Genomic DNA, 115343 nt, shown 5'->3' on the forward strand with positions numbered 1-115343 from the left:
GGTCGTGATCACCTACACCGGACGCCGGTCCGGCAAGACCTTCAGCCTGCCGGTGACGCCAAGGCAGAAGGGGGACGAACTCGTCGTCGGAGTCGCCATGCCCGACAAGAAGAACTGGTGGCGCAACTTTCTCGGTGACGGCGACCGGGTCACCGTCACCCGGGCGGGAACGGATCGCCCGGGGCATGCCGTCAGTACCCGCAACGACGCGGGACAGGTGTCGGTGAAGGTGACGCTGGACCCGACGAGCTGACGGGCCGCTGCCGTCAGCTCGACGAGCCGAACAGGTCGCCCAGCGATCCCGTGCCGGCGTCCGGCGGCGCGTCCGGGCTCTCAATCGCCAGCGTCCTGTCGCCACCGGCGGCGATCGCCGTGTACCTGTGGCCCTCCGGCCGAGCCCGGATCTCCAGCTGCCCCTTCGTGTTCTCCCCCACCACCACGACCTGTCCGGTCGAGATCAGCGCTGCCGAATGGTTGCTGCCCGCGGCGATAGCGGTGTACTTGTGACCCCAGGGGAACGTCGCCTGTCCGGCACTTCTCAGCCCCCAACCGACGACCCGACCACCGGAGGTCAGGGCGAGCGAGTGGAACGAGTCCGCGTCGATCGCCGTGTACGTGTGGCCTGCGGGAGCCGCCGGGACCGCCTGACCCTGTGGCGGCGAACCCCAGGCCACGATCTGGCCGTCCGAGGTGAGCGCGAGCGAATGCCGGTTGCCCGCCGCGACCGCGGTGTAGGTCTGCCCCGCCGGTGGCGGCGGCACGTCGGCCTGGCCGCTGGAGTCGTCGCCGAACGCGACGACCTGACCGGCCGAGGTCAGCGCCAGGGAATGGGCGAAGCCCGCGGAGACGGCCGTGTATGTCTGCCCCTCGGGCAGCGGCGGGGCGACCCGCTGCCCCCGGTCGTCGGCACCCGTGCCGAGGATCTGGCCCGTCGAGGTGAGGAGCAGAGTGTGCGCCCCGCCCGCCGATATCGCGGTGTAGGTCTGTCCCGCCGCCAGCGCCGGGAAGTCGAACAACCCGGGCTGGGGCAGACCGAAGCCCTGGACCTGCCCGTCCGAGGTCAGCGCGATCGAGAACAGCCCGCTGGTGTCCACCGCGGTGAAGGTCTGCCCGGCTGGGGCCGTGGGCGGCGTCACCGCACCGCCGGTGTTGTCCCCGGCCCCCACGATCTCCCCGCCGGGGAACACCGGCACACCCACCGGCGCGGCACCCGAGGTGGTCACCGGTCCCGCCGTCGCCGCAAGCACGACAAGCGACGCAACCAGGGCTCCGCGTCGCCATCCGGACATGCTTCCCGGGTTTGTGTACCGCCGATCCGAACCCATCCGCACAGAGATCTCCCGTTCCGTAGGGCTTGATCTTCCCGTGCGGGCGAACTCCACAGGATTCCGGGGGTGTGCGTTTCACCTGTTCTCGATGCCGCCCGGTGAGGTGACGCTGGACCCGACGAGGCGAGGGGCCGCCAGTCGGCCCGGCTTCGGACCGGTTCGCAGAGCGGGCCGGTTGCGAACCCTCAGGCAGGTAGCGCCGGAGGATCACCGCAACCGGCCCGCAAACTGGTCGCTACCGTGTCAGCTCAAAGAACCGAACAGGTCGGTCAGCGAACCACCCAGTGAGTCCAGCGATCCCGTTCCGGGGTCCGGCGGCGCGTCCACGCCGTGAATCGCCACCGTGGTGCCGCTTCCGGCGGCGACCGCCGTGTACTTGCGACCCTCCGGCGGAGCCGGGATGTCCAGCTGCCCCTTGTCGTTGTCACCCACCGCCACGACCTGTCCGGTCGTGGTCAGCGCCGCCGAATGGTAGGTGCCCGCAGAGATCGCCGTGTACGTCTGACCCGTCGGGAAGATCCCACGACTGGCGCCACCCGACCCCCAACCGACGACCTGGCCACCCGAGGTCAGGGCGAGCGAGTGGAACGAGTCCGCGTCGATCGCCGTGTACGTCTGGCCGGCGGGTGCCGCCGGGACCGCCTCACCCTGGGGCAGCGAACCCCAGGCAATCACCTGACCGCCCGAGGTCAGCGCGAGCGAATGCCAGTTGCCTGCCGCGACCGCCGTGTACGTCTGCCCTGGCGGCGGCGGCGGCACGTCGGTCTGGCCGCTGGCGTTGTTGCCGAACCCGACGACCTGGCCGGCCGAGGTCAGCGCCAGCGAATGGGTGAAGCCGGCGGAGACCGCCCTGTACGTCTGCCCGTCGGGCAGCGGCGGGGCGACCCGCTGTCCCCTGTCGTTGGTGCCCGTGCCGAGAATCTGGCCCGCCGAGGTGAGGAGCAGGGTGTACGCGCCACCCGCCGACACAGCGGTGTACTTCTGCCCCGCCGGCAGCGGCGGGAACTCGAACATCCCGAGCTGGCTCAGGCCGAACCCCTGGACCTGCCCGTCCGAGGTCAGCGCGATCGAGAACCGCCCGTTCGTGTCCACCGCGGTGAACGTCTGACCCGCCGGGACCGCGGGCGGGGTCACCGCCCCGTAGGTGTTGTCCCCGGCCGCCACGATCTCCCCGCCGGGGAGCACCGGCACGCCCACCGGCGCGGCGCCCGAGGTCCCCACCAGTCCCGCCATCGTCGCCAGCGCGAACAGCGGCGTGACCAGGGCTCGGCGTCGCCATCTGGACCTGTTGTCCGCGTGCATGTTTCGCCTGTTCGAATCAATCCTCACAGAGATCTCCTCTTCGGTAGGACTCGAGTTCCCGCGCGACAACACTCCAGCGATTCTGGGGGGCGGGAACGCGCTCATGATCACCACAGCGAAGGTGGTCCTGTCAGCGGAATCGAAAAGTCCACTGCCGCCGATGTTTCGGGACGGCCTTCGAGCGCACTACGCGTTCGTCATGAATTCTGTTGCGTTACAGCTATTTTCAAAGCCTCTGCGCGGCGAGTTCTCGCCACGAAATTAGTTCAGGCCGCCGACACCCAACACGAGCGCCCGGAAGCGTGAGCGGTGCGGCTCGCCCGAGGCGGTGTCGTCGTCCACGTCCGGCACCGTCTGCGGTGTCGCCGACGCGGCGACCCAGGCCCGCAACTGGCGCCGGGAGCCGAAGCCCAACTTGTGCAGCACGTTGCGCAGATGGAAGTCCACGGTCCGGATCGACAGGGTCAACTTCTCGGCAACTTCTCGGTTGGTCAGGCCGTCGCCGACCAGCAGCGCAATCTGGTGCTCACGCGCGGTCAGCGGCGTCTCGGCCGAGGCATTCTGCGAGGTCGACGCGGTAGTCGGGGCAACGCCGAGGGCCCGCAGATCCTCCTCGCATTCGGCGAGCCACGTCGCCGCCCCGAGGCTGGCGTACAGGTCCCGCGCCCGGCGGATCAGCGCCTGGCCGACATCGGGTTCGCCGTCCACCGCCAGCAGCATCCCGACCCGATGCCAGGTCACGCCCCTCACGATCACCGACGAGTCGTCGTCCAGCGCCGAGAGCGCGCCGCGGAACTGGCGCGCGGCCTGGTCACGCTCGCCCGACATGAACGACACCGCACCGCGGACCAGCAGGTACTCGGCGTCAGTGCGCTCGAACCTGTCGAGGGCCGCGGCGGCCTCACCGATGCGCCCCAACTCCAGCAGCGCCACCGCCTCGGCCGCATCCCAGTTGCCCACCCGGTCGCCCAGATCCGCGTGGACTCGGTACGCCTGCATCGCGGTCAGCGCCCGCTCGGGTCGACGGCGGGCGAGGGCGACCATCATCTCGACCAGGGCGATCACGCGATGGGCCACCAGCGTCCCGGACTGGGGCAACGCCGCGTGCGCGAGTCCGAGCCGGCGCTCGGCTACCGCGAGGTCGCCGCGACCGACGGGCACCAACGCGGCGACCGCGTACGCCGCCGCGGTCGACCACGGGTCGCCGAGGTCGAGTGCGATGTCGAGTGCGTCGGCAGCGTTGGCCTGCGCGTCGTCCCAGGATCCAAGCCGGAACTGGACCATCGCGAGCTCGATGCGGCCCTGCTGGGCGATCCACGACGAATCGTCGGCAATCAGGCTCAGGCCCGCCGTCAGGTCCTCCGCCGCCCGGTGCAACTGACCGTCCTTGTGCAGCAAGGATCCCCGCGTGACCAGCGCGATCGCGTGCCTGCGGTCGTAGCGCCCCGGCGCGAGTGCGTCGAGCAGCTCCGCCACCGGGGACCGATGGACCTCGATGCCCTCGGTGTAGTGCGAGACGGCGCTGCGCAGGGCCGACAGCTCGACCTCCCGACCGAGCAGGTCGACGGGAATGCCCTCGTCGGCGCGGTCCGCGGAGCGCACCGCGGCGAGCACCAAGAGGTCTCGTTCGAGTACGTCGCACAGGGACGCCACGTCGCCCATCTCGCCCACCACGGCCAGCGCGGACGCCAGCCCGCAGGTGACGACGATCCGGAGCGCGGTCGAGGCCGGCTCCCCGCGCAGGTCCGTCGACAAGGCCGACGCGGCCCGCTCGAGCGCGGCGGCGTTGTCACCCCGCCGGAGCTGCGAGTACGCAAGCAGCAGGTCACGGTCGGGAGCCGGAGCCAACGACTCGAGGTTGCCCACCAGCTCGTCGAACACCCGTAGATGGCGTCCCGCAACCGAACTCGCGGCGCAGGCGACCAGCCGACGTGGATACGCGTCGGGGTCCGTGGTCAGCCGCGTGGCCCACAACCCGTACTCGACCGCGCGGTCGAGGTCTCCGTGCGCACGCGCGCCCGATGCCTGTTCCTCCAGGTGAGCGGCCAACTGTTCGCTTCCGCCGGTGCAGGCGGCGGCACGGTGCAACAGCGACCGGGAGCCGATCGCGACGTCGGCGATCGACGCGTGCACCCTCCGGATCGCATCGCGGCCCATCGACGCCAGCACCGCGTCGCGCACCCTGGCGTGCAGGGGCCGGACGATCAGCACACCCCGCGCGTTCTCGATCTCCAGCAGGTGGACATCCATCGCGGCCGGCACGTCGACGAGGCCGCCGAGCCGCACCGCCACGGCGTCGAGATCGGCGACCCACGTCGGCGCGTCGAGCACCGCCATTACCTCGACTGCCCGACGGCAGGAGTCCGTGACCTGCGACAAAACCGTTCTCAGTGATTCGACCAGGTCCGGTACGTATCGCATCAGCTGATCGTGTGCGCGAGCCGGATCGCCGCCGCACGCCTCGACTGCCGCCTGGATGTCCAACGGGCAACCCTGGGCGTACGCCGCCAACGTGGTCGCCGAGCGCAGCGAGTAGTCGGTTGCGAGCGAGACCTCCACCAGTTCCTGCACCTCCCGCGGCGTCAGTGCGCCGACGTGCACGACGGCCCCACGCCCCGGGCCGGACGCGAGGCGGCGCACCCGGTTGAGCAGCGGGGAGGCGTCGCATCGTGCGGAGATCACCAGCAGCACGGCGCGGTGGCGAACGGCGTGTGCCAGGAGCATGAGCACGCCGGCCGAGTCGTCGTCCACCCACTGCGCGTCGTCGACGACGATGCACACCGGGCCGTCGGCCGCGTCCAGAGCGGCGACCACTGACGCCGCGACCTGACGAATCCCGTTGTCCCGCACGTCGACATCGGCGGCTTCCGCGGCGCCCGCGTGCGCGAGTTCGTCGGCGATCTGCTCGATCACCCCGTAGGTGACCGCGCACTCGCCGCCGTCTGCGACCGTGGACGCGGTGATCCAGCCGGACTCGCCGGCGAGAAAGGCATGCACCAGCGCGGTCTTCCCGAAGCCGGACTCGCCCTCGAGAACCACCACCTGGCCCTCGCCGGCACGCGCTCGGCGAGCGCACGCGGCGAGATCGGCGAGGTGACGCGCCCTGCCGACGATCACAGCGTCGCGCCGAACCTCACCACGAATTCGGGTGACACTGCCCATAGCGGAAGATGCTATCCGCCGGCACCCGAACAGAAATGACGAATCGGTAATAACCACCGGGTACCGGCCTCCCGGATCCCGGTAGTTCTCACCGGGGACAACCACGGCGGGGTGCGCTTGGATCACTCTCGTGCCCGAAACCCGATCCGTCTCGCCGGCCCCGGCGCCGATGGTCAACTCGGCTGTCACACAAAGTTGTTCAGCGGGAACATCCACGCGGATCTATCGGGTCGGGCGTGCCCCGGGCCACGCTATTGAAGGGTAACGAGGACCTGCCGATCAGAACTCGTGTCCTCCAACATCTTTCGCGTAAGCGCCACGCACCATCCGAACGATCGCCCGCCATCAGAGAAAGAGACGCACGTGTTGAAATTCAGCAAGAGCATTGCCCGCACGGGAGTCGTCGCCGGCCTCGCCACCGTGGCAGTGATCGCCACCCCCGCCATCGGTTCGGCCGTCGTCACCGGCACCGCCACCGTGACGACCAACGACAACGTGGTCACCGTCAAGGTCTACGGAGTGGGCTCGCCGACCCTGTCCGTCTGTGGAGTCGGCGTGACGAACATGGCCCCGAACCTGGTCCCCGGAGTTGACCCGGGCAATACCGGCGGCCTCGTGTATCTCCCGGAGAACCCGGGAGATGGCGAATATTCCACGCCACGGCTGCCGAACGGCTCCTACTTCGTCGGCGTCTGGTGCGAGGACGCCGACGGGCGGACTGACCTAATCGCCCCGTTTGACGAAATCGTCGAACTGGACGCGGACCCGAACTTCTCGAGCAGCAGGATCGGCAGCCTGGGCAGCCCCGGCAACGTCCTCGACCTCCTGTTGAACTTCGGCACAGGATCGGTGAGATCGGCGTCGGCCGACTTCGGCGGGGTTCTGGCTCCCCCCGAGGCGCCCTGATCCGCGGGGCGAGTCCCGCTACCCGCGCGGCGGTCGCGACTGCAGTTCGACCAGCGGGGCGATGCCGTCGGGGCGGCCGCGCGGGGAGGCGGCCGCCGGATCGATCACGCAGGCTCGTCCGATCGCGGACTCAGAACCGCCGCGCCGAGTAGAACGGCATCGCATCCACCGGGGTGCTCTTGACCGGCTGGCCCTCGGTGGGCGCGTGCACCACCCGGCCGTTGCCCTGGTAGATCCCGACGTGCTCCGCTCCGTTGAAGAGCACCACGTCACCGGGCTGCAGGTCGCCCCTGGACACCGGGGCACCCGAGTTCGCCTGGTCGTAGGTGGTCCGCGGAACCGAGACGCCCGCCTGCTTGTACGCCCACTGGATCAGTCCCGAGCAGTCGAACGAGTTCGGCCCGGTGGCGCCCCAGACATACGGGGATCCGAGCTTGGACTCGGCGGCCCGCAGCGCCTGGGTGCCGTGCGAGGACGCGATCGGGCCGGGGCCCACGGACGGCGCCTGCGGCGCGGCGGGCAGCTGACCCGGAATCTCGATGGCGCCGATCCCGGGGATGTTGATCGGCTGCGCCAGGGCCGGAGTTGCGGTCAGGACCACCGCTCCCGCCGCGACCGCTCCGGCGAACAGAACACCCCGGACAGATCCGGCCAACCGACTAACCCGTGCAGACTTGTGACTTGCCACGAAACCGTTCTCCATTCATCCGGTTCGGCCGACGCTGCTGCGGGGGCCGCTGTGATGAATGACAGATTGCCCGGTGGGGGCCTTTCCCCGGCACGGTCGAACGACCGGGGGGCATACCTGTTTCCGGATCCGGGCATACCCGCCGCGGGCCCGGGCCGGTGCCCCCGGAGCCCTGTGCGGCGGGCGTCCGCACAGGTCAGGCGCCGAAGGTGCGCTCCACGACGGCCTTCGCCCGGCGCGTGACGCGCAGGTAGTTGTCGAGGAACTCCCCCGCGTCGTCGCCGTTCCAGCCGGCCACCTGCGCGACCGCGGACAGCAGTCGGCCGTGCCCCGGCAGCTGATCGGACGGCTTGCCGCGCACCAGCACCAGCGCGTTGCGCGCCTTCGTGGCCGTCAGCCAGGCCTCGCGGAGCAGTTCGACGTCGTCCTGGCTCATCAGGTCCGCGGCCGCGATCGCGTCCAGCGTCTCGAGGGTCGAGGTGTTGTGCAGCGCAGGCACGTCGTGGGCGTGCTGGAGCTGGATGAGCTGCACGGTCCACTCCACGTCGGCCAGCCCGCCGCGTCCCAGCTTGGTGTGGGTGGCCGGGTCGGCGCCGCGCGGCAGCCGCTCCGAGTCCACTCGCGCCTTGATCCGGCGGATCTCCCGGACCGCGGTCTCCGACACCCCACCCTCGGGATACCGGGTCGCGTCGATCATCCGCAGGAACCGCAGCCCCAGGTCCTCGTCGCCTGCGACCGTGTGCGCGCGCAGCAGCGCCTGGATCTCCCAGGCCTGCGCCCACTGCCGGTAGTACGCCGCGTAGGAGACGAGGGTGCGCACCACCGGACCGTTGCGTCCCTCCGGCCGCAGTCCGGTGTCGACCTCGAGCGGCGGGTCGGTGCTCGGGGCGCCGAGCAGCTTGCGCACCCGGTCGGCGACACCGTTGGCCCACTTGACCGCCGCGACCTCGTCCTCGCCGACGTTCGGCTCGCAGACGAACAGCACATCGGCGTCGGATCCGTAGCCGAGTTCGCCGCCGCCGAGCCGGCCCATGCCGATCACCGCCATCGACGCAGGCGCCGGTTCGCCGCGCTCGGCCTCGCTGGCCCGGATCACCGCGGCCAGCGCGGCGCCGAGCACGGCCGCCCACACGGAGGACAACGCCCGGCACACCTGCGAGACCTCGAGCATCCCCAGCACGTCGGCCGAGGCCACCCGGGCCAGCTCGTGCCTGCGCAGCGAGCGGGCCGCCGCGACGGCCCGCGACGGGTCGTCGTAGCGGGCGGAGGAGGACGCGATGCCGCGGGCCACCTCGTCCGGGTCGCTGTCGAGCAGCCGCGGACCGTTCGGGCCGTCGGCGAACTGCCGGAGCACGTCGGGGGCCTTGATCAGCAGGTCCGGGATGTACGCCGAGGAGCCGAGCACGATCATCAGCCGCTGCGCGACCGCACCCTCGTCACGCAGCACCCGCAGGTACCACTCCATGTCCACCATCGCCTCGGACAGCCTGCGGTACGCCAGCAGTCCGCCGTCCGGATCCGGTGTGTCCCCGAGCCATTCGAGCAGTGTCGGCAGCAGCAGCGCCTGGATGCGACCCTTGCGAGAGGCCCCACCGGTGAGCGCCTTGAGGTGCCCGAGGGCGTTCTCCGGCGCCGTGTAGCCGAGTGCGGCGAGCTGGCGGGTGGCCGCGTCCGGGCTCAGCCGGATCGCGTCCTTGTCCAGTCGCGCGACCGACTCCAGCAACGGGCGGTAGAACAGCTTGGCGTGCAGTCTGCGGATCCGGTGCGCGTTGCGCTTGACCTCCGCGTTCAGCACGCCGAGTGAGTCGAGGCGGCCGTCGGGACGCATGTGCGCCGCCCGGGCCAGCCAGCGCAGCGCCTCCTCGTCCTCGGCCGGGGGCAGGGTGTGGGTGCGCTTGAGCCGCTGCAACTGCAGGCGGTGCTCGATCAGCCGCAGGAACTCGTACGAGGCGGTGAGGTTCGCGGCGTCGTCGCGGCCCACGTAGCCGCCGGCCGCGAGTGCGGTCAGGGCGTCGACGGTGCTCTTGACGTGCAGCGACTCGTCGGCGCGGCCGTGCACCAGCTGGAGCAGCTGGACGGCGAACTCGACGTCCCGCAGGCCGCCGCGACCGAGCTTGATCTCCCGCTCCCGCAGTTCCGGGGGCACCGTCGACTCGACCCGACGCCGCATCGCCTGCAGGTCGGTGACGAAGTCGTCGCGTTCGGACGCGCCCCACACCATCGGGTTGAGCGCGTCGACGTACTTCTGCCCCAGCGCCAGGTCTCCGGTCGCCGGTCGCGCCTTGAGCAGGGCCTGGAACTCCCAGGTCTTGGCCCAGCGCTGGTAGTAGGCGACGTGCGAGTCCAGGGTGCGCACCAGTTCGCCGCGCTTGCCCTCCGGCCGCAGCGCCGCGTCGACCTCGAAGAACGCCGACGTGCCGATCCGCATCAGCTCGCCCGCCAGCCGGCTGGTGGACGAGTCGGCCGGCTCCGCGACGAACACCACGTCCACGTCGCTGACGTAGTTCAGTTCCCGCGCGCCGCACTTGCCCATCGCGATGACCGCGAGCCGGGCCGGGCAGGGCCCCTCCGGGTAGATCGTGGCCACCGCGACCGCCAGCGCCGCCGTCAGCGCGGCGTCCGCCATGTCGGAGAGCTGCCTGCCCACCGTCTGGTACGGCAGCACCGGCTCGTTCTCCACCGTCGCGGCCAGGTCGACGGCGGCGAGCACCATCAACTGGTCCCGGTAGGTCTTCCGCAGCGCCGCAACGGCCTCCGGACCGATGACCGCGGACCGGTAGACGAGATTGAGTTCGGAGGCACTCGCGTCCGGCGTCGCCCCGACGGCCGCGAGCAGCTCGTCCGTCAGGTCCGCGTGCGAGGGCAGCTCGAGGTCCCCACGCAGCCGCTGCCAGCCGTCCGGGTTGGCCGCCAGGTGGTCACCGAACGCGCTGGACGCGCCGAGCAGTCCGAACAGCCGGCCGCGCAGCCCGGTGTCCGTCCGGAGTTCGGCGTCGAGCTTGCCCCACTCGTTGCCGAGTCCGTCGCGCATCCGCACCAGCGCCCGGAGCGCCAGGTCGGCATTGGCCGCCCGCGAGAGCGCCCACAGCAGCGGCAGGCCGTCGGTGTTGTTCCAGCCGAGGTCCGCCAGGTCCGCAGGCGCGGTCGGCTCGACGAGGCCGAGTCGGCCGGGACCGGGGACGGCGGACCGCGCAGTAGGGGGCTTGACCACGGCTGACTACAGGCCCAGGTAGTTCTTGAGCTCGAACGGCGTCACCTGGGTCCGGTACTCCGCCCACTCCCGCCGCTTGTTCCGCAGGAAGAAGTCGAAGACGTGCTCGCCGAGCGCCTCCGCGACCAGCTCGGAGCGCTCCATCTCCCGCAGCGCCTCGTCCAGGCTGCCCGGCAGCTCCTTGTATCCCATGGCCCGGCGTTCGGCGGAGGTCAGCGACCAGACGTCGTCCTCGGCCTCCGGCGGCAGCGTGTACCCCTTCTCGATGCCGCGCAGGCCCGCGGCCAGCAGCACCGCGAAGGTCAGGTACGGGTTGCATGCCGAATCGGGGCTGCGGATCTCGACGCGCCGCGAGGACGCCTTGTTGGGCGTGTACATCGGCACCCGGACCAGCGCGGACCGGTTCGACGGACCCCAGGACGCGGCGGTCGGCGCCTCGCCGCCGTGAATCAACCGCTTGTAGGAGTTCACCCACTGGTTGGTCACCGCGCTGATCTCGTTGGCGTGCTCGAGGATGCCTGCGATGAACGCCTTGCCGGTGTCCGAGAGCTGCATCGGGTCGTCCGGGTTGTGGAAGGCGTTGTTCTCGCCCTCGAACAGGCTCATGTGGGTGTGCATCGCGGAGCCCGCGTGCTCGGCGAACGGCTTGGGCATGAAGGTGGCCCGCACGCCCTCGGCCCGCGCGACCTCCTTGACGACGTAGCGGAAGGTCATCACGTTGTCGGCCATCGACAGCGCGTCCGCGTAGCGCAGGTCGATCTCCTGCTGGCCGGGCGCCGTCTCGTGGTGGCTGAACTCGACGGAGATGCCCATCTGCTCGAGCGCGTCGATGGCGTGCCTGCGGAAGTTCGGCGCGGAGTCGTGCACGGCCTGGTCGAAGTAGCCGCCGCTGTCCGCGGGGGTCGGCCGGGAGCCGTCGACCGGACCGTTCTCGAGCAGGAAGAACTCGATCTCCGGGTGCACGTAGCAGCTGAACCCGAGGTCGCTGGCCTTGCCGAGCTGGCGACGCAGCACGTGCCGCGAGTCCGCCCAGTTCGGGGAGCCGTCGGGGTTCGCGATGTCGCAGAACATCCGCGCCGAGTGCTGGGCGCCGTCGTTGTGCGCCCACGGCAGCACCTGGAACGTCGACGGGTCCGGCATCGCGACGGTGTCGGCCTCCGACACCCGCGAGAAGCCCTCGATGGCGGAGCCGTCGAAGCCGATGCCCTCGCTGAAGGCGCCTTCGAGCTCGGCGGGGGCGATCGCCACCGACTTGAGGTAGCCGAGCACGTCGGTGAACCACAGCCGAACGAATCGGATGTCGCGTTCTTCGAGCGTACGCAGCACGAATTCCTTCTGGCGATCCATGACGAGAGCGTATGCAAGGTCCGTTAAATCTGTGTTACATCGTGAAATCGGTTACTGACACGTTAGCTCCGCGGGCGGCGTCGCCAGCTCGGTCAGGTACCCGACGACGGCGTCGTCGACGCAGGCCACGCCGCTGAACGCGACGGTGTGCTGGGTGCCCCGATAGGTGATCAGCGCGCCCCCGAGCTGGGCGGCCAGATCCACTCCGGCCTGGTACGGCGTCGCCGGATCCTCCGTCGTGGAGATCACCACGAGCGGCGGCAGGCCCTCGGCCCGGACCGGGTGCGGGTCGCCGGAGGGCGGCACCGGCCAGAACGCGCAGACGTCGAGCGGGGCGGCGCCGGTGCCGCGGCCGTCGTCGAGGAACGGCGCCGCCCGCCGGAAGGCGGTGTCCCCGACCCCGGCCTGCGCGCGGTCGGTGACCGGCGGGTCGTCGACGCAGCGGACGGCGTTGAAGGCGTCCTCGACGTTGCTGTAGCTGCCGTCGTCCAGCCGGCCCTCGTAGAGGTCGGCGAGCAGCAGCAGGCTGTCGCCGCGGCCCTCGCGCAGCGCGGACAGGCCCGAGCGCAGCGAACCCCACAGGTTCGGCGAGTACAGGGCCTGCTGGACGCCGGTGATCGCGTCGGGGTAGCTCAGTCCCCGTGGGTCGGTGGTCTGCGCGGGGTGGTCCACCAGCGGGTCGACCAGCGCCCGGAACCGCGCGACGGCCTGGGCGGGATCCTCGCCGACCGGGCAGTCGTCCGACGTGGTCGCGCAGTCCGCGGCGAACGCGTCGAACGCCTGCTGGAACCCGGCCGACTGCAACACCGTCGCCTCGATCGGGTCCTGCGACGGATCCACCGCACCGTCGAGCACCATCGCCCGGACGTTGCCGGGGAAGGTCTCCGCGTAGCTCGACCCGATCCGGGTTCCGTACGAGTAGCCGAGGTAGCTGAGCTTCTCGTCGCCGAGCACCGACCGGATCACGTCCATGTCCCGGACCACCTCGCGGGTGCCGACGTGCGCGAGCAGGTTCGTCCCGGACCGCTCGGCGCACCGTGCGGAGTAGTCGCGGTTGGTCGCCTCGATGCGGGCGATGCCGTCGGGGCTCATGTCCACCTTCGGGTCGGCGCGCTCGGCGTCGGCCTCCGGCGGAGTCAGGCACTGCACCTGCGGGGTCGAGGCGCCGATGCCACGCGGGTCGAAGCCGACCACGTCGAAGGTCTCGTCGAGTCCCGTGCCCTGCCCGACCGTCGCCTTCCCGAGCCCCGACGCACCCGGACCACCCGGGTTGACCAGCAGCGAGCCGATCTTGGTGCCGGTGGCCCGGCTGCGGGAGACGGCGATCTCCGCGGTCTCGCCTGCCGGGTCGTCGTAGTTCACCGGGACCGTGATCCGGGCGCACTCGACCCGGCTCGCCAGCGGCGCACCGTCGGTGACGAAGCCGTCGCAGGACCCCCACTGCGGGTCCTGCGAGTAGAACTCCTCCAGCCCGGCCGGCACCACCCCGGCCCCCGGCCGGAACGACCCGTCCTGGCCGGGCGCGGACCCGCCACCCGTCGCGGTGGCCGCGCCGTCGACGGGTGCGCCGCAGCCGGCGGCCAGGACGGCCACGAGTGCGGCCGCGGCCAGGACGACGGGGGCGGTGCGGCGGGACAGCATGGCTCGATGGTGCCACGGCCGACGGAAGCCGCTGGTCGACGCATTCTCGGCAGGATCCGCCCCGCAATCCGGGGCCGATCCTGCCGAATCCGCTGCGACCGGGAACTGGAAGCGTCGGGTTGGGCGTCCAACCCGGCATGACCCCCGACGCGGTGCACACGGTCATGGCCGGCCAGGACGGCGTGGTCACGCTGCGGCAGGCGCTCGCGGCGGGCATGAGCAGCACCGCCGTCGACCGCCGGGTGAGCAGCGGGCACTGGCGACGTCTCCACCCCGGGGTGTACCTGCGCGCCGACCGTCAGCTCACCCGCGCGGCAAGGTTGCGGGCGGCTGTGTTCGCCGCTGGACCAAGCGCCGTCGCCTGCGGGACCAGCGCCGCCTGGTGGCTGGGCCTGACCGACCGGGCGCCCGAGGTCGACGCCGTCACGATTCCGCGCGCCCGGTCCGTCACACCCCGTCAGGGGACCCGGGTTCGCCGTCGCGACCTGCACTGGGCGGATCTCGCCTCTGTCCGGGCGCTGCCCGTCACCGACCTGCCGCTCACCGTTCTGGAGGCCGCCGTCGAGCTGCGGGACGGCGCGGCGCTGATGGACCGGGCCCTGCAACGGCACACCACCTTGGCCGTCCTGGAGATGGTGCACGACCGGAACCTCGGGCGCCGCGGCACGACGGCGGCGGCCCGGCTGCTGCGCTCGGCCGGCGAGGGCGGCGCGTCCGAGGCCGAGCGCATGCTGGCGCGCCTGCTGCGCGCCGCAGGCCTGACCGGCTGGACCGCGCACGTGCGCAGCTGCGGGTACGAGATCGACATCGCCTTCGTGCGCGCACGCGTCGCCGTCGAGGTGGACGGGTGGGCCTGGCACCGCGACGTGGCGCGGTTCAACAACGACGCCCGACGCCAGAACGCCCTGGTCAACGCCGGCTGGCACGTGCTCCGCTTCACCTGGCACCAGCTGCGGCTCGACCCGAGCTCGGTACTCGCGCAGGTCATCGCGGCGTTGGCCACCCGCTCCTGACGGATCGGGCACGATCCGCCCCGCATTCCGGGGCCGATCCTGCCCGATGTCTCGACGAACCGATGTGACCGATTGCACGCGGCCGGGCCGACCGCCGCCGCGGCCCGCGATGGCAGACTGAACGAGTCACCCACAACCCGGGGACCCGCACTGGGCCTCGAGGCACGAAAGGGACGCTGATGTCCGAGAACACTGTCTACGGATCCGCGACCGCCGCACCGGCGCCGAAGCGAACCAAGATCCGCACCCACCACCTGCAGACCATGAAGGCCGAGGGTCAGCGCTGGGCGATGCTCACCGCGTACGACTACTCCACCGCGCGGCTGTTCGAGGAGGCCGGCATCCCGGTGCTCCTGGTCGGCGACTCCGCCGCGAACGTGGTCTACGGCTACGACACCACCGTCCCGATCACCATCGACGAGCTCATCCCGCTGGTCCGCGGCGTGGTGCGCGGCGCCCCGCACGCCCTGGTGGTGGCGGACCTGCCGTTCGGCAGCTACGAGTCTTCCCCCGCGCAGGCGCTGGCGACGGCCACCCGGTTCATGAAGGAGGGCCTCGCACACGCCGTGAAGCTCGAGGGCGGTGAGCGGATGGTCGACCAGATCGCCGCGATCACCGCCGCCGGCATTCCGGTGATGGCCCACGTCGGGTTCACCCCGCAGTCGGTGAACAGCCTCGGCGGCTTCCGCGTGCAGGGGCGCGGCGACGGCGCCGAGCAGCTGATCGCCGACGCCATCGCGGTCCAGGAAGCGGGCGCCTTCTCCGTCGTCATGGAGATGGTCCCGGCCGAGGTCGCCGCGCAGGTCACCGGCAAGCTGACCATCCCGACGATCGGCATCGGAGCCGGTGTCGAGTGCGACGCGCAGGTGCTGGTATGGCAGGACATGGCCGGCTACACCAGCGGCCACACCGCAAAGTTCGTCAAGAAGTTCGCGGCCGTCGGTGACGAGTTGCGAGGCGCCGCAGCTGCATACGCAGCCGAGGTCGCCGCCGGGACCTTCCCCGCCCAGGAACACAGCTTCTGACCCCTCACGCTCACACCCCGTTCCCCGGACGGGTGACACACTCGGTTGTGCTCACCCGCCCGGGAAACGCCGACCGGCAGGGCCGCTCCACCCGACCGACACGTCCTTCGACAGACACGTCCTCCACGAGACAGGGTGCCCACATGTCCCTTCGCCGTTTCACGGTCGTCACCGCGGGAGCCCTCGCCGCACTCGCCCTCACCGCCGGCTGCGCCGCCGACACCACACCCACCGCGCCCACCGGCGGCGGCACCGCGCTGCCGGGGACCACCGCGCCGCCCGCACCGCCCGTACCGGCGCCCGGCGTCGGCGCGGACACCGGCGGCGTGACCGCCGACCAGGCCGCCAGGCTGTGCGCGGACATGCAGGCGCAGCTGCAGAGCTGGCGCACCTACACCCCGACCATCGGCAAGGGCGGCCTGAACACCGTCGTCGGGACGTGGGCCGCCCAGAGCGGGGTCAACATGCTCGACCTGATCGCGCACAAGTCCAGGGTCGACGCGATCACCGAGCAGTACTGCCCGGAGGTGCGGCAGGGCGCGATCAAGGCGCTCGAGATCCCGGACCTCGCGGCGGGCCTGATCGGGTTCTGACGGCCGTGCGGACGCTGTACCCGGAGCTGGCGCCGCACCGCGCCGGCCTGCTCGACGTCGGCGACGGACAGCAGATCCACTGGGAGGTGAGCGGGAACCCCGACGGCAAGCCGGTGGTGTTCCTGCACGGCGGGCCCGGTGGCGGCACCAACGCGGACCACCGGCGCTTCTTCGACCCCGCGGCGTACCGGATCGTGCTGTTCGACCAGCGCGGCTGCGGACGCTCGGTCCCGCACGTCGCCGACGGCGCGGACCTGTCGGTCAACACCACCGCGCACCTGGTCGCGGACATCGAGATGCTGCGCACACACCTGGATGTGCAGCGCTGGCAGGTCTTCGGCGGCTCCTGGGGTTCGACGCTGGCACTGGCGTACGCGCAGGCCCACCCCGACCGGGTCACCGAGATGGTGCTGCGCGGCATCTTCCTGTTGCGGCGCAGCGAGATCGACTGGTACTACAACGGCGGCGCAGGCGCGATCTTCCCCGACCTGTGGGAGCGGTTCCTCGCCCCGGTCCCGGTATCCGAGCGCGACGGCGACCTCGTCGAGGCCTACCACCGGTTGCTGCACTCGGACGACCCCACGGTCGCGCTGTCCGCGGCGGTCGCCTGGTCCTCGTGGGAGGGCGCCACCAGCACCCTGCTGCCCGCGCCCGATCACGTCGAGCGGAACGCGGACCCACGCTTCGCCCTCGCCTTCGCCCGGATCGAGAACCACTACTTCCGCCACCACGGCTTCCTCGACGAGAACCAACTGCTGCGCAACATCGCCGCGGTCGCACCGATTCCGGCGGTGCTGGTGCAGGGCCGCTACGACGTGGTGTGCCCGGCGGCCAGCGCGTGGGCGCTGCACCGGGCGTGGCCGTCCTCGCGCCTGGTGATCGTCGACGACGCCGGTCACGCGGCGAGCGAGCCCGGCATCACCCACCACCTGGTCGAGGCCACCGACGGGTTCCGCTGACGCGGCGCCGGACGCCTCGACGGGGCCGGGCGGGCGGGTGTAGACCTGATTCCATGGGGAGCAGACGCAAGAGGGCAGACGCCGAACGGGTGGTCGCCGTGGTGCGCCGGCACCGGGAACGGCTCGACTCCCTCGCCGACGCGGTCCGCCGCGACGACGAGGACGCCGTGCACCAGATGCGGGTGTGCACGCGGCAGCTGCGCAGCCTGCTCGGCACGTTCCGCGACGGCTTCGACCGCGAGTCGGTGAAACCGGTCCGGTCCGAGTTGCGTTGGCTGGGGACCGTTCTCGGACGACCCCGGGACGAGGAGGTGCTGGCCGCCCGGTTCCTCTCGCTGCTCGACGCCCAGCCGCCGGAGTTGGTCCGCGGGCCGGTGCGCCACCGGTTGGTCACCGTCCACGCCGCCGGGTACTCGGCTGCCCGCCGCGACGCGGTCGCCGCCCTCGACGGCGACCGGTACCGACGCCTGCTGGCCGACCTCGACGACCTGCTCGCCCGCCCCCGGCCGCCGGGCGACCTCTCGGTCGCGCAGTCGCTGCACGGGGCCGTGCGCCGGGTCCGCGAGACCGGTCGCCGGGCCGGGCTCCGAGGCCCCGCCCGCGACGACGACGACGCCCCGCCGGAGCTGCTGCACACGGCCCGCAAACGCGCCAAGGCCCTGCGCTACGCCACGGAGGCGGCCGACGGCCGTCGCCGGGCCGCGGTGGCACAGGCCGCGAAGAAACTGCAGACCACGCTGGGCGAGCATCAGGACGCCGTGGTCGCCCGACGGCAGCTGCTGACGGCGGCGGACCTCGCTCGCGCGGCGGGCGAGGACACCTTCACCTACGGCCTACTGGTCGCGGCCGAGTCGGCGCGCGCGGACTCGGCCCGACGCGACGCCCACGGCCGCCTGCGCACGCTCAGGAAGCGGGCGCGGAAACTCTGACGTCCAACTCGAACTTCACCGCGCGGGTGACGATGTCGGCCCGAACCAGACGCACCGACAGCGGCACCCCCTCCGGCGGGTTGCCTGCACACTTCGCGATCACCGCCGGCCCCGGCACATAGATCTCCGCGTCCCGCTTGCCCTCCGCGCCGCGCAGCACCACCGCGTCGAAGAGCTCGCCCTCACGCCCGTGGAGCAGCGTGGCCTCGGTCAGGTCGACGCACGCTCGGTCAACCTTGCTCGCGCGCGAGTCGGAGCCCTTCATCACGTCCGGCAGCGCCGGCAGCGCGTCCCGAACCCATTGCGGCACCGCGGTGCCCGCACTCAGCGCCAGGCAGATCTCCGTACTGAAGCGGTCCGAAAGTCGGCGCAGCGGCGCGGTGACGTGCGCGTAGGGCGCGCCGATTCCCGAGTGCTCCAGCAGTTCCGGCAGGACGCCGTCGAAGGCCGCGTAGCCGGCGCCACGGAGCAGTCCGGTGGCGTCGCTCATCATCACCAGGGTGTCCGGCGCATTCGGGTCCAGGCCGGCCAGCAGTTCGCCGACCGAAACACCCTGCGGCCATTCGATTCCCAGCGCCCGAGCACTCCGGCGCAGAGCACCGACCGCGTCGGGGGCCGGCTTGGGCAGGGTCCGCAGCAGCCCGACCCCACCGTCGATCATCAGCCGGGCCGCGCACATCCCGGTCAGCAGCGACACCTCGGCGTTCCAGTCGTCCGCATCGGTCCGCGGCTGCAGTTCCAGGCGCCAGCCGTCGCCGTCGGCCACCACCTCCTGCTCCGGCAGCTTGAGTTCGATCGCGCCGCGGTCGCGTGCCGACGCCAGGCGCAGCCGCCCGAACTCGGGCAGCGACGCGATCGAGGGATGCAGGGATCCGGTCTCCGAATCCGCCTGGACGCCTGCGTAGTCGAATCGTGCCACCGACCGCACCAGCGCCCGGGTGACGCCGAAGGACACCGGCTCGGCCCGCTCGTCCAACTCGATCCGCCACAGCGCGGCGGGCCGCACCTGGTCGGGCAGCAGGCTTGCTGCGCCCTCGGAGAGCACCCGCGGGTGCAGCGGGAGCGAGCCGTCGGGCAGGTAGTAGGTCTGGCCGCGCAGACGGGTCTCCCCGTCCAGGCTCCCGCCCGGGACCACCACCGCGGCGACGTCCGCAATCGCGTAGTGCAGCACGAAGCCCGAATCGGTGCGCTCGAGGTGCAGCGCCTGGTCCAGGTCCATCGAGGTGGGCGGGTCGATGGTGACCAGCTCCAGGTCGGTGTGGTCGGTGCGCTCGCCTGCGCGCGAGTCGACGGCCGCCTCGGCCTCCCCGAGCGCGGCCGCCGGGAAGTCCCCGGACAACGCGAAGTCGGTCCGGATGTCGCCGAAGTCGATGCCGCGGGCGGAGATACGAGTCATCACAACTGCCGAGCCTAGACCCGCCGCGGCCGGCCTCGTGGCGTCAGTTGTTCCATTCCTCGTCGGCCGCGTCCGCGGCCTTGCGGCGTTCGGCGGCAATCTCGAGTGCCCGTTCCGCCGTCGCACGGTCCGGATAGGGGCCCATCCGGTCGAAGACGTGCGTGCCCTTGCCCTGGTGAACCGAGCCGTCGGACACGCTGTAGTACCAGAGGTTCTCGTCGTCGCTCATGGTTCCCAGTCTGCCCGCCGCGGGCCGTCGGGGCCATCCGAATCGCCGACCTGAAACCAATTTCGGGATCCCTCTTGTTGCCGAACCACAAGCATGAGATTCTTACCGCGGCCAGCCCCCGTGTGCCGATCCGTCGGTACCCGGGATGACGATTCTCGTGGCTCCCCGCCAGGCCGCATCAGCGCAGTACGAAATGGAGAACCCCAGCCATGTCCTACCTTCTCTTTGACGCCCTCCTCCCCCACCTCGGACCCGAAGCCGCCACCCACTGGGCGACCCTGCTGGTGGTCAAGCCCATCTGAGGCACAGGACATCGCACAGTGCCCCCATCCGTTCAGGGTGGGGGCACTGTCGTGTCGGGGGCATTGTCGGTTCGGTCGGCGCGCCTAACGGCGGGCCGCGTGCGACCCGACCGGATCGGACCGGCGGGCCGCGTCGGACGCGCCGGCACCACGGTCGGCCGGCCGTTTGTCTCGCCTGCGCAGCGCGACCAGGAACATCGCACAGAACGTGGCGTAGACCGCGAGAATTCCGACGGCGGCAAAGGCCAGGATCAGAAAGAACAGCAGTGACACAGGTACCTCCCTTGCGGCGAGCTGGCGCCGAGGTGGCTGGACCATCCGTACGTCGCGGACGGCGGATCACGGTTCAACCGTAGCCAGGTGGGCGCCGCGACGGGGTTAAGACAGAATGAATCAACTGTGAGCCACGTCACGTCGGCCGGGCTCGGCGGCAGCAGTCCCGGCACGACCGCCGACCCCGACATTGCCGCCGCGTTTCCTCCCGTTACGTCCGTCGCATTCGACGTTTCCACGAAGTAATACCTTGCGCGCCAACACGATTAACCCTTGGCGCCGAGTCATCCCTTCGGCTACAAAGGACATGGCACCAACCGGTGGCGAAACAGCGAAGCCTCGCTTCACAGCGCACCAGGAGGACACGTGGGATCCACATCGGAAGTGCTGGGCCGCGACAGGACCGGCGGCGCGACACTGCCCTCGTAGCGGGCACCCACACCGACAACTCGGGCCCGCAGTCAACGACGACTGCGGGCCCGAGTTCTTCGTACCGATGGGGAGGACGAGCCGGCCTGTAAGCCGGATCCTGTTCCCGACGCCGAAGCGCCGGGCGACGACCATCCATCTGGGCACACCGTTGCCGGGTACCTCAAGCGGTCCACCCGCAGCTCGGAGCGCCGCCGGAACCGACCAGGTGCCGTCGACGGCCCGCTGCGGCCAAACGGAGGTCAGCTGTTGAACACCGGCATCAACACCAGCATCACCACGTCGATCACATCGCCGATCGACCCGAGACTGGCACCCATGTCATCCACGAGGGAATCCTTTCAGCGGACGGACACCCAGGGTATCCACCGATGACGGACCTCCGCAGCCGGGAGGGCCGACAGGCGCATTGGCGAGGGTTCGGCAGGATCGGCCCCGGATTCCGGGGCCGATCCTGCCGAGATTGCGATGAAGAATGGGGCGGACGAGCCGGCCTGTAAGCCGGATCCTGTTCCCGACGCCGAAGCGCCGGGCGACGACCATCCATCTGGGCACACCGTTGCCGGGTACCTCGAGCGGTCCACCCGCAGGCTCGGGCGAGCAGCCCTCGAACGCCTGCGCAGCCGCACCCCGGGGGGTGCGGCCTTCGACCTTGCTCCGGGCGGGGTTTACCTAGCCACCCCAGTCACCTGGGGTGCTGGTGCGCTCTTACCGCACCGTTTCACCCTTACCGGCCACCTCGTCACGAGGACCAGGCGGTCGGCGGTCTGTTCTCTGTGGCACTGTCCCGCGGGTCACCCCGGGTTGCCGTTAACAACCGCCCTGCTCTGTGGAGTCCGGACTTTCCTCGGCGCTGGGCCTGCGCGCAGATGCGCACGGTTCCCCACGCCGCGGCCGTCCAGCCAACTCGTCCGCCGGTACAGACTACCGGGCTCGCCGACCCTTCTCGCACATTCGAACACTTGTCCTATGGCGGTCCCGGATCTACTGTCTGTGCATGGCTCGATTCGTAGCGCTGCTCCGCGGCATCAACGTCGGGGGCATCAACATCAAGATGGCCGACCTCAAGGCCGTCTTCGAGGGACTCGGGTTCGACGGCGTCAAGACCGTGCTCGCTTCGGGAAACGTGCTGTTCGACAGCGACCGGACCGATCTGCCTGCCCTGAAGGCGGAGATCGAGACCGGGCTGCGCGAGCGGTTCGGGTACGAGGCGTGGATCGTGCTGCTGGACCAGCCGACGCTCGCCCGGATCGTCGACTGCTTCCCGTTCGAGGCCGACCGCGACGGCTGGCATCCGTACGTGCTGCTCGCCTCGGACCCGGCCGCGCTCGACGATCTGCTCGCCTCTGCCGACGGGTTGGCACTCGGCGACGAGAAACTGGCGATGGGCGACGGGGTGCTGTACTGGCACGTCGAGCGCGGCCAGACGCTCGGCAGCCCGTTCGGGAAGCTCACCGGCAAGGCGAGGTACCGGTCCACCACGACCAACCGGAACCTGCGGACACTGCGCAAACTGCTCTGACCGTGGCGCACCGCCGACACCCCACCGCCGGACACCGCAGGGCCGGAACGGATGCCGGTCCGGCCCTGTGTGGCGTCCGGTTGCGCTAGGCGAGTGCGGGCACCTTCGCGGTCGCGGTCGCCGCGCCCGGTCCCGCGGCGGCATCCGCGTCCGGTCCCGCGGCGGTCTCCGCGGCGACCCGGTGCTCGACGAGGTCCTCGTCGGCGAACGGGTCGCCGTTGCGGGGCGCGTTGTAGAGCTCCTCGTTCAGGATCCCCTCCCGCTTGGCGACGATCGTCGGCACCAGAGCCTGACCGGTGACGTTGACCGCGGTGCGGCCCATGTCGATGATCGGCTCGACGGCCAGCAGCAGGCCGACGCCGGCGAGCGGCAGGCCCAGGGTGGACAGCGTGAGGGTGAGCATCACGGTCGCGCCGGTGGTGCCTGCGGTGGCGGCCGACCCGATCACCGAGACCACCACGATCAGCAGGTAGTCGGTGAGGCTGAGGTCGATGCCGTAGAACTGCGCGACGAAGATCGCGGCGATGGCCGGGTAGATCGCGGCGCAGCCGTCCATCTTGGTGGTCGCGCCGAGCGGCACGGCGAAGGACGCGTACTCACGCGGCACACCGAGGTTGCGTTCGGTGACCCGCTCGGTCAGCGGCAGGGTGCCGATCGACGACCGGGACACGAAGCCCAGCTGGGTGGCAGGCCACACACCGGAGAAGAAGCGCCGGACCGACAGCCCGTGCACGCGGATCAGGACCGGGTACACGACGAAGAACACCAGGGCCAGGCCGAGGTAGATGGCGACGGTGAACGTCCCGAGCTGACCGATCGCGTCCCAGCCGTAGGTGGCGACGGCCTTGGCGATCAGCGCGGCGGTGCCGATCGGGGCGATCCGGATGATCCACCACAGCACCTTCTGCACGATGGCGAGCAGCGACGCGTTGAGCGCGAGGAACGGCTCGGCCTTCTCCCCCACCTTCAGCGCGGCGATGCCGACCGCGACGGCGATGACCAGCAGCTGCAGCACGTTGAAGCTCAGCGAGGTGGTGGAGGTGACGCCGCTGAGCGTGCCGTCCGCGGCGACCTGTCCACCGGTCGTCGTGGTCTTCGCGCCCAGCGCCAGGAAGTTCTGCGGCACCAGGCCGGTGAGGAACGACCACCAGGAACCGGAGGTCTTCGGCGCCGCCGCGGCGTCCGCGTCGACCGTGGTGTTCGAACCGGGGTGGGTGAGCAGCCCGACCGCGATGCCGATGAGCACCGCGATCAGCGCGGTGATCGCGAACCAGAGCAGCGTCTGCACCGCCAGGCGGGCGGCGTTCGCCACCTGGCGCAGGTTGGCGATCGAGCTGACGATGGCGGTGAACACCAGCGGGATCACCGCGACGGTCAGCAGCGCGACGTAGCTGGAACCGAGGGTGGTGACGGTCCCGACCAGCCAGTTCGGGTTCCCGTCCGCGGCGTCGGGCATGGACCGGGCCAGCAGGCCGATCAGGAGGCCTGCGATCAGGCCGGCGACGATCTGCGGGCCGAAGGCGGTCGCCCAGGCGGGCAGCCGCCGGCGCGGCGCGGCAACGGGGCTATCGAGAACGGGAGAGGAGGCCGACATTCGACGGGCCTTTCATGACGGGTGCGCGCCGCAGTGTGGTGCCCCGTCGGGGCACAGAAGTGGGCGCGCAGGAGATGCCTGCTGGGGTGAGGAGAATCGCGGCCGGATCAGCCGTGCCCGGGACGTGTCCGTCAACCAGGAATCGCGGTGATCAGCTGTCAGCGCGTACAGACGGCGCTCTGCTGCAGACAGTTGTCGACGTAGCGTCGACTGGTCAGCAGTGAGTTCACGAGAAGAATGTTACCCCAGCTAAAAAAGGCGCTGCGCGCCCGTGCGCGTTTCGCGGGTCCAGAGACCCGTGAAACGCGCACGAGCGGCGGAGCCGCCTACTTGCCGAAACCCGCCTTGCGCAGCGCATCGGCCATCGAACCGCCTGCCGCAGCCGCCGCCTCCGGACGACTGCCGCGGCTCTGACCGCCGCCGCGCTGCTGGCCGCCACCGCGGCCCTGACCGCCCCCACGCTGCTGGCCACCGCCACCGCCACCGCCCTGCCGCGCCGCGCCGCCGTCCCGCGGACCCGACTGCGCGGGCGCGCCGGGCTCGTCGTCCAGGCGCAGGCTCAGGCCGATCCGCTGCCGCGGCAGGTCCACCTCCATCACCTTGACCCGCACCACGTCGCCGGACTTGACCACCTCACGCGGATCCTTGACAAAGTTGTGTGACATCGCCGAGACGTGCACCAGACCGTCCTGGTGGACACCGACGTCGACGAACGCGCCGAACGCCGCCACGTTGGTGACGACGCCCTCGAGGGTCATGCCCGGCACCAGGTCGGCGACCTTCTCCACGCCCGAGGCGAAGGTCGCGGTCTTGAACTCCGGACGCGGGTCGCGGCCCGGCTTCTCGAGCTCGGCGATGATGTCGGTGACGGTCGGCAGGCCGAACTTCTCGTCGGCGAAGTCCTGCGGTCGCAGCGCCCGCAGCGCCGCGGTGTTGCCGATGACCGACTTGACCGCGCCGCCACTGGCCTCGACGATCCGCCGAACCACCGGGTACGCCTCGGGGTGCACGGCGGAGGCGTCGAGCGGGTCGTCGCCGTCGGTGATCTTGAGGAACCCGGCGCACTGCTCGAAGGCCTTCGGCCCGAGCCGGGCCACGTCCTTGAGCCCGCTCCGGCTGCGGAACGGACCGTTCGCGTCGCGGTGCGCGACGATCGCCTCGGCGAGGGACCCGGTGATGCCGGAGACCCGCGAGAGCAGCGGCACGGAGGCCGTGTTCGCGTCCACGCCGACCGCGTTCACCGCGTCCTCGACGACCGCCGCCAGCGAGCGCGCCAGCAGGGCCTCGGAGAGGTCGTGCTGGTACTGGCCGACGCCGATCGACTTCGGGTCGATCTTCACCAGCTCGGCCAGCGGGTCCTGCAGACGACGCGCGATCGAGACCGCGCCGCGGATAGAGACGTCCAGGTCCGGCAGCTCGGCGGAGGCGTAGGCCGAGGCCGAGTACACCGACGCGCCTGCCTCGGAGACCATCACCTTGGTCAGACCGGCGTCCGGGAACTTCTTGATCAGGTCGGCGGCCAGCGCGTCGGTCTCGCGGGAGGCGGTGCCGTTGCCGATGGCGACCAGGTCCACCTTGTGCCGGGCGGCCAGCGCCGCCAGGGTGGCCAGCGACTGGTCCCACTGGCCCTGCGGCTTGTGCGGGTAGATGGTGTCGTGCGCGAGCACCTTGCCGGTCGAGTCGACCACCGCGACCTTGGTGCCGGTCCGGAAACCGGGGTCCAGGCCCATCGTGGTGCGGGTACCTGCCGGCGCGGCCAGCAGCAGGTCCTTGAGGTTCATCGCGAACACGTCGACGGCGTCGCGCTCGGCGGACTGCCGCAGCCGCATCCGGGTGTCGATCCCGAGGCTGACCAGCATCTTGGTCTTCCACGCCCAGCGCACCGTGTCCAGCAGCCACCGGTCTGCGGCCCGGCCGCGGTCGGCGACCCCGAAGCGGGAGGCGATCCGGCCCTCGTAGACGCTGGCGACGCCCGGCTCGAGCGGTTCGGGCTCCGGGTCCAGGGTCAGCGAGAGCACCTCCTCCTTCTCGCCGCGGAACATCGCCAGGATGCGGTGGCTGGGCAGCTTGCCGAACGGCTCGGAGAACTCGAAGTAGTCGGCGAACTTGGCGCCGTCGGCCTCCTTGCCCTTCCGGACCGCCGAGCCGACCCGCCCGCGGGTCCACATCAGCTCACGCAGTTCGCCGACCAGGTCCGCGTCCTCGGCGAACTGCTCGACCAGGATCGAGCGGGCGCCGTCGAGCTGTTCCGCGGTGTACTGCGCGGGATCGGTGGTCGGATCGGCGAGCAGCGTGTCCGCGACCGGCTGGTGGCCGTCCTCCCGGGCGATCTGCGCCTTGGTACGCCGCTTCTGCTTGAACGGCAGGTAGATGTCCTCGAGGCGAGCCTTGGTGTCCGCGAGCATGATCCGGTCCTCGAGCGGCTGGTCCAGCTTGCCCTGGGTACGGATCGAGTCGAGCACCGCGAGTCGCCGCTCGTCGAGTTCGCGCAGGTACCGCAGTCGCTCCTCGAGCTCCCGGAGCTGGGCGTCGTCGAGGGTGCCGGTCACCTCCTTGCGGTACCGGGCGATGAACGGCACCGTCGCGCCACCGTCGAGCAGATCGACCGCGGCGCGCACCTGCTCTTCCCGAACATTGAGTTCCTCGGCGATGCGGGTGTTCACTGATTTCAGAGCAGAAGTCACGGCGCCCGACACTACCGTTACCCTGGTCACGGCGTCGCAGTCGATCGCGGCACCGGGGTGGCATTCAGGAGGACGTTCACATGAGGGCTCACGCGGGCCGGCTCGCCACGCTGTGCCTGGTTGTCGGCATCACCGCCGGTTGCGCCTCGACCGCCGCGACGAACTTTCCCGGCGACGTCGATCCGGCCGCGCACCCGGGCGTGTCCGTCGACGCGGCCCCGCTCGGACCCGCACCGCTCGGCACCGCACCGGCGGGCCTCCTCGCCCCCGCGCCGGTGTCCGCGCCCGGATCCGCACCGGCGGACCTGCTCGGCCCCGGTGTCGAGGACCGGATTCGGCAGGCGAGGGCGACCGCCGCCGCCCGCGGCGCGGACGTCTCGATCGGGCTGCTGGACCGCCTCGACAATCGCTACCTCGGCGTCGCGGATGCCGAGTCCGCCGAAACCGCCTCGGTGGCAAAGCTTTTCATCGCCGATTCGCTGTCCTACCGGGAGTCGGTCGGCGAGCTCGCACTCGACGACGACGACCGGGACCTGATCGGCCGGATGCTCGAGCAGTCCGACGACGACGCCGCGAACGTGCTGTGGGCCGAGTACGGCGACACCGCGATGATCGACGACGTGGCCGAGCGGTACCGACTCCCGTCCACCGCCGCGCCCTACGACGGCAACTGGTGGAACACCGAGACCACGGTTTCGGACCTCGTCGACTACTACGCGGGCCTGCTCGACGGCCGCGGCGGGCTGGACGAGGCGCACCGCGAGGCCATCGTCGCGCACCTGCGGTCCGCCACGAACGAGTCCGCCGACGGCTACGACCAGCGGTTCGGGCTCACCGACGGCCTGCCCGGACAGGCAGACCTCGCGGTCAAGCAGGGCTGGATGTGCTGCGTGGCCGGCCGGTGGATCCACCTGACGACCGGGGTGGTGGGCCCGGACGGTCGCTACGTGCTGGTGCTGATCTCGCGCGAGCAGGTCACCTACGAGGGCGCGCGACTGGCCAACTGGGACGGCGGCGGCGACGGCCCCGCGGACCTCGACGAGGGTCAGACGCCGTACCCGGACACCTCGCTGACCAATGCCGCCGACGACGCCAGCGCCGCGCACGCCCGCGAGACGCTCACCGAGGTGGTGCGAATCCTGTTCCCGGACGGGCGAATCGGCTGAGGGCGACGGCTCAGGGCAGCAGGTCCGGCCGGCGTTCGGCGGTCCGCTCCAGGGACTGCTCCCGCCGCCAGGCCTCGACGTGCGCGTGATTCCCGGACAGCAGCACCGGTGGCACCTCGAGCCCACGCCAGCTCACCGGCCGGGTGTAACTGGGGCCCTCGAGCAGACCGTCGGAGAACGAATCCTCTTGGTGCGACTGCTGGTTGCCGAGCACACCGGGCAGCAACCGGACCACGGCCTCGACCATCACCAGGACCGCGGCCTCACCGCCGATCAGCACGTAGTCACCGATGCTGACCTCCTCGACGCGGACCCGCCGGGCGGCGTCGTCGAAGACCCGTTGGTCGATGCCCTCGTACCTCCCGCAGGCGAAGACCAGACGCTTCTCCCCCGCCCACCGGTGCGCGGTGGCCTGGGTGAAGGGCACGCCGGCCGGGGTGGGAACCACCAGCACGACGTCGTCGTCGGGTTCGGTGCCGAGCACCTCGTCGAGGGCGTCGCCCCACACGGTCGGCTTCATCACCATGCCGGGGCCGCCGCCGTACGGGGAGTCGTCGACGGCCTTGTGGACGTCGTGCGTCCAGTCCCGCAGGTCGCGTACGCCGACCGAGATCAGGCCCTTGTCGATGGCCTTGCCCAGCAGCGCCGTCCGCAGCGGTTCGAGGTACTCGGGAAAAATCGTGATGACGTCGAGGCGCACGCTTACTCCGGGTTCAGAAGACCTTCGGGCGGGTCGATCTCGATCACGCCGTCGGCGACGGAGACCGAAGTGACGATCGCCGCGACGAACGGGACGAGGAGCTCGCCTGCCTCCTGACCCTCGGGCCGGACGGAGAGCAGCTCGCCTGCCGCGGAGTGCAGCACCTCGAGCACGGTGCCGACAGGGGTGCCGTCGGCCAGCCGGACGGCGAGGCCCTCGAGCTCGTGGTCGTAGAACTCGTCGGGGTCGTCCGAGGGCGGAAGATCCGCGGGATCGACCAGGAAGAGTGTTCCGCGCATGGCGTCGGACTTGGTCCGATCGTCGATACCGCGCAGACGCAGCAGAAGCCGCCCGGAGTGTTCCCGGGCGGCCTCCACCGTGTAACTGGTGAGCTTCTGCTCGCGGGGCTTACGGCCGTGCAGGACTGTGCCTACGGCAAAGCGCTGATCGGGGTCGTCTGTCCGTATGTCTACGGCCAGCTCTCCCCGGATCCCGTGCGACTTGGCCACACGCCCGATGACGAGCTCCACTATTTGCTCCCGACTGATCTGTGTCGACTGATTACTGATCGGTGTCGATCACGTCGACGCGGATCCCACGGCCACCGATGCCGGTGACCAGGGTCCGCAGAGCGGTGGCGGTGCGCCCGCCACGCCCGATGACCTTTCCCAGGTCCTCGGGGTGCACGTGCACCTCCACAGTGCGCCCGCGGCGTCCGGTGTTCAACTCCACCCGGACGTCGTCGGGATTGGCGACGATGCCGCGAACGAGATGTTCGACGGCATCGGCGACAGCGGCACTCACTTGTCAGCAGCCTCGGAATCCGCAGCAGCCTCGGCGGGAGCCTCGGCAGCAGCCTCGGCGTCGTCGGCCTTGGCAGCCTTCTTCTTCTTCGGGGTGATGGCCTCGGCCACCGGCTCGCTGTCGGCCTGCGCCAGCGCAGCCTGGAACAGCTCCAGCTTGGACGGCTTCTCGGCCTTGACCCGCAGGGTGCCCTCGGTGCCCGGCAGGCCCTTGAACTTCTGCCAGTCACCGGTGATCTTGAGCAGGTTCTCGACCGGCTCGGTGGGCTGGGCGCCGACGCCGAGCCAGTACAGCGCGCGCTCGGAATCGATCTCGATCAGCGACGGCTCTTCCTTGGGGTGGTACTTGCCGATGGTCTCGATCGCACGGCCGTTGCGGCGGGTGCGAGAGTCGGCGATGACGATGCGGTAGTGCGGGGTGCGGATCTTGCCGAGCCGCATGAGCTTGATCTTGACAGCCATTGTGAAGCCTTTCAGGTGGTCACTGCGCAATTCAGCGATGCGCAAGGCCTGCGCATCCGGTTTTGCGTTGAGGGGGTGCCGTGACCGCCGCACGGTACGGAACCGGAGACGGGCGAACAGCGGTTCATTCTGCCAGACGCGCGCCCCGCACGGCGAATCGCCCGCATCACCCTAGAATTCCCGGATGACCGCCACCCCGCCCCCGCCGCCGCGTCAACCGCTGTCGGGGCGCACCTGGTTGACCCTGCTCGCCGCGGTCGTCGCGGTCGCGGCCCTGCTCGGTGGCGGCTACCTGCTCAACCGGTCGCTCGACGACCGCGCCACCGCAGGGTCGGCCGAACCCGACTCCGGCGGCGACCTCGGCGGGGACTTCGCGGCCGACGGCGGCTTCGACTTCGGGGACGCCGGTGCCATCGCCGTCACCCCGACCGCCGCGTTGCCCACCTGTGCCGGCTACCCGCCTGCGGTGGACTCCGCGGGCCGCCAGCACTCGTACGAGGCGCCCAACGCGATCGACGGCGACCTGACCACCGCGTGGCGCTGCGCGGGCACCCAGGGGCAGCGGCTGTCGATGAGCTTCGTGTGCGGGGTGCACCTGACCTCCGTCGGCGTCGACCCCGGCTACGACAAGGTGGACGCGGACGGCTCGGACCGGTTCGCGCAGAACCGGAAGGTCACCCGGGTCGTCTGGACGTTCGACGACGGCAGCAGCGTCGAGCAGCAACTGCGGCCCGAGCGCGGAATCCAGACGATGCCCGTCGAGACCACCACCCGGACGGCGACGATGACCGTCGCCGAGACCGTCGACGGTCAGCCCGTCACCAGCCGGGACGGCAAGGCGGGCGCCCCGTTCAACGACGTGACCTCGGTCAGTGAGGTGCGGTTCGCCGCGCTGTCCGCCGACGGGACCGACCCCTGCGCCCAGTAGCGCGACCGAGGCTGCGGTCAGGCGAAGGCGCCGCGCGCCTTGACCACCCGGCCGCGCAGCACCACCAGGTCCGGGTTGGCGAGGACCTCCGGTCCGGTGCGCGGATCACGTTCGTAGACCAGCAGATCCGCGGGTGCACCCGGCTCCAGTCCGGGATGGCCCAGCCAGCTGCGGGCGTCCCAGCAGGCGGCGCCCAGCGCTCCGGTGGCCCCCAGGCCCACCGCGGACAGCGCGGCCACCTCGTCGGCGAGCCGGCCGTGCCGGATGGAGCCGCCGGCGTCGGTGCCCGCGTAGATCCGGACCCCCGCCTCGTGCGCGGCCCCGATCGTGGCCCCGACGCGGGCGTGCAGGTCCCGCATGTGCGCGGCGTACACCGGGAAGCGGTCCGCGGAGTCGGCGATCTCCGGGAAGGTCGCGATGTTGATCAGCGTCGGCACCAGTGCGGTGTCGCGTTCGACCATCATCTCGATGGTCTCCGGGGTCAGCCCGGTGCCGTGCTCGATGCAGTCGATTCCGGCGTCGAGCAGGCCGGGCAGGGCGTCCTCGCCGAACACGTGGGCGGTGACGCGGGCGCCGACCCGGTGCGCGGCGTCGATCGCCTCCTTGAGCACGGCGTCGCTCCACAGCGGTCGCAGGTCCCCCGCCGAACGGTCGATCCAGTCACCGACCAGCTTGACCCAGCCGTCGCCGCGCAGCGCCTGCTCGGTCACGGCGGCAGGCAGCTGCGACTCGTCCTCGAGATCGATCGGCAGCCCGCGGATGTACCGCTTGGTCATCGCGATGTGCCGGCCGGCCCGGATGATCCGGGGCAGGTCGCCGCGCTGGTCGAGGGCCCGGGTGTCGACCGGGGAGCCGGCGTCGCGCAGCAGCAGCACGCCTGCGTCACGTTCGGTCTCGGCCTGCGCCACGACGCCGGCCTCGTCCTCGTGGCCGCCGCCGTACCGGATCCCGACGTGGCAGTGCGCGTCCACCAGACCGGGCAGGATCCAGCCCGACGCGGCGAGGGTGCTCGCCCCGTCCACGGGTCCGTCGGCGATCACCCCGCCGTCGATCCACAGTTCGACGGGCTGCTCGTCGGGCAGCCCCAGGCCGGCCAGCCGCACCGCCACGGCTACTTCTTCGGCAGCTTGAGCTGCGAGAGGTCGAAGCCCTCGAGGCCGGGCGGCAGCTCGTCGAGGCCCGCGGGCATGTTCGAGAGGTCCGGCATTCCGGCGGGCAGGCCGGGGAACCCACCGGGCAGGCCCGCGGGCATCCCGGGGAACCCGCCGCGCATCTTCGGCTGCGTCGGGCCCTTGCCGCCCTTCTTGCCCTTCTTGCCCTTCTTGGCTCGCTGACCCATCTTCGCGCCCGGCATGCCCATCCGGCCTGCCATCGAGGCCATCATCTTCCGGGCCTCGAAGAACCGGTCCACCAGCTGGTTGACGTCCGAGACCTTGACGCCGGAGCCATTCGCGATGCGCAATCGGCGGGAGGCGTTGATGATCTTCGGGTTCTCCCGCTCGGCGGGGGTCATGCCGCGGATGATCGCCTGCACGCGGTCGAGCTGCTTCTCGTCGACGTTGGCCAGGGCGTCCTTCATCTGGCCGGCGCCGGGCAGCATACCCAGCAGGTTGCCGATCGGGCCCATCTTCCGCACGGCCATCATCTGCTCGAGGAAGTCCTCGAGGGTGAGCTGGCCGGAGCCGATCTTGTGTGCGGCCTCCTCGGCCTGCTTGGCGTCGAAGACCTGCTCGGCCTGCTCGATGAGGCTGAGCACGTCGCCCATGCCGAGGATGCGGCTGGCCATCCGGTCCGGGTGGAAGACGTCGAAGTCCTCGAGCTTCTCACCGGTGGAGGCGAACATGATCGGCTGGCCGGTGATCTCACGGACGCTCAGCGCGGCACCGCCGCGGGCGTCGCCGTCGAGCTTGGTCAGCACGACGCCGGTGAAGCCGACGCCCTGCCGGAACGCCTCGGCGGTGCTGACGGCGTCCTGACCGGTCATCGCGTCGAGGACGAACAGCACCTCGTCGGGCTGCACGGCGTCGCGGATGCCCGCGGCCTGGCCCATCAGTTCCTCGTCGATGCCCAGTCGTCCGGCGGTGTCGACGATGACCACGTCGTACTGCTTGGCGCGGGCTTCCTCGATGCCGCGTCGCGCGACGTCCACGGGGTCGGCCGCGGACTGGCCGAGCGCGTTGTCGCCGCCACCGATCGAGGTGCCCGGATGCGGTGCGAACACCGCCGCGCCTGCCCGTTCACCGACGATCTGCAGCTGGCTGACGGCACCCGGCCGCTGCAGGTCGCAGGCCACCAGCAGCGGGGTGTGCCCCTGCCCGGCCAGCCACTTCGCGAGCTTGCCCGCCAGGGTGGTCTTGCCGGAACCCTGCAGGCCGGCCAGCATGATGACGGTCGGCGGGTTCTTCGCGAACCGCAGCCGGCGGGTCTCGCCGCCGAGGATGCCGACGAGTTCCTCGTTGACGATCTTGACGACCTGCTGCGCCGGGTTCAGCGCGCCGGAGACCTCGGCACCCTTGGCGCGTTCCTTGATCTTGGCGATGAAGGACCGGACCACGGGCAGCGCGACGTCGGCGTCGAGCAGCGCGAGACGGATCTCGCGGCAGGTGGCGTCGATGTCGGCGCCGGACAGGCGCCCCTTGCCCCGGAGGTCCTTGAGGGCACCGGTCAACCTGTCGGAAAGGGATTCGAACACCGATCGGGCTCCTGGCTGTCGCGGGACGTTAACCGCCGGGCGGTCTCGCCGGGCAGCTTCCATGGCGACCCCGGCGAGACCCTCGACGTCAGACTTTCAGCCCAGCCTAGCGGTTCGGCCCGCCCGGACCACTGTCGCCGTCCTTGGGCGGCGCCGGTGCCGGCACGACGGCCAGCAGCGACTCCTCCAGACGTCTGCGCGTCACCCGTGAATCCTCCGCCCCGAGGTCCAGGCAGAAGGCGTCGACGACGGACGTGCCGAGCGTGGACACCCTCGCCCACCGGATGTCCGCGCCACTGCGCTCGAGCACGCTGGCGAGGCGGCAGAGCAGCCCCAACCGGTCCTCGGCCCGCAGTTCGACGACCACCTGGCCGTCGCCGGACTCGGACCAGAGGATCCGCGGCGGCGCCTGTGCCGGCAGCACGGGTACCGCGTCGACGCCACGGTCGAGGGCCTGGGCGGCCCGGGTCGCGGCGTCCTTCTCCTCGAGCATCGCGACGAGGTCGAGCTCCCCCGCGACGGCCCGGATCAGCTCCTGCCGGAGCAGCTCGGCCAGCGGCGGCGTCCCGAACGTCGGCGCCACCGTGAAGGTGTTCACCGCCGCGGCGCCGTGACTGCCGACGTCCGCCGAGAGCACCCGCAGCGAGTGCAGTGCCAGGACCCCGGCGGCATCGGAGAGCAGACCCGGCGCGTCGGGCGCCACCACGGTGACCGTGTAGGTGTGCACGCCCGTCGCCGGCTCGATCAGCACGTGCACCCCGCCGTCGGCCGCCAGTTGCGCATGCACCGGGTCGATCGGCGCAGGCGCGGGCAGTTCGTCGCCGGCCATCAACAGCCGGCACCGCCGGACCAGTTCCCGGATCAGCGACGACTTCCACTCGCCCCAGACGCCCGGACCGGTGGCCAGTGAGTCCGCCTCCGCGAGCGCCCCGAGCAACTCGAGCAGCACCGGGTCGCCACCGAGCGCGTCGGCCACCGCCTGCACGGTCGCCGGGTCGTCGAGGTCGCGCCGGGTCGCGGTGTGCGGGAGCAGCAGGTGGTGACGCACCATGGCGCTGAGCGTGTCGACGTCGGCAGGCCACAGCCCGAGGCGGGTGCCGATGGCGACGGCCAGCTCCGCCCCGACCACGCTGTGGTCGCCGGTGCGCCCCTTGCCGATGTCGTGCAGCACCGCGCCGAGCACCAGCAGGTCGGGCCGCGAGACCCGGGTGGTGAGCGCGCTGGCGTAACACGCGGTCTCCACCAGGTGCCGGTCCACGGTCCAGGTGTGCACTGCGTCGCGCGGCGGTAGGTCCCGCACCGCCCCCCATTCGGGCAGCAGCCGGCCCCACAGCCCGGTCCGGTCCAACGCCTCGATCACCGCGACGGCCCGGCGGCCGGACCCGAGCACCACCAGCAGGTCGCTCAGCGCCTCCCGCGGCCACGGGTGCCGCGGCTCGGGCGCACTGTCGGAGAGCTGGCGCAGCGTCGACGCCGAGATCGGCATGCCGGTCTGCGCGGCGGCCGCGGCCACCCGCATGATCAGGCCGGGGTCCCGGCTCGGCTTCGCGTCGCGAGCCAGCGCCACCTCGCCGGCATGCTCGACAACGCCCTCGTCGAGGGGCCGACGCACCGGCACCCGCAACCGCGCGAGTCCCCGCCGCGGCAGCGCGATGGCCGCGGACCGCAGCCCGACGTCCACGCAGTAGCTGACGGTCCGGGCCGAGTCGCTCAGGGTCCGGGCCAGGTCGAAGCGGTCCCCGATGCCCAGTGCCGCACCGATCTCGTCGGCGTCCTGGGCGCGCAGCTGTTCCCGGGCCCGGCCCGCCACCCGGTGAAGTTCGGTGCGCACGTCCAGCAGTCGGTCGTGCGCCGCCACCAGCCCGCCGCCGGGGGTGTCCGGGCCCAGTCCCGTTGCCGCGTCGGTGAGTTGCGCAATCGCCAGGGCGCGGAGCAGCTGGACGTCGCGCAGCCCGCCACGGCCGTGCTTGACGTCCGGCTCGGCGCGGTGCGCGATCTCCCCGCCACGGGTCCAGCGGGCCTCGGTGATCTCGACCAGCTCACCGAACCGGGAGCGGATCGTCGCCCGCCACTGCCGGCGCACGTCACCGATCAGGCCGCTGGTCAGTTCCACGTCACCGGCGATGTGCCGAGCCTCGAGCAGGCCCAGCGCGGCCGTGAGGTCGGTGGCCGCCACCTGCAGCGCCTGCGGCACCGTGCGCACGCTGTGGTCCAGGCTGATGTTCGCGTCCCACAGCGGGTACCAGAGCCGGTCCGCCACGGAGGCAACGACCTTCGCCGACACGTCGTCGTGCAGCAGCACCAGGTCCAGGTCCGAGTACGGCAGCATCTCGCGCCGGCCCAGCCCGCCGACCGCGACGAGCGCGAAGCCGGAGTCCGGACGGATGCCGAGCTCGTCGGCCTTGCTGCTCAGCCAGAGGTCGTGCAGGTCCACCAGCGACTGCCGCAGGGCCACCGGGTCGAGCCTGCGAACCCGAGAACCGCCGTCCAGCAACTTGTTCCGGGCCCGAACCAGATCGTCCGCGGAGGCCGAAGCCGTGCCCCGAGACGAGGACGGCCCCGACCCCGCCGACGACGCGGCGGGTTCGGGGCCACCCATTCCGGACCCGGGTGGGTCAGATCGCATCCGAGCCTCTCTCGCCCGTACGCACCCGGATCACCGATTCGACCGGCACGACCCAGACCTTGCCGTCACCGATCTTTCCGGTGCGCGCCGCCTCGACGATCACGTCGACCACCTTGTCGGCGGCCGAATCCTCCACGACCACCTCGACCCGAACCTTCGGCACGAAGTCGACCGAGTACTCGGCACCGCGGTACACCTCGGTGTGGCCCTTCTGCCTGCCGTATCCCTGAACCTCACTGACGGTCATGCCCAGGATGCCCGCCTGCTCGAGCGCGGTCTTGACGTCCTCGAGGGTAAACGGCTTGACGATTGCAGTAATCAGCTTCATGTCTCTCATGCCTCTCTGACGGTCACGCGCCCCGGTACCGAACTGCCTGCCAACGCGGCGAAGTCGTACGCATTCTCCGCGTGTTCTGCCTCGTCCACACCGACTGCCTCTGCCTCATCGCTGACCCGCAGGCCGATCGTGTACTTCAAGACGAGTGCGATGACGGTGGTGGCCACCAACGAGTAGAGCAGGACAGCGCCCGCCCCGACCGCCTGACGCCACAACTGGTCGATTCCCCCACCATAGAACAGCCCGTCGACGCCGGCGGGCGCCTCCTCCGTGGCGACGAGTCCGACCAGCAGGGTGCCCACGAGGCCACCGACCAGGTGCACGCCGACCACGTCGAGCGAGTCGTCGAAACCGAAGCGGTACTTCAGGCCCACGGCCAGGGCGCACAGGGCGCCGGCGACGACGCCGATGAACAGGGCACCGAGCACGTTGACCGAGGAGCAGGCCGGGGTGATCGCGACGAGACCGGCAACGATGCCGGACGCGGCACCGAGGGTGGTCGCGTGGCCGTCACGCAGCCGCTCGACGAGCAGCCAGGCCAGCATCGCGGCGCAGGTGGCGACCACGGTGGTGATGAAGGTGGCACCGGCAACACCGTTGGCGCCCAACGCCGAGCCGGCGTTGAACCCGAACCAGCCGAACCACAGCAGAGCCGCGCCGAGCATCACGAACGGCAGGTTGTGCGGGCGGAACGGGGTGGTCGGCCAGCCCCGACGCTTGCCGAGCACGATCGCCAGCACCAGGCCCGCGACACCGGCGTTGATGTGCACCGCGGTACCGCCGGCGAAGTCGATGGCCTTGAGCTGGTTCGCAATCCAGCCGCCGTTCTCGGCGGTCACGCCGTCGAAGGCGAAGACCCAGTGCGCCACCGGGAAGTACACGATGACGGCCCACAGGCCGGCGAAGACGAGCCACGGACCGAACCGGAGCCGGTCCGCGACCGCGCCGGAGATCAGCGCGACCGTGATGATCGCGAACATCGCCTGGAAGGCAACGAACACCACCGCGGGAATGGTGCCGACCAGCGGGATGGCGGCCGCCGCACCGGTTTCCGCGTCGCCCAGGTAGCTGCCGCCGAACAGGCCGCTGAGGCCGAAGTACTGGAACGGGTCACCGACGACCCCGCCGCGGTCCTCCCCGAAGGCCATTGAGTAGCCGAACAGGACCCACAGGATGCCCACGACGCCCATCGCGCCCATGCTCATCATGATCATATTCAGCACGCTCTTCGCCCGAACCATGCCGCCGTAGAAGAACGCGAGCCCCGGGGTCATCAGCAGCACCAGCGCGGCGCTGATCAGCAGCCACGCGGTGTCCCCGGTGTCCGGCGCCCCAATAGTGGGAAATTCCACGTTGAGCCTCCTCGTCGTATCGAATGTGTCTGAGTGGAAGAGTGCTCACCCGGTGTTTCCCCCGTGGTTTCGCGCGGTTTCCAAGGTGTGAACGGATCGGGGGAAGGTGTTGCGGTCAGGTTTCGGGACCCCCTCGGGCCGTCGACGGCGGCCGTGCGCCGCGCCGGGGCCCCTCCAGAACGACGGCCCGCTCGAGGGCACCGAGTTCGTCGTCGAGGTGGCCGAGCAGCGGCTCGAGTGTCGGTAGCGCGCGTCGGCAGGCGGTGAGCCCGAACGCGATCTCGTCGTCGGTGCTGGTGCAGGTGATGTTCAGGGCCTGCCCGTCGACCGGGACCGACAGGGGGTAGAGCGCGGTCATGCGGGCGCCGTTCCAGTACAGCGGCGCGGCCGGTCCTGGCAGGTTGGAGATCATCACGTTCGCAGGCCGAACGGGGCCGCCGAGCCCGAGCATGCCCAGCGCCAGCGGCGCGGCACCGAGGGCACTGACCGCCAGGCTCTGCACCGAGCTCATCGCGCGCATCGCGTCCTTGCCCTCCGACATGGAGGTGTGCACCACCTCGAGCCGCCGCGCGGGATCCGCGAGGTGAGTGGCGAGGTTGCACATCAGCGTCCCGATCGCATTGCCTGTCTGCTCACCGCTCGGGTCGCGGCGCAGCGAGACGGGCACCATGGCGATCAGCGGACTCTCGGGGAGCGCGTCGAGGTCACCCAGGTAGGCGCGCAGCGCGCCGGCGCACATCGCGAGCACCACGTCGTTGATGGTGGCGTCGGCATGCTTGGCGACCAGGCGGAGGCGTTCGATCGGCCAGGACCGGCCCGCGAACCGCCGGGCCCCGCCGATGGGCACGTTGAGCACGGACTTGGGTGCGGCGAGCGAGAGGGATCCGCCGCGTTCGCGGCGGGCGCGGTCCACTGTCCCGGCCAGCGCCGGCACCAGGCCGGCTGCCTCCCCGGCGGCACCGCGAGCGGCGCGCAGGACGGCCGCGGGCAGGTCGAACGGGCCGGGCGGGCCGCCGGCGGGCGGGTCCGGCACGAGCGCGAGCGCGCGGCGCTCGCGGACCAGCGGCTCCCAGGGCGCGGGCATCCCGCGGGTCTCGGGGTCCTCGCTGAGCGCGCTGCGCAGCAACTTCATCGCCGAGACGCCGTCGGCGAGGGCGTGGTGGATCTTGAAGTACACCGCCAGGCGTCCGTCGGCGAGTCCCTCGATCACGTGCATCTCCCACAGCGGTCGGCTGCGGTCCAGCAGGCCGGCGTGCAGGCGGGCGACCAACGCCGTCAGTTCGAGGGTCCCACCGGGTGCAGGCAGGGCGTCGTGGCGGACGTGGTGGCCGAGATCGACCTCGGTGTCCGATTCCCAGCCCCACTGCCCCAGCGTGGTCAGCGACCGTGCGGCCCGTTTACGCAGCAGCGGCGCCACTGCGCCACGGACGAGCGCCGCGTCGAGCATCGCGGCCATCGCCCGCGGGTCGGCACCCTCGGGCGGCACGAACAACGCCAGGCCCCCGACGTGCATCGGGTGATCACGGGACTCGCCGAGCAGGAACATCGAGTCGGTCGGTGACATCGGTAGCAGCATGATCCTTGTCTTTCCGTTCCCCAGGGCGAAGACCCGGCACGAGCGCCCTGCCCCCGAAGAACCGCGGTGCAGCGGGTGGACGTGTCAAGCCGTCACGGCTGGACATGATTTGGATCACTGATCGGCATCGCCGGATCCCGTTATAGCCCACACCAGATCGCCTGGTCCACTTGGGCATTCGTCCAGGCGGGGCTGTTCGGCTCCGCTTTCACGACTCGTACCCCGTACGAAACACCGCGTTTGCCGTCGGCGGCGTCGCCGCCGAATGCCGCTGCTCGCGCCCGGCCCGCCCGCCCTCTTCGTTGGGGCACGATTTCCTCGTCACCGCAGTGCGAGGACCGCCCGCAGGTGCTCACAGATCTCTCCCGCCGGATCCCGGCGCCTGCGTGCGACGATGGAGGGGTCGACGCTCTACAGCCGACGACGCTGACCGGAGGCCGTGGCAATGGACGACCGGGCGAGAAGAGAGCACCCACGGGTCGTGGTCGAGACCGAACACGGCCGCTCGAGCTACCGCGCAGACCAAGCCGTACGCATCGGCCGCGATCCCCGACTGGAGGTCACGATCGTCGATCCGGTGGTCTCGCGCGAGCATGCCCGGCTCAGCTGGGACGAGGGCTGGCAGCTCGTCGACTCCGGCAGCAAGAACGGGATCTTCGTCGACGGCGAGCGCCGGGAAATGGTCCCCGTCACCGGTCACGTCCGCGTCCGCCTTGGTGACGCGGCCGAGGGACCCGTCGTGCGGATCTCGATCGAGGATCCCGACGCGACGCGACAGGACGTGGGCGTCCGATGGGACGAGTCGACGATCGAGGTGGGGGCCTCGAACGCCCCGCCCCCGACACCGCACGCGACGGTCCCGGCGGGATCCCTCACGGTGGGACGGTCACCCGACAGCGACATCGTCGTCCGGGACGTGCTGGCCTCACGCCGTCACGCCATCGTCCACAGCGTGCCGTCCGGCCTCGAGATCGACGACCTGGGCAGCGTCAACGGAACGTTCGTCGACGGCAACCGGGTCTCGCGCGCGCAGCTGACCGACGGCGACGTCGTCACGATCGGCAACACCGACCTCGGTGTGCAGGAAGGACGGCTCGTTCCGCTGCGGGCGACGACCCCGGCCGCAGGCGGTCTGCGTGTGGACGGCGTCGGACTCACCATCGAAGGCGGGCGGCGACTGCTCGAGGACGTCACCTTCACCGCCGGACCCGGCAGCCTCACCGCGGTGATCGGGCCCTCCGGCGCGGGAAAGACCACGGTCGCCAAGATCATCTCCGGTTCGGAAAGCCCCACGGAGGGCGTCGTCGAATTCGAAGGGCGCAGCGTGCACACCGACTACTCGGTACTGCGCTCCCGCATCGGCATGGTCCCCCAGGACGACGTCGTCCATCGCCAGCTGACCATCCGGAGGGCACTGGGCTACGCCGCGGAGCTGAGACTGCCGCCGGACACCACCCGGGCCGACCGTGAGGAGGTGATCGCGACGGTGCTCGACGAACTGCAACTGACCGAGCACGCCGACACCCGCGTCGATCGTCTCTCCGGCGGACAGCGCAAACGCGCGTCCGTCGCGATGGAACTGCTCACCGGGCCGTCGCTGCTGATCCTCGACGAACCGACCTCGGGCCTCGACCCCGCGCTCGACCGGCAGATCATGGCGACGTTGCGCCGCCTCGCCGATTCGGGCCGCGTCGTCGTCATCGTCACGCATTCGCTGTCGTACCTCGAGATGTGCGATCAGGTACTGCTCCTCGCACCGGGCGGCAGGACCGCCTACGTGGGCCCGCCGGACCGGGTGGGGGCCGCACTCGGCAGCACCGACTGGGCCGACATCTTCGCCCGTGTCGCGGCCGACCCCGACGGGGTGTTCGCCGAGTACCGCGCCACCCGTCCGGCGGTGGCGGTGCCACCACCGAGCCCGCCCGGGCCTCTCGGTCGCCCCGCGCACACGTCAGGGCGCAAGCAGCTGAGCACCGTCGCCCGCCGCCAGGTCCGGCTGATCCGCGCCGACCGGGGCTACCTGATCTTCCTGTCGCTGCTGCCCTTCGTGCTCGGCGGGCTGGCCCTGCTCGTGCCCGGCGACACCGGGTTCGGACAGTCGGGTACCGACGTGTCCGGCGAACTCACCCAGATCCTGGTGGTGCTGATCCTCGGCGCCGCCTTCATGGGCTGTTCGCTGACCATCCGCGACCTCGTCGGAGAGCGCATGGTCTATCAGCGCGAACGTGCCGCCGGGCTGATGCCGTCCGCCTACCTGACGGCGAAGATCGTCGTGTTCTGCGCCGCCGCGATCGTGCAGTCGGTGATCATGGTGCTGATCGTCTTCGCGGGCAAGGGTTTCCCCGGCCACGGCAGCGTGATCGAGTCCGGATCCGTCGAACTGGTCGTGGACATCGCCGCCACCACCTGCTCCTGCGTGCTGGTCGGATTGGCGTTGTCGTCGGTGGCGCGCTCGAACGAGCAGGTACTGCCGATGCTGGTGGTCACGATCATGGCGCAGCTGGTGATGTGCGGAGGACTGATCACGATCACCGGACGCGCCGTACTCGAACAGTTCGCGTGGCTCTTCCCGTCCCGCTGGGGGTTCTCGGCCGCGGCCTCGACGGTGGACCTGGTCACGAATGCCACCGGCACCGAGCCGGACACGCTGTGGCAGCACACCGCACCGTGGTGGTTGCTCAGCATCGCCATGCTGGTGCTCATCAGCTGTGTGCTCGCGGTCGTCACCTACAGCAGGCTCCGGCTGCCCCGTCAGCGCCCCGTGCGCAGTCCCAGCCAGCCGGGCACCCGACGGCCCTCGCCGTCGGAGCAGTAGGCGCCGGGAACGTCGGCGCAGGCACCGGCAGGCGCGATCCCGGCGTTGATGCCCTGACCGGCCCAGACCAGCCCGGCATTCTTGCTCAGCACCATCGCGGACGAGCCGCCGCCGTCGAGCACGACGGCCTTGTCCGAGCCGAGGGCACGGTAGAGGTCCTGGACGTTGCCGATGCTGAATCCGTCGCTCTCGTTGCTGCCGCCCTGGAAGACGTACAACTCGTCGGCGGCGGTGTTGTACCCGATCGCGGTGCGCGCGGCCCGGCGGACCGGGTTGTCGACGAACTGGAACTCCTGACCGGGGGCGCGCAGCTTGAGGCCGCCGAAGGCGACGAAGGACTTACCGCTGAACTCGAGCTGGTTGACCAGCTGCTCCGCGGCGCCGTTGCGGTGCGCCGACTCGGCGTCGCGGATGTCGAAGTTCGCGTTGGTCGGCATGCCCAGGAAGCTGTCCCCGATGACGAAGGTCGACAACGGCGACCAGACCCGTCCGGCGCCGTCGCTGAGGCCTTCCTTGCCGACGTAGTAGCGGCTGCCCAGATCGAAGATGGACGCGGCGCTGTGCGTGTCGGGGTGCGCGTCGTAGTAGGCGCCCATGGGAGAGCTGCAGCCGCTCTTCGACCAGTTGTCGCCGCCCGACTGGGCACGCACGTCGAAGAAGTTGGCGTTGATCGCGATGGCGGGCGAACCCATCCGCTGCCAGGCCTCGACCGGGCCGTAGATCTCCGTGTTCTGCCGGGTGCCGTCGCCGGCGACCGCGTTGGGGTTGCCCTCACACCGCCCGCTCGCGTCGGAGAGCAGCTGCGAGACGAGCCGGGAGTGCGAGGCACCGGGGATGACGACCAGTCGGCTGTCGGTGGCCATGTCGTACGCACGGCCGTCCGCAGTGACCATCGGCAGCCGGTGGTCCGGGCCGAACTGGTAGACCACCGGGGCGCCGTTGGCCGACGCGACGGCCCCGGCGAGCTGACCCTTGGCGGCGCCGAGCGGGTCGGCCTGCGCGGGCGCGGCCAGCGCAGGCACGAGCACGCCCGCGCACATCGCGGTGGCGGCAGCAGTGGTGACGATCCGGCGGCTGATCCTCGAAACTGTGGCGCGTGTACGCACGGCGTCCTTTCGGCCGGAGACGGAGCGCCCCTGCCGACATGGCAAAGATCACAATCCGATTGCCAAGTAGACCTGGGACACATCTGATCTCTCCGCCGACAGGGCCGAATCGTGACATTTTCGTAATAAAGGACCGGGGAGTTCGACTCGAATAGGCAGGCAGCCGAGCCGTGCGAACGGCGATGCCCCGACACCGTGGCGTCGGTGTCGGGGCTTCGGCACCCGTTCGGGCGTCAGGGCATCAGCCCGGCAGCGCGTCAGCCCAGCAGGGCGTCCACGAACGCCGCGGGCTCGAACGGCGCCAGGTCGTCGGCACCCTCGCCGAGCCCGACCAGCTTGACCGGCACACCCAGTTCCCGCTGCACCTGGAAGACGATGCCGCCCTTCGCGGTGCCGTCGAGCTTGGTCAGCACCACGCCGGTGATGTCGACCACCTCGGCGAACACCCGGGCCTGGACCAGGCCGTTCTGGCCGACCGTGGCATCGAGCACCAGCAGGACCTCGTCGACGACGGCCCGCTTCTCGACGACCCGCTTGACCTTCCCGAGCTCGTCCATCAGACCGGTCTTGGTGTGCAACCGCCCGGCGGTGTCGACGATCACCACATCGACGCCGGTCTCGATGCCCTTGGTCACCGCGTCGTACGCGATCGCGGCGGGGTCACCGCCCTCGGGGCCGCGCACCACCTCGGCGCCGACCCGTTCCGCCCAGGTCTGCAGCTGGTCGGCGGCGGCCGCCCGGAAGGTGTCGGCGGCACCGAGCAGCACCCGGCGCCCGTCCGCGACCAGCACCCGCGCCAGCTTGCCGGTACTGGTGGTCTTGCCGGTGCCGTTGACGCCGACCACCAGCAGGACGCCGGGGGTCGAGTCGTGCGGCAGTGCCTTGATCGAACGGTCGAACTCGGGGTGCAGCGCATCGATCATCACGGTGCGCAGCAGCGCCCGGGCCTCGGCCTCGGACTTGACGGGGTTTGCGGCCAGCTCGGCACGCAGTCGGCCGACGATCTGCTCGGTGGTGGCGCTACCGAGGTCCGCGATCAGCAGCGTGTCCTCGATCTCCTCCCACGAGTCCTCGTCGAGGTCTCCGCCGCCGAGCAGGCCCAGCAGGGACTTGCCGACCGCGGACTGCGAGCGGGAGAGCCGGCCGCGCAGCCGGTCGAGCCGGCCGGCGGTGGGTTCGATCTCCTCGAGGACGGGGGCGGCGGGCGCCGACACCTCGACCGCGGGCACGGGTGCGGACTCGGGGACGACCGCGGGCTCGACGACCTGCGGCTCGGGGGTCACGACCTCCGGAGCGACCTCCGGCGTCGGCGCGGGGGCCTCGACGACCTCGGGCTCGACGGTCGCCGGCTCGACGGTCTCCGCTTCGGCCTCGACCGCGGGTGTGGCCGCCTCGGGAACGGCCTCGGGCTCCGGCACCACGACGGGCTCGGGCTTCGCTTCCGGAGCGGGCTTCGCTTCCGGAATCGGCGCGGGCGCCGGCACCGGCTTCGGCGGTGCGGTGGCCGTGGCGCCCTGGCTGAAGCTGATCCCGCCCGCGGTCTTGTACCCGCCGGAGCGGTCCTTGGTCTCCCCCAGTTCGGGCGTCGACGGCGGCGGCAGCAGGCTGACCCGACGACGCCGGTACAGCACACCGCCCACGACGAGGGCCACGACGAGAACGGCCAGCGCCGCCGCGATTGCAATCCAAGCTCCGGTAGTCACCGCCCCATCCTGTCAGGCGGAGCGCAACGGCACGAAGCCGCGGCCGACCCGGGTCCGGCAACTCCCCGGCGGATCGGAGACCGGAACGGACCGTCGCCTACCGGGTGGCGGGCGCCGACAACGCGGGGAACCAGATGTCCGTCAGCACCTCGGTGGCACGCTCGGCGGACACGTCGATCGTGCCCAGCATGGCCCACCGGGTGAAGAACCGCTCGAGCTGCGTCACGAGGAGTTCGACGCGCAGCCGGGCCTCGTCGCGCCGATCCTCCGGCCAGCGCGCGAGGTAGCTCGTCATCGAGTTCGGGAGGGCGAGAATTCCCTCTCGGGCGATCGCGCGGAACTCCGGTTCGAGCGCCGTCGCCTCGTCCCAGGCCGGCAGCATGTCCTTGTACTGGTGGAACCACTCGATGGCCCGGGTGACCCAGTCCGCGAACTCGGCGCGCGATCCGGTGTCGAGCACCCGGTCGAGGTCCTGGTAGAAGGCCAGCGCACTCGGCGCCAGGCCCCCCTGTGCCAACTCCAGCAGGATCTCCACCTTGCCGGAGAAGTGCAGATAGAAGGTCGCCCGGCTGCACCCGACCTCGGCGGCGATGTCGTCGACCGTCACGGCCGCATAGCCCCGGGCGGAGAAGAGCGCCAGCGCGGACTCCAACAGCCGGGCGCGGGTCGCGCGCTTCTGCTCGGCTCGCAGCGTGCCGCGCCGGCTGCCGGTACCTGTCGCATTGCTCACTGCATCCACCACCAATCGAACGCTACCCGCGGCTCGGCCGTTCGCCGCACCTACCGAAAATCAACTTTACGTCATTCACTTGACAGTGCGTCAGTCAACGATATTCTATGTCGTAGGTCACATCGAGTCGTACGTACCGCATCCATCACAGTCGAGCCGCTCCCGGCAACCGCCGCCGAGACGACGAGACGGCGGCCCGCCGACCCCGGCAGAAGGAAGAGCCATGCACCCCACGAACTTGCCTCGCGTCTGCGTCATCGGCGCCGGTCCGTCCGGAATCACCACCGCCAAGCGCCTGCAGGACCACGGCATCCCGTTCGACTGCTTCGAGGCCTCCGACGAGGTCGGCGGGAACTGGTACTTCAAGAACCCGAACGGCATGTCGGCCTGCTACCAGAGCCTGCACATCGACACCTCGAAGTGGCGACTGGCGTTCGAGGACTTCCCGGTGCCCGCCGAGTGGCCCGACTTCCCGCATCACTCGCAGCTGTTCCAGTACTTCAAGGACTACGTCGACCACTTCGGGCTGCGGGAGAAGATCACCTTCAACACCTCCGTCGAGCGGGCGGAGCGCGACGACGACGGCCTGTGGACGGTCACGCTGTCCAACGGCGAGGCGCGCACCTACGACGCGCTGATCGTGTGCAACGGCCACCACTGGGACCCGCGGACCCCGGACTACCCCGGCGAGTTCGACGGCACCCTCATCCACAGCCACGCGTACAACGACCCGTTCGACCCGATCGACATGCGCGGCAAGAACGTCGTCGTCGTCGGCATGGGCAACTCCGGCCTGGACATCGCCTCCGAGCTCTCGCAGCGCTTCCTGGCCAAGACGCTGACCGTCTCCGCCCGCCGCGGCGTCTGGGTGCTGCCGAAGTACCTCAAGGGCAAGGCCGGCGACAAGATGTCGATGCCCGCCTGGATGCCGCGCACGCTCTCCCTGGCGCTGCAACGACGCTTCCTGGACAAGAACCTCGGCACCATGGAGGGCTACGGCCTGCCCAAGCCCGACCACCTGCCGTTCCAGGCACACCCGTCGGCGAGCGGCGAGTTCCTCGGCAAGGCGGGCTCGGGGGACATCGCGTTCAAGCCGGCCATCGCCGCGCTGGAGGGCAAGCAGGTGCGCTTCACCGACGGCAGCACGCTGGACGTCGACGTGATCGTCTGCGCCACCGGCTACCACATCAGCTTCCCGTTCTTCAGCGATCCGAACCTGTTGCCCGACAGCGAGAACCGCTTCCCCCTGTTCAAACGGATGATGAAGCCCGACATCGACAACCTGTTCTTCATGGGCCTCGCGCAGCCGATGCCGACCCTGGTGAACTTCGCCGAGCAGCAGAGCAAGCTCGTCGCCGCCTACCTCGCGGGCAAGTACCTGCCGCCTGCCCCCAGCGAGATGGGCGCCGTTCTCGCCGCCGACGAGGAGTACTACCTCAAGCCGTACTACAAGTCCCCCAGGCACACCATCCAGTGCGAGTTCGACCCGTACGTGCGCAACCTGAAGAAGGAAATCGTCAGCGGCGGCAAGCGCGCCCAGGCCGCAGGCAACGCCCTGCCGGTGCCTGCCCGTGCCATGCAGAACGCGTGAGGGAGGACACCGACATGACACTGACACACGGATTCTGCGCGGAAGGCTTCGAGCCGGTCCGCGAGGCGCTCGAGCAGCAACTGGCGTCGGGCGAGGAGCTGGGGGCGTCGATCTGCGTGACCGTGGACGGACGGCCGGTCGTCGACGTCTGGGGCGGCTACGCCGACCAGGAGCAGACCACGCCGTGGGCCGAGGACACGATCGTCAACGTCTTCTCCCTGACCAAGACGATGACGGCGCTGTCCGCGCTGCTCCTGGTCGACCGCGGCGAGCTCGACGTGTACCAGAAGGTCGCGCACTACTGGCCCGAGTTCGCGGCGAACGGCAAGGCGGACATCGAGGTTCGGCACCTGCTCTCGCACACCTCCGGCGTGTCCGGCTGGGAGCGTCCGATCGAACTCGAGGACATCTACGACACCGAGGCCGCGAGCGCCCGGCTGGCCACGCAGGCGCCCTGGTGGGAGCCGGGTACCGCGTCGGGTTACCAGGCGCTGAACTACGGGCACCTCGTCGGCGAGGTGATCCGGCGGGTGGACGGCCGGAGCCTGGGCCGCTTCTTCGCCGAGGAGCTGGCCGGCCCGCTCGGCGCCGACTTCCACATCGGCACCGGCCCCGAGCACTTCGACCGGATCGCACCGATGATCCCGGCGCCGGCCATCGACTTCGACATGTCCACGCTCGACCAGGACAGCATCCTGGTCAAGTCGGTGACCTGCCCGTGGCTCGACCTGGAGAAGGTCAACACCGCCGACTGGCGGCAGACGGAGCTCGGCGCCATGAACGGTCACGGCAACGCGCGCTCGATCGCCCGGCTGCAGTCGCTGATCTCCTGCGGCGGCGAACTGGACGGCACCCGCCTGCTCTCCCCGGCCACCGTCGACCTGATCTTCGAGCAGCAGGCCGACGGCATCGACCTGGCCATCCTCACGCCGCTGCGGTTCGGCATCGGCTACGGTCTCCCCCACCCGGACACCGCCCCGCTGGTGCGCGACGGCCGGGTCTGCTGGTGGGCCGGCTTCGGCGGGTCGATGCTCGTCAACGACCTCGACAACCGGCTCACCTTCGCCTACACGATGAACAAGATGGCGCCGGGACTGATCGGCTCCGATCGCAGCGACGCCTACCTGCACGCCACCAACGAGGCCGCTGTCGCGGCACGGAAAGAGGTTTCCCGGTGACCAGTTCTGTTGACCCCCAGGCGTACATCGCCTCCGTGATGGCGGGCCTGACCGGCCCCGGCGGGCGGTTCGAACTCCGTGTCGAGAAGGTGCTCGGGGCGCGGATGCCGGTGATGCTCAACCGCGACCGATCCCTTCGCGACGTGCTGGCGGCCTCGCTGGCGTACGGCGACCGCGACTACCTGGTCACCGAGGACACCCGGATGAGCTACGCCCAGCACGGGGCCGCGGTGGCCGCCCTTGCGACCGCGCTGCGGGACCGGTACGGCGTCGGCAAGGGCGACCGGGTCGGCATCCTCGCCGCGAACACCCCCGAGTGGCTCGTCACCTTCTGGGCGGCACAGTCGCTCGGCGCGATCGCGGTCGGCTTCAACGCCTGGTGGGCCCCGCGTGAGGTCGAGTACGGAGTCGGCCACACCGCGCCGACGGTCGTGGTCGCCGACGCCAAGCGCGCCGCCGTGCTGGCCGGTCTCGACGTGAACACCACGGTGCTCACCATGGAGGAGGACCTGCCCCGACTGTTCACCGAGTTCGCCGGTGCCGAGCTGCCGAACACCGAGGTGGCCGAGGACGATCCGGCGGCGATCCTCTACACCAGTGGGACCAGCGGCCGACCCAAGGGCGCCGTGCACTCACACCGGAACGTGCTGGCGACCATCGACTACCACCGCTACAGCGACGCGCTCGCCGCCGCCTTCACCGGCGGTGACCCGAACTCCGACGCCCCGAGCGATCGGCGGTACCTGCTCACCTCGCCGCTGTTCCACATCGCCAGCCTGCACAACCTGGCCGTTCCACGGCTGGCCACCGGTGGTGCGGTGGTGATCTACCAGGGCTCGTTCGACGTGGACCGGATGCTCCGGCTGGTCGAACGCGAGCGCGTGACCAACTGGGCGGCGGTCCCCACGATGGCCACCCGGCTGCTCGAACACGAGGACCTCTCCCGCTACGACCTGTCCTCGGTCACCGCGTTCGCGCTGTCGGCGGCGCCGTCGTCGCCCGCCCTCCAGGACCGACTGCGCGAGAAGGTTCCGTTCGCGCGCAACTCCCTGGTCGACAGCTACGGCCAGACGGAGAGCGCCACCGCGATCTCCGTCGCCACTCCCCTCGACCTCGCGCAGTTCCCCGGCACCCTCGGCCGTCCCATCATCGGGGTCACCGTGGAGGTCTGGGATCCGTTCGGGCAGAGGGTCCCCGACGGGGTGGAGGGCGAGATCTGCGCCCGCAGCCCCTACGTGATGCTCGGCTACTGGGACAACCCCGAGGCCACCGCGGCGACGATCAGCGAGGACCGCTGGCTGCGCACCGGCGACTTCGGTGTGGTCGAGAACGGCATGGTCCGGCTCACCGGACGACGATCGGACCTGATCCTGCGCGGCGGCGAGAACGTGTACCCCATGGAGATCGAGCAGTGCCTCGACGAGCACCCCGAGGTCCTCGAGTGCGTGGTGCTCGGCGTGGACCACGCCGACCTCGGCCAGGAGGTGGCCGCGGTGGTGGTGGCACGCTCGGAGGACGCCGTCACGGAGGAGGAACTGCGGGCGTTCGCCGGCGAACGCCTCGCCTATTTCAAGGTCCCGGCACAGTGGCGGATCACCACCGTCCCGCTGCCCCGCAACGCGACCGGCAAGACGATGCGCACCAAGGTGGTCGTCTGATGGACACCCGGTCGGCAATCGACGAAGTTCGAGAATGGAAGGCTCTGCCATGAGCTACGACGCGATCATCAAGAACGGCCGGTGGTTCGACGGCACCGGAGCGAGGTCGCAGACCCGCAACCTCGGCATCCGGGACGGGCGGGTGGCGGTCGTCTCCGTCGACCCGCTCGACGAGGCGGACTGCCCGCAGGTGCTCGACGCCGCCGGGAAGTGGGTCATGCCGGGCATGGTCGACATCCACACCCACTACGACGTCGAGGTCATCCTCAGCCCGGGTCTGAAGGAGTCGGTGCGCCACGGCGTCACCTCCGTCTTCCTGGGGTCGTGCTCGCTGTCCGCGGTCCACGCCAACCCCTCCGACGCGGGCGACCTGTTCGGCCGGGTCGAGGCGATCCCGCGCAAGCACGTGGTCGACACGCTCACCGAGTCCCAGACGTGGGCCACCGCACACGAGTACGTCGAGGCGATCGAGTCGCTGCCGTTGGGCCCGAACGTGGCCTCCTTCATCGGCCACTCGGACATCCGCGCCGCGCAGATGGGCCTGGACCGGTCGACCCGCAAGGACGTCAAGCCCACCCCCGCGGAACTCGACGCGATGGCGGCCAAGCTCGAGGAGGCGCTCGACGCGGGCTTCATCGGCATGTCCTCGCAGGAGCTGCTCTTCGACAAGCTCGACGGCGAGGTGTGCCGGTCCCGGACCCTGCCCTCGACGTACTCGACGCGCCAGGAACGCCGCCGGCTGACGGCGATCCTGCGGCGGCGGGGCCGGGCTCTGCAGGCCGGCCCGGACGTCGGCCGCCCGCAGTCCATGGTCGCGTTGGCCCTGAGCAGCACGGGCCTGTTCCGGCGCCCCCTGAAGGTGAGCCTGCTCTCTGCCGCCGATGTGAAGGCGATTCCTGCTGTGGCACACGTCTTCCCGGCGATGGCGCGGGCGGTCAACGCGATGCGCGGCAACTTCCGATGGCAGCACCTGCCCGTCCCCTTCGAGGTCTACTCCGACGGCATCGACCTCCCGGTGTTCGAGGAGTTCGGTTCGGGCGCGGCAGCACTGGACCTGTCCAACCAGCTCGAGGCGCGCAGCGCGCTGCTGGCCGACGAGTCCTACCGCCGCCGGTTCCGCAAGGACTACGACAAGAAGTACGGCCCGCGGGTCTGGCATCGCGACTTCTTCGACGCCGAGATCGTCGAGTGCCCGGACGACTCCGTGATCGGGAAGACCTTCGGTCAGGTCGGGGTGGACCGGGGCGGCGTGCATCCGGTGGACGCGTTCCTCGACCTGGTTGTCGAGCACGGCACCAAGGTGCGGTGGCGCACCACCATCTCGAACCACCGGCCCGAGGTGCTCAACAAGTTCGCCTCCGATCCCGGTGTGCAGCTGGGCTTCTCCGACGCGGGTGCACACCTGCGCAACATGGCGTTCTACAACTTCGGCCTGCGGCTGCTGCGCCGGGTGCACGACGCCGAACGGGCGGGCACGCCCTTCATGTCCGTCGAGCAGGCGGTGCACCGGCTCACCGGCGAGCTGGCCGACTGGTACGGCCTCGACGCGGGGCACCTGCGCGAGGGTGACCGGGCCGACCTGGTGGTGCTCGACCCCGCGCGTCTGGACGCCTCGCTCGACGCCTACGCGGAGTGCCCGGTCCCGGAGTACGACGGGCTGTCCCGGATGGTCAACCGGAACGACGACACGGTCACCGCGGTGTTCGTCGGCGGCGAATGCGTCGTGCGGGACGGGGAGCCGACGCCCGTGCTCGGCACCAAGCGGACGGGACGGTTCCTGCGCGCCGGATGACCGGTGCAGGACGGGCGGTTGCCGGGGCATGGACCGAGGGGTCGGGCCCGGGCAACCGCCCGTTCGTCGTTCGAGGTCAGTCCTTGAAGTACACCAGCTGGTGGGCGGTGGCCAGCAGCACACCGTCGCGTCCCCACAGTTCCGCCGACTGGTCGAAGTAGCCCTTGCCGAACCGCTGCGCGCGGGCCGAGCCGAGCACCGCGGCATCCGCCTGCTCGGCGAGCGCGGCCGCGTCGGCGTGGAAGTACACGGTCAACGTCACGGTGCCTGCCGGCAGGAACTTCCCGCGGCGCAGGAACACCCGGGGGAAGAAGACGTCGCTCATGGCCGTCAGCGCGGCGAAGTCGAGCGGGCGTGCCGGGGTGTCGCGCACCCACAGTGTGGAGGTGGAGTCCGGGTGTTCGACCGATTCCAGCTTGGGGATGCCGCCCTCGACGAACCGCATCTCGTAGTTGCGGGCCCAGGCGATGAAGTCCGGGAACCCACCGGGCGCAACGGAATCCGGATCGGGAACCGCCGGGATCGTGATCTCGTCGGAGGACCAGGTGTCGCGCCGGGTGCCGAACACCGCGGTCGCGGTGGTGGCGACGACCCCGTCCTGGGTCAGCTCAAGCGCCCAGTGCTGGGTCGACCGGTTGGTCCGCACCGCCCGGGCGGCGATCTCGAACGGGCCGTCGGCGACGGGTCCGGCGAAGTTGACCGTCAACGACAGCGGGTCGCCGAGCCGGTCCGGATGCTGCTGCACCGCCCGCACCAGCGTCGCGGCGGTGATGCCGCCGAACGGGCCGACCATGTTCGCGTAGTCGGCGGACGTGTGCCCGGCGAACAGGCCGTCACCGGCCGGGATCAGTTCGACGGCGGCGTCGAACGGATGCGACGGTGCGACGGTTTCGCTCACGATGGGCTCCTCACGGGTACGGGCGGATCGGCTCCGATTATCGTCGGCACCCCGTCCGGCACGAACTCGCCCCGGCCTCCTGTCCGAGTGGACCGGGGGCCGGGGCGCACCGCCGACCGGGACCGACCGCTACCCGATCGCCGCCAGCACCTGATCGGCGAGCGCGCGCTCGCCGGCGGCGTTGGGGTGCACCGGAACCGGCTGGTTGGCGAAGAGCATCGGCTCGACCAGGCGCTCGACGGGCGACTTGCAGCCGTCGCGCCCCTCGGAGACCTGCGACATGTCGACGAAGGTCGAGTCGGTCTCCGCGGCGGCGCGCTCGACCGCGTCGTTCAGCGTGGCCTGCAGGTTACGCAGATAGCTGACATCACCCTCGGCCAGCGGCATCTGGGGCAGGCAGCTGCCGCTCGCGGGCAGCAGCCACGGGTAGCCGGCGATGACGACCTGGGCGCGCGGCGACCGGGCGTGGATGTCGCGCAGCACGGTGACCAGCGCGGGATAGGTCTCGTTGACAATCGGATCGGCCAGGCCGGCCCCGGCCTGTACCCGGCAGGGCTCGAACGCGCCGGGGTTCGACACCATCGCGCCGATGCAGGTGGCCATCGCTCCCGCGAAGGTGTTGTTGTTGTTGCCGCCGATCATCAGGGTGACCAGCTCGGTCGTCGGTGTGAGCGCCTCGAGCTGGGGCCTGGTGCTCTGGTACTGCGCCTCGTAGAAGTGCTGCGTCTTCGCTCCGCCGCAGCTGACGTCGGTGAGCCGGTAGCCGCGCTCCGCGGCCACCAGGTGCGCGAAGTTCTGCTGAGACTGCCAGCACTCGAGCGGCTGTCCGGGAACCATCGGGAAGACGCCGGACCCGGCACTGAAGCTGTCGCCGAGATTGACGTACTCGAGGCCGGGCGCGGGATCCGCCGCTGCCGAGGCGCCCGACACCACACCGGCGACGACGGCCAGCACCCCCACGGCCGATACCAGTCGTCCGACTCCAGACTTCAATCTCACAGTGGCCCCCGCGTCGTTGTTCTGTTGTGTGTTCGTGTGACCGGCAGCCCGCTCTCACGGCCGTGAGGCCAGTCACATCCCGAAGAACGTATACCGCTCGATGTTCCAAGACAAGGGTCTGCCTGCCACCGACGAACCGGGAACCTCGCTTCGCCAGCCGTCACGCTCAGGGCACCGGACGCCCGGGCCCGACACCACTACTCCGCCACCGGTTCCGGCACGGCGAGGTTCTGTCCGCGCAGCCGCTGCGAGATCACCTGGGTGATGCCGTCGCCGCGCATGCTCACCCCGTACAGCGCGTCCGCGACCTCCATGGTCGGCTTCTGGTGGGTGATGACGATCAGCTGCGACTTCTCCCGCAACTGCTCGAACAGCCCGATCAGCCGGCGCAGGTTGGTGTCGTCGAGCGCGGCCTCCACCTCGTCCATCACGTAGAACGGGGACGGCCGGGCCCGGAAGATGGCCACCAGCATCGCGACCGCGGTCAGCGACTTCTCGCCGCCGGAGAGCAGCGAGAGCCGCTTGACCTTCTTGCCGGGCGGGCGGGCCTCCACCTCGATGCCGGTGGTCAGCATGTCGGTCGGGTCGGTCAGCACCAGCCGGCCCTCCCCGCCGGGGAACAGTTTCGCGAACACGCCGACGAACTCGCGTTCCACGTCGGCCCAGGCCTCGGTGAAGACCTGCAGGATCCGGCTGTCGACGTCCGCGACCACACCGAGCAGGTCCTTGCGGGCGTTCTTGACGTCCTCGAGCTGGGTGGACAGGAAGTTGTACCGCTCCTCGAGCGCGGCGAACTCCTCGAGCGCCAGGGGATTGACCCGGCCGAGGGTGGCGAGGTCCTTCTCCGCCAGCTTCACCCGACGCTCCTGGGTGGCGCGGTCGTACGGCATCGGCGCCGGTGCCACCACCTGCTCGCCACGCTCGAGTGCCTGCTCGTACTCGGCCATCTCGAGCGCCGACGGCGGCAACGCCACCTCCGGCCCGTACTCGGCGACCAGGTCGTCGAGGCCGATGCCGTGCTGCTCGGAGATGGTCTGCTCGAGCTGCTCGATCCGCAGCGCCGCCTGCGCGCGGGCCACCTCGTCACGATGGACGGCGTCGGTCAGCGCGGCCAGCTGGGCCGTGCACTGCCGGACCCGTTCCTTGACGGTCTCGAGCTGCGCCCCGCGTTCGGTGCGCTGCCGGGTCAGCTCGTCGCGATGCTCGGACGCCGCCGCGACCACCGTCTCCAGCCGCTCGGCCACCCGCTGCCCGGACTGCGCCACCGCGGCCGCCACCGCCGCCGCGTTCTGCCGGGCCGCCTGGGCCCGTTCCGCCCGGGCCCGCGCCTCCCGCTCGGCCTGCGCGGCGCGGCGCAGCGAATCCGCCTTGCCGCGAACCGATTCCGCCCGCTCCTCGGCGGTGCGCAGGGTCAGCCGGGCCTCGACCTCGACCGCCCGCACCTCGGCCACCGCGGCGGCCGCGGCCTCCCGCTCCCCCGAACTCGGCTCCCCCGCCGCGCCGCCGTCCGGATCGGACTGCTCGTGCTGGGCCAGCGCCAGCCGCTCCTCGAGCTCGCCGAGCGCCGCCACCGACTCGATGCGCCGGGTCTCGGCGGCGGTGCGCTGACCGACGAGCCGATCCGACTCGGCGTGCGCCACCCGCGCCACCTGGCCGAGGCGACCGAGCTGCTCGTAGATCGCGGACATCGCGGCGTCCGACTCGGTCAGGGCGGCCAGCGTCTGCTCGGCGGACTCGGCCCGGTCCGCGTGCTCGGCCTCGGCGCCGGACAACGCGGCCGTCAGCTCCTCGGCCCGGCGCTCGGCCTCGGCCAGCGCCACCGTCGACGCGTCGACGGCCGAGGCCACCTCCAGCGTGGACGGCCTGCGGTCCGAACCGCCGGTGATCCAACCGGCCCCGACCAGGTCGCCGTCGAGGGTGACCGCGCTTCGGTGCGGCTGCGCGGCAACGAGTTCGGCGGCGGCGGGCAGGTCGTCGACCACCACCACCGAGCCGAGCAGCGCGGTCAACGCACCGCGCAGGTTCTCCGGGCACTCCACCATGTCCAGTGCGGCGCGCGCCCCGTCGGGCAGCGCCAGGTCGCCGTGGTCGGTGGCCGGGGCGCCGGTGGCCACCAGCGCCGCCCGACCGCCGTCGGCCGCCTTGAGGGCCGCCACCGCGGCTCCGGCGGCGGCGACGGAGCTGGCCGCGACGGCGTCGGCGGCCGGGCCCAGGGCGGCGGCGATCGCGACCTCGTAGCCCGTCCGGATGCGCAGCAACCCGGCCAGCGGACCGATCACCCCGTCGCCGGACCGGTGCTCGAGCAGCCAGGCCGCGCCGTCCTTCTGCTGCAGGCCGATCGAGAGCGCCTCGATCCGCGCCCGCAGCGACACCACTTCCTGGCCCGCGGCGCGCTCGGCGTCCCGCAGTTCGGTGACCCGCGCGGTCGCAGTCTCCAGGGCGGCGACCGCCCGCTCGTGCTGTGCGTCCAGCCCCAGTTCCCCGGCGTCGAGGTCGCCGATCCGGTCCTGGACGGTCTCGAACTCGGCCTGCGCCGCGTCGCCGCGGGTCCGGGCGTCCTCGATGGCGACGGTCAGTCGCGCGACCTCCGCGTCGATCGAGTCGCCTCGGGTCCGCAGGGTGTCCACCTGGCCGGACAGCCGGGCCAGGCCCTCACGGCGGTCGGCGATCGCGCGGACCGCCGCGACGTGGGCCCGCTCGGCCTCCGCGGCCGCGTCCTCGTACTGGGCGAGCGTCTCGCGCGCCGCGTCGAGGGTGGCGCGGGCGATCTCCAGCGACTCCAGGAGCTCGGCCTCCTCGGCGGCGACCCGCTCGGCCTGCGCCTCGAGCTGTTCGGGGTCCTGGCCGCGTCCGGTGTCGGGTGCGCCGTCGAGGTGTCGGGCGCGTTCGGAGGCGATCCGGACGGTCGCGTTGACGCGTTCGGCCAGCGCCGAGAGCCGGAACCACGTCTGGCCTGCCGCCTCGGCGCCGGGGGTGAGCCGGGCGAGCGCCTGCTCGTGGGCCCCGAGCTCCGTCGACGCCTCCGCCAGCACGGCCTGCACGTGCTCCTGCTGGGCCCGGGCCATCGCCTCGCCCTGTGCCTGCGTCGCCAGTTCACCGCGTCGGGTCACCAGGTCGTCGGCCGCCAGCCGCAGCCGGGCGTCGCGCAGGTCGGCCTGCACGGTCTGCGCGCGGCGGGCCACCTCGGCCTGCCTGCTCAGCGGCTTGAGCTGACGACGCAGCTCGGTGGTCAGGTCGGTCAGCCGCGCCAGGTTGGCCTGCATGGAGTCGAGCTTGCGGACGGCCTTCTCACGGCGCTTGCGGTGCTTGAGGACGCCGGCGGCCTCCTCGATGAAGGCGCGGCGGTCCTCCGGCCGGGACTCGAGGATCGCGGCGAGCCGGCCCTGCCCCACGATGACGTGCATCTCGCGACCGATGCCGGAGTCGGACAGCAGTTCCTGCACGTCCATCAGCCGGCACGAGGTGCCGTTGATCTCGTACTCGCCGGCACCGTCACGGAACATCCGCCGGGTGATCGAGACCTCGGAGTACTCGATGGGCAGCGCGCCGTCCGAGTTGTCGATCGTCAGGGTCACCTCGGCGCGGCCGAGCGGGGCGCGGCCACTGGTGCCGGCGAAGATGACGTCCTCCATCTTGCCGCCGCGCAGCGCCTTCGCGCCCTGCTCACCCATCACCCAGGTGAGGGCGTCGAGGATGTTCGACTTCCCGGAACCGTTCGGGCCGACGACGCAGGTGATGCCGGGCTCGAAACGCAGAGTCGTCGCGGACGCGAAGGACTTGAATCCCTTCAGCGTCAGACTCTTCAGATGCATGACGAATGACGTTACTGCACCGCACCGACCGATCCGGCAATTGATCGACCCGAGGGGGCACACACCCCGGCCGCGCCTGCGCCCGGCGTTACCCCTGCGGCGCGCCGGGAAGCGGGGAACCGACCGTGAACTTCGCGCCGAACGGGTCGGTGACCTCCGCGGTGCGCCCGTACGCCATGTCCGTCGGGTCGTCGGCGGTACCCCCGGCCGCCCGGGCGGCGGCAACGGCCGCGTCGGCGTCGGCGACCTGGAACAACGTGCCCCAGGCCGATGCGGGCGCCGTCGGGTCACCGATGATGCCGCCGATCTCGTGCCCGTCCGGCCTGCGCAGGAAGGTGAAGTCCAGGCCCGGCAGGTCGTCGTTCCCGTCCAGCGTGAAGTCGAAGACCGTGGCGTAGAACTCACGGGCCGGGCCCGGTTCCGGCGTCACCAGGTCGTTGCGCAGCAGCGTGTTCGGCTCGTTCACCAGCTCGCAGCCGACGTGCGCCTGCCCCTGCCACAGCCCGAACTGTGCGCCGGACGGGTCCTTCAGGATCGCCATCCGGCCCTGGCCCATCACGTCCATCGGCTCCGCCAGGACGACGCCGCCCGCGTCCCTGGACCGGGAGACGGTGACGTCCACGTCGTCGGTGGCCAGGTAGACGCTCCACCAGAACTCGGTCGCGGTCGGGTCGGGATTCGGCATCAGCGCGGCGACCTTCTTGCCCCGCAGCAGGCACATCGTGTACCTCCCGGTCTCTTCCGGCCCGACGTCGAACTCCCACCCGAAGACCGCTCCGTAGAACGACATCGCGCGATCGAGGTCGGGTATGCCGAGGTCGATCCAGGTGGGGGTGCCAAGCGGTTGGTTCGTCGTGACGGCGCTCATCGCTACTCCTCAACTCTCGGGTACGCAGTCGACGCTAGCCCGTTGCCCGCCCCTGTGGACGCGGTACGCGCGCCCCGGCGCGCAGCCACTACCCTCCCCCGAGTGATCGATGACGTGGCGAGCCAATCAGTGGCGACCAATTCAAAGGGGCTCCGGGCGGGGGCCCTGAGCCTGACCTCCAGCGTGGTGATCGGCGTGGCCTCGGCCGGTCCGGCGTACAGCATCGCGGCGACGCTCGGGCTGATCGTCGCCGCCGTCGGGCTGCAGGCTCCGGTGATCGCGCTGCTCGCGTTCGTGCCGATCCTCTTCGCCGCGGTCGGCTACAAGGAACTCAATGCCGCCGACCCGGACTGCGGGACCACCTTCGTCTGGGCGACGCGCGCGTTCGGCCCCGCCTGGGGCTGGATGGCCGGCTGGGCGATCGTGGTCGCGGACGTGCTGGTGATGGCCAGCCTGGCGCAGGTCGCCGGCCAGTACACCTTCCTGCTCTTCGGCGCCGAGGGCATCGGCGCCGACGCCACCAGCGTCTGGGTGCTGTTGCTCGGGGTCGTGTTCATGGTGGCCATGACGTACCTGTGCTTCCGCGGCATCGACGTCTCCGCGCGGGTGCAGTCGGTGCTGCTGACGGTCGAGTTCGTCGCGCTCGTGCTCTTCGCGGTGGTCGCCCTGGTCCGGGTGTGGCTCGGCAACGCGGGCGCCCAGGCGATCGCGCCGCAGTGGAGTTGGTTCAACCCGTTCGAGATCGGCTCGTTCTCGACCTTCGTCAACGCGATGCTGCTGATGGTGTTCATCTACTGGGGCTGGGACTCCGTCGTCTCGGTCAACGAGGAGACCGTCGACAGCCACCGCACCCCGGGCCGCTCGGCGGTGATCTCCACGGTGGTGCTGGTCGCGCTCTACGTGCTGGTGACCGTCGCCGCGCAGTCGTTCGCAGGCGTCGGCACCGAGGGCACCGGCCTGGCCAACCCGGAGCACTTCGACGACTTCTTCGCCGCGATCGGGACCGCGGTGTTCGGCGAGGGCCTGCTCGGCCAGGTGCTCACCCACGTGCTGCTGCTGATGATCCTCACCTCGGCGATCGCGTCGACCCAGACGACGATCCTGCCGACCGCCCGCACCACGCTGTCGATGGGTGTGTTCCGGGCGCTGCCCGACGCCTTCGCGCGGGTGCACCCGCGCTACCTCACGCCCACCGTCTCGACGCTCGCGATGGGTGCCGCCTCGGTGGCCCTGTACGTGGTGTTCAACTTCGTCTCGGCGGGCAACCTGATCTTCGACTCGGTCTCCGCCATCGGCATCGCGGTCGGCTTCTACTACGGGATGACGGCGCTGGCCTGCGTCTGGCTCTACCGCGACACCCTGCGCGAGAGCACCCGGAACCTGTTGATGCGGGGCGTGTTCCCGCTGCTGGGCGGGGCGATGCTGCTGTTCGCGGCCGGCTGGACGGCGGTCACCTCGTTCGCCTCCGACGCGGGCGAGACCAGCTGGACGATGCCGTTCGCCCCGCACTGGCAGGTCGGCGGCGTGTTCATCCTCGGGGTGGTCTCGATGCTGCTGGGACTGCCGCTGATGTGGTGGTGGCGCTGCCGCGACCGGGCGTTCTTCGACGGTGAGACGATCACCCGCGCCCTGCCGTAGGCGCCGGTGCCTGGCTACAGGATGGCGACCGCGACCACCAGGCCGAGTGCCAGGTGCGCGGCCGCGACCACCAGCACCGCCGGGGTGAACCGGTCCTCGGCCAGCACCGCACCGATGTCGATGCCGGTGACCAGCTCCACGATCCGCACCGAGACCACCTGTGCGGCAATGCCGACGAGGCCGAACACCAGCGTGTAGACGAGCCCCTCCGACAGCTTCCCGGACGAGGCGAAGATGGCCAGCACCACGATCAGCGCCATGCTCACCATTCCGGACGCCGTCACCACCGCCGAGTTCGGCTTGCCCTCGCGGAGCATGGTGCGCAGCGGCCCCGGCGTGGACCAGTCGATGGCGTAGAAGCCCAGCACCATCAGCACCAGGCCGACGATGGCGTACAGCACGATGGCCGACACTCCCCGGCCCAGCTGGGACCAGTAGTCGGCGCTCAGGGCCACCACGGTCGTAGTCATGTCGTGCTCCGTTCGATGAGGTTCGGTGAGAGTGCGTTCACTGCTGCGGGATCCGGTGCGGCACGAAGGCCGCCCCGTCGTCGGTGACCAGTCCCGAAGTCTCCCGGATGCCGAGTCCGGCCGCCTCGTCGCCGACGATCCAGGCGCCGAGCGCCGGCCGCATGCCGTCGAATTCCGGTAGCGGGTCGAGCATCTGGTAGACGAAGCCCTCTTCGCCGTAGATGCCGCCGGTGCTGGTGTCCATGCCCGCACCGACGATGGACACGTTGGCGCCCTCGCGGCCGAGCTTCGGCTTGCGCACGTACTCGGTCAGTTCGTGCGGGTCGTCGAGGTAGGCGGGCAACAGGTTCGGGTGCCCGGGGTACATCCCCCACAGCACCGCGAGGATCGCCTTGTTGCTCAGCAGCGTCTTCCACAGTGGCTCGATCCACATGGTCTCGGGCATGAGTTCGACTGCGCGCTTGCCGAAGTCGTCGTCGAGCACCCACTCCCATGGGTAGAGCTTGAACAGCGTGGAGATCGGCGCCTCCTCGAGGTCGACGAAGCGGTGCAGGTCCGGGTCGAAGCCGATCTCCTCGATCGCCAGGGCCACGGTGTCGAGGCCGGCCTCCGCCGCACACTCCTGCATGTAGGCGACGGTGACGTTGTCCTCGCCGCTGGCATCCGCGGAGGACCATGCGAAGTGCATCTCGGTGCTGGGCAACCCGGACTTGATCTCACCCCACCGCTCGACCAGCTTCTCGTGCAGCGAATTCCACTGGTCGTCCCCGGGGTGGGCGTCGGTGAGCCAGTGCCACTGCAGGATGGAGGCCTCGAGCAGGGTCGTCGGGGTGTCCGCGTTGTACTCGAGCAGCTTGGCCGGTCGACGCCCGTCGTATCGCAGGTCGAACCGTCCGTACACGTGCGGGTCACCGCGCCGCCAGGACTCGGCGATCGGTCCCCACGACCACTCGGGCAGCCCGAACTCCTGGTACCGCTCGGTGAGGATCACGTGCTCGACGGCGTTCAGGCACATCGAGTGCAGCAGTTCGACATCCGCCTCGAGCGAGAGGATCTCGTCCATCTCGAACTCGTAGTGCACGGACTCGTCCCAGTACGGTCGGTCCGAGCCGTCGGCCATCCGGGCCGGGGTTCCGTAGACCAGCCCCTGCCCGACCACGGTCTCCCGCCAACCCGGCCGGGGGGTTCCACGACGCCTGCGCACGTCAGCTCCCGCCGCTGGTGCCGGAGACCTTGCTGCCGAAGCCGCCGCGTTGAATCGTGGTACCGGACTTGGTCTTGACGGTGACTCCCTGTGGTTTGACGGTGCTGCCACCGACCGGCTTCTGCCCGACCGTGGTGTTCGAGCCGCCGTAGTAGTACCGGTACGAGGAGCCGGCGACGATGAACATGCCCATCGAGTTCGGCGATCCGGCGCTGGAGCAGACGTCGTCGGGAACCGCGACCCCCTGCTCGTCCACGCAGGTCGCGGTGACCGACTCCGACTCCGAGGACAGCACGGTGTAACCGAGGGCGACCAGACCGACCACGCCGACCACCGCGGCGCCACCGATCATGGCCTTGCGACGGGTGCGCCTGCGCTGTTCCTCCCGGGCCGCGGTCTCGGCGGCCTGGATCTCGAGCTCCTCGCGCTCCCGGCGCGCCTTGTCCCGGGCGCGGGACTCCCCCACCGTCGGCGGCCGCGGCCGGGTCGAGCCCGGCTCCTGGCGACGGATCCGGCCGGCCCCCGGCACGGCCGAGCCCGGAGCGTCCGCATCCGTCCCGTCCGCACTGTCCGGGTTTTCTCCGTCGGGTCCCACTGAGCCCTCCCCACCGTGTGACGTCATCGCGATGACCCTAGCGTTCGACGAACCCGACGAGTCCGCCCGCCGCGCCGGACCAACTCTCGACCACCAGGCTCACCCGGCCCGGGGTCGCCCCGGAGCGGAGCAGTTCGAGCAGTCGCTCGCACTGCGGACGCGGACCCTCGGCGATCACCAGGACGCGCTTGTCCGGGCGATTGGTGGCATGACCGACCAGGCCGAGTTCGAGCGCCCTGGACCGGGTCCACCACCGGAAGCCGACGCCTTGCACCTCCCCGTGAACCCAGGCGGTCAGGCGGACTTCCGTCACGTCAGCTGGTCGGCGGCGTCAGCTTGTGGACGCTGCCGTCAAAGCTGGTGGCGTACAACGCCGTCGAATCCCAACCGGTTCCCGACCCGAAGCGCACCGAGGACACCATCGTCAGCCCGGTGGCGATGTCGCAGCGGTCCCCGCTGACCGGGTCGACGCGGACCACCTTGCCGCCGCCGTTGAGCGCGACGTAGACGTTGCCGCTCTCGTCGACGGCCAGGTCGTCGGCGATGTTGGTGCGGCCGTCACCGGGCAGCGGCACCGACTGCGTCGCCGCGCTCAGGTCGGCGGCGTCGAGGACGTGCACCGCACCGTCGGCGTCGAAGGACGTGTCCACCACGACCTTGCCGTCCGCGGTCGCCGCGATGCCGTTGACGCTGCCGAGGTCGACGGACAGCCGCTCGAAATCGCCACCGCCGGCCGGGATCCGGGTGATGCCGACGCGGTCGCCGAGCGCGGTGGTGGTGAGCAGGTCACCGTCGGCGAGCTGGGCCAGGCCGTTGGGCATGGTCAGTCCCTCCACGAGGGTGGTCCGTTCGCCCGTGTCCAGGTCCACCGACTCGACGGTGCCGTTGGTGGCGTTCATCAGGCCCGACATCGCGTTGTTGCCGGTGGTGAAGATCACCCGCGACCCGTCGACGACCATGCCGCCGGGGCTGTTCACGTCCTCGACCAGGTCGCCGCGCTCACCCGTGGCCGTCAGGGTGCGCACGGCTCCCCCGCCGCTGGGCGCGCCCTCCGAGAGCAGGACGTTGCCGCGGCCGTCGAAGGCCAGGTTCTCGAGCATCCCGAATCCGGAGGCCACCTCACTCACCGTCCACGGCACGCAGGCCGCCGGGGCGGGCGCGCGGCCCGTGGTGGCGGCGGGGGTCGTCGTCGCCGCGGGCGCGACCGTGGCGGGAACCGATGCCGTCGTGGGTGCGGGCGCACCGACCGGCGCGGGCGCCGACACCGAGGTGGGCGCGGGCGCGCCTGCGGGCGCCGGGTTCGTCGAGGGCACGGGCGCAACCGAAGACGGTTGGGCCGCAGCGGGAACGGTGGGTGCCGGCACGGGGGCCGGAACGCCGGGGGCAGGAGGGGCGGGCACCGGCTGGGCACCGGCGAGCGGGGCACCGACCATCGCGCCGGCGACCACGGCGCCGACCATCGCAACGCGGGACAGAATCATGGCGCTATTTGATCACGAATCGGTCTCCACCGAAAGATTCACGACGGTACCGGTTTTCAGGGTCCTTCCGACGGTGCACACCTTGTCCACGGACTTGAGGACGACGGTGAGCAACCGCTCCTGCGCATCGGCGTCGAGTTCGCTCAGATCCACCTCGAGAACTTCGTCCAGGCGCGGGTACACCTCGTTCTCCCGGTCGGCGGCGCCGGAGACCCGCACGGTGGCGTCGTAGTTCTCCCCCAGCCGTCGGGCGAGCGGGGTGTCCGAGCTCATCCCGGTGCACGCGGCGAGGGCGATCTTGAGCAGCTCACCGGGGGTGAACACGCCGTCGACCGATTCCGCGCCGATCAGCACCTCGGCGCCGCGGGAGCTGCGCCCGGTGTAGCGCCGGGTGCCGGTGCGCTCGACCCAGAGTTCGGTTCCGGCGGTGGTGTCGGGAGTCTGTTCAGCCATGCCGGCAATCCTGCCACCCCGTTTCGCTCACGCGTCGGCGCCCTGGCGCTCGGGGTACGAGGGGGTGTCGCCCCAGGACTGCACGCCCCGCAGGTCCGGCATGTCCGACCGGTTGAACACGGGCTCCAGCCCCTGCCTGCGCTGGTCCGTGTAGTGCCGCATCAACCGGAACACCAGCACCGACAGCGGCGCGATCGCGATCAGGTTGACCGTCGCCATCACACCCATCGACAGGTCCGCGAGGCTCCAGATCAACGGCAGCGACCCGATGGCGCCGGCGAACGCGCAGACAACCACGAGCGCCCGGAAGACGTTGAGCGCCCGCGTCGACGGCGTGAGGAAGCCGATGTTGGACTCGCCGTAGTAGTAGTTGCCGATCACCGAGGTGAAGGCGAGGAAGAAGATCGCGATCGTCAGGAAGTGGATCGTCCAGGTGCCCAGGTGCTCGGCGAGCGCGATCTGGGTGAGCGAGGCACCCGTGGCGGCGCTGAGGTCCGGGTCCGCGAGCAGGATGACGAAGGCCGTCACGGTGCACACCAGCAGGGTGTCGAAGTAGACGCCGAGGCTCTGCACCAGGCCCTGCTTGACCGGGTGGGTGACCGAGGCCGTCGCGCCCGCGTTGGGCGCCGAGCCCATGCCTGCCTCGTTGGAGAACAGTCCGCGCCGGATGCCCTGCATGATCGCGACGCCGATGCCGCCGCCGACCACCTCGTTGAGGCCGAACGCGCTCTGCACGATCGTGACGAACATCTCGGGCACCGCGGTGATGTTGAGCACCACCACGACGAGGCCGAGCAGCAGGTAGGCGCCGGCGACGAAGGGCACCACCACCTGCGAGACCGACGAAATCCGGCGCACGCCGCCGAAGATCACCGCGGCCGTCAGCAGGGCGACGACGATGCCGACCGCCATCTTGACGGTGTCCTCGTGCCCACCCACGGACGTGCTGACCGCGTCGGCGATGGAGTTGGACTGCACCGCGACGAAGACGAAGCCGTAGGTGACGGTGATGATCACCGCGAACAGGACGCCCATCCAGCGCCGCCCCAGCCCGTACTGCATGTAGTAGGCCGGCCCGCCGCGGAAGCTGTCCTTGTCCGGCACCTTGTAGAGCTGACCGAGGGTGGACTCGACGAACGAGGTGGCGCCGCCGATGATCGCCATCATCCACATCCAGAAGACCGCGCCGGGACCGCCGATGCTGATCGCGATGGCGACGCCCGCGATGTTTCCGGTGCCGACCCGCGACGCCGCGGAGATCGAGAACGCCCGGAAGGCCGAGATGCCCGGATTGCCGTCGGGAAGGTCGTCGGGCTTGTCGGTGATGACGCGGAGCATCTCCCGGAACATCCGGACCTGGACGAAGCGGGTTCGCCACGAGAAGTACAGGCCCAGGACGACCAGCAGCGCGATGATCAGGTACCAGAACTTGTCGTTGACTTCGGTGACGAGCTCGGTAGCCCTGTCCATGGTCGAATCCTCCGGGGTCGGGAAGTAGGGCCTCGTGCCAGCGAGGATCATCGACTACCGACACGGCCTGCCGCAAATACCCGAAATGTCCGTGTCGCGCCCGGAGGGGCGGCCCGGGGCGGCGACTACTGCTGGAACCGGTACCCCATCCCGACCTCGGTGATCAGGTGCCGCGGCCGGGACGGATCGACCTCGAGCTTGCGTCGCAACTGCGCCAGGTAGACGCGCAGGTAGTGGGTCTCGGTCGCGTATGACGGGCCCCACACCTCGCGCAGCAACTCCTTCTGCCCCACCAGCTTTCCCTTGTTCCGCACCAGCATCTCGAGCATCCCCCACTCGGTCGGCGTCAGGTGGACCTCGGCACCGTCCCTGGTCACCTTCTTCGCCACCAGGTCGACGGTGAAGGTGTCGGTCACCACCACCGGCTCGCCCGCGTTGGCGGCCGTGGAGTTCCGACGCACCGCCGCCCGCAACCGGGCCAGGAACTCGTCCATCCCGAACGGTTTGGTGACGTAATCGTCAGCGCCCGCGTCCAACGCGGCCACCTTGTCCGCGGAGTCGGTCCGTGCGGACAGCACGATGACCGGCGCCGTGGACCAGCCGCGCAGGCCCGCCAGTACCTCGATCCCGTCCAGGTCCGGCAGCCCAAGGTCGAGGACGATCACGTCCGGGTGGCGCTCCGCGGCGGCCCGCAGCGCCGCGGCACCGGTCGCGGCGGTGACCACCTCGTAGCCCCGCACCGTCAGGTTGATCCGCAGCGCCCGCAGGATCTGCGGCTCGTCGTCGATCACCAGCACCCTTGTCACAAAGCCACCTTCCCGATTCCTGCCAAGTCCACCACCATCGTCAACCCGCCGCCCGGGGTGTCGGTTGCACTGACCGTGCCGCCCATCGCCTCGGTGAAGCCGCGTACCACCGCGAGCCCCAGTCCCACCCCGGTGGACATGTCCCGGTCGCCGAGCCGCTGGAAGGAGTCGAAGATCTGGTCCTCCGCACCCCGGGCGACGCCCGGTCCGGTGTCCGCGACCGTGATGAGCACCCGGTCCCGGACCGGTGCCGCGGCGATCCGGACCGCACCGTCCGGCGCGTACCGCAGCGCGTTGTCCACCAGGTTCGCCAGCACTCGTTCGAGCAGGCCGCTGTCGGCCAGCACCGCGTTCGGGCCGACGTCGACCTGCACCCGGTCGCGACCCGCCCGCCCGAACCCCGGGATCCCGACGCCAACGCCGACCAGCGCCCGGTGCACCACCTCCTCGAGGTACACCGGCCGCAGCGTCGGCCGGACCACCCCCGCCGCCAGCCGTGACGAGTCGAGCAGGTTGCCGACCAGGTTGGTCAGCTGGTCCGTCGACTCCTCCACCGTGGCCAGCAGTTCGGCAGTGTCCTCGGGCGAGAACTCCACGTCGTCGCTGCGCAGGCTCGACACCGCGGCCTTGACCGCGGCCAGCGGGGTCCGCAGGTCGTGGCTGACCGCGGAGAGCAGCGAGCGCCGCAGCCGGTCCGCCTCGGCCAGCGCCTGGGCCTGACTGGCCTCCTCGGCCAGCTCACGCTGCCGGATCAACCCGACCGCCTGGTTGGCCACCGCGAGCAGCACCCGCCGGTCGCGGGCGTGCAGCCCGTCCCCACGCAGCGCCAGGGCGTACTCGCCGTCGTTCACCTCGCAGACGGTGTCCGCGTCCGCCACCGACGGCGGCGGCGCGTCGCCGACCGAGCTCACCACGCCTGCCCCGCGGCGGATCATGCTCACCGACCGCTGCCCGAACGTCTCGCGCACCTTCTCCAGCAGGGTCTGCAGGTCCGCCCCACGCAGCACCGAGCCGGCGAACAGGGCCAGCAGCTCCGCTTCCTGCGAGGCGCGGCGCGCCTCCCGCGCCCGTTCCGCCGCCGCGTCGACGAGCACCGCGACCGCGACCGCGACCACCAGGAGGACGACCGTGGTGATGAAGTTGTCCGGCTCGGCGATGGTGAAGCTGCGCACCGGCGGGGTGAAGAAGTAGTTGAGCAGCAGGCCCGAGATCAGCGCGGACAGCACGGCCGGCGCCACACCGCCGAGCAACGCGACGACCAGCACCACGATGAAGAAGAGCGCGCTCTCCCCGCCGACCTCGTATCTGCTGTTGATCAGCCACATGATCAGCGCCGCCACGGACGGCACCAGCACCGCCGCGATCCACGAGAGCAGCCGGCGCGGCGGCGAACCGGTCGGCAGCCACCTACGGTGCCTGCTCGCCTCCCCGTGGGTGACCATGTGCACGTCGATCGAGCCCGACTGCTGCACGACGGCCGCGCCGATGCCCTCGTCGAGGATCCGCGCCCACCGCGAGCGCCTCGACGTCCCGAGGACCAACTGGGTCGCGTTGGACGCCCGGGCGAACTCGAGCAGCGTCGAGGGGACGTCGTCCCCGACCACGCTGTGCAGGCTCGCGCCGATGCTCGCGGCGAGCTTGCGCACCTTCCCCATCTCCGGCGCGGACACACCGGTGAGACCGTCGCCGCGCACCACGTGCACCACGATCAGCTCCGCACTCGACCGCGACGCGATCCGGCCGGCGCGCCGCACCAGTGTCTCCGATTCGGGGCCACCGGTGACCGCCACGACCACCCGCTCCCTGGCCTCCCAGGTGTCGGTGATCTCGTTCTCGGCCCGGTACTTCGCCAGGGCCGCGTCGACCTGGTCGGCCACCCACAGCAGTGCCAACTCGCGCAGTGCGGTGAGGTTGCCGCGGCGGAAGTAGTTGCTCAGTGCCGCGTCGACCTTCTCGGCGGCGTAGATGTTGCCGTGGGAAAGCCTGCGGCGCAGCGCCTCCGGCGTGATGTCGACGAGCTCGACCTGGGTGGCCGCGCGCACCAGCTCGTCGGGCACCGTCTCCTGCTGGACCACCCCGGTGATCTGCTCCACCACGTCGTTGAGGCTCTCGAGGTGCTGGACGTTCAGCGTGGTCAGCACGTCGATGCCGGCGGCGAGCAGCTGTTCGACGTCCTGCCAACGCTTCTCGTTGCGACTGCCCGGAGTGTTGGTGTGCGCCAGCTCGTCCACGAGCACCAGGGCCGGCCTTCGCCGCAGCACCGCATCCACGTCGAGCTCGGCCGCCGTGGTACCCCGGTAGTCGAGGAGCAGCGGGGCGATCACCTCGAGATCCCCGAGCTGGGCGGCGGTGCGGGCGCGGCCGTGGGTCTCCACCACGGCCGCGACCACGTCCGTACCCCGTTCCCGGCGCCGGTGCGCCTCGCCCAGCATCGCGAAGGTCTTGCCCACGCCGGGCGCAGCGCCCAGATAGATGCGCAGTTCCCCGCGCCCGTGTTCGCCGCCGCGCTCGGTACCACTCACCCGGCCATCATCCACCCGCCGGTGACCCGCCGCACGCAGGTGCCGTCAGGCCGAGCGCGAGGTTCAACTCGAGGACGTTGACCCGCGGCGACCCCAGCACCCCGAACTGACGGCCCTCGGTGTGCTCGTCGACGAGCAGGCGGACCGCGTCGTCGGACATCGCGTTGACCTCCGCCACCCGGCGCACCTGCAGCTGCGCGTACTCCGGGCTGATGTCCGGGTCGATCCCGGAGCCGGAGCCCGTCACCGCGTCGACCGGGACGGACGACGGCGGCACCGACTCGCGGGCGGCGATCGCCGCGCGACGCTGGTCGACGAACGACGCCAACAGCTCCGAGCTCGGGCCCTGGTTGATCGGCAGTGCCGCCGCCGGGTTGCCGGGAGCGAAGGCGTCCTCGTCGGCCACCGAACCGGTCACCCGGTTGTGGAAGAACGGGTCCGAGGCGCCGGCGGGCACCTGCGGGTCAACCCCCACCAGGGCGCTGCCGACGACGCAGCCGTTGGAGTCGCGCAGCGCCGAGCCCTCCGCGGAACCCGCGCCGAGCCGGCCGATGCCCCACACCGCCGCCGGGTACAGCACACCGACGAACGCGGTGAGCGCCAGCAGCACCAGCAGCCCGGCCCATACCTGCCGGAACATTCCGATAGTGAATCGCATTACATCTCACCCAATCCCGGGGATAAGTCGAACGACGAGGTCGATCAGCCAGATGCCGACGAACGGCGTGACGATCCCGCCCAGTCCGTAGATCAACAGGTTTCGTCCCAGCAGCGCCGACGCCGTGGACGGCCGGTACCGGACGCCCTTGAGCGCCAACGGGATCAGCGCGACGATCACCAGGGCGTTGAAGATCACCGCGGACACGATCGCCGACTGCGGTGTCGCCAGCCGCATGATGTTCAGGGCGTCGAGCTGCGGGTAGATCCCGCTGAACAGCGCGGGCAGGATCGCGAAGTACTTGGCCAGGTCGTTGGCCAGCGAGAAGGTGGTCAGCGCACCACGGGTGATCAGCAACTGCTTGCCGATCTCCACCACCTCGATCAGCTTGGTGGGGTCGGAGTCCAGGTCCACCATGTTGCCGGCCTCCTTCGCGGCCGAGGTCCCGGTGTTCATCGCGACGCCGACGTCCGCCTGCGCCAGCGCGGGGGCGTCGTTGGTGCCGTCCCCGGTCATCGCGACCAGTCGACCACCCGCCTGTTCCTTGCGGATCAGCTCGAGCTTGTCCTCCGGGGTGGCCTCCGCCATGAAGTCGTCGACGCCGGCCTCGGCCGCGATCGCCTTGGCGGTCAACGGGTTGTCGCCGGTGATCATCACCGTGCGGATGCCCATCGCGCGCAGCTCGGCGAACCGTTCGGCAATGCCCGGCTTGACCACGTCGGAGAGCGCGATGACGCCGAGCACCCGGGCGCCGTCCCGACCGTCGACCGCCACCACCAGCGGGGTGCCGCCGGCCTGGGCGATCTCGTCGACCGCGGCGCCGACGGCCGGGTCTGCCACGCCGCCGGCGACCCGGACCCAGGCGAGCACCGAGTCGGTGGCGCCCTTGCGAATCCGCTCGCCCGCAGTCAGCGATCCCCCGTCGCTGCGCTCGCCCGGCACGTCCAGGCCGCTCATCCGGGTCTGCGCGGTGAACGGCACGAACTCGGCGGCCTTCTCGGCCTCGCTCGGCTCGGCGGCGAGGCCGAAGTCGCGGGCACACAGTTCGACGATGCTGCGGCCCTCGGGGGTGCCGTCGGCGAGGCTGGAGAGCCGGGCCGCGGCGGCCAGCTCGGCCGCGCTCACTCCCGGCGCCGGGTGCAGCGCGGTCGCCTGCCGGTTGCCGAAGGTGATGGTGCCGGTCTTGTCCATCAACAGGGTGTCGATGTCGCCCGCTGCCTCGACCGCCCGGCCGGACATCGCGAGCACGTTGCGCTGCACCAGCCGGTCCATACCGGCGATGCCGATCGCGGAGAGCAGCGCGCCGATCGTGGTCGGGATCAGGCAGACCAGCAACGCGATCAGCTTGACCGGGTCCTGCTCCTGGCCGGCGTAGAGCCCCATCGGGCCCACCGCCACCACGGCCAGCAGGAAGATCACGGTCAACGACGCGAGCAGGATGTTCAGGGCGATCTCGTTCGGCGTCTTCTGCCGGGAGGCGCCCTCGACGAGGGCGATCATCCGGTCCACGAACGAGTGCCCGGGCGCGGCGGTGACCTGGACGACGATCCGGTCGGAGAGCACGATGGTGCCGCCGGTGACGGCACACCGGTCGCCGCCGGACTCCCGGACCACCGGCGCGGACTCGCCGGTGATCGCGGACTCGTCCACGGTCGCGATGCCCTCGACGACGTCGCCGTCGCCGGGGATCACCTCGCCTGCCACCACCACCACGCGGTCGCCGACGACCAGTTCGGTCCCGGGTACCGACTCGACCGCCCCGCTGTCGGTGATCCGATGGGCGACGGTGTCCTGCTTGACCTTCCGCAGGCTGGCCGCCTGCGCCTTGCCGCGGCCCTCGGCCACCGACTCTGCGAGGTTCGCGAACAGCACGGTGAACCAGAGCCAGGCCGCGACCAGCCACGCGAACAGCGACGGATCGAGCGCCGCCATCACGGTGGTGACCACCGATCCGACGAACACGACGAACATCACCGGGTTGCGGGCCTGGTGGCGTGGGGTGAGCTTGCGGCAGGCGCCCGGCAGGGCGGTCCACAGCTGCGTGGGACTGAAGATTCCGGCCTTGACCGGCCTCGGGCCGTGCCCCTGGTCGTCGACCGGGTCGGGTGCGGCGACCGCGTCGGGCGGGTCGGCGAGGGTGGTGTGCGCACTCATTGCAGTGCCTCCGCGATCGGGCCCAGCGCCAGGGCCGGGAAGAAGGTCAGCGCCGCGACGAGAACCGCGGTGCCGGTGAGCAGTCCGGCGAACATCGGGCCTGCGGTCGGCAGGGTGCCGGCGCCGGGGGTCGACTTCTTCTGCGACGCCAGGGATCCGGCGAGTGCCAGCACGAAGATGATCGGCAGGAACCGGCCGAAGAGCATGCAGAGGCCGAGTGAGGCCTGGAACCAGTCGCTGGTGACGGTCAGCCCGCCGAAGGCGCTGCCGTTGTTGTTCGAGGCCGAGGCGTAGGCGTAGAGCACCTCACTGAAGCCGTGGATGGACCCCGGGCTGCCCGTCGGGCCGCTGTTGCCGAGGAATCCGGTTGTCGAGGAGAGGATGACGGTGATTCCGGTGCCGATCAGCACCAGCGCCGGCATCACCAGCACCGACAGGGCGGCCAGGGTGATCTCCCGCTTGCCGAGCTTCTTGCCGAGGAACTCCGGAGTCCGCCCGACCAGCAGCCCGCCGACGAACACCGCGACCACCGCGAGGACGAGGATGCCGTAGAGGCCGGTCCCGACGCCGCCGGGCGCGATCTCGCCGAGCAGCATGTTCAGGATCAGGGCCCCGCCGCCGAGCGGCGAGAAGCTGTCGTGGGCCGCGTTCACGGCGCCCGTCGAGGTACCGGTGGTGCTCACCGCGAACAGTACGGACCCGGGGATCCCGAACCGGACCTCCTTGCCCTCCATCATGGCGCCGGCCGCGTTGGCGGCGATGCCGCGCTGACCCGACTCGGCGGCGAGGGTGACGGCCAGGAGCGAGCCCCACAGGATTCCCATCACCGCGAGCACGGTCAGGCCCTGCTTGCGGTTGCCGACCATGGTGCCGAAGGTGCGGGTCAACGCGACCGGGATCAGCAGGATCGCGATGATCTGCACGACGTTCGACAGCGGTGTCGGGTTCTCGAACGGATGCGCCGAGTTGGCCGCGAGGATGCCGCCGCCGTTGGTGCCGAGCTCCTTGATCGCCTCCTGCGAGGCCACCGGGGCGAGGGCGTTGGTGACCGAGCTGCCGTCGAGACCCGTCGAGGAGAAGCCGCCGTGGAACGACTGGATCACGCCCTGGCTCAACAGGATCAGCGCGATGACGAACGCGAACGGCAGCAGGATCCGCAGCGTGCCGCGGGTGAGGTCCACCCAGAAGTTGCCGATCTCACCGCCGCGGGAGACCCGCACGAAGCCGCGGATCAGTGCGACCGCGACGGCCATCCCGACGGCCGCGGAGACGAAGTTCTGCACGGCGAGGCCGAGCGCCTGGGTGAGGTGGCTCATCGTGGTCTCGGGCGTGTACGACTGCCAGTTGGTGTTGGTGACGAACGAGACGGCGGTGTTGAACGCGACGGAGGGTCTCACCCCGGACAGTTCGCCGCCGAGCGGGAGCACCCCCTGGATGCGTTGGAGCAGATAGAGGAACGCGACGCCTGCGGCGGAGAAGCCGAGCAGGCTGGCGGCGTAGCCGTACCAGGTCTGCTCGGTGCGGGCGTTGATGCGGCAGAGGCGGTAGAGCACCGTCTCGACCCGCAGGTCCCCGGAACGCAGGTCGGTGTCGGTCGTGTAGACCTTCGCCATGTAGTCACCGACGGGGACGTACAGGATCGCCAGTACTGCGAGCACCAGCGCGATCTGCAGCCCCGCCGCGAGTGCGGGATTCATGTGTCAGAACCTCTCGGGATCGAGAAGTGCGACGAGCAGGTAGACCACGAGCGCGGCGGCGAGAACGACCAGCACCACGCTGACGGTTCCGGCGGCGGTCACCGGTCCGCCCGGCTCTTGAGACCGGCGCCCTTCAGGGCGCTGCCCTGCAGTCCGCGCAGCACCAGCGCGCACGCGCTGAAGCCACCGATGATCAGTACCACGTAGGCCAGATCAGCCATCACGCATCCTCTTCGACACAGTTCACTGCCGCCGTCCGTCGGCGGGCCACAGTGAACAGTGCTCCCGGGGAAGCCCCGAACGGGGCTTCCTTACGGGTCACTGACGCCCTCACCTGGGCTGTTGACGGGTTCTTTACGCGCGTGCGAAACCGGCGACCGAACGCCCCTGGGCGAGCCTCCGCACCGACTCGGGCACCGGGGTGTGCGGATCGACCCAGGGCGCGGGGACCGGTGTGCCGGGCACGGCCCGCAGCGGCACCACACCCGCCCACGCGCCCTCGTCTGCGCCGGGTGCGCTCGGCGGGGCGTTGCGCACCTTGACGGTCCACCCGCCCGCGACGATGGGCAGCGCGATGGTCAGCGTGGCCGCGAGCTCCTTGCCGGTGTGGCCGCGCACCTCTGCGCTGCGCCCCGGGATCAGCGCGTCCGAGAGCGCGTCCAGCGCGGCGGCGGACTCCTCCCGGGTGAGCACGGTCAGGTGCCCGCGCACCACGGCGGACCGGTAGTTGGCCGAGGTGTCGAAGAGGCTGTCCGCCACCACGATCCCGTCGAGCATCGCCACGCAGAGCGCGGCGGGCGCGCCAGCGGCGACCTGGCGCAGCGCCCCGGCACCGGTGGACCCGTGCAGGATGATCCGGTCGCCGACCCGGGCGTAGAGCATCGGGACCGCCCAGGGCATGCCGTCGACGACGGTGGCGAGGGTCCCGACGGCCGCGGCGTCGAGCACGTCGTCGAGCTGGGTCCGGTCGAGCATCGAGCGTTCGGGGTGCCTGTTGATTTTGTCCACGTCGCCAGCCTCGGCCGATTCTGGCTCGTCCGACAGGTCCAGAATTGCCATTTGAGACAGACCAGTATTGTCGCGCCATGGCCCGCCATTCCCGCGACGTCCAACTGACGCTGACGCTGCCGCCCACCGGAACCGCCCTGCGGCACCGCATCTCCGAGGCGATCGTCGACGCGATCCGGCTCGGCCGGCTGCATCCCGGCGACGCCCTGCCGCCGACGAGGGCGCTCGCCGCCGAGCTGGGCGTGGCCCGGGCGGGCGTGGTCGAGGCGTACGACGAACTGTGCGCGGCCGGATATGCCTGTGCGCGGCCGGGATCCGGAACCCGTATCGCCCCCGGCGCCGACGCCGCCGCGGCGGCGGGCGCCGGTTCCCACGTGTCGGAGGGCCCGCCACCGGTAGCCGACACCGCGCCGGCACCGCCTGCCCCGACCTGGGACCTCACCCCGGGCTCGCCGGACACCGACCTCGTCTCCCCCGACGACTGGCGGCGCGCCTGGCGCGCGGCCGCGGCGGCACCGATCCAGGTCCGCGCGCCGGGCCCGTCCGGCCACCCCGAGCTGCGCCGCGCCCTGGCCGTGCACCTGCGTCGCACCCGCGGAATCCTCGCGCACCCGGACGAACTGGTCCTCGTCCCCGGTGTGGACTCCGCACTGCGTACTCTCGCCGCGGCCGCGAACCTGGCCGGACGGGACGTCGCCTTCGAGGAGCCGGGTTACGGCAGCGCGCGGCGGACACTCGAGCTGTCGGGGGCCCACCCGCGGTCGATCGCGGTCGACGCCGACGGCCTCGATCCGGCGTTGCTCCGCGCTACCGATGCGGCGGTGTACTGCACTCCGGCACACCAGTATCCGCTCGGTGCCCGGATGCCCGTCACCCGTCGCGCCGAGCTGGTGGCGCGGGCGGCCGCCGCAGGCACGCTGATCATCGAGGACGACTACGACGGCGAGTTCCGCTACGACGTGTCCGCACTGCCCGCCCTGCGCAGCATCGAGGGCGGACGCGAGCACGTCGCCTACCTCGGCACCGCGTCGAAGATCCTCTCGCCCTCGATCCGGCTGGCCTGGTTGCTCCCGCCGCCCGCCCTGCTCGGGCGGGTCCACGAGGCGTTGCGCCGCACCGGCGAGAACTGCTGCGGCGTCACCGGACTCGCACTGGCCCGGTTCATCGAGTCCGGCGCGCTGACCCGGCACCTCGCCCGGGCCTCACGCACCTACTCGGCGCGGCGGTCAGCCCTGGTCGGCGCGCTCCGGAGCCGCCCCGCCCTGACGGACCGGCCGGGGGTCGAGCTGTCGGGCATCGAGGCCGGGCTGCACGTGGTGCTGCAGCTGCCGGACGGCACCGACGACGCCGCCGTCGCCACCGACCTCGGCACCCGGGGCATCGCGGTGATCGGACTGGGTCGATACCGCTCCGACGACGAGGGCCCGCGCGGCCTGATGCTCGGCTACGCGCGGCTGCCCGAGACCCAGGCCGACGCCGTCGCCGGGGCGATCACCGAGGTGGTCGGCCGGCACCTCGACCGGAACCGGCGCGGGTGACTACCGGCCTCGCGGCCGCGGCTGACACTTCGGGCAGCTGTACGAGGACCGGTTCATGAACTTCTCCCGGCGGATCGGGGCACCGCAGCGTGGGCAGGGACGGTCCTCGCGGCCGTAGGCGGACAGCGACCGGTCGAAGTACCCGGACTCGCCGTTGACGTTGACGTACAGCGCGTCGAACGAGGTGCCACCCTGCGCGAGCGCGGACTCCATGACCTCGGTGACCGAGGCCAGCAGCAGCCGCAGCTGCGGACGGGTCAACCGGTCCGCAGGCCTGTTGCCGTGAATCCGGCTGCGCCACAGCGCCTCGTCGGCGTAGATGTTGCCGACGCCGGAGAGCACCGTCTGGTCCAGGATCACCCGCTTGATCTCCGAGCCACGGCCCCGGATCGCCTCGACCACCGCCTCGGTGTCGAACAGCGGGTCCAGCGGGTCGCGCGCGATGTGCGCCACCGGCTCGGGCAGCGCGGTCCCGTCCACCTCGACGATCGAGGCCAACGCCCAGCCGCCGAAGGTGCGCTGGTCCACGAACCGCAGCTGCGAGCCGCTGTCGAGCTCGGCCAGGATGCGCAGGTGCTTCTCGCGGGGCACCGACGGCTCCTGCACCAGCATCTGGCCGCTCATGCCCAGGTGCACCACGACGGCCAGGTCGCCGGGCGCGAGTTCGAGCCACAGGTACTTGCCGCGCCGATTGACGCCCGTGACCGACAGGCCCGCGAGCTGGGCGGCGAGGTCCGCGCCACCGGGCAGGTGGCGCCGCACCGCACGGGGGTGCAGGACCTCGACGGCCTCGATGCGGGACCCGACGACATGCGCGTCGAGGCCGCGTCGGACCACCTCGACCTCGGGCAGTTCCGGCACGCCGAGCTACTCGGCGGTGGCCGTGCCGCCGACCTCGGGCACGACGTCGGAGAGCGCCTGCCAGGCGAGTGCGGCAGCCTTCTGCTCGGCTTCCTTCTTCGACCGGCCCACCCCGACACCCATCGCCGTACCCGCGATCATCACGGTGGCGGTGAATTCCTTGTCGTGGTCGGGTCCGGTTGCGCTGATCTCGTAGACCGGGACACCGTGGCCGCGCTCGGCGGTGATCTCCTGGAGGCTGGTCTTCCAGTCAAGCCCGGCGCCGAGCTTCGGGGCCCGCTCGAGCAGACCCGCGAACAGCGACAGCACGACGGTGCGCGCGACGTCGATGCCCTCCTGCAGGTGCACGGCACCGAGGAGGGACTCCATGCCGTCCGCGAGGATGCTCGGCTTGTCGCGCCCGCCGGTCATCTCCTCGCCCTTGCCGAGCAGCAGGTGCGCGCCGAGGCCACCGGAGCCCAGCTCCCGCGCGACCTCCGCGAGGGCATGCATGTTCACGATGCTGGCGCGGATCTTGGCCAGCTCTCCCTCGGACTTCTCCGGGTGGGAGACATAGAGCTTCTCGGTGATGGTCAGACCCAACACCGAGTCGCCGAGGAACTCGAGCCGCTCGTTGGTCGGCAACCCACCGTTCTCGTACGCGTACGAGCGGTGCGTCAGCGACAGCGTCAGCAGCGGTTCCTCGAGGACAACGCCAAGAGCGGCGAGGAGGGAAGCATGGTTTCCCTCCCCGCCGCCGGCGGGAGCAATTTTGCTCGTACTACTCGTCACTGCGCGACTAGACCGCAGCGGTGACCTGGCGACCCTTGTAAGTGCCGCAGGCCGGGCACGCGATGTGCGGCAGCGTCTTCTCACCGCAGCCGCGGTTGGCGCACGTGATGAGGGCAGGCACGGTGGCCTTCCACTGGCTGCGACGCGACCGGGTGTTGGACCGCGACATTCTGCGCTTGGGGACAGCCACTTCTACTTCTCCTCGGCTTCGGTGTTCACTCGACTCTTGCTGGACTGGGATGCTGCATCAGCTTCGACTTTTCCCGCGAGGGCAGCCCAGCGAGGATCCAGTATCTCATGCCCATGCCCTGATTCTGCAATCGCCAGGCGTACCCCACACTCGGAGCACAGGCCCTGGCAGTCTTCGCTGCACAATGGCTGCAGCGGAAGTTCGATTCCGGCGGCGTTGATGATCGCCGGCTCCACGTCCACCAGGTCGTCGACGACCCGGTAGACCTCTTCCTCGTCCGTCGTCTCCTCCGTGTCACTGTCCGGGTAGGCGAACAGTTCGGTCAGGTAGACGTCGAGAGTGCCCGTGAAGGGCTCCAGGCACCGCGAGCACTCGCCCTCGGTTGCCGCCTGGACGGTTCCGGTGACCAGTACACCCTCGGAGACGGCCTCGAGCCGCAGGTCCATCTCCACCACCGCGCCGACCGGAACCGCGACGAGGTCGAGTCCGATCCGGGACTCGGTGGTCACCGAGCGGGTCAGCGGCAGCATCGACCCCGGCCGACGGCCGAGGGAGCGGACATCCAACACGAAGCCGCCGTCGTGCAGACGGGGCAGGCCGGACTTGTGGGAGGACACGCAAATACTCTTTCGTCGTCTAACCAATCGGGACGGGCAACCACTCCACGGTACGCGACGGGGCGCCCGCAGGGGAAATCGGGCGCTTCGGGCGGTCCGAGGCTACCGGCGGCGGTCGGACCTGCGCTCTTCGGGTTCGTCGTAGGTCGGCACGCCGTTGCCGGTGCGCAGCTGCTGACGGCCGCGGCCCACCGAGCGGACGGTCCCGGTGAGGAACTCCTCGAACTCGGCCAGCTTGGTGTCCACGTACAGGTCGCAGTCGCCCCGGAGCCGGTCGGACTCGGCGTGCGCGGCGTCGACGAGCCGGGCGGACTCGGCGTGCGCGGCCTGGACCACCTCGGTCTGCGCGACCAGGCGCTCCTGCTCGGCCAGGCCGTCCGCGACGGAGCGCTCCTGCGAGGCGCGGCCGGACTCGACCATCCGCTCCGCCTCCGCGGCGGCCCGTGAGGTCAGGCTGTCGTACTCGTGCTGCCCGTCCGCGACGGCCCGGTCCGCGTCCTCGCGGGCGTCGCCGACGAGTTGCTCGGCATGCGCCTGCGCCTCGGCGACCATCCGGTCGGCCTTGTCCTTGGCGTCGGCGAGGATGCGGTCCGCCTCGGAGCGGGCGTCGGACAGGGTGGCGGCGGCCTCCGCGTCGGCCGACGAGACGGCCTGCTCGGCGTGGGTGCGGGCGTCGCCCACCAGCTTGTCGCGGTGGTCGAGCACGTCCTGGGCGTCGTCGAGTTCCCCGGGGATCGCGTCACGCACGTCGTCGAGGAGTTCGAGCATGTCACCGCGCGGGACCACACAGCCGGCCGTCATCGGTACGCCGCGCGCCTCTTCCACGATCGCGACGAGTTCGTCGAGCGCCTCGAATACCCGGTACACGCCAAACCCCAATTCTCGACGGCGACAGCGTCGTTACCCACGTGTGTCGACTCAGTGTGTCGACTCCCAGTGTGCCGCAGCCACGCCCGCAGGCGCGACGCCACGCCCGAGTGTCGCCCAACCTACTGCTGTGCGGCGCGCTCTTCCAGTCGCGCCATCAGGCGCTGGTGCACCTTCGCCGGCAGCATGTCGGCAACGTCGCCGCCGAACGCCGCGACCTCCTTGACCAGCGAACTGGACAGGTAGCTGTAGACGGGGTTGGTCGCGATGAAGAGCGTGTCGACGCCCGTCAGCTTGTGGTTCATCTGCGCCATCTGCAGCTCGTAGTCGAAGTCGTTGGCGCCACGCAGACCCTTGACGATCGCGCCGGCGCCGTTGGCCTTCGCGTAGTCCACCAACAGCCCGTGCCAGGAGTCCACGCGAACGTTCGGCAGGTGCGCGGTGGCCTCCCGCATCATCTCGAGCCGCTCCTCGACGCTGAACATGCCCTGCTTGTTCTTGTTGATCATCACCGTGACGATGACCTCGTCGAATTGCACCGCGACACGGCCGATCACATCCAGGTGACCGTTGGTGACGGGATCGAAGGAACCGGGGCAGACCGCACTGCTCATGACTGCAGACCGTAACAGGCGATCTCGACGCGGGTGTCGCCGTACTTGCGCACCTTGCCGGTCTCGAATCCGGTCGGCCACACCGTCTCCGGGGCCCGGACGGCGCGCTCGAACACCACCAGCGAGCCCTCCCCGACCCACCCGCCGGGCACGAGGGCGCCGAGCACCGCGGCGACCTCGTCCTCCGAGACCGCGTACGGCGGGTCGAGGAACACCACGTCGTACTCACGGTCGGCGGCGCCTGCGACCACCGCGGCCGCAGGCGCGGTGCGCACCACGGCCCCGGCCAGCCCCAGCACCGCCACGTTCTCCCGCACCACGGCGGCGGCCTTCGCGCTCGCGTCCACCATCATCACGTGCTCGGCGCCGCGCGAGAGCGCCTCGAGGCCCAGCGCCCCCGACCCGGCGTACAGGTCGAGGACGCTGGCGCCGTCGAGGTCGATCCGCGCGGACAGCGAGCTGAACAACGCCTCGCGTACCCGCTCCGACGTCGGCCGGGTGCCCTGGGCGGGCACCTTGAGACGGCGCCCGCCCGCGACACCGGCGACGATCCGGGTCACTGGGAATCGTCCTCCCCACCGATGGTGACCACTGCGAGAAGGTCGCCACCCTCGACCTGCGCCACCGGCGCGACGGCCAACCGGGTGACCGATCCGCCGCGGGGCGCGGTGATGGCGGCCTCCATCTTCATCGCCTCGATCGTCGCGATCGTGTCACCCGCCGACACGTGCTGGCCCTCGGTGACGACGAGCGTCACCGCTCCCGCGAACGGCGCGGCCACGTGTGCGGGGTTGGTGCGGTCCGCCTTCTCCGCGGCCGGCACCTCGCTGGCGATCGACCGGTCGCGCACCAGCACCGGACGCAGCTGCCCGTTGAGGATGCACATCACGGTGCGCATGCCGCGCTCGTCGGGCTCGGAGATCGCCTCCAGGCCGATCAGCAGCTCCACGCCCGGGGCCAGCTCGACCCGGTGCTCCTCGCCACGGCGCAGGCCGTAGAAGAACTGGTTCGCCGACAGCCGCATGGTGTCGCCGAACTTCTCCCGGTGCTCGAGGAACTCCTTCGTCGGTCCGGGGAACAGCAGCCGGTTCAGGGTGCCGCGGCGCTCCTCCGAGGTGCCGTCGAGACCGGCCCGGTCGGCGGCGGTCAGCTCGGTCTCCGGCTTCGCGCTGCCGCGGCCGTCGAGCGCCTTGGTGCGGAACGGCTCCGGCCACCCGCCTGCCGGCTGGCCGAGCTCGCCGCGCAGGAAGCCGATCACCGAGTCGGGGATGTCGAACTTCGCCGGGTCCTGCGCGAACTCCTCGGTCGAGACGCCGGAGCCGACCAGGTGCAGCGCCAGGTCGCCGACGACCTTCGAGGACGGGGTGACCTTGACCAGCCGGCCCAGCATCCGGTCTGCGGCCGCGTACTTGGACTCGACCTCCTCGAACTGGTCGCCGAGGCCGAGCGCGATCGCCTGCTGGCGCAGGTTCGAGAGCTGACCGCCCGGGATCTCGTGGGTGTAGACCCGCCCCGTGGGGGACGGCAGCCCGGACTCGAACGGCGCGTACACCTTTCGCAGCGCCTCCCAGTACGGCTCGAGGTCGCACACGGCCTGCAGGTCCAGTCCGGTGTCCCGCGGCGTGTGGGCCGCGGCCGCGACGATCGCCGACAGCGACGGCTGGCTGGTGGTGCCCGCCATCGCCGCGCTGGCCCCGTCCACGGCGTCGGCGCCCGCCTGCCAGGCCGCCAGGTAGGTGGCCAGCTGGCCGCCCGGGGTGTCGTGCGTGTGCACGTGCACGGGCAGGTCGAAGTTGCTGCGCAGCGCCGTGACCAGCGTCGCCGCCGCGGGCGCGCGCAGCAGTCCGGCCATGTCCTTGATGGCCAGCACGTGCGCGCCCGCCTCGACGATCTGCTCGGCCAGCTTGAGGTAGTAGTCGAGGGTGTAGAGGTCCTCGTTCGGGTTCGACAGGTCCCCGGTGTAGCTCAGCGCCACCTCCGCGACCGCGGTACCCGTCTCCCGGACGGCGTCGATCGCGGGCCGCATCTGGTCGACGTTGTTGAGCGCGTCGAAGATCCGGAAGATGTCGACGCCGGTGGCGGTGGCCTCCCGGACGAAGGCGCGGGTGACGGTCTCCGGGTACGGGGTGTAGCCGACGGTGTTGCGTCCACGCAGCAGCATCTGCAGGCAGATGTTCGGCATCGCCTCGCGCAGCGCGGCGAGGCGCGCCCACGGGTCCTCGTGCAGGAACCGCAGCGCCACGTCGTAGGTCGCGCCGCCCCAGGCCTCCACCGAGAGCAGTTCCGGGGTCATCCGCGCGACGTGTCCGGCGACGTCGAGCAGGCCGCCGGTGCGGACCCGGGTGGCCAGCAGCGACTGGTGCGCGTCGCGGAACGTGGTGTCGGTGACGGCCAGGGCGTCCTGGGCCCGCAGCGCGGCCGCGAAGCCCTCGGGTCCGAGCGCCGTCAGGCGCTGCTTGGAGCCGGCGGGCGGCGGGGTGGACAGGTCGATCGCGGGCAGCTTGTCCCGCGCGTACACCGTGGTGGGCCGCTCGCCGTGCGGCTTGTTCACCGTCACGTCGGCGAGGTACCGGAGGATCTTGGTGCCGCGGTCCGCGGACACCCGCGAGGTCAGCAGCTGCGGGCGCTCCTCGATGAACGAGGTGGTGACCCGGCCGGCCCGGAAGTCCGGGTCGTCGAGTACGGCCTGCAGGAACGGGATGTTGGTGGAGACGCCGCGGATCCGGAACTCCGTGACCGCCCGGCGCGCCCGCGCCACGGCCGACGGCAGGTCCCGCCCGCGGCAGGTGAGCTTGACCAGCATCGAGTCGAAGTAGGCCCCGACCTCGGCGCCCAGGTTCGCGCCGCCGTCCAGGCGGACGCCCGCGCCGCCCGGCGTCCGGTACGCGGTGATCCGGCCGGTGTCGGGACGGAACCCGTTGGCCGGGTCCTCGGTGGTGATCCGCAGCTGCAGCGCCGCACCGCGCAGGGTGATCGACTCCTGACGCAGCCCGAGATCCTCCAGGGACTCGCCGGCGGCGATCCGCAGCTGGGCCTGCACCAGGTCCACATCCGTCACCTCCTCGGTGACGGTGTGCTCGACCTGGATTCGCGGGTTCATCTCGATGAAGACGTGGTTGCCGCGGGTGTCGAGGAGGAACTCGACGGTGCCCGCACAGGAGTAGTTGATCTGCTTCGCGAACGCGACCGCGTCGGCGCACATCTTCTCCCGCAGCTCCGGCGACAGGTTGGGCGCCGGTGCGAGCTCGATGACCTTCTGGTGGCGGCGCTGCACCGAGCAGTCGCGCTCGAACAGGTGGATCACGTTGCCCTGGCCGTCGGCGAGGATCTGCACCTCGATGTGCCGCGGGTCGATCACGGCCTGCTCGAGGAACACGGTGGCGTCACCGAAGGCGGACTCCGCCTCGCGGGCGGCCGCCTCGATCGACTCACGCAGCTGGGCGAACTCGGCGACCCGGCGCATGCCGCGACCGCCGCCGCCTGCGACGGCCTTGACGAACAGCGGGAACTGCATGGTCTCCGCCGCGGCCATCAACTCGTCCACGTCGGCGGACGGCTCCGAGGACGCGAGCACCGGCAGCCCCGCGGCCTTGGCCGCGGCGATGGCACGCGCCTTGTTGCCGGTCAGCTCGAGCACCTCGGCGGACGGACCGACGAAGGTGATGCCCTCCGCGGCGCAGGCGGCGGCGAGGTCCGGGTTCTCGGACAGGAAGCCGTAGCCGGGGTAGATGGCGTCGGCACCGGCGCGCTTCGCGGCGGCGACGATCTCGTCGATGGAGAGGTACGCGCGGACCGGGTGACCAGGCTCCCCGATCTGGTAGCTCTCGTCCGCCTTCAGACGATGGACCGAGTTGCGGTCCTCGTAGGGAAATACCGCCACAGTGCCCGCGCCGAGTTCGTAGCTCGCACGGAAGGCGCGGATCGCGATCTCGCCGCGATTGGCAACCAAGACTTTTGAGAACATCGCTGAAAATTACCCTTGCGTTCGCGGGGTTGACCGGACGAAGTCCCAGTATTCGGGAACGTCCCGAGCATCGGGCCACCTGTATCGGTCACGTACGCTACCGGCCACTCCCTCACACCTCCATTTAGCGGCTGTGAACTGCGGAAACGGAACAGTTGCCGGTCCCCGCCGCGGGCCGTTCACCGACTTCGACGAACGTCGGATCCGTCCGCGAAGGCCAAGGTCGCGGTCCCGGTCCGGCCCCGCGTCGCCGCAATCGGAGGCCGGTCGCTCGTCGCGCCGACGGCCGGCCCGACGGGCCGCCGGACGCGCGGATCGTTGATCGGCGACAACGGGCAGTGACATGCGCCACTTCGGAGGGTGCCGGGCCGAGCGCCACCACTCCTTGACCCCCCTCCGGGCGGCGAGTACGCATGAAGACGAGGCGCAACTCATCCTCCGATCGCGAGGTAGAGCTCATGAACGATCTCGACGTCGACTACTGCGTCGTGGGCGCGGGGTTCGCGGGCCTGACCGCGGCGCTGCGACTGACACAGGCCGGACACTCGGTGGCACTGCTCGAGGCACGCGGACGTGTCGGTGGTCGGACCTTCACCGAGGTGCGCGAGGACGGAACCTGGATCGACCGGGGCGGCGCCTGGGTCGGTCCCGGCCAGGACCGCATCCACGCGCTGATGGGCGAGTTCGGGGTGCCCAGCTACAAGCAGTACACCGACGGCGAGTCCCTGATGGTCGTCGACGGCAGGCAGTACCGCTACCGGGGCACCGTCCCGCTGTCGATGAGCCCGTGGGCGACGGCAAACCTCGGCGCCGCCTTCCTCGGGCTCGGCGAGATGTGCAAGACCATCCCGCTCGACGCCCCGTGGAAGGCGAAGAAGGCCGCCGAGTGGGACCGGATCAGCCTGGCGAAGTGGCTCGACGACAACGTGCTCTCGAAGCCGGCCCACCAACTCCTGGAGGCCGCCATCGCCGGCGCCTACACCTCCGCCGCCTCCGAGGTCTCGTTCCTGTTCGCGCTGTACCAGATGGCCTCCGGCGGCGGACCCACCTTCGTCTTCGGCGCCGAGGGCGGATCCCAGGACTCCCGGCCCGTCGGCGGCATGGGCGCGATATACCGGCCGATGGTCGCCGAACTGGGCGAAAGCCTCCACCTCTCACAGCCGGTGCGCACCATCGCCCAGGACGGCGACGGGGTGAGCGTGCGGGCCGAGGACCTGACGGTCCGGGCCCGGCGTGCGGTCGTCGCGGTCCCGCTCGCGATCGCCGGTCACATCCGGTACGAGCCGATGCTGCCCGTCGACCGCTCGTTGCTGCACCAGCGGATGCCGAGCGGGGCGATCTTCAAGATCGCCGTCCTCTACGACGAGCCGTTCTGGCGCGCCGACGGGCTGACCGGCCAGTCGATGGACCCGACCTCCCCCGCGACGGTGACCATCGACGCCTGCACCGACACCGCGCGTCCGGGGGTGCTCTGCGTGATCGTCGAGGGTCCCATCGCACGCCGGATCGGCCACCTCAGCGCCGACGGCCGACGCAAGGCCGTCCTCGACGCCCTCGCCGAACGGTTCGGCAACCAGGCCGCCGCGCCCGTCGACTACATCGAGCAGAACTGGAGTGTCGAGCGGTACTCCGGCGGCGGCATGCTCAGCCACGCGCCGACGGGCGTGCTGACCGAGTTCGGGCACGCGCTGCGCGAGCCGTGCGGCCGCATCCACTGGGCCGGCACCGAGAGCTCCTCGGTGATGTGCGGCTGGGTCGACGGCGCCGTGCGCTCGGGCGAACGGGCCGCCCGCGAGGTCACCGAGCGCGACGGGGCGGCGCCGGCCTGACCGGGCCTGCCGCTACCCACCTCCGGGCGAGGGCGCCGCGCTCAGCACCGACCCGACGCCGCGCGCAGCACGGCGGCGGACGCCCGGTCGACGGGTAGCTCGTACTCCCGCAGCACCGCGGCGAAACGGCGTGCGTAGTCGCAGCGGAAGTCCTCGTTCGGCGGCATCCAGCCGGTCGGCGCGCGCGAGGCCTTCGCGAAGTTGACCTCACCACCGACGGCGAGCAGGTTTGCCGGGTCGTTGGCGAACCTCGCCCGGCGCTCCGGGGTCCAGGCGTCCGCCCCCAGGTCCCAGGCCAACGACAGCGCGACGATGTGGTCCACCTGCACCTCGGCGCTGGTGTCGTTGCCGTGCCGGAACTCGATCGTGGCGCCGGTGTACGGGTCGTGCAGCACGCCGCTGCGCACCGCCCACGGGCACCGGGTGATCTCGAAGGTCACCGTGTCCACCAGGTCGCGGGCCAGGACGTCGTTGCGGGTGTCGCAGCCGTTGTGACCGAGCGGCGCGTCGGTGTCGTCGGTCCACGCCGCGCCGAACGCCTCGCGGTGGTAGTTCGGCGTCCGGGTCCGCCTGTCCAGCAGCACGATTCCGGCAAGCGGGTCGTCGCCCGCGGCCACCTCGGGCGTCGGCGCGCGGTCCGGGCCCGGGTTCGGGTCCGGGGAGCGCGACAACCCGACGAACACCGTCACCGCGACGCCGAGCACCACCGTCGTCGCGACCACCGTCCGGAAGCTGGGCCGCCACATGCGGCCAGTATGCCCGGACCGACGGTGCACGACGCGGCACCGGCAGACCTGGCAATACTGTGTCGTCATGGACGCTTCCCCGGCATTCGTCGATCTGCTCCGGCTGGAAACCGCTGACGACGACACCTACCTCGGCCGCTGCCATGCCGCGGCCCCCATGCGGGCGTTCGGCGGGCAGGTCGCCGCGCAGGCCCTGATCGCCGCCGGCCGCACGGTCGCCGCCGACCGGGTCGCCCACTCACTGCACGGCTACTTCATCCGCGGCGGACGCGCCGACCGACCGATCGAGTACCGCGTCGACCGCACCCGGGACGGCGGCTCCTTCACCACCCGTCGGGTCAGCGCCGAGCAGGACGGCGAGACGATCTTCAGCCTCTCCGTCTCGTTCCAACGCCAGGAGGACGGCGCCGACGACCAGCCGTCGATGCCCGAGGCGCCCCGACCGGAGGGGCTCACGGCCGCCAAGCACCGGTGGACCAACTGGTTCGGCTCCGGACCCCCGGTCCAGACGTCGGTGCTCGACCTCCGATTCGTCGACGACAGCACCGTCCCGCTGCCCGACCTGGGACACGGCCCGCGGCAACAGTTCTGGGTACGGGTCCGCGACGAGCTCCCCGACGACACCCTGCTTCACATGGGTGCGCTGACCTACATCTCCGACATCAACCTGGCCCGCACGGCGAGCCTGGACCGGGGCAACGGCCCGATGCGACGCCAGATCGCCTCGCTCGACCACGCGCTGTGGTTCCATCGTCCGTTCCGCGCCGACCGGTGGTTGCTGTTCACCCAGGAGAGCCCGACCGCGTCGGGCGGGCGCGGCTTCGCCCGGGGCCAGCTCTACACCGAGGACGGGCTCCTCGTCGCCTCGGTGGCGCAGGAGGTCCTGATGCGCGAGGCGCGCCGCCCCTAGGACTTGTCCAGGAACTCGATCCGGTCCGAGGCCAGCGCGGCGGTGACCATCGACGCCAGCCCCGGGTGCGCGGTCAGCTCCGGATCCACGGTCACCACTGCCTGGGCGAACACCCGAGCCGACTCGATCACGTCCTCGTGGTCGAGCAGCGAGAGCAGTCGCAACGTCGAGAGCGTGCCGGACTGCGCGGCGCCGAGCACGTCGCCCTCCCGGCGCTGGGCGAGGTCCAACTGGGCCAGCTCGAAGCCGTCGTTGGTGCCTGCCACCGCGCTGAGCCTCTGGAAGGCAGGCGAATTCGGCTTCATGTCCGTGATCAGGATGCACAGTCCCGGGTGCGCGCCACGTCCGACCCGTCCGCGCAGCTGGTGCAGCTGGCTCACCCCGAACCGGTCCGCGTCCTTGAGCACCATCACCGTCGCGTTCGGCACGTCGACGCCGACCTCCACCACCGTGGTGCACACCAGCACGTCGATCCGGCCTGCCGTGAAGTCCTTCATCACGGCGTCCTTCTCGTCCGCAGGCAGCCGGCCGTGCAGCAGCCCCACCCGCAGCTCCGAGAGCGCACCGAACCGCAGCTCGTCGAACAGCGCCAGCGCCGCGACGGTGTTCTGCTCCTTCGCGTCGGGGCCGTCCTCGTCACCCTCCCCGATCCGGGAGCACACCACGTACGCCTGCCGACCCTGCGCCACCTCCTCGCGGATCCGCTCCCAGGCGCGGTCCACCCAGGCCGGCCGCTCGCGGGCCGGGACCACCTTGCTGACGATCGGCGAGCGGCCCCGCGGCAGCTCCCGCAGGGTCGACGTCTCGAGGTCGCCGAGCACGGTCATCGCGATGGTCCGCGGGATCGGCGTCGCCGTCATCACCAGCAGGTGCGGGCTGACGCCGTCGCGGCCGCGGCTGCGCAGCGCGTCACGCTGCTCGACGCCGAAGCGGTGCTGCTCGTCGACCACCACCATGCCGAGGTTGAAGAACTCGACCTTGTCCTGAATCAGGGCGTGGGTGCCGATCACGATGCCGGCGTCGCCGCTGACCGCCTCGAGCATCGCGGCCCGCCGCGCCGGGACGGACATCGACCCGGTCAGCAGCGTCACCCGGGTGGCGCCCTCGGCCGCTCCGAGTTCGCCCGCCGAGCCGAGGTTTCCGAGCATCTGACGCAGTGACCGCGCGTGCTGCGCGGCGAGCACCTCGGTCGGTGCCAGCAGCGCGCACTGGTACCCGCCGTCGATCACCTGCAGCATCGCCCGCAGGGCGACCACGGTCTTGCCCGAGCCCACCTCGCCCTGCAGCAGCCGGTTCATCGGGTGCGGCCGCGACAGGTCCGCGGAGATCTCGTCCGCCACCGTCTGCTGGCCGTCGGTGAGGGTGAAGGGCAGCATCTCCTCGAATGCCGCGGCGATGCCGTCCGGGTGCGGCGGGCAGGCCGGCGCCGACCGCGCGACGGCGGTGTGGCGGCGCTGCGCCAGCACCAGTTGGAGCGCCGCGGCCTCGTCGAACCGCAGCCGGTCCCGGGCCCGCGTCACCTCCTCCTTCGTGTCCGGCAGGTGGACGATCCGCAACGCCTCGTCCAGCCCGATCAGGCCGTGTTCGCGCCGAACCGCCTCCGGCAGCGGGTCTTCCACGTCGTCGAGCTGGTCGAGCACCTGTCGCACGCACTTCATCAACGTCCAGCTCTCCACCTCGCGGGTGGCCGGGTAGAGCGGAATGAGGTCACGCTCGAACACCGTCATGTCCACGTCGCCGCCGTCAAGGGCGCCGCGGGCCATGCCTGCCAGCTCGCCTGCGCCGCGGATGCTGCCTGCGATCAGTCCGTCGTCCCCCACCTCCGGCAGCAGCAGGTAGCTCGGATGGGTCAGCTCCGGCTTGTCGTTGAAGTACTTCACCTTCCCCGAGAACATCGCCCGGGTCCCCTTGGTGATCAGGTGCTTGACCTTCTGCCCGTTGAAGAAGGTGGCGTCGATGGTCTCGGTGGACGCGGCGTCCTTCTCGTCCGACATCAGCGTCACCTTGAGCAGGAACCCGCGCCCGGACCGCATCGCGCGCAGGTCCGTCTTGCTCACCCTCGCGACAACCGTCAGGTGCGAGCCCTCCGGCGGGCGCTGCGCCCCGAGCCCCGCGCCCTTGGTGGCGTACCGGTGCGGGTAGTGCCGCAGCAGGTCCTGCGCGGTGTGGATGTCGAAGACCTCGGCCAGCACGTCCGCCGTCTTCTTGCCGAGCAGGTGGTCGAGCCGATCCGTCAGTGTTGCCAATGTTCCTTCTCGTCCCTACTCGACGCCGAGCTGCAGCAGATCGCTGTCCTGTCCACCGGGGTAGACCAGGACCTCCACACCCGGATGGTTCCGGGCGACATGGTCGGTGAGCATCAGTACGAGGTCGTCCGAGACCGGGGCTCCGCGCAGCAGGGTGACCAGTTCGCCACCCACCGCCAGCATCTGGTCCAGCAGCCGACGGCCGGCCTCCGCCTCGTCCGGGGCGATCACCACCACCTCACGACCGATCAGGCCCAGTCCGTCGCCCCGCTCGCAGGTCCCGACCAACGTCAGCGCGCGCTCCGGGGCGATCCGCAGCGAACCCCACCGGGTGTTGGCCGCCGCCTCCGACATCGTGAAGGCGTCGTCGACCAGGGCCCGCGCCGGGTCGTGCACGGCCAGCGCCGAGAGCCCCTGCACCATCGACGAACTCGGCAGCACCATCACCGAGTGGTCCTCGTCGCGGGCCGCCACGCTCACGGCCACCAGTTCCTGCGCGGACATCGCACCGTTCGGCAGCACCATCACCTCGCCGGCCGCGACCGCCCGGATCGCGGCGAGCAACTGCGCCGGAGTGACGGCCCCCCGGTACCGCAGCACCGCGGCACCCTCCCCCTCGAACAACTCCGCCGCCCCGTCGCCCGCGACCAACGCGAGGATGCCGCGGGCCGTCGCCGGCGGCGCCGACCGGTCCCGGCGCTGCGCGTCGAGGACGAAGCACGAGACCCGGATCCGGTGCGGCCGGCCGGCGGCGAGGCCGGCCTCGACGGCCGCGCCGGGATCGCTGCAGTGCACGTGCACCGAGTACGCCCCCGCGCCGTCGCCGACCATGGCCACCGAGTCCCCCAGCTCGTCGAGTCGGGTCCGCAGCTCGCCGACCCGCCGGTCGTCGCTGTCGGCGAGCAGGTACATCACCTCGTAGTCCTGGGCGCCTGTGTCCTCCGCACACCCGGGCGCCGGGACCACCGGACCCGAGGCGCCGGGCACCGGGGCGGCCGCCGCGGGCACCACCGCGGTCAGGTCGGCGCGCTCGGGGGTCTCGCCGGTGACCACCCCCACCAGGGCGTCGAGGATCACCACCAGTCCGAGGCCGCCGGCGTCGACCACCCCGGCGAGGCCGAGCGCGGAGAGCTGGGAGGGGGTCCGGGCGAGGGCCTCTACCGCGGCCTCCGCGGCGGCGCGCACCACCCCGGACAGCGTGGCCTCCGGCGGGCATGAGCTGGCCGCGGCCGCGCTGTGCCGCAGCACGGTGACGATCGTCCCCTCGACCGGCACGCTGACCGCCTCGGCGGCGAGCACCGCGGCCTCGTTGAGGGCCGCGCGGAGGGTGCCTGCGTCGAGCAGGTCGGTATCGGCGGCCTCGGCGATGCCGCGCAGCACCTGGGACAGGATCACGCCGGAATTTCCCCGGGCGCCTGCCACCGCGCCGCGGGCCAGTGCCGCCGAGACCTCCCGGACCGAGGCGTCCGCGGTCCCCAGTGCCTCCGCGGCCGCGGCCCGCATGGTGTGCAGCAGGTTCGTCCCGGTGTCGGCATCCGGGACGGGGAAGACGTTGAGCCGGTTGATCTCCTCGCAACGACGGCCGAGGCCGTCGACACAGGCGTGCGCCCAGCGGCCCAGGGCCGCGCCGTCCACGCTCTCCAGGGCCATGCGCACGTCGCTTCGTTTCCTCCGCCCGAGTGGGTATTCTCGACCTGGCAAGACTAGCGGTCGGGTCGGACAGTCGGCCTCGGAGCAACTCACGATCGAAGCCGGTTTGGTCAATCCAGTCGGTTCCGGCTAGTCTTTCGTGGTTGCCTCGCAAGGGCCACTTCGGTGTCCTGTGTTCGTAGGCAGGCTCAACCAAGCACCACCAGCTTCACCTGCACGACAATTTCAGTTTCCATTCACTTAATTCAAGGAGTTCGCGACTATGGCTGCCGTCTGCGACGTATGCGCCAAGGGGCCCGGCTTCGGTAAGTCGGTCTCGCACTCGCACCGGCGTACCAACCGTCGTTGGAACCCGAACATTCAGACTGTCCGGGCCCAGGTTGGAACCGGTAACCGTCAGAGGCTCAACGTGTGCACCTCCTGCCTCAAGGCCGGCAAGGTTGTCCGCGGCTGACGCTCTCAGCACCTAAACTGTGCCCCGGCACCACTTCAGTGGTGTCGGGGCACAGTTGTTTTCACGGGACAGTTGGCTGCTTTTGCGAGAAATTTGGCGCCGGATAGGGTAGGCCGGTGACTTCATGCGATGACCTCAGCCATGTCCGTCTCGAGGGCGAGGTGCTCCGGATCGCGATCTCGACCGCGAACAACGGCACCTCACTCGACTTCGACGGCGTCGCCCAGGGAACCGCGGCGCTGCGCGGCCTGATCGCCGGCACCGTCCCGGCTCGCAGCGTGCTGCTGGTCGGCGAGGGCCCCAACTTCTGCGCAGGCGGCAACGTCCGCGCCTTCGCCCAGGCCGAGAACCGCGGCGAGTACCTCCGCGAGATCGCCGTCTCCCTGCACGAGTTCGTCCGTGTCCTCGCCGCCACCGAGGTGCCCGTCGTCGCCGCCGTGCACGGCTGGGCCGCCGGCGCCGGGATGAGCCTGGTGTGCGCCTCGGACATCTCCATCGGCGGGCCGTCGACCAAGCTCCGCCCGGCGTACCCGTCGATCGGCTACACCCCCGACGGCGGCATGTCCTGGTCGCTGCCGCGGATCGTCGGCATCGCCAAGGCCCGCGAACTGCTGCTCACCGACGCCGTGATCGGCGGCGACGAGGCGGTCCGGCTCGGCGTCCTCAGCCGGCTGGTGGGCGACGACGAGATCCAGGACGAGGCGCTGCGGGTCGCGCGCACCCTGGCCGCGGGGCCGACCAGCTCCTACGCCGGCATCAAGAGGCTGCTCGCCCAGTCCGGTCAGGCCACGCTCTCGGAGCAGCTCGACGCGGAGACCGACTCGATTTCCGCCGCCGCCGAGACCCCCGCGGGCCGCGAGGGCGTCGACGCCTTCGTCGAGAAGCGCCGCGCGGACTTCGCCGGCCTCTAGTCCAGTCGCCAGTCGACCGGCTTCTCCCCGAGTTCGTCGAGGAGCCGGTTGACCCGGCTGAACGGTCGCGACCCGAAGAACCCGCGGCGGGCCGAGAGCGGCGACGGGTGCGCGGACTCGATCACCGGGGCGTCGCCGAGCATCGGCCTGAGCGTCCCCGCGTCACGGCCCCAGAGGACCGCCACCACCGGGCGCGGCGTGCCGTCCGGGCCGCGGCGCTCGACCAGCGCCCGGATCGCCTGTTCGGTGACCTGCTCCCAGCCCTTGCGCCGGTGCGAGGCGGCCTCCCCCGGCGCCACCGTGAGCACCCGGTTCAGCAGCAGCACGCCGCGATCGGCCCACGGGGTGAGGTCGCCCGACGCCGGCGTCGGGAAGCCCAGGTCCTCGGTGTACTCGGCGAAGATGTTGACGAGGCTGCGTGGCACCGGTCGCACGTCGGGCGCGACCGAGAAGCTCAGTCCCACCGCATGGCCGGGGGTGGGGTACGGATCCTGCCCGACGATCAGGACGCGCACGTCGTCGAAGGGCTGGCCGAAGGCACGCAGCACCTGCTCCTGCGCGGGCAGGTAGCCGCGGCCCTGCTCGGTCTCGGCGCGGAGGAACTCCCGCATCGCGGCCACCCGGTCGGCCACCGGCGCCAGCGCCCGCGCCCAACCCGGTTCGACGAGTTCGTCCAGCGACGCCGCGGCCATCAGTCCAGCCTGCGCAGCGACTCGCGGTAGTACGCGGAGTTCGCCGCGTACATCTTCACGTTCAGCTCCACGTGCCCGATCGGCACCTCGTGGCCCTCGCGGATCTTCGCGGGCACACCGAGCGCCATCCGTCGCTCCGGCAGCTCGAACCCGAACGGCACCACCGCACCGGCGCCGACGATCGACCCTGCACCGATCCGGGCGCCGTTGAGCACCACCGAGCCCGACGCGATCAGGCAGTCGTCTCCGATCACCGCGCCCTCGATGTGCGCGTTGTGGCCGACCACACAGCCGGCGCCGATCACCGTCGGGTCGACCATGGTGCAGTGGATGACGGTGCCGTCCTGGATGTTGGTGCCCGCGCCGACGCTGATGGTGCCGTAGTCACCCCGCAGGACGGCCTGCGGCCAGACCGAGGCGCCTGCGGCGAGGGTCACCGCGCCGATGACCACCGCGTCGGGGTGGACGTAGGCGTCGGGGTGGATGTCGGGCACGCGGTCGCCGAGGGCGTAGACGGTCATGGCTGCATGGTAGTCAGGAGAAGCTCTGCCAGCCGCCGTCGCCGGCCCAGCTGCAGCCGTCGACGCGCACCCCGGAACCCGCCCGCACCTCACCGATCCGCGCCCAGCCCGCCGGCAGCGCGGCGTCCGCCGGGAAGGTCGCGGCCAGCGCGTGGTCCTCTCCCCCGGTGAGCACCCAGTCGAGGGCGTCGGCCCCCAGCACGGCGGCGGCGGCCCGCAGCCGCGGGTCCGGATCGAGCAGGTCCGCGTGCAGCTCGACGGCGACACCCGAGGCGACACCCAGATGCCCGAGGTCGGCGACCAGCCCGTCGGAGACGTCGGTCATCGCGGTCGCGCCTGCCCGCGCGGCGGCCGGACCGCACCGGTACGGTGGCGTCGGAACCTGATGCGCAGCAACCAGTTCCGGAAACTCCGCCGACTCGGCACGCAGCGCGGCCAGGCCCGCTGCGGAGAAGCCGAGGCGGCCGGCGACGGCCACCTGGTCACCGACCTGCGCACCGGACCGGAGCACCGGTTCGTGGCCACCGAGGTCGCCGAGGACGGTGATCGATATCACCAACTGCTCGGACTGCACCATGTCACCGCCGATCACACCGGCCCCGAGTTCGCTTACCTCGGACCAGATCCCGTCGGTGAGTGCGTCGGTGACCGCGACCGGGGTGTCGGCGGGACAGCCGAGCGCCACCAGGAAGGAGGTGGGCCAGGCGCCCATGGACACGATGTCGGCGCCGTTCTGCGCCACCGCCTTCCGGCCGATCTGCTCCGGACTGGACCAGTCGAGCCGAAAATGTCTGCCCTGCACCAACATGTCGGTCGACGCCACCACCCTGCCGTCGGGGACGCGGACCACGGCGGCGTCGTCGCCGGGACCGAGCAGGGTCGAGCTGGGCTGCACGCGACCGGCCACCGCACGGTCGATCACCGCGAACTCACCGACTTCGGCGACCGTGCGTCCGGTGTCCGGATCCGTCGAGTTGATGGTGCACCTCCGTGAAATCGCGCTGCGGTACCTTGGAAAGGCGGCCGGGACTGCACCGGCCGCGGACTACGCGGGCGACGAGCCAAGGCGACTCTACCGAGGTCACCGAGGCGCTGCGACCCGCCGGACGACTGAGAGCGCAGGACGATGACCGAGCCCACCCAGCCCGAGACCAGCCGACCCGAGGACGAGGACCTCACGCCCCGCCGCAGCCCCGCACTGATCGCCGCCGCGGTGGCGCTGCCGGTCATGCTGGTCGTCGGCATCGTGGTCGCCGCGGTGGTCGCAGGCCGGAACCCCGTGCTGGAACCGGTCGCGCTGGGCACCGTCCCGGCCGCCGCGGCGGGGTCCCCCGAGTGCGCCGCATTGACCGGTTCGCTGCCCGAGCAGATCGGCGACTTCACCCGCGCGGAACTGGTCGACCCCGCACCCGAGGGCGCGGCGGCCTGGCAGTCGGTCGACGCCCAGGAGATCGTGCTGCGCTGCGGGGTGGACCGGCCGGCCGAGTTCAACGCCGCGAGCGCGCTGCAGGTGATCGACGGGGTGCAGTGGTTCGAGATCCCCGGCGACGAGGGCATCGACGCCAGCACCTGGTTCGCCGTCGACCGAGCGGTCTACGTGGCGCTGACCGTCCCGCACGGCCTGGGGCCGACGCCGCTGCAGGACGCGTCCACCGCCGTCGCCGCCGCGCTCGAGTCCCAGCCGATCGACCCCGCGGCGGTGCCGGCGCCCCCGGCACCGGCACCGGCACCGGCACCGGCACCCTAGGGTCCGCCTAGCGCAGCCCGGTGCCCCTGGCCAGCGCGGTCTCCACGAGCGCGGTCACCAGCGCCCGGTTGTCGATGCCGGCGGCGTCCCACATCCGCGGGTACATCGAGATCGAGGTGAATCCGGGCATCGTGTTGATCTCGTTGATCACCGGTCCGTCCGCGGTGACGAAGAAGTCGACTCGCGAGATTCCCTGGCAGTCCAGCGCGGCGAACGCGCGCACGGCGAGGGCGCGGATCTCCTCGCTCACCGCCTCGTCGATCCGGGCCGGCACGTCGAACTCGCAGATGTCGTCGAGGTACTTGGTGTCGAAGTCGTAGAAGGCGTCCTCCCCGGCGCCGGCCTCCGGCATCCGGATCTCCGCGACGACGCTGGAACGCACTGTGCCGTCCGGGAATTCGAGGACGCCGCACTCGACCTCACGACCTACGATGGCGGCCTCGACGATCACCTTGGGATCGTGGCTGCGCGCCTCCGCGATGGCCGCGTCCAGCCTCTCCCAGCTGGACACCCTGGAGATCCCGATCGAGGATCCGCCGCGGGCGGGCTTGACGAACACCGGCAGTCCGAGGTCCGCGCGGTCCGCCTCGGACAGGGTGGCGGTGCCCGGGCGCAGCACCACCTGGCGCCCGACGGGCAGCCCCTCCGCGGCGAGCAACTTCTTGGTGAACTCCTTGTCCATGCCGGCCGCACTGGCCAGCACGCCCGGTCCGACGTACGGCAACCCGGCCAGTTCGAGCAGGCCCTGGATCGTGCCGTCCTCGCCGTAGGCGCCGTGCAGGACCGGGAAGACCACGTCCACGGAGGCCAGGATCGCGCCTGCATCGGACCCGGCGAGCGAGAGCACCGCCCCGTCCCGGGTCGGGTCGGCCGTCAGGACCAACGGGGTACCCGAGTCGTCGACGGTCGGCATGGTGCGGCCGTCGATCGCCAACGTCGCGGCGTCGGCCGGTCCGAGCACCCACGCGCCGGACTCGGTGATGCCGACCGGGACCGCCTCGTAGCGCTCGGGGTCGAGGTTGCGAAGAACGCTACCAGCGGAAACACAGGAAACAGAGTGCTCACTGCTGCGGCCACCGAAGACCACAGCCACCCTCGTACGCGGATTGCTCACCCAGAGACAGTACCGGCCCGCTCATTCCGGCTTGATACGACGCCCCAGCAGCAATCCGACAGCATCCGGCACCGACATGCCCTCGTGACAGACCCGGTGCACGGCGTCGGTCAGCGGCATCTCCACCCCGTGCCGAAGCGCCAGCGCCCGGACCGAGGTGCAGGACTTGACCCCCTCGGCGACCTGCCCGTTGGTCGCGGCCTGCGCGCTGACCATGTCTCCGCCGGTGCCGAGGTGCTCACCGAACGTGCGGTTGCGCGAGAGGGGCGAGGAACAGGTCGCGACCAGGTCGCCGACACCGGCCAGCCCGGCCATCGTCGCGGGATTGGCGCCGAGCGCCACCCCGAGCCGGATCATCTCGGCCAGCCCGCGGGTGATGATGGAGGCATTGGTGTTCTCCCCCATGCCGAGTCCCGAGGCCATCCCGCAGGCCAGCGCGATGACGTTCTTGCAGGCCCCGCCGATCTCGCAGCCGATCACGTCCGAGTTGGTGTAGGGACGGAAATACCCTGTCGCACAGGCGCGTTGCAGTTCCACCGCACGGTCCGCGTCGGCACACGCGATGACCGTCGCGGACGGCTGACCGAGCGCGATCTCCCTGGCCAGGTTCGGCCCCGAGAGCACCGCCACCCGGGACTCGCTCGCGCCGGTGACGTCGCGGACGACCTCGCTCATCCGCATCAGGGTGCCGCTCTCGATGCCCTTGGCCAACGACAACAACGTCGCGCCTGCGCCGATCGAGGGCGCCCAGACCTCGAGGTTCTCGCGCAGCGACTGCGACGGGACCGCCAGCACCACCATCGAGGCCCCGTCCAGCGCCTCGCGGTAGTCGCTGGTCGCCCGGATCGCGGCCGGCAGCTCGATCCCGTCGAGGTAGAAGCGGTTGACGTGGTCCGTCGAGATCCCCTCGGCCACCTCCGCCCGGCGCGCCCACATCGTGACGTCGGTCCCCGCGTCGGCCAGCACCTTCGCAAACGCCGTCCCCCACGAACCCGCACCCAGTACCGCTGCCCTGCCCATGGATGTTCCTCCCGCCGATGCCGCCCACTCACACGCATTCTGTCAGTAACCGACCGGCGGGGTGCCACCCTCTGCGCGCCGCCGGCCGGTGCTGGCAGGATCGACGGCATGAACACCGCACACCGCACGCCGCCGCCACGCGCGCACGTGCTGATTGCGGTCAAGGAGCTGCGCCGGGCCAAGACCCGGTTGGCCGGACGGTTGGCGCCCGACGAGCGAACCGACCTGGTGCTGGCGATGCTGGCCGACACCCTCGCCGCCGCGCGCGCCGCCTCGTCCGTCGGCCGGATCACCGTGATCACCCCGGATCCCCGGGTGGTCGCGCTCGGGCGGGAGTACGGCGCCGACTGGCTGCCGGACCCCCGGACGCCCGTGGACGACCCGCTGAACACCGTGCTGCGCGCCGCCGCGGAGCACCCGGACTCCGCGGTCGACCACACCGCGCTGGTGGCGTTGCAGGGCGACCTGCCGTGCCTGCGCGGCGACGAGCTGGACTCGGCGCTGACCGCGGCGGCGTCGCACCCGCGGTCGATCGTGGTCGACCACCACGGCACCGGGACCGCCGCACTGATCGTCGCAGACCTCGCCGCCGGCCTCGACCCGCGATTCGGGCCGGACTCCGCGGCGCGCCACCTCGGTTCCGGCGCAACCGCATTGACCGGCCACTGGCCCGGACTGCGACTCGACGTGGACACCGCGGAGGACCTCGACGCGGCGGCCGCGCTCGGCCCCGGTTCCGCCACCGCACGTCAGCTCCGCCGAATCGACTGGAACCGTACCTCCGCGGCCACCCTGAAGTTCACCTGAGATCGGCGTTGCCGATTGTCGCGCACCCTCGACCTGGGGGATGATCGAGCGGTGACCAACGCCGAGAACGTACGACACGAGACCGGAACCACTCGCACCTCCGTAGCCGCCGAGCGCGAGCGGCTGGGCACGGTCACGAACCAGCTGCCGGTCATTCCCACCTCGCCGCCCGCCACCACCCCGCTTCCCGTCGACGGCGGGCACGACCCGCTGCCGGAGGACCGGTACCTCAACCGCGAACTGAGCTGGCTGGACTTCAACACCCGGGTGCTCACCCTGGCCCAGGACCCGTCGCTGCCGCTGCTCGAGCGGGCCAAGTTCCTGGCGATCTTCGCCTCCAACCTCGACGAGTTCTACATGGTGCGGGTCGCGGGGCTCAAGCGGCGTGACGAGACCGGACTGTCGGTCCGCTCGGCCGACGGCCTGACCCCCCGCGAGCAGCTCGCGCTGATCAACCGTCGCTCCCAGGAGATCGCCGAGAAGCACGCCCGGACCTTCCTCGACTGCCTGCTGCCCGCCCTCGCCGACGAGGGCATCTCGATCATCGGCTGGGCGGACCTGACCCCGGACGAGGAACGCCGGCTCTCGGACTACTTCCAGGAGCAGGTGTTCCCGGTGCTGACGCCGCTGGCGGTGGACCCGGCGCACCCGTTCCCCTACATCAGCGGGCTGAGCCTGAACCTCGCCGTGACCGTCAGGGACCGCTCCACCGGCGGCGAGCACTTCGCCAGGGTGAAGGTGCCGGACAACGTCGACCGCTTCGTGCGCGTCAACCGCCCGGACTCGCCGTCCGCCATCCCGGCGTTCCTGCCCACCGAGGCGCTCATCGCGGCACACCTGAACGTCCTGTTCCCCGGCATGGACATCGTCGAGCACCACGCCTTCCGGGTCACCCGCAACGCGGACTTCGAGGTCGAGGAGGACCGCGACGAGGACCTGCTGCAGGCGCTCGAGCGCGAACTCGCCCGGCGCCGGTTCGGCTCGCCGGTGCGACTCGAGGTCGCCGACGACATGACCGAGCACATGCTCGAACTGCTGCTGCGCGAACTCGACGTCGACCCGGGCGACGTCATCCAGCTGCCGGGGCTGCTCGACCTGTCGTGCCTGTGGCAGGTCTACGGGGTGGACATCCCGCGGCTGAAGGACGCACCGTTCGTGCCTGCCACCCATCCCGCGTTCGGCGAGCGCGAGACGCCCAAGAGCGTCTTCTCGACGCTGCGGGACGGCGACGTGCTGGTGCACCATCCCTACGACTCGTTCTCGACCAGCGTGCAGCGGTTCATCGAACAGGCCGCCGCCGACCCGCACGTGCTGGCGATCAAGCAGACCCTCTACCGCACCTCCGGTGACTCGCCGATCGTCAACGCGTTGATCGACGCGGCGGAGGCAGGCAAGCAGGTGGTCGCGCTGGTGGAGATCAAGGCCCGCTTCGACGAGCAGGCGAACATCAAGTGGGCCCGCAAGCTCGAACAGGCCGGCGTGCACGTGGTGTACGGGCTGGTCGGGCTCAAGACCCACTGCAAGACCTGCCTGGTGGTCCGCCGCGAGGGCTCGACGATCCGCCGCTACTGCCACATCGGCACCGGCAACTACAACCCGAAGACCGCCCGGATGTACGAGGACGTGGGCCTGTTCAGTGCCGCGCCGGAGATCGGCGCGGACCTGACGGACCTGTTCAACTCGCTGACCGGCTACTCGCGAAAGGCCAACTATCGCAACCTCCTCGTCGCGCCGTACGGGGTCCGCTCCGGCATCGTCGAGCGGATCAACGCGGAGGTCGCCCACAAGCTGGCCGGCCGCCCCGCCGGCGTGCGACTGAAGGCCAACGCCCTCGTCGACGAGCAGGTCATCGACGCGCTCTACCGCGCCTCGCAGGCCGGGGTGCCCGTCGAGGTGGTGGTGCGCGGAATCTGCGCGCTCCGGCCGGGAGTGCCCGGCATGAGTGAGAACATCGAGGTGCGGTCGATTCTCGGCCGATTCCTCGAACACTCACGGATCATGCACTTCGTCGGTGCCGACGAGTACTGGATCGGCAGCGCCGACATGATGCACCGCAACCTCGACCGCCGCGTCGAGGTGATGGCGCAGGTGAAGGAGCCGAAGCTGGCCACCCAGCTCAGCGAGATCTTCGACTCCGCCCTCGATCCGACGACGCGGTGCTGGGTCCTCGAGTCCGACGGTCACTGGGCGGCCTCCCCCGCACGCGGCGAGAAGGTCCGCGAACACCAGCAGGAGCTGATGCGCTCCCGCCGCGGCCGCGGCGCCTAGCCTTCTCCCACCGTGAGGAAAGGACGATCGTGAGCTCGGACCGACCGATCAAGGCCAACATCTTCGCCGCGGGCGCAGTGCTCTGGCGCAAGGCACCGTCCAACCCTTACGAGATCGAGATCGGGCTGATCCACCGACCCCGCTACGACGACTGGTCGTTCCCCAAGGGCAAGCTCGACCCCGGCGAGACACCGGTGGTCGCTGCGCTGCGCGAGGTGGAGGAGGAGACCGGCCACCGGGTCCAGCTCGGCAGGCACGTCACCCGCATCGCCTACGAGATCCCCGGCCACCGTCGGCGCAAACGGGTCGACTACTGGGCCGCCGAGGCCCGCGACGGCGAGTTCGTCCCGAACAACGAGGTGGACGAGCTGCGCTGGCTCCCCCCCGACGAGGTACCGGGAGCGCTGTCCTACTCCGTCGACCTCAAGGTGATGCGACGGTTCATGTCGGTGCCCGCCGACACCACCACCGTGTTGCTGGTCCGGCACGCGAAGGCCGGACGCCGGGCCCGCTTCACCGGCGAGGACACCGACCGGCCCCTGGACAAACACGGCCGCACCCAGGCCCTCGCACTGTCGAAGCTGCTCCAGGCGTTCGGGGCCACCGAGATTCACGCCGCCGACCGGGCCCGGTGCATCCAGACCATGGAACCGCTGGCAGCCGCGCTCGGCGTCGGCATCGACGTCGAGCCGGCGCTGTCCGAGGAGTCCTACACCGAGGATCCGGCCGCCGCCCGCTCGCTGGCCCGGAAGATCGCGGCCCGCGGCGGCGTCCAGGTGATCTGCAGCCAGGGCGGTGTCATTCCGGACCTGGTCACCTGGTGGGCCGAGCGGGACGGTCTGACCCTGCCGCCCGCCCGCAACCGCAAGGGCAGCACCTGGGTGCTCTCGCTGTCCGGTGGAAAACTCGTGGCCGCCAACCACATCGACAGCGCGCTGCCCGACCTCTGAACGCGGCACTGCGCTGAACGCGGCCCAGCGCCGAACGCAAGCAGGGCGGTGACGGGAATTCCCGTCACCGCCCTGTGCTGCTCGATGCATTGCCGCACGCAGCTGCGTGCGCAGTCGGTCTACCTGCGCGCGGCCTTCTTGGCCGGTGCCTTCTTCGCGGGCGCCTTCTTGGCCGGTGCCGCCTTCTTCGCGACCGTCTTCTTGGCCGGTGCCGCCTTCTTCGCGACGGTCTTCTTGGCCGGTGCCGCCTTCGCGGGCGTGGTCTTCTTGGCGACCGTCTTCTTGGCCGGTGCCGCCTTCTTGGCGACGGTCTTCTTGGCCGGTGCCGCCTTCTTGGCCGGTGCCGCCTTCGCGGGCGCGGTCTTCTTGGCGACCGTCTTCTTCGCCGGTGCCGCCTTCGCGGGCGCGGTCTTCTTGGCGACCGTCTTCTTGGCCGGTGCCGCCTTCTTCGCGACCGTCTTCTTGGCCGCCGCCGCCTTCTTCGCCGCCGCCTTCTTGGCCGGCGCCGCCACCGCGGAGCCACGCTTGACCGCAGGACCGCTGGCCGGCAGCTTCTGCTTGCCCGCGATCACTGCCTTGAACTGAGCACCCGGACGGAACGCCGGAACCGAGGTCGGCTTGACCTTGACGGTCTCGCCGGTGCGCGGGTTGCGGGCCACGCGGGCCGCGCGACGACGCTGCTCGAAGACACCGAATCCGGTGATGGTGACGTTCTCACCGGAGTGCACGGCGCGGACGATGATGTCCACGATGTGCTCGACTGCCTCTGTCGCGCTGCGCCTGTCCGAGTTGAGTCGCTCGGTCAGCTGATCAATGAGCTCTGCCTTGTTCATGGGTTTTCCTCCGCAGACCAAATGGCCCATTGTCGGACCGACTATCAATCACGGTAAACCCGAAAAGTGCAGGAGTCTATGTGCCACGCCAATTCTCATGCTGCTCTCAGCGGCGTGGCGCCCCTTCACGGTACCGGGTTCCGGTTGGTTTCCCGGGTCAGTTCGCCTCGTCGACGAGCGCCGGGAGAGTGACCGGTTTCCATGAAGGCCTTGCCTTTTCGAAGCTTGAAATCGCCTCTACCTGGCGCAACGTCAAACCGATGTCGTCGAGGCCCTCGAGCAGACGCCACCGCGTGTAGTCGTCAATCGTAAAGGGCACCACCAAGGTTCCAGCTGTGACGTTGCGCTCAGTGAGATCTACGACAAGTTCCAGACCCGGCTGCTCCTCGAGCGCCTTCCAGAGCAGTTCGACGTCGGACTGGTCCACCTGGGCGGCCAGCAGACCGGCCTTGCCTGCGTTGCCGCGGAAGATGTCCGCGAACCGGGAGGCGATGACCACCCGAAAACCGAAGTCCGAGAGCGCCCACACCGCGTGCTCGCGGGAGGAACCGGTGCCGAAGTCGGGTCCGGCCACCAGGACCGAGCCGCGATCGTACGGCGGGACGTTGAGAATGAACTCGGGGTCGGTGCGCCAGCCCGCGAACAGGCCGTCCTCGAAACCGGTACGGGTGACGCGCTTTAGGAAAACGGCCGGGATGATCTGGTCGGTGTCGACATTGGACCGTCGCAGGGGGACGCCGATGCCGGTGTGAGTCGTGAAGGCTTCCATCGAAATATCTCCTACTCGTACGAAGTGGTCGTCAGTCCAGGTCGGCCGGCGCGGACAGCGTGCCGCGCACCGCCGTCGCGGCCGCCACCAGCGGTGAGACCAGGTGAGTGCGTCCGCCCTTGCCCTGGCGACCCTCGAAATTGCGGTTGGAGGTCGACGCCGAACGCTCCCCCGAGGCCAACTGGTCGGGGTTCATGCCCAGGCACATCGAGCAACCGGCCTGGCGCCACTCGGCGCCCGCGGCGGTGAAAATCTCACCCAGACCCTCCTTCTCGGCCTCGACACGGACCCGCATCGAGCCCGGGACGATGAGCATCCGCACACCGGCAGCCACCTTGCGACCCTCCAGCACGCCCGCCACCTCACGCAGGTCCTCGATCCGACCATTGGTGCAGGATCCGACGAACACGGTGTCCACGGCGACCTCACGCAGCGGCGTGCCCGCCTCCAGACCCATGTACGTCAGCGCCTTCTCGGCCGCCGCCCGCTCGCTCTCGTCGACGATGTCGGCCGGGTTCGGCACCTTCTCGCCCAGCGGGGCACCCTGTCCCGGGTTGGTGCCCCAGGTGACGAACGGGGTCAACGTGCTCGCGTCGATGCGCACCTCGTTGTCGAACACCGCGTCGTCGTCGGTCTTCAACTGCGACCAGGCCGCCACGGCCGCATCCCAGTCCGCACCCTGCGGGGCGTGCGGGCGGCCCTTGATGAACTCGTAGGTCGTCTCGTCGGGCGCGATCATGCCTGCCCGTGCGCCCGCCTCGATGGACATGTTGCAGATGGTCATTCGCGATTCCATCGACAACTTCCGGATCGCCTCGCCGCGGTACTCGAGCACGTAGCCCTGGCCGCCGCCGGTGCCGATCTTCGCAATCACCGCGAGGATCAGGTCCTTGCTCGTGACTCCCGGCTGCAGTTCGCCGTCGACGGTGACGGCCATCGTCCGGAAGGGGCGCAGCGACAGCGTCTGGGTCGCCATCACGTGCTCGACCTCGCTGGTGCCGATGCCCATGGCGAGCGCGCCGAAGGCCCCGTGGGTGGAGGTGTGGCTGTCGCCGCACACCACCGTCATGCCGGGCTGGGTCAGACCGAGCTGGGGTCCGACCACGTGCACGATGCCCTGGTCGAGGTCGCCCATAGAGTGCAGGCGGACGCCGAACTCCGCGCAGTTGCGACGAAGCGTGTCGACCTGCGTCTTGGACACCGGATCGGCGATCGGCTTGTCGATGTCGACGGTCGGGACGTTGTGGTCCTCGGTCGCGATGGTGAGGTCGGGACGGCGAAGCGGACGGCCGGCCAGTCGGAGCCCGTCGAATGCCTGCGGACTGGTCACCTCGTGCACCAGATGCAGGTCGATGTAGATCAGGTCAGGGTTACGCGAGGCGCCCTCGCCCTCGCCCTGGACGACGACGTGGTCGTCCCACACCTTCTCTGCCAGCGTGCGCCCTCTGCTCGCCATGCTCTCCACCTCATTCTCTCGATCCGCGGGTCCGAACCGTTCCAGATTTCCATCTCAGCATACGAGACGATAGTATCGGCCTATGAGAAAGCATAGCGGTTCTCCCGCCTCCAGCGGGATCGGGGTCCTCGACAAGGCGATGGCGGTCTTGTATGCGGTCGCGGAACAGCCGTGCAATCTCGGCGAGCTGTGCGCCCGCACCGGACTGCCCCGCGCCACGGCCCACCGGCTCGCGGTCGGACTCGAGGTGCACCGACTGCTGGCACGGGACGGCGACGGACTCTGGCGACCGGGCCCCGGCCTGGCCGAACTGGCCCCGACCGCCCACGACAGCCTGCTCGAGGCCGCGGCGATGGTGCTGCCCCGACTGCGCGAGATCACCGGCGAGAGCGTCCAGCTGTACCGCCGCGAGGGACTGCAGCGGGTCTGCATCGCCTCGATGGAGCCGCCGACCGGACTCCGCGACACGGTGCTGGTCGGCGCCCGGCTGCCGATGACGGCCGGCTCCGGAGCCAAGGTGCTGCTCGCGTGGGCCGAGCCGCAGGTGCAGCGGACGGTCCTCGCCGACGCCCTGTTCAGCGAGCGGGTCCTCGCCGAGGTCCGCAAGCGCGGCTGGGCGCAGAGCGCCGCCGAACGCGAGTCCGGGGTCGCGAGCGTGGCCGCGCCGGTGCGTGACCGTGCGGGCGTCGTGATCGCCGCGATCTCCGTCTCCGGCCCCATCGACCGGATGGGTCGCCGGCCGGGCGCCCGCTGGGCCGCCGACCTCCTGGCCGCGGCCGAGGCACTGCACAAGCGGCTCTGACGCGCCGGGGCCGTCCGGATCGACAGCGGAGGCCGGGCGGCCCGTGGGACAGTGCTTGCGACCAACAGATTCCAATCCCTTGGAGGATTTCGCAGTGGGCACCAACCAACGATCTCAGATCACGATGACCGAGTCCGAGATCACGCAGTTCGTCGAGCGAAGCCGGGTTGCCACCATGGCCACCGTCGGCGCCAAGGGCGCCCCGCACCTGATTGCCATGTGGTACGCGGTGATCGACGGCGAGCTGTGGTTCGAGACGAAGCTCAAGTCGCAGAAGGCCGTCAACCTCCGCCGGGACAACCGGATCACCGTGATGATCGAGGACGGCAACACCTACGACACCCTGCGCGGCGTCTCCTTCGAGGGCACCGCCGAGATCATCGAGGACGCGGATGCCCTCTGGCAGGTGGGCGTGGGCATCTGGGAGCGCTACACCGGCCCGTACACCGCGGACGTCGACCCGGCCATCCAGATGATGCTGCACAAGCGGGTGGCGGTGCGGGTCAAGCCCGAGCGGGTGCGGTCCTGGGACCATCGCAAGCTCGGTCTGCCCGAGCTGCCCGTCGGCGGCTCCACCGCGCAGTACCTCTAGCACCTCGGCACCCATGGAAATCCGCGCGACGTGGCGCGCGCACCGCGGTACGGTCACGGTGCGACCCGACAACAGGAGGAACGCACCGTGACCGAATCCGAGAACGACAAGATCAAGCAGCAGTTCCGCGAGGCACTGGACCGCAAGAACGAGAAGAACGCGGGCCCCGGGTCCGCCACTGCCGGCGACTCGAAGATCCACCACACGCACGGATCCGCCGACCACAAGCGCGAGTTCCGCCGCAAGAGCGGATAGGAAGCACCAGGACCCGAGAACGAGAAAGACCCTCCGGCCACGAGCCGGAGGGTCTTTCTCACTTCTGTAGCCCCGACGGGATTCGAACCCGCGCTACCGCCTTGAGAGGGCGGCGTCCTAGGCCGCTAGACGACGGGGCCAGGAACTTCTGCTGTGTGCGCTCAATCATTCTTGTCAAAAGAAAACCCCCCGATCGATGACCGGAGGGTGATTCTCTTGGTAGCCCCGACGGGATTCGAACCCGCGCTACCGCCTTGAGAGGGCGGCGTCCTAGGCCGCTAGACGACGGGGCCAGAACATTTCAAGATGCACACTTCATGCTGTGCCACCACCTGCTCGCGACACGTTGGAACGCTTCCGAATTCATTGGAAGCTCGGCTAGCTTAGCTGGCCGGAGTTCAGAGTCAAAATCACTCGAACTCTCCGCTGGGGTACCAGGACTCGAACCTAGAATGGCGGTACCAGAAACCGCTGTGTTGCCAATTACACCATACCCCAAAGCGTTCCCGGGCTCGTCCGCGCCTCTCGGCTTGGCCGCTCCCTTCGAACGAGGAGAACACTATCAAAGCCCCCCTACGTTTCTCCAAATCGGCTGGTCAGGGGGCTAAATTTGCCCCCTGACCGCCGAAGTGGGGCTATCCGTCGAGCTGCGCGCGGGCCGCCCGCAGCCGGCCGAGGGTCTTCTCCCGGCCGAGCAGTTCCATCGACTCGTACAGGGGCGGGCTGATGTGCGAACCCGACACCGCGACGCGCACGGGGGCGAATGCCTTACGCGGCTTGAGTTCCAGGCGCTCGATCAGCGCGGCCTTGAGGGACTCCTCCAGGTCCGCGGTCGCCCACGTCTCCAACGCGTCGAGCGCATCGATGGTGGCGTCCAGCACGGGCGCGGAATCGGCGCCCAGGTTCTTCGCGGCGGCGGCCGGGTCGATCGCGAAGTCGGCCTCGTCGACGAACAGGAACTTGAGCAGGTCCCACGCGTCCGAGAGCACCACGATGCGGGTCTGCACGAGGTCCGCTGCGACGTCGAACGCCTGTGGGTCCACGGCGTCCACCGGGTGGCCCTGGGCGGCCAGGAACGCCCGCAGGCGCCCGGCGAAGTCCTCCGGGGTCAGCAACCGGATCTGCTCCGCGTTGATGGCGTCGGCCTTCTTCTGGTCGAAGCGGGCCGGGTTGGAGTTCACCTTCGAGATGTCGAACGCCTCGACCATCTCGGCGATGCTGAACACGTCGTGGTCGTCGGCGATGCTCCAGCCCAGCAGCGCCAGGTAGTTCAGCAGCCCCTCGGGGATGAAGCCGCGGTCGCGGTGGATGAACAGGTTCGACTCGGGGTCGCGCTTGGAGAGCTTCTTGTTGCCCTGTCCCATCACGAACGGCAGGTGACCGAACTCGGGCGTGAACGAGGCCACGCCGATGCGCTGCATCGCCTCGTAGAGGGCCAGCTGACGGGGCGTGGAGGAGAGCAGGTCCTCGCCGCGCAGCACGTGCGTGATGTTCATCAGCGCGTCGTCGACCGGGTTGACCAGGGTGTACAGCGGGACGCCGTTGCCACGGGTGAGGGCGAAGTCCGGCACCGTGCCCGCCTTGAAGGTGGTCTCGCCGCGGACCAGGTCGTGCCAGGTCAGGTCGTGGTCGGGCATCCGCAGCCGCACGACGGGCTTGCGACCCTCGTCGAGGAACGCCTGACGCTGCTCGGCGGTGAGCTCGCGGTCGTAGTTGTCGTAGCCGAGCTTCGGGTCGCGGCCGGCGGCCTTGTGCCGGGCCTCGACCTCCTCGGGCGTCGAGAAGGACTCGTAGGCCTCGCCCGCGGCGAGCAGCTTCGCGACCACCTCGAGGTGCAGGTCACGACGCAGCGACTGGCGGTAGGGCTCGTGCGGCCCGCCGACCTCCGGGCCCTCGTCCCAGGTCAGCCCCAGCCAGCGGAGCGCGTCGAGGATCGCCTGGTACGACTCCTCCGAGTCGCGGGCCGCATCGGTGTCCTCGATCCGGAAGACGAACTTGCCGCCGTGATGCCGCGCGAACGCCCAGTTGAACAGGGCCGTGCGGATCAACCCGACATGCGGGGTTCCGGTGGGAGACGGGCAGAATCGGACGCGCACTTCGCTGGAGGTCATGGCTCACTTGGGTCGGAGAAGGGATGTCGGTCCCCTACAGGCTAGTCTTCTCCGCCCACCGCGCTCAGCCCTTGGCCGCCACGGGGTTGGTCAGGGTGCCGATCCCCTCGATCGTCACACTGACGGTGTCGCCGGCCACGATCGGCCCGACACCCTCGGGGGTGCCGGTGAGGATGACGTCGCCGGGCAGCAGGGTCATCACCGCGGTGACCCACTCGATGATCTTCGGAATGTCGTGCAGCAGCAGCGAAGTGCGGCTGCGCTGCTTGACCTCGCCGCCGACCTCGGTCTTGATCTCCACGTCGGAGGCGTCGAGCGAGGTCTCGATCCAGGGGCCGAGCGGGCAGAAGGTGTCGTACCCCTTCGCCCGGGTCCACTGACCGTCGTGGCGCTGGTGGTCACGCGCCGAGACGTCGTTGGCGACGGTGTAGCCGAGCACCACGTCGAGCGCCTTGGCGGCGGGGACGTCCTTGCAGGGACGGCCGATGACGATCGCCAGCTCACCCTCGTAGTGCACCTCGTTGGAGCTGGGCGGCAGCATGATCGGCGCGCCCGGGCCGACGATGGACGTGTTGGGCTTGAGGAAGATCACCGGATCCGCCGGGGCCTCGCCGCCCATCTCGGCCGCGTGCGCCGCGTAGTTCTTGCCGACGCAGATCACCTTGCTGGCCAGGATCGGGGCCAGCAGGCGGACGTCGGCCAGCGGCCAGCTCCGTCCGGTGAAGGTGGGATTCCCGAAGGGATGCTCGGCAATCTCCTTCGCCGTCTGCGCATCACCCTCTCCCTCGATGGACACAAAGGCGACCCCGTCGGGGCTGGCAACTCGACCTAGACGCATGACGACGAGTCTATCCGCCGCCCGGGACCCGGCCTCGGCCGAGCGCCGCGGCGGGAGGTAGCCTGGCGAAGCAGTTCATATCTCGGGATAGACAATCCAGATAGTGAGACACTCGTGAACGTCACCGCACCCGCGATCGGCCGCCGACGCTGGCTGATCCTGGCCGTGGGCGTGTTCGCCCAGGCCGCCCAGGCCGTGCTGGTCAACGGCACCGCGTTCCTGATCCCGACCCTGCACGAGACCCGCGGCCTGAGCCTGGCCCAGGCAGGCACGCTGGCCGCGGCGCCGGTGTTCGGCGTGCTGCTGACCCTCGTGCTCTGGGGTGCGCTGGCCGACCGGTACGGCGAGCGGATGGTCCTCGCCGGCGGCATGGCGCTCGCCGCACTCGCCGCGGGTGCCGCCGCGACCACCGACTCGCTGCCCGCGCTCGCCGCGCTGCTGATCGTCGGCGGGGCCGCCGCGGCCGCCGCGAACGCCGCCAGCGGCCGCGTCGTGGTCGGCTGGTTCCCGATGCGGCAACGCGGCCTGGCGATGGGCATCCGTCAGATGTCGCTGCCGCTCGGGGTGGCGGTGGGCGCCATGACCATTCCGACCCTGGCGCGCGAACACGGCGTCGGCGCCGCCCTCGGCTTCGCCGCCGTGGTGTGCGCGGCGGCGGCCCTGGCCTGCCTGCTGGGCATCGTCGACCCGCCGCGTCCGGACCGACGGCAGGCCGCGGAACAGGGCCTGCTCGACAACCCGTACCGCAGCGGCCGAATGCTCCAGCGCATCCACGCCGCCTCCGTCCTGCTGGTGGTGCCGCAGTACGTGGTGTGGACGTTCGCGCTGGTCTGGCTGGTCACCGACCGCGGGTGGTCCGAGTCCGCCGCCGGACTTGCCGTCACCGTCGCCCAGTTCGGCGGGGCGGCCGGCCGGGTGCTGGCCGGGGTCTGGTCCGACCGGGTCGGCAGCAGGCTGCGCCCGATGCGGACGGTCGCGGTCGCGGTGACCGCATCGATGGCGGCGCTGGCGCTGACCGCGCTCGGCGACTCCCCCGTCGCGATCGTGCTGCTGGTGGTGGCCTCGGTCGCCACCGTCTCCCCCAACGGGCTGGCCTTCACCGCGGTCGCCGAGATCGCAGGCCCGTACTGGGGCGGACGGGCCCTCGGCCTGCAGAACACCGGCCAGTTCCTCGCGGCCGCCGCCGTCGGCCCGGTGTTCGGCGGGTTGATCGGGGCCGCAGGCTTCCCGGCGGCGTTCGCGATCGCGGCACTGTTTCCGGCGGCCGCGGTGCCGCTGGTGCCCACCCGTGACACCATGCACCGGTGAGTGTTCTGGTCTGCTTCCATGCCCATCCCGACGACGAGGTGTTCGGCACCGGAGGGGTGATGCGACTGGCCGCCGACGCCGGGCACCGGGTGGTGCTGGTGGTGGCCACCGACGGCGCCGCCGGCCAGGTGCCCGACGGTCTGCTGCGGCCCGGCGAGTCGCTGGCCCGACGCCGCCGCGACGAGGTCGAGCGGTCGGCCGCCACGCTCGGCGCCGATCGGGTCGTGCACCTGGGGTACGGCGACTCGGGGATGGCGGGCGAGCCGACGCCTGCCGCGACCAACCCGTTCCGGCTCGCGGCCCTGGGCGAGGCCTCGAGCAGGCTGGCGGCGGTCCTCGAGGAGGAGCGCCCCGACGTGCTCACCGTCTACGACCCCAACGGCGGCTACGGCCACCCGGACCACATCATGGTCCACAACGTCGGCGTGCGGGCGGCGCAGCAGGTGGGCATGGACTCGGTGTACGAGTCCTCGATCAACCGCGACCACATGCGCGCCATCATGGAGATGGCCGCGCAGCACAATCCCGATCTCGCGGACATGGAGCTGCCGGACCTCGACAGCATCGGCCTGCCTGCCGACGCGTTCACCACGACCGTGGACGTGACCGCCGCGATGGCCGCCAAGCGGGCCGCGATGCTGATCCACGAGACCCAGATCGGCGACTTCGGCCCGATGCTGGGAATGGATCAGGCCCAGCTCGCCGCCGCGTTCGGAACCGAGTGGTTCCGAAGGCACGGGGCCGAGCCGGGCCTGACCGAGAGCGCGCTGCCGCTCTGAGGGCGGCGCCTAGAGGGCGGCGGCGATCCGGTCGCCGACCTCGGCGGTGACGATCTTGGCGTCGCCACGCGCGGCCAGGTCGGCCTCGACGGCGGCCTCGATGCGGGCGGCGTCCTCCGGGCGTCCGAGGTGGCGCAGCAGCATCGCCGCGGACAGGATGGCGGCGGTCGGGTCGGCGATGCCCTGGCCGGCGATGTCCGGCGCGGAGCCGTGCACGGGCTCGAACATCGACGGGTTGGTGCCTGAGGCGTCGATGTTGGCCGACGCCGCCAGGCCGATGCCACCGGTCACGGCACCCGCGAGGTCGGTGATGATGTCGCCGAACAGGTTGTCGGTGACGATGACGTCGAAGCGCGCCGGGTCGGTGACCATGTAGATGGTCGCGGCGTCGATGTGGCAGTACGCCGTCTCCACGTCCGGGTACTCCGCACCCACGGTCTCCATCGCGCGGGTCCAGATGCGGCCCGCGTTGGAGAGCACGTTGGTCTTGTGGATCAGGGTCAGGTGCCCCCGGCGGGTCTGCGCCAGCTCGTAGGCGGCGCGGACGACGCGCTCGGCGCCGAACCAGGTGTTGACCGAGACCTCGGTGGCGACCTCGTGCGGGGTGCCGATCCGGATCGAGCCGCCGTTGCCGGTGTACGGGCCCTCGGTGCCCTCGCGAACCACGACGAAGTCGATGTCCGGGTTCGCGGCCAGCGGCGACGACGATCCCGGGTAGGTGCGCGCCGGGCGCAGGTTCACGTGGTGGTCGAGCAGGAACCGCATGTTCAGCAGCAGGCCGCGCTCGAGGATGCCCGGGGCGACGAACCGCGGGTCGCCGATCGCGCCGAGCAGGATCGCGTCGTGCTGACGGATGGCGTCGAGCTCCGCGTCCGGCAGCAGGTCGCCGGTCTCGTTGTAGCGCTTGGCGCCGAGGTCGAACTCGGTGGTCTCCACGTCCGGGACCAGCTTCCGCAGCACCTTGAGCGCCTCGGCCGTGACCTCGACACCGATGCCGTCACCGGGAATGACTGCAAGCTTCATGAACTACTCACTTCCTTCGCGGCGACGCCGCAACAAAACGGGACTGTGCAGCGACGGCCGCGACCGTACGAGACGATCGCGGCCATCGCGGTTGGTGCTTGGGGTCCGATCAGGACAGGTCGACCTGCGCAACGCGGGCGTCGAGCTGCTCGACGATCTGCGCGACCTCGGCGTCGCCGACCACGCGGTCGACGCGCAGGATGACGGTCGCGCCCTCGCCCTCGACGTCCTGGCTCAGGGCCGCGGCCTGGATGTCGATGCCTGCGGTGCCGAGCACGGTGCCGAGCACACCGAGGACGCCCGGGCGGTCCGCGTAGTGCACGACGATGTTGTGGCCCTCGGCGCGCAGGTCGAAGCTGCGGCCGTTGACGTTGACGATCTTCTCGACCTGCTGCAGGCCGGTCAGTGCGCCCGCGACGGCGGTGACGGTGCCGTCGGCGGCGACCGCGCGCACCTCGACGGCACTGCGGTGGCTCTGCGCCTCGCTGTGCGTCTCGACCTCGACGCTCACGCCGCGCTGCTCGGCGAGCTGCGGGGCGTTGACGAACGTGACGGCCTCGTCGCTGCTGGCGGAGAACAGGCCGCGCAGGGCCGCGAGGCCGAGGATCTGGACGTTCTCGGCGGACAGCTCACCGCTGACGACGACCTGCACGTTCTGCACGGCCTCGGGCGAGAGGGTGCCTGCGAGCAGACCCAGCTTGCGGACCAGCTCGAGCCACGGCGCGACCTCTTCGCCGACCGGGCCACCGGAGACGTTGACGGCGTCCGGCACGAACTCGCCTGCCAGGGCCAGCAGGACGCTCTTGGCGACGTCGGTGCCCGCGCGGTCCTGGGCCTCCGAGGTGGAGGCGCCGAGGTGCGGGGTGACGACGACGTTGTCGAGGTCGAACAGCTTCGAGTCGGTGCACGGCTCGGTGTTGAACACGTCGAGACCGGCGGCGCGGACCTTGCCGTTGACGAGCGCGTCGTAGAGCGCGTCCTCGTCGATCAGACCGCCGCGGGCGGCGTTGACGATGATGACGCCGTCCTTGGCCTTGGCCAGACGCTCGGCGTTGAGCAGGCCGGCGGTCTCCTTGGTCTTGGGCAGGTGCACGGAGATGAAGTCGGCGCGCTCGACCAGCTGGTCGATGTCGACGAGCTCGATGCCCAGCTGCGCGGCGCGGGCGGCAGGCAGGTAGGGGTCGTACGCGATGATCTCGGTCTCGAACGCCGCGAGGCGCTGCGCGAACAGCTGGCCGATGCGGCCGAGGCCGACGACGCCGACGGTCTTGCCGAGGATCTCGGTGCCGTTGAAGCTCGAGCGCTTCCAGGTCTTCTCGCGCAGGGTGCGGTCGGCGGCCGGGATCTGGCGCGCGGTCGAGAGCAGCAGCGAGACGGCGTGCTCGGCGGCGGAGTGGATGTTGGAGGTCGGCGCGTTGACGACCATCACGCCGCGCTCGGTGGCGGCCGGGATGTCGACGTTGTCGAGCCCGACGCCTGCGCGGCCGACGATCTTGAGCTTCGGCGCCACGGCGAGCACCTCGGCGTCGACGGTGGTCGCGGAGCGGACCAGCAGGGCGTCCGCCTCCGGGACCGCGGCGAGCAGCGCCGGGCGGTCCGGGCCGTCGACCCAGCGAACCTCGACACCGTCTCCGAGCGCATCGACGGTCGATTGTGCAAGCTTGTCGGCGATCAGGACTACGGGCCGGCCATTCTGGCTCACGAGTGAACTCCCTGCGGTAGATGTCGGTCGGATCGACCACGGCCGGTCGCCGCACCGGGCGCCCACGTCAGCCGTGACCCGAACAGCCTAGTCTCCGTTCCCCGACAATCCACCTCGTGGGTCCTGATACCACATGGTGGGCACCCGGAACGCCAAAAACCCGGCGCCACTTCGGGACAGTCGGGACTGTCGTCGAGGCGGCGCCGGGTTCAGGTGCGTGCTGCGGCGCGACGGCCGGAGCGCTGCTACCGACTACTGACTAGGCAGTTTCGGTGATCGGGCGATCGACCCAGCTCATCAGGTCGCGCAGCTTCTTGCCGGTGACCTCGATCGGGTGCTCGGCGTTGGCCTTGCGCAGGCCCTCGAGCTCGGTGTTGCCGTTCTCGACGTTGGCGACCAGGCGACGGGTGAACTCGCCGGACTGGATGTCGGCCAGGATCGCCTTCATGCGGTCCTTGGTGCCGGCGTCGATGACGCGCGGGCCGGAGAGGTAGCCACCGAACTCCGCGGTGTCGGACACCGAGTAGTTCATCCGGGCGATGCCACCCTCGTACATGAGGTCCACGATGAGCTTGAGCTCGTGCAGCACCTCGAAGTACGCCATCTCGGGCGCGTAGCCGGCCTCGACCATGACCTCGAAGCCCGTCTTGACGAGCTCCTCGGTGCCGCCGCAGAGCACGGCCTGCTCGCCGAAGAGGTCCGTCTCGGTCTCTTCCTTGAACGTGGTCTTGATGACGCCCGCGCGGGTGCCGCCGATGCCCTTGGCGTAGGACAGCGCGAGCGCCTGGCCCTCACCCTTGGGGTCCTGGTCGATGGCGATCAGGGCGGGGACGCCCTTGCCGTCGACGAACTGGCGGCGGACCAGGTGGCCGGGGCCCTTGGGGGCGACCATGCCGACGGTGACGAACTCCGGTGCCTTGATCAGGTCGAAGTGGATGTTCAGGCCGTGACCGAAGAACAGCGCGTCGCCGTCCTTCAGGTTGGGCTCGATGTCGTTGGTGAAGATCGACGCCTGCGCCGTGTCGGGGGCGAGCACCATGATGACGTCGGCCCACTCGGACACCTCGGCCGGGGTACCGACGGTCAGGCCGGCCTCTTCCGCCTTGG

Annotated in this window: 98 protein-coding genes, 3 tRNA genes and 1 other RNA gene (2 of these 102 cut by a window edge); 30 read left to right on the top strand and 72 right to left on the bottom strand. The window is 70.8% G+C overall.

Annotated elements, in window-relative coordinates:
* A protein-coding gene (locus tag ACFO6S_RS00760) for a hypothetical protein (protein ID WP_378413201.1) crosses the window boundary here: on the top strand, positions 1-253 show its 3' portion. Its footprint begins 95 nt before the window's first position; only the last 253 of its 348 coding nucleotides appear in the window; the start codon falls outside the window, past its left edge; the stop codon is at positions 251-253.
* A 13-nt stretch (positions 254-266) separates the two neighbouring features.
* Here ACFO6S_RS00760 and ACFO6S_RS00765 read toward each other — a convergent pair whose 3' ends face one another.
* From ACFO6S_RS00765 to ACFO6S_RS00775, 3 genes are all read right to left on the bottom strand, one after another.
* A complete protein-coding gene (locus ACFO6S_RS00765) occupies positions 267-1223 on the bottom strand; it encodes an RCC1 domain-containing protein (protein ID WP_378413203.1) in 957 nt (318 codons plus the stop codon).
* Between the two features lie 348 nt (positions 1224-1571).
* On the bottom strand, positions 1572-2657 hold the full coding sequence (locus ACFO6S_RS00770) for an RCC1 domain-containing protein (RefSeq protein WP_378413205.1): 1086 nt from the start codon (positions 2655-2657) through the stop codon (positions 1572-1574).
* 234 nt (positions 2658-2891) lie between these two features.
* A complete protein-coding gene (locus tag ACFO6S_RS00775; protein WP_378413206.1) occupies positions 2892-5792 on the bottom strand; it encodes an AAA family ATPase in 2901 nt (966 codons plus the stop codon).
* Positions 5793-6080: 288 nt separating this feature from the next.
* On the opposite strand from ACFO6S_RS00775, the gene ACFO6S_RS00780 reads away from it, so the two are divergent.
* Complete coding sequence (locus ACFO6S_RS00780) at positions 6081-6698, top strand: hypothetical protein (RefSeq protein ID WP_378413209.1); 618 nt, start codon at positions 6081-6083, stop codon at positions 6696-6698.
* A gap of 130 nt (positions 6699-6828) precedes the next feature.
* Here ACFO6S_RS00780 and ACFO6S_RS00785 read toward each other — a convergent pair whose 3' ends face one another.
* The 4 genes from ACFO6S_RS00785 to ACFO6S_RS00800 form a co-directional block, all read right to left on the bottom strand.
* Complete coding sequence (locus ACFO6S_RS00785; RefSeq protein ID WP_378413211.1) at positions 6829-7386, bottom strand: C40 family peptidase; 558 nt, start codon at positions 7384-7386, stop codon at positions 6829-6831.
* Between the two features lie 196 nt (positions 7387-7582).
* Positions 7583-10597, bottom strand: coding sequence for a bifunctional [glutamine synthetase] adenylyltransferase/[glutamine synthetase]-adenylyl-L-tyrosine phosphorylase (locus ACFO6S_RS00790; RefSeq protein WP_378413213.1), 3015 nt, complete (start codon positions 10595-10597; stop codon positions 7583-7585).
* A gap of 6 nt (positions 10598-10603) precedes the next feature.
* Positions 10604-11944: a type I glutamate--ammonia ligase gene (gene glnA, locus ACFO6S_RS00795; protein WP_378413214.1), complete on the bottom strand. Its 1341-nt coding sequence runs from the start codon at positions 11942-11944 to the stop codon at positions 10604-10606.
* A gap of 51 nt (positions 11945-11995) precedes the next feature.
* Positions 11996-13585 (bottom strand): alpha/beta hydrolase, encoded by a 1590-nt coding sequence (locus ACFO6S_RS00800; protein WP_378413217.1) that lies wholly within the window; start codon positions 13583-13585, stop codon positions 11996-11998.
* A 137-nt stretch (positions 13586-13722) separates the two neighbouring features.
* On the opposite strand from ACFO6S_RS00800, the gene ACFO6S_RS00805 reads away from it, so the two are divergent.
* The 5 genes from ACFO6S_RS00805 (at position 13723) to ACFO6S_RS00825 (ending at position 18104) form a co-directional block, all read left to right on the top strand.
* Positions 13723-14598, top strand: coding sequence for a DUF559 domain-containing protein (locus tag ACFO6S_RS00805; protein ID WP_378413218.1), 876 nt, complete (start codon positions 13723-13725; stop codon positions 14596-14598).
* Between the two features lie 179 nt (positions 14599-14777).
* Positions 14778-15623: a 3-methyl-2-oxobutanoate hydroxymethyltransferase gene (gene panB / locus ACFO6S_RS00810; protein ID WP_378413220.1), complete on the top strand. Its 846-nt coding sequence runs from the start codon at positions 14778-14780 to the stop codon at positions 15621-15623.
* 143 nt (positions 15624-15766) lie between these two features.
* A complete protein-coding gene (locus ACFO6S_RS00815) occupies positions 15767-16216 on the top strand; it encodes a hypothetical protein (protein WP_378413222.1) in 450 nt (149 codons plus the stop codon).
* Complete coding sequence (pip, locus tag ACFO6S_RS00820) at positions 16213-17175, top strand: prolyl aminopeptidase (protein WP_378414034.1); 963 nt, start codon at positions 16213-16215, stop codon at positions 17173-17175. The genes ACFO6S_RS00815 and pip overlap by 4 nt, the downstream gene beginning before the upstream one ends.
* A gap of 53 nt (positions 17176-17228) precedes the next feature.
* Positions 17229-18104: a CHAD domain-containing protein gene (locus ACFO6S_RS00825; protein WP_378413224.1), complete on the top strand. Its 876-nt coding sequence runs from the start codon at positions 17229-17231 to the stop codon at positions 18102-18104.
* Here ACFO6S_RS00825 and ACFO6S_RS00830 read toward each other — a convergent pair.
* The 4 genes from ACFO6S_RS00830 to rnpB form a co-directional block, all read right to left on the bottom strand.
* The gene (locus ACFO6S_RS00830; protein ID WP_378413226.1) at positions 18079-19500 is read right to left on the bottom strand and encodes an RNB domain-containing ribonuclease; all 1422 of its coding nucleotides are present in this window, start codon (positions 19498-19500) and stop codon (positions 18079-18081) included. The genes ACFO6S_RS00825 and ACFO6S_RS00830 overlap by 26 nt on opposite strands.
* A 43-nt stretch (positions 19501-19543) precedes the next feature.
* On the bottom strand, positions 19544-19729 hold the full coding sequence (locus ACFO6S_RS00835) for a hypothetical protein (protein ID WP_378413228.1): 186 nt from the start codon (positions 19727-19729) through the stop codon (positions 19544-19546).
* 386 nt (positions 19730-20115) lie between these two features.
* Positions 20116-20304 carry a hypothetical protein gene (locus ACFO6S_RS00840; RefSeq protein ID WP_378413230.1) on the bottom strand — a complete coding sequence of 63 codons (189 nt, stop codon included), beginning with the start codon at positions 20302-20304 and terminating at the stop codon, positions 20116-20118.
* Between the two features lie 910 nt (positions 20305-21214).
* Positions 21215-21643: RNase P RNA component class A (gene rnpB, locus ACFO6S_RS00845), an RNA gene on the bottom strand.
* Between the two features lie 87 nt (positions 21644-21730).
* Between rnpB and ACFO6S_RS00850 the strand changes: the two genes are divergently transcribed.
* A complete protein-coding gene (locus tag ACFO6S_RS00850; RefSeq protein ID WP_378413232.1) occupies positions 21731-22255 on the top strand; it encodes a DUF1697 domain-containing protein in 525 nt (174 codons plus the stop codon).
* An 85-nt stretch (positions 22256-22340) separates the two neighbouring features.
* Here ACFO6S_RS00850 and ACFO6S_RS00855 read toward each other — a convergent pair whose 3' ends face one another.
* A complete protein-coding gene (locus ACFO6S_RS00855) occupies positions 22341-23849 on the bottom strand; it encodes a dicarboxylate/amino acid:cation symporter (protein WP_378413234.1) in 1509 nt (502 codons plus the stop codon).
* 326 nt (positions 23850-24175) lie between these two features.
* A complete protein-coding gene (locus tag ACFO6S_RS00860; RefSeq protein WP_378413236.1) occupies positions 24176-26533 on the bottom strand; it encodes a Tex family protein in 2358 nt (785 codons plus the stop codon).
* A gap of 80 nt (positions 26534-26613) precedes the next feature.
* Between ACFO6S_RS00860 and ACFO6S_RS00865 the strand changes: the two genes are divergently transcribed.
* On the top strand, positions 26614-27699 hold the full coding sequence (locus ACFO6S_RS00865; RefSeq protein WP_378413238.1) for a hypothetical protein: 1086 nt from the start codon (positions 26614-26616) through the stop codon (positions 27697-27699).
* Between the two features lie 10 nt (positions 27700-27709).
* Here the strand turns inward: ACFO6S_RS00865 and trmD are convergent, their stop codons facing one another.
* From trmD to rpsP, 4 genes are read right to left on the bottom strand one after another with little or no spacing between them, the layout of a single operon-like run.
* Positions 27710-28399 carry a tRNA (guanosine(37)-N1)-methyltransferase TrmD gene (trmD, locus tag ACFO6S_RS00870; RefSeq protein ID WP_378413240.1) on the bottom strand — a complete coding sequence of 230 codons (690 nt, stop codon included), beginning with the start codon at positions 28397-28399 and terminating at the stop codon, positions 27710-27712.
* Between the two features lie 2 nt (positions 28400-28401).
* Positions 28402-28929, bottom strand: a complete 528-nt coding sequence (rimM, locus tag ACFO6S_RS00875; RefSeq protein WP_378413242.1) for a ribosome maturation factor RimM — start codon at positions 28927-28929, stop codon at positions 28402-28404.
* A 31-nt stretch (positions 28930-28960) separates the two neighbouring features.
* On the bottom strand, positions 28961-29203 hold the full coding sequence (locus ACFO6S_RS00880) for an RNA-binding protein (protein ID WP_378413244.1): 243 nt from the start codon (positions 29201-29203) through the stop codon (positions 28961-28963).
* Positions 29200-29664 carry a 30S ribosomal protein S16 gene (gene rpsP, locus ACFO6S_RS00885; RefSeq protein WP_378413246.1) on the bottom strand — a complete coding sequence of 155 codons (465 nt, stop codon included), beginning with the start codon at positions 29662-29664 and terminating at the stop codon, positions 29200-29202. Before rpsP ends, ACFO6S_RS00880 begins: the two co-directional genes overlap by 4 nt.
* A gap of 184 nt (positions 29665-29848) precedes the next feature.
* On the opposite strand from rpsP, the gene ACFO6S_RS00890 reads away from it, so the two are divergent.
* On the top strand, positions 29849-30592 hold the full coding sequence (locus ACFO6S_RS00890) for an NADase-type glycan-binding domain-containing protein (protein ID WP_378413248.1): 744 nt from the start codon (positions 29849-29851) through the stop codon (positions 30590-30592).
* Between the two features lie 17 nt (positions 30593-30609).
* Here the strand turns inward: ACFO6S_RS00890 and ACFO6S_RS00895 are convergent, their stop codons facing one another.
* From ACFO6S_RS00895 to ACFO6S_RS00920, 6 genes are all read right to left on the bottom strand, one after another.
* A complete protein-coding gene (locus ACFO6S_RS00895; RefSeq protein ID WP_378413250.1) occupies positions 30610-31701 on the bottom strand; it encodes an amidohydrolase family protein in 1092 nt (363 codons plus the stop codon).
* A 2-nt stretch (positions 31702-31703) separates the two neighbouring features.
* Positions 31704-33284: a signal recognition particle protein gene (gene ffh, locus ACFO6S_RS00900; protein WP_378413252.1), complete on the bottom strand. Its 1581-nt coding sequence runs from the start codon at positions 33282-33284 to the stop codon at positions 31704-31706.
* A 106-nt stretch (positions 33285-33390) separates the two neighbouring features.
* Positions 33391-35910: a [protein-PII] uridylyltransferase gene (locus ACFO6S_RS00905; protein WP_378413254.1), complete on the bottom strand. Its 2520-nt coding sequence runs from the start codon at positions 35908-35910 to the stop codon at positions 33391-33393.
* Positions 35900-36238: a P-II family nitrogen regulator gene (locus tag ACFO6S_RS00910; RefSeq protein ID WP_378413256.1), complete on the bottom strand. Its 339-nt coding sequence runs from the start codon at positions 36236-36238 to the stop codon at positions 35900-35902. The genes ACFO6S_RS00905 and ACFO6S_RS00910 overlap by 11 nt, the downstream gene beginning before the upstream one ends.
* A gap of 5 nt (positions 36239-36243) precedes the next feature.
* Positions 36244-37599, bottom strand: a complete 1356-nt coding sequence (locus ACFO6S_RS00915) for an ammonium transporter (protein WP_378413257.1) — start codon at positions 37597-37599, stop codon at positions 36244-36246.
* Between the two features lie 115 nt (positions 37600-37714).
* Entirely contained in the window at positions 37715-39175 is a 1461-nt protein-coding gene (locus ACFO6S_RS00920) for a WS/DGAT/MGAT family O-acyltransferase (protein WP_378413258.1), read from the bottom strand.
* A 445-nt stretch (positions 39176-39620) separates the two neighbouring features.
* Here ACFO6S_RS00920 and ACFO6S_RS00925 point away from each other — a divergent pair, with 445 nt between their 5' ends.
* Positions 39621-41990 carry an ATP-binding cassette domain-containing protein gene (locus ACFO6S_RS00925; RefSeq protein ID WP_378414036.1) on the top strand — a complete coding sequence of 790 codons (2370 nt, stop codon included), beginning with the start codon at positions 39621-39623 and terminating at the stop codon, positions 41988-41990.
* Here ACFO6S_RS00925 and ACFO6S_RS00930 read toward each other — a convergent pair.
* The 3 genes from ACFO6S_RS00930 to ACFO6S_RS00940 form a co-directional block, all read right to left on the bottom strand.
* A complete protein-coding gene (locus ACFO6S_RS00930) occupies positions 41927-43096 on the bottom strand; it encodes a phosphodiester glycosidase family protein (protein ID WP_378413260.1) in 1170 nt (389 codons plus the stop codon). The genes ACFO6S_RS00925 and ACFO6S_RS00930 overlap by 64 nt on opposite strands.
* A 257-nt stretch (positions 43097-43353) precedes the next feature.
* Entirely contained in the window at positions 43354-44799 is a 1446-nt protein-coding gene (ftsY, locus tag ACFO6S_RS00935; RefSeq protein ID WP_378413262.1) for a signal recognition particle-docking protein FtsY, read from the bottom strand.
* A gap of 97 nt (positions 44800-44896) precedes the next feature.
* Positions 44897-45529: a TetR/AcrR family transcriptional regulator gene (locus tag ACFO6S_RS00940; RefSeq protein WP_378413264.1), complete on the bottom strand. Its 633-nt coding sequence runs from the start codon at positions 45527-45529 to the stop codon at positions 44897-44899.
* A gap of 223 nt (positions 45530-45752) precedes the next feature.
* On the opposite strand from ACFO6S_RS00940, the gene ACFO6S_RS00945 reads away from it, so the two are divergent.
* The 4 genes from ACFO6S_RS00945 to ACFO6S_RS00960 are packed head-to-tail and all read left to right on the top strand — an operon-like array spanning position 45753 to position 51748.
* Positions 45753-47120, top strand: coding sequence for a flavin-containing monooxygenase (locus tag ACFO6S_RS00945; RefSeq protein WP_378413266.1), 1368 nt, complete (start codon positions 45753-45755; stop codon positions 47118-47120).
* Positions 47121-47134: 14 nt separating this feature from the next.
* Positions 47135-48298, top strand: coding sequence for a serine hydrolase domain-containing protein (locus tag ACFO6S_RS00950; protein WP_378413268.1), 1164 nt, complete (start codon positions 47135-47137; stop codon positions 48296-48298).
* Positions 48295-49956 carry a steroid-24-oyl-CoA synthetase gene (casG, locus tag ACFO6S_RS00955; RefSeq protein WP_378413270.1) on the top strand — a complete coding sequence of 554 codons (1662 nt, stop codon included), beginning with the start codon at positions 48295-48297 and terminating at the stop codon, positions 49954-49956. The genes ACFO6S_RS00950 and casG overlap by 4 nt, the downstream gene beginning before the upstream one ends.
* Positions 49957-50005: 49 nt before the next feature.
* A complete protein-coding gene (locus ACFO6S_RS00960; RefSeq protein WP_378413272.1) occupies positions 50006-51748 on the top strand; it encodes an N-acyl-D-amino-acid deacylase family protein in 1743 nt (580 codons plus the stop codon).
* A gap of 76 nt (positions 51749-51824) precedes the next feature.
* Here ACFO6S_RS00960 and ACFO6S_RS00965 read toward each other — a convergent pair whose 3' ends face one another.
* The 4 genes from ACFO6S_RS00965 to ACFO6S_RS00980 form a co-directional block, all read right to left on the bottom strand.
* Positions 51825-52646, bottom strand: a complete 822-nt coding sequence (locus ACFO6S_RS00965) for an acyl-CoA thioesterase (RefSeq protein WP_378413274.1) — start codon at positions 52644-52646, stop codon at positions 51825-51827.
* 129 nt (positions 52647-52775) lie between these two features.
* Positions 52776-53639, bottom strand: coding sequence for an SGNH/GDSL hydrolase family protein (locus ACFO6S_RS00970; RefSeq protein WP_378413277.1), 864 nt, complete (start codon positions 53637-53639; stop codon positions 52776-52778).
* A 203-nt stretch (positions 53640-53842) separates the two neighbouring features.
* Complete coding sequence (smc, locus tag ACFO6S_RS00975; RefSeq protein ID WP_378413279.1) at positions 53843-57457, bottom strand: chromosome segregation protein SMC; 3615 nt, start codon at positions 57455-57457, stop codon at positions 53843-53845.
* An 88-nt stretch (positions 57458-57545) separates the two neighbouring features.
* Positions 57546-58325, bottom strand: coding sequence for a VOC family protein (locus tag ACFO6S_RS00980; protein ID WP_378413281.1), 780 nt, complete (start codon positions 58323-58325; stop codon positions 57546-57548).
* A 102-nt stretch (positions 58326-58427) separates the two neighbouring features.
* On the opposite strand from ACFO6S_RS00980, the gene ACFO6S_RS00985 reads away from it, so the two are divergent.
* Entirely contained in the window at positions 58428-59963 is a 1536-nt protein-coding gene (locus tag ACFO6S_RS00985; RefSeq protein WP_378413283.1) for an APC family permease, read from the top strand.
* 14 nt (positions 59964-59977) lie between these two features.
* On the opposite strand, the gene ACFO6S_RS00990 is transcribed toward ACFO6S_RS00985, so the two are convergent.
* From ACFO6S_RS00990 to ACFO6S_RS01060, 15 genes are all read right to left on the bottom strand, one after another.
* A complete protein-coding gene (locus ACFO6S_RS00990) occupies positions 59978-60433 on the bottom strand; it encodes a DUF350 domain-containing protein (RefSeq protein WP_378413285.1) in 456 nt (151 codons plus the stop codon).
* Positions 60434-60470: 37 nt separating this feature from the next.
* A complete protein-coding gene (locus tag ACFO6S_RS00995) occupies positions 60471-61637 on the bottom strand; it encodes a glutathionylspermidine synthase family protein (protein ID WP_378413287.1) in 1167 nt (388 codons plus the stop codon).
* Position 61638: 1 nt separating this feature from the next.
* Positions 61639-62148 (bottom strand): hypothetical protein, encoded by a 510-nt coding sequence (locus ACFO6S_RS01000; protein ID WP_378414037.1) that lies wholly within the window; start codon positions 62146-62148, stop codon positions 61639-61641.
* Between the two features lie 121 nt (positions 62149-62269).
* Positions 62270-62545 carry an acylphosphatase gene (locus ACFO6S_RS01005; protein WP_378413289.1) on the bottom strand — a complete coding sequence of 92 codons (276 nt, stop codon included), beginning with the start codon at positions 62543-62545 and terminating at the stop codon, positions 62270-62272.
* Between the two features lies 1 nt (position 62546).
* On the bottom strand, positions 62547-63713 hold the full coding sequence (locus tag ACFO6S_RS01010) for an SMP-30/gluconolactonase/LRE family protein (protein WP_378413291.1): 1167 nt from the start codon (positions 63711-63713) through the stop codon (positions 62547-62549).
* Positions 63714-63725: 12 nt separating this feature from the next.
* On the bottom strand, positions 63726-64166 hold the full coding sequence (locus ACFO6S_RS01015) for an OsmC family protein (protein ID WP_378413293.1): 441 nt from the start codon (positions 64164-64166) through the stop codon (positions 63726-63728).
* A gap of 27 nt (positions 64167-64193) precedes the next feature.
* Entirely contained in the window at positions 64194-65636 is a 1443-nt protein-coding gene (locus ACFO6S_RS01020; RefSeq protein ID WP_378413295.1) for an alanine/glycine:cation symporter family protein, read from the bottom strand.
* Positions 65637-65761: 125 nt separating this feature from the next.
* On the bottom strand, positions 65762-66442 hold the full coding sequence (locus ACFO6S_RS01025; protein ID WP_378413297.1) for a response regulator: 681 nt from the start codon (positions 66440-66442) through the stop codon (positions 65762-65764).
* On the bottom strand, positions 66439-68964 hold the full coding sequence (locus tag ACFO6S_RS01030) for a DUF4118 domain-containing protein (protein ID WP_378413299.1): 2526 nt from the start codon (positions 68962-68964) through the stop codon (positions 66439-66441). The genes ACFO6S_RS01025 and ACFO6S_RS01030 overlap by 4 nt, the downstream gene beginning before the upstream one ends.
* 7 nt (positions 68965-68971) lie before the next feature.
* Positions 68972-69622 carry a potassium-transporting ATPase subunit C gene (locus ACFO6S_RS01035; protein WP_378413301.1) on the bottom strand — a complete coding sequence of 217 codons (651 nt, stop codon included), beginning with the start codon at positions 69620-69622 and terminating at the stop codon, positions 68972-68974.
* 6 nt (positions 69623-69628) lie between these two features.
* Entirely contained in the window at positions 69629-71776 is a 2148-nt protein-coding gene (gene kdpB / locus ACFO6S_RS01040) for a potassium-transporting ATPase subunit KdpB (RefSeq protein ID WP_378413303.1), read from the bottom strand.
* Positions 71773-73473, bottom strand: a complete 1701-nt coding sequence (gene kdpA / locus ACFO6S_RS01045) for a potassium-transporting ATPase subunit KdpA (protein WP_378413306.1) — start codon at positions 73471-73473, stop codon at positions 71773-71775. Before kdpA ends, kdpB begins: the two co-directional genes overlap by 4 nt.
* Positions 73474-73476: 3 nt before the next feature.
* Positions 73477-73575, bottom strand: coding sequence for a K(+)-transporting ATPase subunit F (gene kdpF / locus ACFO6S_RS01050; RefSeq protein WP_378413309.1), 99 nt, complete (start codon positions 73573-73575; stop codon positions 73477-73479).
* Positions 73572-73694 (bottom strand): hypothetical protein, encoded by a 123-nt coding sequence (locus ACFO6S_RS01055; protein ID WP_378413311.1) that lies wholly within the window; start codon positions 73692-73694, stop codon positions 73572-73574. The genes kdpF and ACFO6S_RS01055 overlap by 4 nt, the downstream gene beginning before the upstream one ends.
* 133 nt (positions 73695-73827) lie before the next feature.
* Entirely contained in the window at positions 73828-74481 is a 654-nt protein-coding gene (locus ACFO6S_RS01060) for a pyridoxamine 5'-phosphate oxidase family protein (RefSeq protein WP_378413313.1), read from the bottom strand.
* Positions 74482-74558: 77 nt separating this feature from the next.
* Between ACFO6S_RS01060 and pdxR the strand changes: the two genes are divergently transcribed.
* Positions 74559-76019 (top strand): MocR-like pyridoxine biosynthesis transcription factor PdxR, encoded by a 1461-nt coding sequence (gene pdxR, locus ACFO6S_RS01065; RefSeq protein ID WP_378413315.1) that lies wholly within the window; start codon positions 74559-74561, stop codon positions 76017-76019.
* Here the strand turns inward: pdxR and mutM are convergent, their stop codons facing one another.
* The 8 genes from mutM to ACFO6S_RS01105 all read right to left on the bottom strand — a co-directional run bounded on the left by mutM (position 76020) and on the right by ACFO6S_RS01105 (position 83903).
* On the bottom strand, positions 76020-76880 hold the full coding sequence (gene mutM / locus ACFO6S_RS01070; protein WP_378413317.1) for a bifunctional DNA-formamidopyrimidine glycosylase/DNA-(apurinic or apyrimidinic site) lyase: 861 nt from the start codon (positions 76878-76880) through the stop codon (positions 76020-76022).
* A gap of 6 nt (positions 76881-76886) precedes the next feature.
* On the bottom strand, positions 76887-77651 hold the full coding sequence (gene rnc / locus ACFO6S_RS01075; protein WP_378413319.1) for a ribonuclease III: 765 nt from the start codon (positions 77649-77651) through the stop codon (positions 76887-76889).
* Between the two features lie 7 nt (positions 77652-77658).
* Positions 77659-77841, bottom strand: coding sequence for a 50S ribosomal protein L32 (gene rpmF / locus ACFO6S_RS01080; protein ID WP_378413321.1), 183 nt, complete (start codon positions 77839-77841; stop codon positions 77659-77661).
* 2 nt (positions 77842-77843) lie between these two features.
* On the bottom strand, positions 77844-78410 hold the full coding sequence (locus ACFO6S_RS01085; RefSeq protein WP_378414039.1) for a YceD family protein: 567 nt from the start codon (positions 78408-78410) through the stop codon (positions 77844-77846).
* Between the two features lie 150 nt (positions 78411-78560).
* Positions 78561-79325, bottom strand: coding sequence for a DivIVA domain-containing protein (locus tag ACFO6S_RS01090; RefSeq protein ID WP_378413323.1), 765 nt, complete (start codon positions 79323-79325; stop codon positions 78561-78563).
* 122 nt (positions 79326-79447) lie between these two features.
* Positions 79448-79939: a pantetheine-phosphate adenylyltransferase gene (gene coaD, locus ACFO6S_RS01095; RefSeq protein WP_378413325.1), complete on the bottom strand. Its 492-nt coding sequence runs from the start codon at positions 79937-79939 to the stop codon at positions 79448-79450.
* Positions 79936-80499 (bottom strand): 16S rRNA (guanine(966)-N(2))-methyltransferase RsmD, encoded by a 564-nt coding sequence (gene rsmD, locus ACFO6S_RS01100; protein ID WP_378413327.1) that lies wholly within the window; start codon positions 80497-80499, stop codon positions 79936-79938. The genes coaD and rsmD overlap by 4 nt, the downstream gene beginning before the upstream one ends.
* Positions 80496-83903 carry a pyruvate carboxylase gene (locus ACFO6S_RS01105; protein WP_378413329.1) on the bottom strand — a complete coding sequence of 1136 codons (3408 nt, stop codon included), beginning with the start codon at positions 83901-83903 and terminating at the stop codon, positions 80496-80498. The genes rsmD and ACFO6S_RS01105 overlap by 4 nt, the downstream gene beginning before the upstream one ends.
* Positions 83904-84361: 458 nt before the next feature.
* On the opposite strand from ACFO6S_RS01105, the gene ACFO6S_RS01110 reads away from it, so the two are divergent.
* Positions 84362-85732, top strand: a complete 1371-nt coding sequence (locus ACFO6S_RS01110; protein WP_378413331.1) for a flavin monoamine oxidase family protein — start codon at positions 84362-84364, stop codon at positions 85730-85732.
* 41 nt (positions 85733-85773) lie between these two features.
* On the opposite strand, the gene ACFO6S_RS01115 is transcribed toward ACFO6S_RS01110, so the two are convergent.
* On the bottom strand, positions 85774-86478 hold the full coding sequence (locus ACFO6S_RS01115; protein WP_378413333.1) for an HNH endonuclease family protein: 705 nt from the start codon (positions 86476-86478) through the stop codon (positions 85774-85776).
* Between the two features lie 67 nt (positions 86479-86545).
* Between ACFO6S_RS01115 and ACFO6S_RS01120 the strand changes: the two genes are divergently transcribed.
* Positions 86546-87388 carry an acyl-CoA thioesterase gene (locus tag ACFO6S_RS01120; protein WP_378413335.1) on the top strand — a complete coding sequence of 281 codons (843 nt, stop codon included), beginning with the start codon at positions 86546-86548 and terminating at the stop codon, positions 87386-87388.
* Here ACFO6S_RS01120 and recG read toward each other — a convergent pair.
* Together recG and ACFO6S_RS01130 are read right to left on the bottom strand one after the other, a co-directional pair.
* Positions 87385-89634 carry an ATP-dependent DNA helicase RecG gene (recG, locus tag ACFO6S_RS01125; RefSeq protein WP_378413337.1) on the bottom strand — a complete coding sequence of 750 codons (2250 nt, stop codon included), beginning with the start codon at positions 89632-89634 and terminating at the stop codon, positions 87385-87387. The two genes, ACFO6S_RS01120 and recG, sit on opposite strands and share 4 nt — an antisense overlap.
* Before the next feature lie 15 nt (positions 89635-89649).
* Complete coding sequence (locus ACFO6S_RS01130) at positions 89650-91284, bottom strand: DAK2 domain-containing protein (RefSeq protein WP_378414041.1); 1635 nt, start codon at positions 91282-91284, stop codon at positions 89650-89652.
* Between the two features lie 262 nt (positions 91285-91546).
* Between ACFO6S_RS01130 and rpmB the strand changes: the two genes are divergently transcribed.
* Together rpmB and ACFO6S_RS01140 are read left to right on the top strand one after the other, a co-directional pair.
* Positions 91547-91738, top strand: coding sequence for a 50S ribosomal protein L28 (gene rpmB / locus ACFO6S_RS01135; protein WP_072845156.1), 192 nt, complete (start codon positions 91547-91549; stop codon positions 91736-91738).
* Positions 91739-91854: 116 nt separating this feature from the next.
* The gene (locus tag ACFO6S_RS01140; protein WP_378413340.1) at positions 91855-92649 is read left to right on the top strand and encodes an enoyl-CoA hydratase-related protein; all 795 of its coding nucleotides are present in this window, start codon (positions 91855-91857) and stop codon (positions 92647-92649) included.
* Here the strand turns inward: ACFO6S_RS01140 and ACFO6S_RS01145 are convergent.
* The 3 genes from ACFO6S_RS01145 to ACFO6S_RS01155 are packed head-to-tail and all read right to left on the bottom strand — an operon-like array spanning position 92646 to position 94784.
* On the bottom strand, positions 92646-93341 hold the full coding sequence (locus tag ACFO6S_RS01145) for a uracil-DNA glycosylase (RefSeq protein WP_378413342.1): 696 nt from the start codon (positions 93339-93341) through the stop codon (positions 92646-92648). The genes ACFO6S_RS01140 and ACFO6S_RS01145 overlap by 4 nt on opposite strands.
* Complete coding sequence (locus tag ACFO6S_RS01150; RefSeq protein WP_378413344.1) at positions 93341-93862, bottom strand: gamma carbonic anhydrase family protein; 522 nt, start codon at positions 93860-93862, stop codon at positions 93341-93343. The genes ACFO6S_RS01145 and ACFO6S_RS01150 overlap by 1 nt, the downstream gene beginning before the upstream one ends.
* Before the next feature lie 13 nt (positions 93863-93875).
* Positions 93876-94784 (bottom strand): thiamine-phosphate kinase, encoded by a 909-nt coding sequence (locus ACFO6S_RS01155; protein WP_378413345.1) that lies wholly within the window; start codon positions 94782-94784, stop codon positions 93876-93878.
* Between the two features lie 204 nt (positions 94785-94988).
* On the opposite strand from ACFO6S_RS01155, the gene ACFO6S_RS01160 reads away from it, so the two are divergent.
* Complete coding sequence (locus tag ACFO6S_RS01160) at positions 94989-95609, top strand: DUF3515 domain-containing protein (protein WP_378413347.1); 621 nt, start codon at positions 94989-94991, stop codon at positions 95607-95609.
* A gap of 7 nt (positions 95610-95616) precedes the next feature.
* Here ACFO6S_RS01160 and ACFO6S_RS01165 read toward each other — a convergent pair whose 3' ends face one another.
* Both ACFO6S_RS01165 and ACFO6S_RS01170 read right to left on the bottom strand, forming a co-directional pair.
* On the bottom strand, positions 95617-96723 hold the full coding sequence (locus ACFO6S_RS01165; RefSeq protein WP_378413349.1) for a D-alanine--D-alanine ligase family protein: 1107 nt from the start codon (positions 96721-96723) through the stop codon (positions 95617-95619).
* Between the two features lie 21 nt (positions 96724-96744).
* The gene (locus tag ACFO6S_RS01170; RefSeq protein WP_378413351.1) at positions 96745-97743 is read right to left on the bottom strand and encodes an NAD(P)H-dependent glycerol-3-phosphate dehydrogenase; all 999 of its coding nucleotides are present in this window, start codon (positions 97741-97743) and stop codon (positions 96745-96747) included.
* 108 nt (positions 97744-97851) lie between these two features.
* Here ACFO6S_RS01170 and cofC point away from each other — a divergent pair, with 108 nt between their 5' ends.
* The 3 genes from cofC (at position 97852) to ACFO6S_RS01185 (ending at position 101768) form a co-directional block, all read left to right on the top strand.
* A complete protein-coding gene (gene cofC, locus ACFO6S_RS01175) occupies positions 97852-98550 on the top strand; it encodes a 2-phospho-L-lactate guanylyltransferase (RefSeq protein ID WP_378413352.1) in 699 nt (232 codons plus the stop codon).
* Positions 98551-98673: 123 nt separating this feature from the next.
* Positions 98674-100818, top strand: a complete 2145-nt coding sequence (locus ACFO6S_RS01180) for an RNA degradosome polyphosphate kinase (RefSeq protein WP_378414043.1) — start codon at positions 98674-98676, stop codon at positions 100816-100818.
* A 29-nt stretch (positions 100819-100847) separates the two neighbouring features.
* A complete protein-coding gene (locus ACFO6S_RS01185) occupies positions 100848-101768 on the top strand; it encodes an NUDIX hydrolase (protein WP_378413354.1) in 921 nt (306 codons plus the stop codon).
* Positions 101769-101887: 119 nt separating this feature from the next.
* On the opposite strand, the gene ACFO6S_RS01190 is transcribed toward ACFO6S_RS01185, so the two are convergent.
* The 3 genes from ACFO6S_RS01190 to leuC form a co-directional block, all read right to left on the bottom strand.
* Positions 101888-102601, bottom strand: coding sequence for an HU family DNA-binding protein (locus tag ACFO6S_RS01190; RefSeq protein ID WP_378413355.1), 714 nt, complete (start codon positions 102599-102601; stop codon positions 101888-101890).
* 157 nt (positions 102602-102758) lie between these two features.
* A complete protein-coding gene (leuD, locus tag ACFO6S_RS01195) occupies positions 102759-103370 on the bottom strand; it encodes a 3-isopropylmalate dehydratase small subunit (RefSeq protein ID WP_378413357.1) in 612 nt (203 codons plus the stop codon).
* A gap of 31 nt (positions 103371-103401) precedes the next feature.
* On the bottom strand, positions 103402-104835 hold the full coding sequence (gene leuC, locus ACFO6S_RS01200) for a 3-isopropylmalate dehydratase large subunit (protein ID WP_378413359.1): 1434 nt from the start codon (positions 104833-104835) through the stop codon (positions 103402-103404).
* Positions 104836-104908: 73 nt separating this feature from the next.
* Between leuC and ACFO6S_RS01205 the strand changes: the two genes are divergently transcribed.
* From ACFO6S_RS01205 to ACFO6S_RS01215, 3 genes are all read left to right on the top strand, one after another.
* Positions 104909-105628 carry an IclR family transcriptional regulator gene (locus ACFO6S_RS01205; protein ID WP_378413360.1) on the top strand — a complete coding sequence of 240 codons (720 nt, stop codon included), beginning with the start codon at positions 104909-104911 and terminating at the stop codon, positions 105626-105628.
* Positions 105629-105722: 94 nt separating this feature from the next.
* Complete coding sequence (locus ACFO6S_RS01210; protein WP_378413361.1) at positions 105723-106220, top strand: pyridoxamine 5'-phosphate oxidase family protein; 498 nt, start codon at positions 105723-105725, stop codon at positions 106218-106220.
* 87 nt (positions 106221-106307) lie between these two features.
* On the top strand, positions 106308-106475 hold the full coding sequence (locus tag ACFO6S_RS01215; protein ID WP_378413363.1) for a DUF5302 domain-containing protein: 168 nt from the start codon (positions 106308-106310) through the stop codon (positions 106473-106475).
* A gap of 67 nt (positions 106476-106542) precedes the next feature.
* On the opposite strand, the gene ACFO6S_RS01220 is transcribed toward ACFO6S_RS01215, so the two are convergent.
* From ACFO6S_RS01220 to ACFO6S_RS01240, 5 genes are all read right to left on the bottom strand, one after another.
* Positions 106543-106615 (bottom strand) — tRNA-Glu (locus tag ACFO6S_RS01220).
* 77 nt (positions 106616-106692) lie between these two features.
* A tRNA-Glu gene (locus tag ACFO6S_RS01225) sits at positions 106693-106768 on the bottom strand.
* Between the two features lie 133 nt (positions 106769-106901).
* Positions 106902-106973, bottom strand: a tRNA-Gln gene (locus ACFO6S_RS01230).
* A 137-nt stretch (positions 106974-107110) separates the two neighbouring features.
* On the bottom strand, positions 107111-108586 hold the full coding sequence (gene gltX / locus ACFO6S_RS01235; protein ID WP_378413364.1) for a glutamate--tRNA ligase: 1476 nt from the start codon (positions 108584-108586) through the stop codon (positions 107111-107113).
* Between the two features lie 64 nt (positions 108587-108650).
* Positions 108651-109424 (bottom strand): fumarylacetoacetate hydrolase family protein, encoded by a 774-nt coding sequence (locus ACFO6S_RS01240; protein ID WP_378413366.1) that lies wholly within the window; start codon positions 109422-109424, stop codon positions 108651-108653.
* 114 nt (positions 109425-109538) lie between these two features.
* Here ACFO6S_RS01240 and ACFO6S_RS01245 point away from each other — a divergent pair, with 114 nt between their 5' ends.
* Positions 109539-110732, top strand: a complete 1194-nt coding sequence (locus tag ACFO6S_RS01245) for an MFS transporter (protein ID WP_378413368.1) — start codon at positions 109539-109541, stop codon at positions 110730-110732.
* Positions 110729-111511: a PIG-L deacetylase family protein gene (locus ACFO6S_RS01250; RefSeq protein WP_378413370.1), complete on the top strand. Its 783-nt coding sequence runs from the start codon at positions 110729-110731 to the stop codon at positions 111509-111511. Before ACFO6S_RS01245 ends, ACFO6S_RS01250 begins: the two co-directional genes overlap by 4 nt.
* A 9-nt stretch (positions 111512-111520) precedes the next feature.
* On the opposite strand, the gene ACFO6S_RS01255 is transcribed toward ACFO6S_RS01250, so the two are convergent.
* The 3 genes from ACFO6S_RS01255 to ilvC all read right to left on the bottom strand — a co-directional run.
* Positions 111521-112534: a 3-isopropylmalate dehydrogenase gene (locus tag ACFO6S_RS01255; protein WP_378413372.1), complete on the bottom strand. Its 1014-nt coding sequence runs from the start codon at positions 112532-112534 to the stop codon at positions 111521-111523.
* A 109-nt stretch (positions 112535-112643) separates the two neighbouring features.
* Positions 112644-114236: a phosphoglycerate dehydrogenase gene (gene serA, locus ACFO6S_RS01260; protein WP_378413374.1), complete on the bottom strand. Its 1593-nt coding sequence runs from the start codon at positions 114234-114236 to the stop codon at positions 112644-112646.
* A 259-nt stretch (positions 114237-114495) separates the two neighbouring features.
* Positions 114496-115343 carry the 3' portion of a ketol-acid reductoisomerase gene (gene ilvC / locus ACFO6S_RS01265; protein ID WP_378414045.1) on the bottom strand. The gene runs 154 nt beyond the window's last position, so 848 of the gene's 1002 nt are visible here — the last part of the coding sequence; its start codon lies off the right edge, out of view; its stop codon occupies positions 114496-114498.

The sequence above is a fragment of the Rhodococcus kronopolitis genome (assembly GCF_042654025.1).
GTDB lineage: Bacteria > Actinomycetota > Actinomycetes > Mycobacteriales > Mycobacteriaceae > Rhodococcus_G > Rhodococcus_G kronopolitis.

Excerpts from the sequence above, each read along its gene's own strand:
- ACFO6S_RS00775 (WP_378413206.1), bottom strand. The coding sequence starts at position 5,792 with ATGGGCAGTGTCACCCGAATTCGTGGTGAGGTTCGGCGCGACGCTGTG.
- glnA (WP_378413214.1), bottom strand. The coding sequence starts at position 11,944 with ATGGATCGCCAGAAGGAATTCGTGCTGCGTACGCTCGAAGAACGCGAC.
- ACFO6S_RS00800 (WP_378413217.1), bottom strand. The coding sequence starts at position 13,585 with ATGCTGTCCCGCCGCACCGCCCCCGTCGTCCTGGCCGCGGCCGCACTC.
- ACFO6S_RS00805 (WP_378413218.1), top strand. The coding sequence starts at position 13,723 with ATGACCCCCGACGCGGTGCACACGGTCATGGCCGGCCAGGACGGCGTG.
- panB (WP_378413220.1), top strand. The coding sequence starts at position 14,778 with ATGTCCGAGAACACTGTCTACGGATCCGCGACCGCCGCACCGGCGCCG.
- ACFO6S_RS00815 (WP_378413222.1), top strand. The coding sequence starts at position 15,767 with ATGTCCCTTCGCCGTTTCACGGTCGTCACCGCGGGAGCCCTCGCCGCA.
- ACFO6S_RS00825 (WP_378413224.1), top strand. The coding sequence starts at position 17,229 with ATGGGGAGCAGACGCAAGAGGGCAGACGCCGAACGGGTGGTCGCCGTG.
- ACFO6S_RS00830 (WP_378413226.1), bottom strand. The coding sequence starts at position 19,500 with ATGACTCGTATCTCCGCCCGCGGCATCGACTTCGGCGACATCCGGACC.
- ACFO6S_RS00835 (WP_378413228.1), bottom strand. The coding sequence starts at position 19,729 with ATGAGCGACGACGAGAACCTCTGGTACTACAGCGTGTCCGACGGCTCG.
- ACFO6S_RS00850 (WP_378413232.1), top strand. The coding sequence starts at position 21,731 with ATGGCTCGATTCGTAGCGCTGCTCCGCGGCATCAACGTCGGGGGCATC.
- ACFO6S_RS00855 (WP_378413234.1), bottom strand. The coding sequence starts at position 23,849 with ATGTCGGCCTCCTCTCCCGTTCTCGATAGCCCCGTTGCCGCGCCGCGC.
- ACFO6S_RS00865 (WP_378413238.1), top strand. The coding sequence starts at position 26,614 with ATGAGGGCTCACGCGGGCCGGCTCGCCACGCTGTGCCTGGTTGTCGGC.
- rpsP (WP_378413246.1), bottom strand. The coding sequence starts at position 29,664 with ATGGCTGTCAAGATCAAGCTCATGCGGCTCGGCAAGATCCGCACCCCG.
- ACFO6S_RS00890 (WP_378413248.1), top strand. The coding sequence starts at position 29,849 with ATGACCGCCACCCCGCCCCCGCCGCCGCGTCAACCGCTGTCGGGGCGC.
- ACFO6S_RS00905 (WP_378413254.1), bottom strand. The coding sequence starts at position 35,910 with ATGCGATCTGACCCACCCGGGTCCGGAATGGGTGGCCCCGAACCCGCC.
- ACFO6S_RS00910 (WP_378413256.1), bottom strand. The coding sequence starts at position 36,238 with ATGAAGCTGATTACTGCAATCGTCAAGCCGTTTACCCTCGAGGACGTC.
- ACFO6S_RS00920 (WP_378413258.1), bottom strand. The coding sequence starts at position 39,175 with ATGCTGCTACCGATGTCACCGACCGACTCGATGTTCCTGCTCGGCGAG.
- ACFO6S_RS00925 (WP_378414036.1), top strand. The coding sequence starts at position 39,621 with ATGGACGACCGGGCGAGAAGAGAGCACCCACGGGTCGTGGTCGAGACC.
- ACFO6S_RS00945 (WP_378413266.1), top strand. The coding sequence starts at position 45,753 with ATGCACCCCACGAACTTGCCTCGCGTCTGCGTCATCGGCGCCGGTCCG.
- ACFO6S_RS00950 (WP_378413268.1), top strand. The coding sequence starts at position 47,135 with ATGACACTGACACACGGATTCTGCGCGGAAGGCTTCGAGCCGGTCCGC.
- ACFO6S_RS00960 (WP_378413272.1), top strand. The coding sequence starts at position 50,006 with ATGAGCTACGACGCGATCATCAAGAACGGCCGGTGGTTCGACGGCACC.
- smc (WP_378413279.1), bottom strand. The coding sequence starts at position 57,457 with ATGCATCTGAAGAGTCTGACGCTGAAGGGATTCAAGTCCTTCGCGTCC.
- ACFO6S_RS00980 (WP_378413281.1), bottom strand. The coding sequence starts at position 58,325 with ATGAGCGCCGTCACGACGAACCAACCGCTTGGCACCCCCACCTGGATC.
- ACFO6S_RS00990 (WP_378413285.1), bottom strand. The coding sequence starts at position 60,433 with ATGACTACGACCGTGGTGGCCCTGAGCGCCGACTACTGGTCCCAGCTG.
- ACFO6S_RS01010 (WP_378413291.1), bottom strand. The coding sequence starts at position 63,713 with ATGATTCTGTCCCGCGTTGCGATGGTCGGCGCCGTGGTCGCCGGCGCG.
- ACFO6S_RS01015 (WP_378413293.1), bottom strand. The coding sequence starts at position 64,166 with ATGGCTGAACAGACTCCCGACACCACCGCCGGAACCGAACTCTGGGTC.
- ACFO6S_RS01020 (WP_378413295.1), bottom strand. The coding sequence starts at position 65,636 with ATGGACAGGGCTACCGAGCTCGTCACCGAAGTCAACGACAAGTTCTGG.
- ACFO6S_RS01035 (WP_378413301.1), bottom strand. The coding sequence starts at position 69,622 with ATGCGATTCACTATCGGAATGTTCCGGCAGGTATGGGCCGGGCTGCTG.
- kdpB (WP_378413303.1), bottom strand. The coding sequence starts at position 71,776 with ATGAGTGCGCACACCACCCTCGCCGACCCGCCCGACGCGGTCGCCGCA.
- kdpA (WP_378413306.1), bottom strand. The coding sequence starts at position 73,473 with ATGAATCCCGCACTCGCGGCGGGGCTGCAGATCGCGCTGGTGCTCGCA.
- ACFO6S_RS01055 (WP_378413311.1), bottom strand. The coding sequence starts at position 73,694 with ATGGCTGATCTGGCCTACGTGGTACTGATCATCGGTGGCTTCAGCGCG.
- pdxR (WP_378413315.1), top strand. The coding sequence starts at position 74,559 with ATGGCCCGCCATTCCCGCGACGTCCAACTGACGCTGACGCTGCCGCCC.
- coaD (WP_378413325.1), bottom strand. The coding sequence starts at position 79,939 with ATGAGCAGTGCGGTCTGCCCCGGTTCCTTCGATCCCGTCACCAACGGT.
- ACFO6S_RS01105 (WP_378413329.1), bottom strand. The coding sequence starts at position 83,903 with ATGTTCTCAAAAGTCTTGGTTGCCAATCGCGGCGAGATCGCGATCCGC.
- ACFO6S_RS01110 (WP_378413331.1), top strand. The coding sequence starts at position 84,362 with ATGAACGATCTCGACGTCGACTACTGCGTCGTGGGCGCGGGGTTCGCG.
- ACFO6S_RS01115 (WP_378413333.1), bottom strand. The coding sequence starts at position 86,478 with ATGTGGCGGCCCAGCTTCCGGACGGTGGTCGCGACGACGGTGGTGCTC.
- ACFO6S_RS01120 (WP_378413335.1), top strand. The coding sequence starts at position 86,546 with ATGGACGCTTCCCCGGCATTCGTCGATCTGCTCCGGCTGGAAACCGCT.
- ACFO6S_RS01130 (WP_378414041.1), bottom strand. The coding sequence starts at position 91,284 with ATGGCCCTGGAGAGCGTGGACGGCGCGGCCCTGGGCCGCTGGGCGCAC.
- rpmB (WP_072845156.1), top strand. The coding sequence starts at position 91,547 with ATGGCTGCCGTCTGCGACGTATGCGCCAAGGGGCCCGGCTTCGGTAAG.
- ACFO6S_RS01145 (WP_378413342.1), bottom strand. The coding sequence starts at position 93,341 with ATGGCCGCGGCGTCGCTGGACGAACTCGTCGAACCGGGTTGGGCGCGG.
- ACFO6S_RS01150 (WP_378413344.1), bottom strand. The coding sequence starts at position 93,862 with ATGACCGTCTACGCCCTCGGCGACCGCGTGCCCGACATCCACCCCGAC.
- ACFO6S_RS01160 (WP_378413347.1), top strand. The coding sequence starts at position 94,989 with ATGACCGAGCCCACCCAGCCCGAGACCAGCCGACCCGAGGACGAGGAC.
- ACFO6S_RS01170 (WP_378413351.1), bottom strand. The coding sequence starts at position 97,743 with ATGGGCAGGGCAGCGGTACTGGGTGCGGGTTCGTGGGGGACGGCGTTT.
- cofC (WP_378413352.1), top strand. The coding sequence starts at position 97,852 with ATGAACACCGCACACCGCACGCCGCCGCCACGCGCGCACGTGCTGATT.
- ACFO6S_RS01190 (WP_378413355.1), bottom strand. The coding sequence starts at position 102,601 with ATGAACAAGGCAGAGCTCATTGATCAGCTGACCGAGCGACTCAACTCG.
- leuD (WP_378413357.1), bottom strand. The coding sequence starts at position 103,370 with ATGGAAGCCTTCACGACTCACACCGGCATCGGCGTCCCCCTGCGACGG.
- ACFO6S_RS01205 (WP_378413360.1), top strand. The coding sequence starts at position 104,909 with ATGAGAAAGCATAGCGGTTCTCCCGCCTCCAGCGGGATCGGGGTCCTC.
- gltX (WP_378413364.1), bottom strand. The coding sequence starts at position 108,586 with ATGACCTCCAGCGAAGTGCGCGTCCGATTCTGCCCGTCTCCCACCGGA.
- ACFO6S_RS01240 (WP_378413366.1), bottom strand. The coding sequence starts at position 109,424 with ATGCGTCTAGGTCGAGTTGCCAGCCCCGACGGGGTCGCCTTTGTGTCC.
- ACFO6S_RS01255 (WP_378413372.1), bottom strand. The coding sequence starts at position 112,534 with ATGAAGCTTGCAGTCATTCCCGGTGACGGCATCGGTGTCGAGGTCACG.